This is a genomic window from Burkholderia sp. KL41, assembly GCF_057005415.2.
Window position 1 is genome coordinate 398,276 of record NZ_CM174447.1, and the last position, 115,343, is coordinate 513,618.

Consider the following 115,343-nt stretch of genomic DNA (forward strand, 5'->3'; position numbering starts at 1 on the left):
GGCGTGCGGTTCCCGGCCCGATCGCGGCAAGCCGCGCGGGCGGGTGCGCCGTCGCGCGATTCACCACGATGGTGCGCGCAGGATGCGGCCCTTTGAATCAGCCGCGGGGCCGCGAATGTGATTCGGCCCCGAAATCCAGATTCGTCTCTTTCTCTTATTTCCTGTGCTGTGCCTGCGCGGCCAGGCGCACGGCCGCGTTTGCCGCCCCGTAGCCGTCGTATCCGCCGCGCCGCTCGACGATCTCGAGCGAGAAGCGGTTGTCGACCAGTTCTGTATACGCGTGCAGGAATTCGCCGCCGTGCTCGTCGCGGTCGTACAGCAGGTGATGCGTGCTCAGCGTGTCGATCAACTCGTCCGGCAGCGCGTAGCGTGCGGCGAGATCGTCGTAGTAGTTCGGCGGAATGCGCAGGAACGGAATGCCGTCGGCCGCGAACGCGGCGATCGTCTTCACGATGTCGTCCGTGCGGAACGCCACGTGGTTCAGCCCCGTGCCGTGATAGCGGTCGAGCGATTCGGCGACCGCCGTGTGCCGGTCGACCGACGCGTTCAGCGCGATCCGCACCGAACCGTCGGCGCTGCGCACGGCGCGGCTGCGCATCAGCCCGTACGGGTCGGGCACGAGCCAGCTGCGCTCGGCCTCGAAGCCGAATGCCGTCTTGAAGAACAGGATCCACGTATCGAGCGCGTCGGCCGGCAGCGCCAGGCACACGTGATCGATACCCGTCAGCGGGCCCACCTCGCTCGGGCCGTCGATGTCGGTCAGCACGAAGTCCGATTCATACAGCGTCGGCGCGTTCGGCGCTTCGTCGACGAAATACTCGAGGCTGCCGTCCGGCGCCTGCACGCTCGGCAGCACGCGTTCGTTCGGCCCGACGCGGCCGGAGAACGGCGCATAGCCGAAACCGGCCGCGCGTTCGAATGCCACTTTCGCGTCGTCGACGCGGAATGCCGACGCACACAGCGACAGCCCGTGCTGCTGGAAGAACGCATCGGCGAACGAGTCGCGCTCCGCGTTCAGCACGATCGACGCGGCGCCGTGCTGGAACAGCGTCACGTCCTTCGACCGATGCCGGCCCGCGAGCCGGAAGCGCATCCGGCCGAGCCATTCGCCGACGGTTGCCGCGGCCTGTGCGTCGACCGCGAATTCGATGAACTGGAACCCGACGTGCGCGGGCGGCGCCGGCGGCGCGAACAGCGGCTGGCTGGCGGCCGGCGCGCGGCCGTCCCGCGCGAGCTGCTCGCGTGTCAGTTCTTCCAGGTAGAGCAGCGAGCGATGGCCGTCGGTGGCCGTGATCGCGGTCGGCGCCGCGCGGAAGCCGTCGTTGAAGATCTCGAGCGACAGCGGCCCCGTGTAGCCCGATTCGATCACGCGCGCGGTGAAGCGCGCGAGGTCGAAGTCGCCCTGGCCCGGAAACGAGCGGAAATGGCGGCTCCATTCGAGTACGTCCATCGCGAGCTTCGGCGCATCGGCGATCTGCACGAACGCGATCCGGTCGCCGGGGATGTCGGCGATCGCGTCCGGAGAATCGTCGAGCGACAGCGTATGGAAGCTGTCGAGCGCAAGGCCGAGGTGCGGGCTGTTCACGGCATTCACGAGTTTCCACGCATGGCCGTACCGCTTCACGACTCGGCCCCACGCGAGCGCTTCGTACGCGGCGACCACGCCGGCTTGCCGCGCGGCTTCCGCGAGTGCGCCGAGCTGGTCGACGAGCAGCCCGTCGTCGGCGATCGTGTCGGCCGACACGTTGCTGCACACCAGGATGCGGTCGGTGCCGAGCGCGTGCATCACGTCGAACTTGCGCTTGATGCGATCGAGGTTGCGGGCGAGCTGGGCTGCGCTCACGCCCTCGAAGTCACGAAACGGCTGGAACAGCACGATGTCGAGGCCGAGATCGGCGGCCATGCGCCGGACGTCGGCCGGCGATCCGTCGAAGTAGACGAGGTCGTTTTCGAAGATTTCGACGCCGTCGAAGCCGGCGGCCTTGATGGCGGCGAGCTTCCCGGCGAGCGTGCCGGACAGTGACACGGTGGCGATCGAGCGCTGCATGGGCGAATCCTGCGGATGAGCGGGGCACGGCGCCGGTCGAGTCGACCCTGAATGAACCAGTCGTTGAATTAACGACGAACGCCATATCCCGAATTTACTGGGTGAGTGATGCGTATTGTACAAACTAACTAGGTGGTACAAATTAGCGAAAACCCGAAAAGACATTGCGCTTTCGCAAGCGCACACTAGCGCCAAATCTTGACGTCAGGGGGCGAAGTCGGCTAGCGATGCGCCCCCGTTTTAGGAGCAGAAACACCATGAGCAAGCCCAAGGTGCTGGTGCTGAACGGCCCGAACCTGAATCTGCTGGGGACGCGCGAGCCCCATATCTACGGCGCGGAAACGCTCGCCGACGTCGAGCAGCGCTGCCGAACGGCCGCTGAAGCGCTCGGGCTGGAAATCGACTTCCGCCAGTCGAACGCCGAGCACCAGTTGATCGACTGGCTGCACGCCGCGCGTCACGATACGCGCGGCATCGTGATCAACCCGGCTGCCTATACGCATACGTCGGTGGCGCTGGCCGACGCGCTTTCCGCGATCGCGAAACCGGTGATCGAAGTTCATATCTCGAACGTGCATCGCCGCGAGGCGTTCCGCCACCATTCCTATGTGTCGGCGGTTGCCGAAGCCGTCATCTGCGGCTGCGGCACCGAAGGCTACGTGTTCGCGCTGCAGCGTCTGTCGACGCTGTTCGCGCAGGGAGCCGCGCGATGAGCCGCCCGTCGTTTCTGATCGGCCTGATCGGCCAGGGCATCGGCGGTTCGCTGTCGCCCGCGATGCACGAGGAAGAAGGTTTCCGCCAGGGGTTCGGCTATGTCTACCGGCGGATCGACCTCGACGTGCTCGGCGTGACCGTCGACGCACTGCCGCAACTGCTCGATGCCGCGCAGCGGATGGGCTACAACGGCCTGAACATCACGCACCCGTGCAAGCAGCGCGTGATCGAGCACCTCGACGCGCTGTCGGACGATGCGCGTGCGCTCGGCGCGGTGAACACCGTGTTGTTCAAGGGCGGCAAGCGGATCGGCCACAACACCGACTGGTCGGGCTTCGCGAAATCGTTCCGCCGCGGGTTGCCCGACGCGTCGCTCGAACGCGTCGTCCAGCTCGGCGCGGGCGGCGCGGGCGCGGCCGTGGCGCACGCCGCGCTGCAGATGGGCGCGGCCGAACTGACGATTTTCGATGTCGACGGCACGCGCGCCGCCGGCCTCGCGGCTGAACTGCAGCAACGCTTCCCCGCGGCACGCGTTGTACAGGGCGGCGATCTCGCGGACGCGATGCGCGCCGCGACGGGCCTGATTCACGCGACGCCGACAGGCATGGCCAAGCATCCGGGCCTGCCGCTGCCGGCCGAGCTGCTCCGCGCGGGCATGTGGGTGGCCGACATCGTGTATTTCCCGCTCGAAACCGAACTGGTCCGCGCCGCGCGCGCGGCCGGCTGCGCGACGCTGCCGGGAGGCGGGATGGCCGTGTACCAGGCCGTCGATGCGTTCGAGATCTTCACCGGACGAACGCCGGACGACGAACGAATGTTCGAACACTTTCAGTCGCTGGTCGCACGCTGACCCTTCTACCGACTAGCTGAAAAAAGAGATCAGGAGACAATCATGCAGCACACCACCCACTCGAACGCCGCGTCCGCGGCGGCCGGCACGGTCCGGCGCACCTCGGCGCGCTACAAGATTCTCGCGCTGCTCGCGATCGGCACGATGATCAACTATCTCGACCGCACCGTGCTGGGGGTGGCTGCACCGCAGCTCACCAAGGAGCTCGGCATCAATGCGGCCGTGATGGGCATCATGTTCTCCGCGTTTTCGTGGACGTACGTCGCGATGCAGGTGCCCGGCGGCCTGTTCCTCGACCGCTTCGGCAGCAAGATCACCTATTACTGGTCGATGACGCTGTGGTCGCTGTGCACGTTCCTGCAGGGCTTCGTGCCGGGCATCGCGACGCTGTTCGCATGCCGGCTCGGGCTCGGCGTGACGGAGGCGCCGTGCTTCCCGACCAACAGCCGGGTCGTCGCGACGTGGTTCCCGCAGAACGAGCGCGCGATGGCGACCGGTACGTATACGGTCGGCGAGTACATCGGCCTCGCGTTCTTCAGCCCGGTGCTGTTCGCGCTGATGGGCGCGTTCGGCTGGCGCTCGCTGTTCTGGGTCGTCGGCGCGATCGGCATCGCGTTCGGCCTGGTCTGGTGGAAGTTCTATCATGAGCCGCGCAACCATCCGGGCGCCAACTCGGAGGAGCTTGCGTATATCGAGGCGGGCGGCGGTCTCGTGCACGGTGCACGCAAGGACGGCGACAAGGGCGCCAAGGGCGCGCAGAAGAAGTTCAGCTGGGCGATGGCCGGCAAGCTGCTGAAGAAGCGCCAGCTCGCGGGCATCTGCCTCGGCCAGTTCGCCGGCAACTCGACGCTGGTGTTCTTCCTGACCTGGTTCCCGACCTACCTCGCCACCGAGCGCCACATGGGCTGGCTGAAGATCGGCTTCTTCGCGGTGATGCCGTTCATCGCCGCATCGGTCGGCGTGATGTTCGGCGGGATCTTCTCCGACTGGCTGCTGCGTCGCGGCAAGTCCGCGAACCTCGCGCGCAAGCTGCCGATCATCGCGGGCCTGCTGCTCGCGTCGACGATCATTCTCGCGAACTACGTGCAGAGCAACGAGGCCGTGATCGCGATCATGTCGGTCGCGTTCTTCGCGCAAGGGATGGCCGCACTCGGCTGGACCCTCGTGTCGGACATCGCGCCGGACGGCCTGCTCGGCGTGACGGGCGGCATCTTCAACTTCGCGGCGAACCTCGCCGGCATCATCACGCCGCTCGTGGTCGGCTTCATCGTCGCGTCGACCGGCTCGTTCGTCGGCGCGCTCGTGTTCATCGGCGTGATCGCGCTGATCGGTGCGCTGTCTTACATCTTCGTCGTCGGCGACATCAAGCGGATCGAGCTGTAAGCATCGCCTCCACGCGCATCCTGTGCGTTCGCCCGGCGGCCGGTAGGCCGCCGGGCTTTTTTGTTGGCGCGACGCGCTGCGTGCACCCTCATGCGTGCTGCACCGCGATACCGAGCGATTCGACCGCCTGCGCGATCGCCGCGACCGCGCGCCGGATATCGTTGGCGTCGATCGCACCGATGCAGCCGACGCGGAACGTCTCGAGCTGCGTGAGCTTGCCCGGGTACAGGATGAAGCCGGCATCGCGCACGGCGTCGTAGAAGCGGCGGAAATCGTAGGCCGGATGGTCGGGCGCGTGGAACGTGACGATCACCGGCGCCTGCACGTTCGCATCGAGGAACGGCGCGAAGCCGAGCGCGCGCATCGATTCGACCAGCGTCCGGCAGTTGTCCGCGTAGCGCGCACCGCGCGCCGGCTGCCCGCCTTCGGCGAGATACTGGTCGAGTGCGGCGCGCAGCGCGGCGATCACGTGCGTCGGCGGCGTGAAGCGCCACTGGCCCGTCTTGCGCAGGTACGCGTACTGATCGTGGAGATCGAGCGCGAGCGACGGCGAATTGCCTTCGCCGGCCTCGAGCGCATCGCGCCGCACGATCGCGAACCCCATCCCCGGCACGCCTTCGAGACATTTGCCGCTTGCCGAGATCAGCGCATCGATGCCGCTGCCCGCCAGCGCGATCGGCAGCGCGCCGAACGAGCTCATCGCGTCGACGATCAGCCGCTTGCCGTGGCGTCGGCACACGGCGGCGATGTCGTCGAGCGGGTTCAGGATGCCGGCGCTCGTCTCCAGATGTACCTGCGCGACGTGCGTGATGCGCGGCTCGCGCGCGAACGCGGCCTCGATCGCGGCCGGATCGACGGCCGCATCCTCGCCGAACGGCAAAGCGATCGCTTCGATACCGAGCCGGCCGAGGATCTTCAGGATGCGCGCGCAATACGCGCCGTTGTCGGGCACCAGCACGACGCCGTCGCGCGGCACCAGCGTACCGAGCGCGGCTTCGACCGAGAACGTGCCGCTGCCCTGCATCGGTACGCACACGTACTCGTCGCCGCCATGCGCAATGGCGACGAGGTCCGCGCAGACGCTGGCCGTCAGTTGATTGAAAGTGGCATCCCACGAGCCCCAGTCATGTTGCATTGCGTGGCGGGTTGTGGCGGACGTGGTGAGCGGGCCGGGCGTAAGAAGAATCGGATCGGACATGGTTTTTCCTTGCAAAGGTCGGAAAGAAACGCCGGGCGGCATTTCTGAATGACTTGCATGATATTGGCAAAATGTGTCATTTTTTGGAAATTGTGGCATTCGTCACGGGTTTGTCATCGAACGCTGTGATCCTTCGCTTGCCGCGAGAAACCTGACCTCGGCGCGGCGGCGAGGCAGGCCGTTGATCGGCCTGCCCGGAAATAACAGGAGAGCCGGATCGTGCCCCGGCCATTTGGTGTTCCGCCTACGGAGAAGTGAGATGACACTGCAGAATTCCTCGCGCGCCGCTGCCGGCGCGTTCCGCAAGCTTGCACTGGCCGCCACCGTCGCCGGTCTGATGGGCGCCGCGTTGCCCGTGCATGCGGCGAGCGCGGTCGTGCTGTACACGGCGGACGGTCTCGAGAACCTCTATCGCGATGTGCTGCCGGCGTTCGAGAAGAAGGAAGGCGTCAAGGTCAACATCGTGACGGCGGGCAGCGGCGAAGTCGTCAACCGCGCGAACATCGAGAAGAATTCCCCGAAGGCCGACGTGATCGTCACGCTGCCGCCTTTCATTCAGCAAGCCGGCCAGATGGGCCTGCTGCAGGCGTACCAGAGCGTGAACTACAAGAACGTGCCGGCGATCGCGAAGGCGGAAGACGGCACGTGGGCGACGTTCGTGAACAACTATTTCTCGTTCGCGATCAACCCGGACGTCGTGAAGAGCCAGCCGAAGACGTTCGCCGACCTGCTGTCGCCGAGCTATGCCGGCAAGGTCGCGTACTCGAACCCGGCCACGGCCGGCGACGGGATGGCCGTGCTGATCCTGACGACGTCGCTGATGGGCGAGGACAAGGCGTTCGACTACCTCGCGAAGCTGTCGCAGAGCGTGAAGTTCCACACGAAGGGCACGGGCTACCTGAACGTGCTGCTGTCGCGTAACGAGATCAGCGTCGCGAACGGCGACCTGCAGATGGACCTCGACGATGCCGAACACGGCGCGCTGTCCGTCAAGCCGATCTTCCTGGCCGCGAAGGACGGCGACCAGCCGACCACGTTCCAGCTCCCGTACGGCATCGGCCTGATCAAGAGCGGCCCGAACCAGGACGCCGGCAAGAAGCTGATCGATTACCTGATGTCGACGGAAGTGCAGTCGAAGGTGCCGGACATGTACGGCATCCCGGGCCGCACGGACGTGCCGCTGGCCGGCAAGAACGGCGAAGCGGTCAAGAAGGCGATCGCGGGCGTGAAGCTGATCCCGGTCGACTGGACCCAGGTGATGGCGAAGAAGCCGGTGTGGATCGAGCGCTGGAAGAAGGACGTGATCGGCAGCTCGGGCAAGCAGCTCGACGTCGTCAAGCCGAAGTGATCGGCGCACGCCGCCTGTATTCGTGAGCAAGAGGATGAACCCGGTGGAAACCACCCTGACCCATCCCGGCGCATTCGGCGCCGCCGAACCGCGAGCAACGCTGCGGTCCGGCGCGCCGGGCGGCGTGCAGATCGAACACCTGAGCGTGCGCTACGGCGCACGCACGGTGCTGGAAGATCTGTCGCTGTCGATCGGTGCCGGTGAATTTCTGACCGTGCTCGGCAAGAGCGGCTGCGGCAAGACCACGCTGCTGCGCTTCATCGCCGGGTTCGTGAAGGCCGACGGCCTGACCGGCACGCTGACCGTTGCCGGACGCGACCTGACCTACGCGCCGCCGCACAAGCGCAATCTCGGTCTGCTGTTCCAGAATTACGCGCTGTTCCCGCACCTGTCGGTGTTCGAGAACGTCGCCTTCGGGCTGCGCGCGCGCGGCATGGCGTCGTCGGAAGTGACGCGCCGTGTCGCCGATGCGCTGAAGCTCGTGCAACTCGGCGATGCGGGCCATCACCTGCCCGCGCAGTTGTCGGGCGGAATGCAGCAGCGCGTCGCGCTGGCGCGCGCGCTCGTGATCGAGCCGGACGTGCTGCTGCTCGACGAGCCGCTGTCGGCGCTCGACGCCAACCTGCGCGCGTCGGTGCGCAGCGAACTGAAGGCGCTGCACGAGCGCCTGCCGAACCTGACCGTCGTCTGCGTGACCCACGACCGCGACGACGCGCTCGTGCTGTCCGACCGCGCGCTGCTGATGCGCGATGGCCACATCGCGCAGCTCGGCACGCCGCAGCAGCTGTACGACGCGCCGCGGGACGGCTACGTCGCGCGTTATCTCGGCCCGGCGAACCTGCTGCCGCCGCACGTGATCTTTCCGCTCGGTGATCCGCGCCATGAAGTGCGTGGCAAGGTGGCGTGCGTGCGCCCCGAGCGCCTGACCGTGATGCCGCCCGCCGCGGGCGGGCTGCACGGCACGGTGTCGTCCGTCGAATGGCAGGGCGCGGACCTGTCGATCGCGGTCACGATCGATGCGGCGCCCGACGAGCCCGTGCGCGTCACGATGCAACGCGGCCGCGGCGCGGCTCCCGAGCGCGGTGCGCGCGTTTCCCTGCATTGCGAGGCAGACGATGTCGTCCTTATCGAGCCCTGAAGCCGGCCTGCCGCCGCACGTGCTCGCGTCGGCCGCCGCGCACGCCGCCGCCGCGCGGCGCCGCAAGCGCATGGGCGACCTGCACCTGGCCGCGCTCGCGATCGTCGTGCTGGGCCCGCTCGTCGTCTACCCGCTGGTGCGGCTCGTGCTGCTGAGCGTGTCGGGCGACCACGGGCTGAGTTTCGCCGCGTACCGGACGTTCTTCGGCAACCCCGACACCCGCAACGTGCTGCTGACCACGCTCGGCGTGCTGTTCGCGAGCGCCGGCACCGCGTCGGTGCTCGGTGTGCTGCTGGCCGCACTGCTGTTCTTCAAGCCGTTTCCGGGCGCCTCGCTCGTCACGCGCTTCCTGGAGTTGTACGTCGCGTTTCCGTCGTTCCTCGTCGCGTTCACGCTGATCTTCCTGTACGGCTCGCAGGGCTCGATCAGCATCGCGCTGCAGCACCTGTTTCATCTCGAAAATGCGCCGCTCGATTTCCTGTTCGGCATCGGCGGCGTAATCCTCGCGCAGACCGTGTTCTATACGCCGTTCGTCGTGCGGCCGACGCTCGCATCGTTCGCGACGCTCGATTTGCGGCTGATCGAAGCCGCGCGCAGCCTCGGCGCTTCAGGCTGGATGCTCGCGCGCCGCGTCGTGCTGCCGATCGCGTGGCCGGGCATCGCTGCCGGCACCGTGCTGTGCTTCCTGCTGACGCTGAACGAATTCGGGATTCTGCTCGTGCTCGGCAGCGCGCGGCTCGTCACGCTGCCGGTCGCGATCTACAGCAGCGCGACCGTCGACCTCGACCTGCCGACCGCGTCGGCCGGCGCGGTGGTGATGCTCGCGCTGTCGCTGGCGCTGTATGCGGTTTATCGCCGGGTGAACCGGCGTGCGACGGGAGGGAACGATGTCCGCTGAATTCCGTATCGGGCAGGGCGTGCCGCGCCACCAGATCGGCTGGGGCGACACGGTGCTCAAGCACGCATCGCGCGCGGCGCTCGCGCTGGCCGCGTTCGCGTGCTTCTGGTTGTTCGTGTTGCCGGTCATCGTCGTCGCGCTGTCGAGCGTGTCGACGCAGTGGTCGGGCACGATCTTGCCGGCCGGTTACAGCCTGCGCTGGTTCGAGCGGCTCGGGTCGCCGGAATACGACGCGCTGCTGACGAGCCTCGAAATCGGCTTCGGCGTGTCGGCGGTCGGCACGGTCCTCGGGCTGTGGCTCGCGCTGGCGCTCGAAGGGCGCGACCGGCGCGGCCTCGGCGCGGTGGTCGATGCCCTCGTGATGGTGCCGAACGGCGTGCCGAGCGTCGTGCTCGGGCTCGCGGTGCTGATCGCGTATCACCAGAAGCCGGTCGACCTGTCGAGCTCGGCGGCGATCGTCGTGCTCGTGCAGCTCGCGCTGATCTTGCCCTTCTGCTATCGCTGCGCGGCCGCGGCGCTGCGTCCGGAGCTGACCGTGCTGCGCGAAGCGGCGGCGAGCCTCGGCGCGCCGCCCGCGATGGTGCTGCGCCGCGTGCTGCTGCCGCAGCTGGTGCCGGCGCTGCGCGCGAGCCTCGCACTCGGCTTCGCGCTGTCGCTCGGAGAACTCGGTGCGACGCTGACGGTTTATCCGCCCGGCTTCGCGACCGTGCCGATCGTCGTGATCGGCCAGGTGGAGCGGGGGTATTACCTTCCGGCGTCGGCGCTGTCGCTGCTGATGCTGGGCGCGTCGCTCGCGGCGCTGCTGCTGATCGCCGCGCGCGTGCCGCGCGGCAAGCGGGTGGCATCATGAACGCCGCGTTCGCATTGCGCCAACCTGGCGACGCGTCGGCGGCCGGTATCCCGACGGAGCTTGCGGGTCGCTCGGTCGACGTCAACGGCCGGCACTACCGGCTGCCGGTCGAGCCGACCGTCGTCGTCTGCGTCGACGGCTGCGAGTACGACTATCTCGAACGGGCGGTGGACGCGGGTGTCGCGCCGTTCATCGGCCGGATGATCGCGGAAGGCACGACCTGGCGCGCCGATTGCGTCGTGCCGACCTTCACCAACCCGAACAACCTGTCGATCGTCTGCGGCGTGCCGCCGTCGGTCCACGGAATCTGCGGCAACTATTTCTGGGACCCGGCCGCCGATGGCGGGCGTGGCGCCGAAGTCATGATGAACGACCCGGCCTACCTGCGGGCCGGCACGCTGCTCGCGGCGGCGTCCGACGCCGGTGCGCGGGTGGCCGTCGTGACGGCGAAGGACAAGCTGCGCCGGCTGCTCGGCTGGCAGATGAACGGCATCTGCTTTTCGGCCGAGAAGGCCGCGCAGGCGAATCTCGCCGAAAACGGGATCGTCGACGTGCTCGACTGGGTGGGCCTGCCGTCGCCGGACGTCTACAGCGCGGCGCTGTCCGAATTCGTGTTCGCGGCCGGCGTGCGGCTTGCGCAGACGCGCCAGGTCGACCTGATGTACCTGTCGACCACCGATTACGTGCAGCACAAGTGCGCGCCGGGGAGTGCCGGTGCGAACGCGTTCTACGCGATGATGGACGGTTATCTCGCGCAGCTCGACGCGCTCGGCTGGGCGATCGGGCTGACGGCCGACCACGGGATGAACGCGAAGCACGATCCTGCGACGGGCCGGCCGAACGTCATCTATCTGCAGGATGCCTTCGACGGGTGGTACGGCGCGCAGGCTGCGCGCGTGATCCTGCCGATCACGGATCCGTACGTCGTGCACCACGGCGCGCTCGGCTCGTTTGCCACTGTCTATCTGGCGCCGGGCGTCGACCGGGCCGAGGCGATGTGGCGCGTCGGCGGCCTCGACGGCGTCGAGCTCGTGCTCGACAACGCGGAAGCCGCGGCACGTTTCGAGCTGCCGGCCGACCGGATCGGCGATCTCGTCGTGATCGGCCGCCGCGACATGACGCTCGGCACGCGCGAGCGCGAACACGATCTGTCGGGCCTCACGGTGCCGCTGCGTTCGCATGGCGGCGTGTCGGAGCAGGAAGTACCGCTGCTGTTCAATCGCCGTATCGAGCCGGTCGATCCTGCGCGTCGCCCGCGCAATTTCGACGTGTTCGATTTCGTGCTGAACCGGGTCGCGACATGATGGCTCACCCCCGACACGATCACCCGGCGTTTCGCGCGGAGGCGCTGCGCTGGTGCGGCACGCGCGCGACGCGCGAACGCACGCTCGACGTCATGGACCCTTACACGGGCACGCGCGTCGGTACGGTGCCGCTCGCGAGCGTCGACGACGTGCGCGTGGCATTCGACTACGCGATGGCGTACCGGCCGACGCTCACGCGTTACGAGCGTTCGGAGATCCTCGAACGCGCGGCTGCGCTGTTGCGCGAGCGTACCGAGGAAGCGTCCGACCTGATCACGCTCGAGTCGGGGTTGTCGAAACAGGACTCCCGCTACGAGATCGGCCGCGTGGCCGACGTGTTGAAATTCGCGGCGGTCGAGGCGCTGCGCGACGACGCGCAGAGTTTCTCGTGCGACCTGACGCCCCATGGCAAGGCGCGCCGCGTGTTTTCGCAGCGGCAACCGCTCGATGGCGTGATCGTCGCGATCACGCCGTTCAATCATCCGATGAACCAGGTGGCGCACAAGATCGCGCCGGCGATCGCGACCAACAACCGCGTGATCGTGAAGCCGTCGGAGAAGGTGCCGCTGTCGGCGCTCTATCTGGCCGATCTGCTGGTTGAAGCCGGTCTGCCGGAGCCGATGCTGCAGGTGCTGACCGGCGATCCGCGCGAGATCGCGGACGAGCTCGTCACGCACCCGCATGCGTCGCTGATCACCTTCACGGGCGGCGTGGCGATCGGCAAGGCGATTGCCGCGCGGGCCGGCTACCGCCGCATCGTGCTGGAGTTGGGCGGCAACGATCCGCTGATCGTCCTCGACGATGCCGATCTCGAACGCGCGGCGTCGCTGGCGGTGCTCGGGTCGTACCGGAATTCGGGTCAGCGTTGCACGGCCGTCAAGCGGATGCTGGTGCAGCGCTCGATCGCGCCCGCCTTCACCGAATTGCTCGTCGAGAAGACGCGCGCATGGAAGTACGGCGATCCGTTCGATCCCGCGAACGAAATGGGCACGGTGATCGACGAGGACGCGGCGCGGCTGTTCGAGGCGCGGGTCGGGGAGGCGGTCGAGCAGGGCGCGAGGCTGTTGACGGGCAACGTGCGGCGCGGCGCGCTGTATGCGCCGACCGTGCTCGACAACGTCGATCCGTCGATGACGATCGTGCGCGAGGAGACCTTCGGCCCGGTATCGCCGGTGATTGCGTTCGACACGATCGACGACGCGATCCGGATCAGCAACGGGACGGCGTTCGGGCTATCGTCGGGTGTCTGTACGGACAGCACGGCGGCGGTCGTGCGGTTCGTGAACGAGCTGAACGTCGGCACGGTGAATGTATGGGAAGTGCCCGGATACAGGATCGAGCTGTCGCCGTTCGGCGGGATCAAGGACTCGGGGCTCGGATACAAGGAAGGCGTTCAGGAGGCGATGAAGAGCTTCACGAACCTGAAGACGTTTTCGCTGCCTTGGGAGTGAATGAATGGCATTGACGGTGGAAGATATCCACGGGCTGTATCGCGAGCATGGTCATGTGGCCTATAGCGGTGAACCGGTCACGCAGCTCGAGCATGCATTGCAGAGCGGATTGCTGGCGGAAGAGGCGGGGGCTGATGAAGCGCTGGTTGCGGCGGCGTTCCTGCACGATCTCGGGCATCTGCTGAATCGCCAGGGCGAGACGCCGAGTGCGCGCGGGATCGACGACCTGCACCAGTATTACGTGCTGCCGTTCCTGCGGCCGCTGTTTTCCGACGCGGTGCTGGAGCCGATCCGGCTGCACGTCGACGCAAAGCGCTGCCTGTGCCGCACGGACGCCGGCTACTTCGAGAGCCTGTCGCCGGACTCGGTGCGCAGTCTCGCGCTGCAGGGCGGTATCTTCAGTGAAGAGGAGACGGCGGCGTTCCTGCAGCGCCCGTTCGCGGAGGAGGCGCTGCGTCTGCGCCGCTGGGACGATACGGCAAAGGAAGAGGGCAAGGTGACGCCTGATCTCGATCACTATATGGAGATCGTCGCGCGCCAGGCGCGCGCAGGCTGACCGGTTGAGTTGCTTCTATATAAGGCCCCGCACGCGACAGCGTGCGGGGCCTTATATTTTTTGAGAAACCCCTTGCGCAGTTCGAAGAGGGTGCTTAGAATCACGCCTCTTTCGCGCTAACGGAAACACGGCGTGGAAGAGGGAAGCAAAGCTGGTGGTGTGCTGCAGTCTTGGGCGCGCGGCTGGCTTGGAAGTTGAACCCCGCAGTCGCAACGATGTAGTGTAAAAAGTTGTTGACGAGCTGCGAAACACGGTTCATAATCTCGCTTCTCTGCTGCTGAAAACGCAGCGCTGCTGAGAAACACGAAGTTCCTCGCAGATTGCTCTTTAAAAATTAACAGCCGATAAGTGTGGGCGCTTGATGGAAGCGAGCTGATCCTCGGATCAGATAGCGAAAGTATCAAGAGTCTCACACTAAAGTAAGTCAGGTTTATGAAGCAATTCATATTCCTGTCAGCTTTGAGTGAGCGACCGGTTCTTAACCGAACCGAAAACAGTAACAGGTTTAAACTGAAGAGTTTGATCCTGGCTCAGATTGAACGCTGGCGGCATGCCTTACACATGCAAGTCGAACGGCAGCACGGGTGCTTGCACCTGGTGGCGAGTGGCGAACGGGTGAGTAATACATCGGAACATGTCCTGTAGTGGGGGATAGCCCGGCGAAAGCCGGATTAATACCGCATACGATCTACGGATGAAAGCGGGGGACCTTCGGGCCTCGCGCTATAGGGTTGGCCGATGGCTGATTAGCTAGTTGGTGGGGTAAAGGCCTACCAAGGCGACGATCAGTAGCTGGTCTGAGAGGACGACCAGCCACACTGGGACTGAGACACGGCCCAGACTCCTACGGGAGGCAGCAGTGGGGAATTTTGGACAATGGGCGAAAGCCTGATCCAGCAATGCCGCGTGTGTGAAGAAGGCCTTCGGGTTGTAAAGCACTTTTGTCCGGAAAGAAATCCTTGGCTCTAATACAGTCGGGGGATGACGGTACCGGAAGAATAAGCACCGGCTAACTACGTGCCAGCAGCCGCGGTAATACGTAGGGTGCAAGCGTTAATCGGAATTACTGGGCGTAAAGCGTGCGCAGGCGGTTTGCTAAGACCGATGTGAAATCCCCGGGCTCAACCTGGGAACTGCATTGGTGACTGGCAGGCTAGAGTATGGCAGAGGGGGGTAGAATTCCACGTGTAGCAGTGAAATGCGTAGAGATGTGGAGGAATACCGATGGCGAAGGCAGCCCCCTGGGCCAATACTGACGCTCATGCACGAAAGCGTGGGGAGCAAACAGGATTAGATACCCTGGTAGTCCACGCCCTAAACGATGTCAACTAGTTGTTGGGGATTCATTTCCTTAGTAACGTAGCTAACGCGTGAAGTTGACCGCCTGGGGAGTACGGTCGCAAGATTAAAACTCAAAGGAATTGACGGGGACCCGCACAAGCGGTGGATGATGTGGATTAATTCGATGCAACGCGAAAAACCTTACCTACCCTTGACATGGTCGGAATCCTGCTGAGAGGCGGGAGTGCTCGAAAGAGAACCGGCGCACAGGTGCTGCATGGCTGTCGTCAGCTCGTGTCGTGAGATGTTGGGTTAAGTCCCGCAACGAGCGCAACCCTTGTCCTTAGTTGCTACGCAAGAGCACTCTAAGGAGACTGCCGGTGACAAACCGGAGGAAGGTGGGGATGACGTCAAGTCCTCATGGCCCTTATGGGTAGGGCTTCACACGTCATACAATGGTCGGAACAGAGGGTCGCCAACCCGCGAGGGGGAGCTAATCCCAGAAAACCGATCGTAGTCCGGATTGCACTCTGCAACTCGAGTGCATGAAGCTGGAATCGCTAGTAATCGCGGATCAGCATGCCGCGGTGAATACGTTCCCGGGTCTTGTACACACCGCCCGTCACACCATGGGAGTGGGTTTTACCAGAAGTGGCTAGTCTAACCGCAAGGAGGACGGTCACCACGGTAGGATTCATGACTGGGGTGAAGTCGTAACAAGGTAGCCGTATCGGAAGGTGCGGCTGGATCACCTCCTTTCCAGAGCTTCTCGCAAAATTGAGCGCTCACGCTTATCGGCTGTAAATTAAAGACAGACTCAGGGGTCTGTAGCTCAGTCGGTTAGAGCACCGTCTTGATAAGGCGGGGGTCGTTGGTTCGAATCCAACCAGACCCACCACCGTCTTGTGGGCGGTACACACCTGAGGAATTCTGTACATGGGGGCATAGCTCAGCTGGGAGAGCACCTGCTTTGCAAGCAGGGGGTCGTCGGTTCGATCCCGTCTGCCTCCACCAATCACCAACGCTAAGTGCTTGGTTCATACGATGAACCGAGAATTTTGCATTGGCGATTGAGCCAGTCAGAGCGGTACGAAAGTATCGGCTGTCGTTCTTTAACAATCTGGAAGAAGTAAGTAATTTGGATAGCGGAAGCGTCTTGAGATGGACGTGGAAACTATCCGGGTTGTGATTGTATCGATGTATCTCAAGATGATTCGTAAACTACTCCCTTCGGGAGTGGGGCCAGAGTAAGCGCTAAAGCGCTAACTCTAGCCGACATCAATTGGAATACGGCACAACGCGAGAACTCAACCTGTAGCGACTGTCGACGAGACAGACTCGTTATAGGGTCAAGCGAACAAGTGCATGTGGTGGATGCCTTGGCGATCACAGGCGATGAAGGACGCGGTAGCCTGCGAAAAGCTACGGGGAGCTGGCAAACAAGCTTTGATCCGTAGATGTCCGAATGGGGAAACCCACTCCTTTTGGAGTATCCATGGCTGAATACATAGGCCATGCGAAGCGAACGCGGTGAACTGAAACATCTAAGTAACCGCAGGAAAAGAAATCAACCGAGATTCCCAAAGTAGTGGCGAGCGAAATGGGATGAGCCTTGCACTCTTTATTTGTATTGTTAGCCGAACGCTCTGGAAAGTGCGGCCATAGCAGGTGATAGCCCTGTAGGCGAAAACAGTATGAAAGAACTAGGTGTGCGACAAGTAGGGCGGGACACGTGAAATCCTGTCTGAAGATGGGGGGACCATCCTCCAAGGCTAAATACTCGTGATCGACCGATAGTGAACCAGTACCGTGAGGGAAAGGCGAAAAGAACCCCGGGAGGGGAGTGAAATAGATCCTGAAACCGCATGCATACAAACAGTCGGAGCCTCGTAAGGGGTGACGGCGTACCTTTTGTATAATGGGTCAGCGACTTACGTTCAGTAGCAAGCTTAACCGTATAGGGCAGGCGTAGCGAAAGCGAGTCCGAATAGGGCGTTCAGTTGCTGGGCGTAGACCCGAAACCAGGTGATCTATCCATGGCCAGGATGAAGGTGCGGTAACACGTACTGGAGGTCCGAACCCACTAACGTTGAAAAGTTAGGGGATGAGCTGTGGATAGGGGTGAAAGGCTAAACAAACCTGGAAATAGCTGGTTCTCTCCGAAAACTATTTAGGTAGTGCCTCGTGTCTCACCTTCGGGGGTAGAGCACTGTCATGGTTGGGGGGTCTATTGCAGATTACCCCGCCATAGCAAACTCCGAATACCGAAGAGTGCAATCACGGGAGACAGACATCGGGTGCTAACGTCCGGTGTCAAGAGGGAAACAACCCAGACCGCCAGCTAAGGTCCCCAAATATAGCTAAGTGGGAAACGAAGTGGGAAGGCTAAAACAGTCAGGAGGTTGGCTTAGAAGCAGCCACCCTTTAAAGAAAGCGTAATAGCTCACTGATCGAGTCGTCCTGCGCGGAAGATGTAACGGGGCTAAGCTATATACCGAAGCTGCGGATGCGTGCTTAGCACGCATGGTAGGAGAGCGTTCCGTAAGCCTGCGAAGGTGCCTTGTAAAGGGTGCTGGAGGTATCGGAAGTGCGAATGCTGACATGAGTAGCGATAAAGGGGTGAAAGGCCCCCTCGCCGTAAGCCCAAGGTTTCCTACGCAACGTTCATCGGCGTAGGGTGAGTCGGCCCCTAAGGCGAGGCAGAAATGCGTAGCTGATGGGAAGCAGGTCAATATTCCTGCACCATTGTTAGATGCGATGGGGGGACGGATCGCGGAAGGTTGTCCGGGTGTTGGAAGTCCCGGTCGCTGCATTGGAGAAGGCACTTAGGCAAATCCGGGTGCGCAATTCAAGGGTGTGGCGCGAGCTCCTTAGGGAGCGAAGCAATTGGAAGTGGTTCCAAGAAAAGCCTCTAAGCTTCAGTCTAACGATGACCGTACCGCAAACCGACACAGGTGGGCGAGATGAGTATTCTAAGGCGCTTGAGAGAACTCGGGAGAAGGAACTCGGCAAATTGGTACCGTAACTTCGGGATAAGGTACGCCCTTGTAGCTTGACTGGCCTGCGCCAGGAGGGTGAAGGGGTTGCAATAAACTGGTGGCTGCGACTGTTTAATAAAAACACAGCACTCTGCAAACACGAAAGTGGACGTATAGGGTGTGACGCCTGCCCGGTGCCGGAAGATTAAATGATGGGGTGCAAGCTCTTGATTGAAGTCCCGGTAAACGGCGGCCGTAACTATAACGGTCCTAAGGTAGCGAAATTCCTTGTCGGGTAAGTTCCGACCTGCACGAATGGCGTAACGATGGCCACACTGTCTCCTCCCGAGACTCAGCGAAGTTGAAGTGTTTGTGATGATGCAATCTACCCGCGGCTAGACGGAAAGACCCCATGAACCTTTACTGTAGCTTTGCATTGGACTTTGAACCGATCTGTGTAGGATAGGTGGGAGGCTATGAAACCGGAACGCTAGTTTCGGTGGAGCCGTCCTTGAAATACCACCCTGGTTTGTTTGAGGTTCTAACCTTGGCCCGTGATCCGGGTCGGGGACAGTGCATGGTAGGCAGTTTGACTGGGGCGGTCTCCTCCCAAAGCGTAACGGAGGAGTACGAAGGTACGCTAGGTACGGTCGGAAATCGTGCTGATAGTGCAATGGCATAAGCGTGCTTAACTGCGAGACCGACAAGTCGAGCAGGTGCGAAAGCAGGTCATAGTGATCCGGTGGTTCTGTATGGAAGGGCCATCGCTCAACGGATAAAAGGTACTCTGGGGATAACAGGCTGATACCGCCCAAGAGTTCATATCGACGGCGGTGTTTGGCACCTCGATGTCGGCTCATCTCATCCTGGGGCTGTAGCCGGTCCCAAGGGTATGGCTGTTCGCCATTTAAAGAGGTACGTGAGCTGGGTTTAAAACGTCGTGAGACAGTTTGGTCCCTATCTGCCGTGGGCGTTGGATATTTGAAGGGGGCTGCTCCTAGTACGAGAGGACCGGAGTGGACGAACCTCTGGTGTACCGGTTGTCACGCCAGTGGCATCGCCGGGTAGCTATGTTCGGAAGAGATAACCGCTGAAAGCATCTAAGCGGGAAACTCGCCTTAAGATGAGATATCCCTGGGGACTAGATCCCCTTGAAGGGTCGTTCGAGACCAGGACGTTGATAGGTCAGGTGTGTAAGCGCAGTAATGCGTTCAGCTAACTGATACTAATTGCCCGTAAGGCTTGATCCTATAACAAGTCTGCCTTGTAGATCGGCGCCGTGCGACAGCACCGGCCGCAGGATCCAGAGCGACAAGTTGGATTCTCGTGTGTGATACACACAACCTAAATTACTGCTTCTTCCAAGATTGGTTGCGCTGCGAAGCCAGCGCAACAACCCTCTTTGCCTGATGACCATAGCGAGTCGGTCCCACCCCTTCCCATCCCGAACAGGACCGTGAAACGACTCTACGCCGATGATAGTGCGGATTCCCGTGTGAAAGTAGGTAATCGTCAGGCTCCCTAAGCCAAGAACCCCCGCCCGAAAGGCGGGGGTTTTTGCATTTCAGCGACGGAAATGTACGACACTGGCCAAGCAATACTGCGACCGGAGCCGAGACGGCCGACGGTCGCAGATCAGGTATCTGCCATCCTCGAGCAATCCGCCGCCAAGCACCTTTGATATCCTCGGTACGTTCTCTACGTACCATGCCGATCCCCCATCAGTCAGCATCCGGTCGATGTTGATACATCCAGGGGCGATGTTTTGATGATCGACGATGCGCGACGTTCGTCGAAGATGGTCGATAAATGCCGCCTTCTGGCGAAAATTCCCTGCTTCATCCGCTGGTCTTTCGACGAACCCTGTCGACTTGATCGGTGTGCGCCCTTCCGCGAACCCACCACGAAATCGTCATAAAAATCTATGCGCATAAAGTCCGTTCGCACGGCATGCGCGGCAGAGCGGGGAGCAGGCCCTTCGGGGTAATATCGCCATTCGTCCCGATTCCCGGCGCTTTCAGGCATCCGCTGGCGGTCGGTGTCCTCCGTATTCCGTCTCTCGCACAGTTCATGACTGACAGCCCTGCCCAAGGTGGTCGGACGACCGACTTCTTGCCGTATCTCGTCGCCGCAACGTTCTTCATGGAGTACCTCGACACGACCGTGATCGCGACCGCGCTGCCGCAAATGGCGCGCTCGTTCGGTGTCGGTCCGAACGCGCTGAGCCTCGGGATGACGGCCTATATGCTCGCGCTGGCGGTGTTCATCCCGATCAGCGGCTGGATCGCGGACCGCTATGGATCGCGTACGGTATTCGCGAGTGCGATTGTCGTCTTTACCGGTGCGTCGGTGCTGTGCGGGCTGTCCGAAGGCGTCGTGACGTTCACGGCTGCACGGCTGCTGCAGGGTATCGGCGGGGCGATGATGGTGCCGGTCGGACGGATGATCGTCGTGCGCAGCACCGAGAAGGCGAAACTGATGCGAGCGATCGCGACGATCACGTGGCCGGGCATCGTCGCGCCTGTCGTCGGGCCGCCGATCGGCGGCTTCATCACGACCTATGCGTCATGGCGCTGGATCTTCCTGTTGAACGTCCCGTTCGGTATTGCCGCGCTCGTCTGTACCTGGCTGATCGTCCGGAACACGCGCGCCGACGAGCAACGGCCGCTCGACTGGGCTGGATTCGTGCTGGCCGGCGGTGCATTGACCTGTCTGTTGATCGGTACCGAAGCGGCCGGCCAGCAGGATGTCGACTTCACGCGCGCGGGCGTCCTGGTGGGGGCGAGCGTGCTGTTCGGCGCGGCCGCGTGGTGGCATGCGCGACGCTGCGCGCATCCGCTGCTCGACTTCACCACGCTGAAGGTGCCGACCTTCTCTGTGACGGTGATCTCCGGCTCGGTCACGCGGATGGCGATCAACGCCGTGCCGTACCTGCTGCCGCTGTTGTTCCAGATCGGCTTCGGGTTGTCGCCGTTCCAGTCCGGCCTGTTGCTGCTCGCGAGTGCGCTCGGCAATCTGGGGATGAAGGCGGGAACGTCGTGGATTCTCGACCGATATGGTTTCCGGCGCGTTGCACTCGTCGACGTGACAATTGTCGGCATCTTCACGATTGCGTGCGGCTGGCTGACCGCGTCGACGCCGCTGGCGATCACGCTGCTCGTCGTATTCGTCTACGGACTCACGCGGTCGATGCAGTTCACGACGCTCGCGACACTCGCCTATGCGGATATCCCGGCTCATCAGACGAGTGCAGCCAGCACGCTGTGGAGTGCCGCACAGCAGATGACGATCGGGATGGGGATCGCGTTCGGTGCATTGTCGCTGCGGCTCGCGGCGTTGGTGCGCGGCGATGCGGCCGGCATGCATTACGTGCTCGACGATTTCCGCTGGGCATTCGTCGCGGCCGGCGTGCTCGCGCTGCTGACGTTGCCGGGTTATGCGCGGCTGGCTTCCGATGCAGGCGATCGGCTGCGGGCGAGTGTGGCGCGAGGGTAGGTCGAACGGTGCATCCAATTTGCACCGCGACAGGTGAGCGCGACTGTTTTTCGTCGCTCACCCGAAACGTCGATTCGTTGTGGCTACGATGGCCTGACGGTCAGCGCAGTCGGCCATTTGTCACTGCTGCGGGCGTGGGGGCAATAGCGTAACGCGGTGCTCCCCGCGCGAACCGGAAATCATCCGCGTGACGAACGTCGGGACGGCACCACGCTCGTCCTCGCTGCCGTCACTGCGCGTCATGAAAGATGATGCCGACGGTGTGACGGTGGCCACTGCGAATCCGGCTCACGCCGTGGCGCAGGTTGACGCGATAGACGCCGCGCGTCCCCTGCACGGGTCTGCCATGCACGGCGAAGATCACCGCGTCGCCTTGCATCAGCGGCACCACTTCCGCCCGTGATTGCATGCGTGGCCGCTGTTCCGTCAACACGAATTCCCCGCCCGTGAAATCGCGGCCCGGCGCCGACAGCAGGATCGCGACCTGCAGCGGAAACACGTGCTCGCCATAAAGATCCTGATGGAGACAGTTGTAGTCGTCGGGACCGTATTGCAGGATCAGCGGCGTCGGTCGCGTCTGCCCCGCCGCCCGGCAGCGATCGAGGAATGTCGTGTGGTCGTTCGGATAGCGGACGTCGATTCCGAGTGCCTGGTTCCAGCGATTCGCGATGGGTGCGAGATGCGGGTAGATCGTCGTGCGAAGCTCGGCAATGACTGCGGGCAGCGGGTACGCGAAGTACTTGTATTCGCCGCGGCCGAATCCGTGCCGCGCCATCACGACGCGTGAACGATAAAGCGCATCCCGTGGATAGAGCGACGCGAGCGCATCGCATTCGTTCGTGGAAATCAGGCCCGGCACACGCGCGCATCCATAGCGATCGAGTTCGGCGCCGACAGTCGGCCAGTCGATGGCGTCGACGCGTTGTGCGATGTCCGGCGATTCGACGGCAGGTTGCAGATCGGCGATGTTCACGGGCGTCCCTTGGTTCGTCAGCGATGTGGCGCGAGTCGTGCGGAATGCCCGGAAGCATTGCGCGCACGGTTGGAGCCACGAAGAAAGTCGATGAACCCAGTCTAGCGACGTTCGTGTGCAGACGCGCTCCAGATCTTGCGCTTCAATTCGGAAGCAAGAGGGAAAGGCACGGGACGCGCACGGACACATCGAAGGCGGCGACGTATCAGTGTGGAGAGGCGGAGAGGCGGAGAAGCGAGCGGCGAATCTTCCACGACAGGCGGCCGGCTCACCGGCCACCCGTCGCAACGTGAATCAAGCCATCGACCGGAACAACCAGTAGAGCCCGCCGGCAAGCACGATCGACGCCGGCAGCGTCAGCACCCACGCGAGCACGAGGCTGCGCACCGTGCTCCACTGCAGCCCGGAGCCGTTCGCCGCCATCGTGCCCGCGACACCCGACGACAGCACGTGTGTCGTCGACACGGGCAATCCGTACACGTCGGCGGCGCCGATCGTCAGCATCGCGACGAGTTCGGCCGATGCGCCTTGTCCGTACGTCAGATGCTGCTTGCCGATTTTCTCGCCGACGGTCACGACGATCCGCTTCCAGCCGACCATCGTGCCGAGGCCCAGCGCGATCGCGACGGCAACCTTCACCCACGTCGGAATGAATTTGGTCGCGTGGTCGAGTTGCTTGTGATAGTTGTCGATCGCCAGCTTGTCGTCGGCCGCGAACGCGGGCTGACCCGACTTCTCGATCAGGCGGATTGCTTCGGATACCAGATACATCGTGTTGCGCACGTTGTCGACGTCGCGCTGCGGCACGTCTGCCATCGAGCCCGACGCGCCGACCGCGGTCGCGAGCGATGTCGACAGCTGCTGGACGGCCGGCAGCACTGCAGGCGTCAGTTCGCGATGCTGCACGTAGCGCTCGACGTCGGCACGCGGGTTCGCGGACGGCGCGACGCCGTTCGTGTACTTCCCGAATGTCGCGGCCGCCTGGTTCGCGACCGCCACGAAGGTCTGCGTCTCGGCCGGCGTGACGGCCTTGTTCAGCGCATAGGCGGTGGGCACCGTGCCGATCAGGATCAGCATGATGAGCCCCATCCCTTTCTGCCCGTCGTTCGAACCGTGCGCAAACGACACGCCCGTGCAGGTCAGGATCAGCAGGCAGCGAATCCAGAACGGCGGCGGCTGGTCTTTCGGCGGCTCCTTGTACAACTCCGGAACCCGCACGAGCGTCTTCAGTACGAGCAGCAACAGCGCTGCGCACAGAAAGCCGACGATCGGCGAGAACAGCAGCGACCTGCCGACACCGAGCGCCTGGCCCCAGTCGACGCCGCTCGTGCCGGACGGCCCGTGCATCAGCTGGTTCATCAGCCCGACGCCGATGATCGAACCGATCAGCGTATGCGAACTCGACGACGGCAACCCGAAATACCAGGTCGCGAGGTTCCACACGATCGCGGCGATCAGCAGCGCGAACACCATCGCGAAGCCCGCGCCGCTGCCGACCTGCAGGATCAGCTCGACCGGCAGCAACTGCAGGATGCCGAACGCAACGGCACCGCTCGAGACCATTACGCCGAGGAAGTTCCACATGCCGGACCAGATCACCGCGACGTTCGGCGTCAGCGAGTGCGTATAGATCACGGTGGCGACCGCGTTCGCGGTGTCGTGGAAGCCGTTGACGAATTCGAAGCCGAGTGCGATCAGCAGCGCGGCGCCGAGCAGCAGGTACGGGAACAGTTTCCCTTCGCGGACCGGAGCCAGATCGTCGATCAGGTGCGTGGCGATGTAGAGCGCGCCGAGCGCCAGCACCAGCAGGAAGACGGCATAGCCGACCTGTCTGGTGCGTTCGACGGAGCCCGGGTTGTTCGGTGCGGACGAAGCAGGTTGATTCATGACGGCATCTCGTGAGGGAACCGCGTCCGATCCTATCTGCGGCCAGCAGTCAGTTTGATGACAGTCGGAACCACGCACGGTGTGCCTTGCCGATGCGTAAGGCGATTGAAGGCGTGTATGCGCAACGTGACGCGCCAGCCCGCATCGTCGTCCACATAGTGAGCGCAATAGCGCTCTACGCGTTGCCGTCCGTGCTCAACGTCCATCCGTTCGGCGACGCAACAAGCGTCGTGCAGGACAGCGGCGCGACGTCGATGCGGGCCGCTGCCTTCGAATCCATCCGCCGCACATGGGCGACGGCCGCGCGGACGATTGGCGCATGCGTGATTGCGACGATGTCGCGATCTTGCCGCAGCGCGTTCAACCACGTGCCGACGCGGTGCATGGCTGCTTCGAACGATTCACCGCCGTGTGGCGACGCTGACGGGTCTGCGATCCACGCGTCCAGTTCGTCCGGCAAGTCGCGTGCGAGGTCGTGCAGGCGCTGGCCTCGCCAGTTGCCGTAATCGATGTCGCGCAGTGCGTCGTCGATGTCGACATGAAGTCCGAGCGCATCGGCGGTCTGCCGCGCGCAGCATGCGGGGCTGCACAGCGCGAGCGCGCCGGCGGTACCTGCCCACCGGCCGCGTAGCGCAGCGGCTTCGGCGAGCCCGCGCGTATCGAGCGGATCGTCGTCGGGAAACGTGCCGGTGCGCATCGCCCGGGTCGATGCGTGTGCGATCAGGCGCAGCGAGGTAGGCATGTTCATGTCGGTTTTCGGATGATCCGGGACGGGCGCACGTGTCCGCCTGGCAGCGCTTCTTCAATACGCGAACGTTCGCGCGTACAATTCGCCCGATACGAAGCGCGGAAGCCGGTGCAAGCCCGGCGCGGTCGCGCCACTGTAACCGGTGATCGATGATCCCGGAAGCCAGACCTGCCTTCGTATCCATCCAACATTTGTCGGGGCGCGATTCCCCTGAGGTGCATCCATGAGCGAAGCAGTGCTGAGGCCGGCGGTCGTGCCGGCGCCCATCCCCGTCCGTGAACTGTTGCCGTGGGCCGTGTTCGTCGGCCTGATCCTGTTGCTCGCGCTTTATTTCGTCGGCGCGGAACAAGGTGCGACGTCGCTCGTGCCGGGCATGTACGTCCACGAATTCGTCCACGACGGCCGCCACCTGCTCGGCTTCCCCTGCCACTGACGCGGAGTTCACGATGGTCGGAAAGCTGCTCATGCGCGGGATGCTCGCAGGCATCGCCGCAGGCCTCCTCACGTTCGGTTTCGCAAAGGTCGTCGGCGAACCGCAAGTCGATCAGGCAATCTCCTTTGAAGAAAAAGCCGACGCCGCCAAGGGCGACGCACCGGAGCCGGAGCTGGTCAGCCGCCACACGCAGGCCGGCCTCGGCTTGCTGACGGGCGTCGTGACCTATGGCGCGGCATTCGGCGGGCTGTTCTCGCTGGTCTTCGCGTATGCCTACGGGCGAGGCAGCCGCCTCCCGGCCCGTCCGCTGGCCGCGTGGCTCGCGCTGGCGGCGTTCATCGCGCTCGTGATCGTGCCGAACCTCAAGTACCCGGCCAATCCGCCGTCGGTCGGCGACCCCGACACGATCGGCTATCGCACGGGCCTGTTCTTCCTGATGATCGCGATTTCCGTCGCGACGATGGTGTTCTCGGTCAGCGTGCGCCGCCATCTGCTGGCGAAGCTCGGCCAGTGGAACGCGTCGATCGTCGCCGGGCTCGTGTTCGTCGCGATCATCGCGGCCGTGCAGATCGGGTTGCCGTCCGTCAGCGAGTTGCCGGCCGATTTCCCGGCGGCCTTGCTGTGGAAGTTCCGCGTGGCGGCGATCGGCATGCAGGTGATCATGTGGACGACGATCGGCCTGCTGTTCGGCGCATGGGTCGAGCGCGGCGAACGCATCGGCATGCGCGCCGCCTGACGCGCACGGCAACGGGGCACGCCTAGCGCAGCATGCGTGGCGCGCTCCCCGTCGATTCGCGCGCCAGCGCGACGAACGCGGCCAGATAGTCGATCGATGCGTCCGCTTCGCGGATGCCGAGGAAGATCTGCTTTGCGATTCCCTTCTTGCCGAGCTTGACCGGCACGACCGGCATCCGGTCGGCGTATTCGTCGGCAAGCCATCTCGGCAGCGCGGCCACGCCGCGCTCGCTCGCCACCATCTGCAGCATGATGTCGGTCGTCTCGATCGACTTGTGCCGCCTCGGCACAATGCCGGCCGGCGTCAGGAACTGGTTGTAGATGTCGAGCCGGTCGGTTTCGACCGGATAGGTGATCAGGATCTCGTCGGTCAGCTGTTCGGGCGTCACGTAATCGGCGTTCGCGAACCGGTGCGAATCGGCGACCACCAGCACCTGCTCGTAGTCGAACACGGGGTCGAAGCGCAGGCCCGGCTTGTTCAGCGGATCGGGCGTCACGAGCACGTCGATGTCATAGCCGAACAGGGCGCCGATGCCGCCGAACTGGAAGCGCTGCTTCACGTCCACGTCGACGTCGGGCCAGCGCGACAGGTACGGCGACACGACCTTCAGCAGCCACTGGTAGCACGGGTGGCACTCCATCCCGATGCGCAGCGTGCCGCGCTCGCCCTTCGCGTACTGCTTCATCCGCTCCTCGGCGAGCTCGAACTGCGGCAGCAGCCGGTTCGCCAGCTTCAGCAGATACTGCCCGCCCTGGGTGAGCCGCAGGCCGCGGCCTTCCCGATCCCAGATCGGCGTGCCGAGCTGCTGCTCAATTTTCCGGACGGTGTGGCTGAGTGCCGATTGCGTGAGGTGCAGCGCGTGGGCGGCCGCGGTCAGTGAGCCCTGGCGCTCGACTTCACGGATCACGACGAGATGGAATCGTTCCAGCATGGATATCGCTCGCGCAACGGATACATGAACAGATTTAATGGATGAATGAAATAATGCCATTTTATTTCATGGAATGAAATCCCTATGATGGCTGCCGGATCTTCACTTCTTCTGGACGGCAGCTCATGGTCACGACACACAACCTCGGTTTCCCGCGCATCGGTGCGAAGCGCGAACTCAAGTTCGGTCTCGAACGCTACTGGAAGGGCGAATCGTCGCGCGACGAGCTGAAGGCGCTCGGCGCCGAGCTGCGCCAGCGTCACTGGAACGACCAGCGCGACCTGGACCTGGCCCCGATCGGCGACTTCGCGTTCTACGATCAGGTGCTCGACATGAGCTTCACGCTCGGCAACCTGCCGAAGCGCGTGCAGGGTTTCCACGGCGATGTGCTCGACAATTATTTCCGCGTCGCGCGCGGCCGTTCGGCGCAGTCGGCGGCCGAGCATGCGGCGTGCTGCGGCGGGGTCTCGGCCGGTGAAATGACGAAGTGGTTCGATACGAACTACCACTACATCGTGCCGGAATTTCACGCGGACACGAACTTCTCGCTCGACCCGTCGCGCCTGCTCCAGCAACTGGCGGAAGCGCAGGCGCAGGGCGTGGCCGTGAAGCCGGTCATCCTCGGCCCCGTCACGTACCTGTGGCTCGGCAAGGCGAAGGACGATTCCGACCGCCTCGCGCTGCTGCCGAAGCTGCTGCCCGTGTACGGCGCGCTGCTCGACACGCTGACCGCGCAGGGCGTCGAATGGGTGCAGATCGACGAACCGATTCTCGTCACCGAACTCGACGCCGAGTGGCGTCAGGCATTGCGCACCGCCTATGCGGCGCTGGAAACGCGTCGCATCAAGCTGCTGCTCGCCACCTACTTCGGCCAGCTCCAGGACAACCTGGCGCTCGCGAGTTCGCTGCCGGTCGACGGCCTGCATGTCGATGCGATCAACGCACGCGACGAAGTCGACGCGCTGGTGCGTGAACTGCCGGCCGAGCGCGTGCTGTCGGTTGGCGCGATCAATGGCCGCAACATCTGGAAGACGGACCTGAACGCGACGCTCGACTGGCTCGAGCCGCTCGCGAAGCAACTGGGCGATCGCCTGTGGCTCGCCCCGTCGTGCTCGCTGCTGCACGTGCCGGTCGATCTCGCGAGCGAGGAGAAGCTCGACGCGGAAATCCGCTCGTGGCTCGCGTTCGCGCTGCAGAAGCTCGACGAGCTGAAGGTGCTCGCGACCGCGCTGAACGAAGGCCGCGACAAGGTGGCCGATGCACTGGCCGCGAACGCTGCCGCGATCCATTCGCGCCGCCACTCGCCGCGCGTGCACAACCCGGCGGTGAAGGCCGCGATCGCCCGCATCGACGCGCAGCTCGGCAACCGCGTGAGCCCCTATACGCAGCGTGCGTCGAAGCAGTCGGCACGCCTGAAGCTGCCGGCGTTCCCGACGACGACGATCGGCTCGTTCCCGCAGACCGGCGAAATCCGTCACGCGCGCAGCCAGTTCAAGGCCGGTGCGCTGGACGATGCGGGCTACCGGGCCGCGATGCAGGCTGAAATCGAACGCAGCGTGCGCGAGCAGGAAGCACTGGAACTCGACGTGCTGGTGCATGGCGAAGCCGAGCGCAACGACATGGTCGAGTACTTCGGCGAGCAGCTCGACGGCTACGCGTTCAGCCAGTTCGGCTGGGTGCAGTCATACGGTTCGCGCTGCGTGAAGCCGCCGATCCTGTTCGGCGACATCAGCCGCCCGAAGGCGATGACGGTCGAATGGATCACGTATGCGCAGTCGCTGACGAACAAGCCGATGAAGGGCATGCTGACCGGCCCCGTGACGATCCTGAACTGGTCGTTCGTGCGCGACGACCAGCCGCGCTCGGTGTCGTGCTACCAGCTCGCGCTGGCGATCCGCGAGGAAGTGCTCGATCTCGAGAAGGCCGGCGTGCGCGTGATCCAGATCGACGAGGCCGCGCTGCGCGAAGGGCTGCCGCTGCGCCGTGCGCAATGGGGCGCGTACCTGAAGTGGGCGGTCGAGTCGTTCCGCATCACCGCGAACGGCGTGCAGGACGACACGCAGATCCATACGCACATGTGCTATTCGGAGTTCAACGACATCATCGCGTCGATCGCCGACATGGATGCGGACGTGATCACGATCGAGACCTCGCGCTCGGACATGGAGCTGCTCGATGCGTTCGACGACTTCAAGTATCCGAACGAGATCGGGCCGGGCGTGTACGACATTCACTCGCCGAACATCCCGACGCAGGAACATATCGTCGGCCTGATGAGGAAGGCGGCGGAACGGATTCCGGCGGAGCGTCTGTGGGTCAATCCGGACTGCGGGCTGAAGACGCGCCAGTGGGCGGAAGTGATTCCGGCGCTGACGAACATGGTCGCTGCCGCGAAGACGCTGCGCAGCCAGGTGCAATAACGCAGCGAGCGCACTGCACGCCGCCGTTGCGATCGAAGATCGGACGGCAAAAAAAACGGCCCGCGGAAGCGGGCCGTTTGGCGTCATGCGTGCACTTGCGTTATGCCGTGCGTGCGCCGCGCGGCAGCGGCTCGTTGGTCTTGCCGGGCGCGCCGGCATCGTCGATGCTGACGCGGCGCGAGATCAGCCACACGCACAGCGACGACAGGAGCGCGGCGCTCGTGTACTGGAGCGCGAGCGGCCACCATTGCGGCGCGGTGTTCTGCGCGATGATGGTCGCGACGAGCGGCGTGAGGCCGCCGGCGAGCGCGCCGCACACCTGGTACGCGATCGAGATCGCCGTGTAGCGGATGCGTGCGACGAAGATGCCGCTGACGAAGCCCGCGACCACCGAGTAGTAGCCCGATTCCGCGAGCGTCGCGAGGCCGACGCCCACCGTGATCGACAGCGGCGTGCCCATGTGCACGAGCGGCAGCATCACGAACGGGACGATCGCGGCCCATGCGCCGGTGATCAGCAGCACGCGCGTGGTGCCGAAGCGCTGCGCGAGGAACGCGGCCGCGAGCTGCACGACGAACTGCAGCACCGCGACGATCGTCATGCAATGCAGCACCATCGACCGGTCGAGCGACAGGAACTGCGTCGCGTAGCTGATCATGAAGATGTTGCTGAAATACACGCCGGCGATGCCGTACACGTTCGCGCCGATCGCGAGCAGCAGCAACGGCCAGTACTTGAGCGCTTCGCGCAGCGGTTTTTGCGCGATGTTGCCGCTCTTCCTGACTTCCTCGAACTCGGGCGATTCGGACACGCTTGCGCGGATCACGAAGCCGACGATCAGTAGTACGGAACTTGCGAGGAACGGCACGCGCCAGCCCCAGCTCATCATGTCTTCCTTCGACAGCGTGCTGATCGCGCCGAACGCGAGCATCGACAGGATCAGGCCGCTCGCGCTGCCGAGCTGCGCGAACGACGCGAAGAACGTGCGTTTGCCTTCCGGCGCATGCTCGCCGGCGAGCAGCACCGCGCCGCCCCATTCGCCGCCGACCGCGATGCCTTGCAGCACCCGCATCAACACGAGCAGGACCGGAGCAATCACACCGGCTTGCGCGTGGGTCGGCAGCAGGCCGATCGCGACCGTCGACACGGCCATCAGCATCAGCGTCGCGAGCAGCGAGCGCTTGCGGCCGAAGCGGTCGCCGAGATAGCCGAACATCACGCCGCCGAGCGGGCGCGCGAAGAAGCCCACCGCGAACGATCCGAACGATGCGAGCAGGCTGACGAAGCGGTTTTCGCCGGGAAAGAACAGCGGCCCGAACACGATGGCGGCGGCGGTCGCGTAGCTATAGAAGTCGTACCACTCGATCGTGGTGCCGACGAACGACGCGAGCGCCGCACGCTTGGGTTGCTTGACGGAAGTCCCCATCTTGATAAGTGCTCCTCTGGAATCCTTTGATTTTGGAATAGGGGGTGGCGCGGGAATCAGTCGCGGTACTTGACGCCCGGCAGCACGCACAGCAGCTCGTAGGCGAGGTTCGCGCCGAGCAGCGCCGTGGTGCCGAACGGGTCATACGGCGGCGCGACTTCGACGAGATCGCAACCGACGATGTTCAGCCCCTTCGCGCCGCGGATGATCTCGAGCGCCTGCGGCACCGTGAGGCCCGCGATTTCCGGCGTGCCGGTGCCCGGCGCGTAGGCCGGGTCGATGCCGTCGATGTCGAAGCTGATGTAGACGGGCGTATCGCCGACGCGCGCGCGCACTTCTTCCATCAGCGGCGCGAGCGACTTGTTCCAGCATTCCTCGGCCTGGACGACGCGGAAGCCCTGCTCGCGGCACCAGTCGAAATCCTCGGCCGCGTAGCCGGTGCCGCGCAGGCCGATCTGCGTGACCTTGTCGCCGTGCAGCAGGCCTTCCTCGACCGCGCGGCGGAACGGCGTGCCGTGCGCGATCTTTTCGCCCATCATCGTGTCGTTCACGTCGGCGTGTGCATCGACGTGGATCAATGCAACCTTGCCGTGCTTGCGGTGGATCGCGCGCAGGATCGGCAGCGCGATCGTGTGGTCGCCGCCCAGCGTGATCGGCTTGCAGTCGTGCTCGAGGATCGCGTCGTACGCGGCTTCGATGCGCGCGATGGAATCGTGCAGGTTGTACGGATTGATCGCGACGTCGCCGATGTCGGCGATCTGCAGCGAATCGAACGGCGCGGCGCGCGTGGCCATGTTGTACGGGCGCAGCAGCACGGATTCGGTGCGGATCTGGCGCGGGCCGAAGCGTGCGCCGGTGCGGTTGGAGGTGCCGAGGTCGAACGGCACGCCGACGAAGCAGGCGTCGAGGCCTTCGGCGCTCGCCACGTGCGGCAGGCGCATCATCGTCGCGATGCCGCCGCAGCGCGGCATTTCATTGCCGCCGAGCGGCTGGAAATGGGTGTGGTCGTTCATGGGCTGTCTCTTCCGATGTGGGGTTGCCGTATCATGCGACGCGGCTTGTCGCACAGTTTTACGCGCTCCGCCGGGAAAGAAGAATGCGAAGATATCGACGTAAACATCGATTTTCATCGATGTATGGAAGGGGATGAACGTGCTGGGGAATCTGTCGACCCTCGATCTGCGGTTGATCCGCGTGTTTCTCGCGGTCACGGACGCGGGCGGCGTGTCGGCCGCGCAGGCCGTGCTGAACGTCGGGCAGTCGACGATCAGCGCGCAGCTTTCGTCGCTGGAGACGCGGCTCGGCTACCGGCTCTGCGAGCGCGGCCGCAGCGGGTTCCGGCTCACGCCGAAGGGCGAGCGGTTTCACGCGATGAGCCGCAAGCTGCTCGCGGCGCTCGACGAATTCGGGATGGCCGCGCGGCACATGGACCGCCAGCTGGTCGGCACGCTGCACATCGGCCTGATCGGCCACACGCCGGTGAGCCAGAACGCGCGGATCGCCGAGGCGATCGCCGCGTTCCGCACGCGCGACGAGGCCGTGCGCTTCTCGATCTCCGTGCGCGCGCCGGGCGATCTCGAGGAGAAGCTGCTGAGCGACGAGATCCAGATCGCGGTCGGCTACTTCTGGCACCGGGTGCCGTCGCTGCACTACACGCCGCTGTTCATCGAGCGCCAGGTCGCGTACTGCGGGCGCGGCCATCCGCTGTTCGACGGCGCCGGCGCGCTGACGCCGGCCGACGTCGCGGGCTTCGAATGGGCGTGGCGCTCGTATCCGCTGCCCGAAGCGCAGATGTCGACGACGCCCGACCGCGTGACCGCGACGGCCGACAACATGGAGGCCGTCGCGCTGCTGATCCTGTCCGGCCACCACCTCGGCTACTTGCCGCAGCATTTCGCGGCGCCCTACGTCGCGCAGGGGCTGCTCGCGCCGCTCAATCCGGAGCAACTGCGCTACGACGTCACGTTCCACATGGTCGTCGCGCGCAACGGGCGCGGCAATCCGCTCGTGGAAGCGTTTCTCGAGGATCTGGAACGCGCGCACCAGCCGACCGACATCGCGTAGGCAGCCGGCATCGACAATGTGAACGAGTGTTGCGGCGGCGCGGCCCGACGCGGCCCACATCGATGGGCGTCGAAGTGACGAAACGGGTGTCGGGCCCGGCTTGCGTGAAGCGTGCCCGCGCCGGCATCACGGCACCGGCAGCCCCGCGTCGTGCTTGACCTCGCGCAGCGACAGCGCCGATTCGATCGACGTCACGCCCGGCAGCATCCGCAGCGATTCGCGCAGGAACGTGCCGTAATCGTCGAGATCGCGCGCCACGACCTGCAGCAGATAATCGGCGGTGCCCGCCACGTTGTGGCACGCCAGGATCCGCTCGATGCCGAGCACTTCCCGCTCGAAGCGGTCGGCGGTCTTGCGGTCGTGCGTCGCGAACCGCACGAGCACGAACGCAACGACGCCGAAGCCGAGCGCCTGGCGCGACAGCTGCGCGCGGTATCGCTCGATGTAACCGTCGTTTTCGAGGCGCTTCAGGCGGCGCGCGCAAGGGGTCTCGGAGAGGCCCACGGTGTCGGCGAGGCGGGCGATCGGCAGGCGGCCGTCGCGCTGCACCGCGGCCAGGATGGCGCGGTCGGTCTTGTCGAGTTCGGTCATGATGGCGGATTCCTGATGCGGATTCAGAGATTGTGGCGGATTCCCCTACGGATCGCCAATCCTGAACCAAAGATGGCCAATAATCCCTCGCGCTCCAGCGGCAACATATCGCCGTAAGAGGAGAGGGGCAGACCATGATTTCCACGCATTTGCTGTTGATTTATCTCGCCGCGCTGGCGGCCATCTACGCGGTGCCGGGGCCGGACATGGCGCTCGTGCTGCAGACCAGCATCGGCCGCGGCGTGCGGCCGGGAATGGCGGCGGCCGCCGGCCTGTCGCTCGCGCGCACCGCGCACGTGACGTTGTCCGCCTGCGGTGTCGCGGCGCTGATCCGCGGCGCGCCGTGGCTGTACGAAGTGATCCGCTACGGCGGCGCGCTGTATCTCGCGTATGTCGCGATCCAGGTGTTCCGTTCGCCCGTGTTCGCGCTCGGCGACGGCGACGCGGCGGCCACGGCGGGCGAGTTGCGGCAGTCGTTCGTGAAGGGCCTGCTCACCAACCTGCTGAACCCGAAGGCGCTGTTGTTCTGCTCGGTGCTGCTGCCGCAGTTCGTGCGCCCCGAGGCCGGGCCGGTCGTGTTGCAGATGTTCGAACTGGGCGCGCTGCTGGTGGCGGCCGGTGTGTGCTTCGACCTCGCGTGCGTGTTCGGCGCGTCGCGGATCGCCGCGTGGATGCGTGCGCATCCGCTTGCGCAGACGGTGCAGCGCTGGACGTTTTCCGCGGCGCTGATCGGCTTTGCGCTGCGCCTGTCGATGGACTGAGTGCCGCGGCGGCGCTGCGCCGGCGCAGGTCGCGCGGCGCGTCGCCGCATCCGATGAGGGCCGCGCGCAATGCCGGCCCGCGCATGCGCCCCGCCGCAGAAGGGCGTGCGCGCAAATCGTCTGACTGATCTAAACTCCCTGTTACTTCGCGCTGTCGCGAACCCGAACGACCGAACGGAACCGTCTCCCGCCGGCCCTGTCCGATTTCCTGGCTGTTCCGTGCAACGCGGTACCAAGGAGGGTCTGAACATGGCAAGGCATCTTCACGCCGACCGTGAACCCCGAATCGTCGCCGAGTCCAAGTGCCTCGGCCCGTGCGATCCGGCAGAACGCATCCACGTCACGATCATGTTGCGGCGGCAGGAAGAAGGGCAACTCGATACGCTGCTTCACCAGCTCGCCACCGGCGACGCGCAAGCGAAACCGGTGTCGCGCGAAACCTTCGCGCAACGTTTTTCCGCCAATCCCGACGACATTCGCAAGGCCGAGGACTTCGCGCATCGCCACCAGCTGACGGTCGATCGCGTCGATCCGGTCGAAAGCGTCGTCGTGGTGTCCGGCACGATCCAGCAGTTCGAAGCCGCGTTCGGCGTCAAGCTCGAGCGCTTCGAGCATCGGTCGATCGGCCAGTATCGCGGCCGCTCCGGCCCGATCGCGCTGCCCGACGATCTCGGCGACGCCGTCACGGCCGTGCTCGGCCTCGACAGCCGTCCGCAGGCGCGGCCGCACTTCCGGCTGAGGCCGCCGTTCACGCCCGCGCGCGGCGGCGCGGCGGGCGTCACGTTCACCCCGGTCCAGCTCGCATCGCTGTACGGCTTCCCGGCCGGCGACGGCGCCGGGCAGTGCATCGCGATCATCGAGCTCGGCGGCGGCTACCGCGCGGCGGACATCCAGCAGTATTTCCGCGGGCTCGGCATCACGAAGCCGCCGACGCTCGTCGACGTCAACGTCGGCACCGGCCGCAACACGCCGACCGGCGATCCGAGCGGCCCGGACGGTGAAGTCGCGCTCGACATCGAGATCGCCGGCGCGATCGCGCCGGCCGCGAAGATCGCCGTCTATTTCGCGGCGAACAGCGACGCGGGCTTCATCCAGGCCGTCAACGCGGCCGTCAGCGACACGACCAACAAGCCGTCGGTGATCTCGATCAGCTGGGGCGGCCCGGAGGCCATCTGGCAGGCGCAGTCCGCTCAGGCGTTCAACCGCGTGCTGCAGGCGGCGGCCGCGCAGGGCATCACGGTATGCGCGGCCTCCGGCGACAGCGGCTCCGGCGACGGGTTGCAGGACGGCGCCGATCATGTCGACTTCCCCGCATCGAGCCCGTATGTGCTCGGCTGCGGCGGCACGCAGCTCGACGCGCTGCCCGGGCAGGGCATCCGCAGCGAGGTCGCGTGGAACGACGAGGCAGCCGGCGGCGGCGCGGGCGGGGGCGGCGTCAGCACGCTGTTCGACCTGCCGGTGTGGCAGCAGGGGCTTGCCGCGACGCTGGCCGACGGCAGCCGCGTGCCGCTCGCGAAGCGCGGCGTGCCGGACGTCGCCGGCGATGCGTCGCCGCAGACCGGCTACGAAGTGTCGATCGCCGGCACGGCCACGGTGATGGGCGGCACGAGCGCGGTCGCGCCGCTGTGGGCCGCGCTGATCGCGCGCATCAACGCGGCGGCTAGTGCGGCGGGCGGTGCGTCCGCCGGCTGGGTCAATCCGGTGCTCTACAGGAATCCCGGTGCGCTGCGCGACATCACGCACGGCTCGAACGGGACCTACGCGGCCGCGCAGGGCTGGGATGCCTGCACGGGCCTCGGCAGCCCGAACGGCGCGCAGCTCGCCGCGATCCTGACGCGCAAGCCGTCGAGCTGACGGCCGCGGTACACGTCTTTCCGCATGGCGCGGGCTTCCTGCCCGCGCCTTTTTCTCACCTCCAGGAGCAGCACGATGGGCATCGATTCCGCATCTTCCGGCGGCGTGTATCCGCTGCATCACGGCGACCACAATTCGCATGGCGTGCCGCCGACCGTCAACCCGGTCGCGTTGAGCCACGGCCGTGACCAGCCGTTCTTCGATCCGGTTGCTTACGGCAACGGCCCCGACGATTCGGTGACCGACACCACCGAGGCCGCCGCGATCACGCATCACACGATCCTGATCGACGGGAAGCGCATCGCCTACACGGCGACGGCCGGCCATCTCGTGACGGTCGACCCGAGCAGTTCGCTGCCGGCCGCGAAGCTCTTCTACGTCGCGTTCACGGCCGACGGCGCGAAGGAAGAAACGCGGCCCGTGACGTTCTTCTACAACGGCGGGCCCGGCTCGTCGTCGGTGTTCGTGCTGTTGGGCTCGTTCGCACCGAAGCGCATCAAGACGTCGATGCCGGGGTTCACGCCGCCCGTGCCGTACCAGATGGAAGACAACCCGGACAGCATGATCGACCACAGCGACCTGGTGTTCATCAACCCGGTCGGCACCGGCTATTCGGCGGCCGTCGCGCCGAACAAGAACCGCAACTTCTGGGGCGTCGACCAGGATGCGGATTCGCTGAAGCAGTTCATCAAGCGCTACCTGACGAAGAACAACCGCTGGAATTCGCCGAAATACCTGTTCGGCGAATCGTACGGCACCGCGCGCAGCTGCGTGCTCGCGTACAAGCTGCATGAGGACGGCGTCGACCTGAACGGCGTCACGCTGCAATCGTCGATCCTCGACTACCGGCAGGCCGGCAACCCGGTCGGTGCGCTGCCGACCGCGGCGGCCGATGCGTGGTATCACAAGAAGCTCGGCATCACGCCGGCGCCGACCGATCTCGGCGCGTTCGTCGAGGAAGTCGCGCAGTTCGCGCGCACCGACTACCTGAACGCGTTGCGCACGGTCCCGCATGCGGCCCCGGCCGCCGTGCAGAAGCTGTCGCAATACACGGGCATCGATACGGCGACGCTGCAATCGTGGAGCCTCGACATCGCCGGCTACGACGCGCGCGGCAATTCGCTGTTCCTGACGACGCTGCTGCATGCGCAGGGGCTCGCGCTCGGCTCGTACGACGGCCGCGTGACCGGGATCTCGTCGGGCATCGCCGGCAAGATCGACCCGAACTCGGGCGGCAACGATCCGACGATGACGGCCGTGACGGGCGTCTATACGGCGATGTGGAACAGCTACCTGAACGAGCAGCTGAAGTTCACGTCGAATTCCGCGTTCACCGACCTGAACGACCAGGCGTTCCGGAACTGGGATTTCAGCCACATCGATCCGACCGGCGCGCAGCAGGGTATCGATGCGCAGGGGAACGTGATCCTCTATACGGCCGGCGATCTCGCCGCGGTGATGGCGCTGAACGTCGACCTGAAGGTGCTGTCGGCGAACGGTTTCTACGATTTCGTCACGCCGTTCTACCAGACCGTGATCGACCTGCAGCAGATGCCGCTCGAGGACCAGAAGGTGCGGCAGAACCTGTCCGCGCGTTTTTATCCGTCGGGGCACATGGTGTATCTCGACGGCGGCTCGCGTACCGCGCTCAAGCGCGATCTCGCGGCGATGTACGACGCGACGGTGAGCGATACGGGGGCGCGGATGCGGATTCGCGCGCTGCAGGCGTCGAAGACGGGCGGGCACGCATAGGGGGGGCCGCCGCCGGGTTGCCGCGCGTAGCCGTCATGGCCGCGCGCGGCGGTTGGGCTCCGGCGCTGCCGGCCAGTCGCCAGGCCGTCGCGCAGGATTGCGACGCGGCAGTCGTTGTGCCGCGGTCGCGCCTTACGCTGCCGGCCAGTCGAACGGCGTGTAGGGCAGAGCGCGCTTGTGGCGCGAACCGTCGAAGAAGCGCAGCACCGTTTCGTACACGCGGTCTTCGACCGGCTTGCCTTCGAGGAAGTCGTCGATCTCGTCGTAGGTCACACCGTATGCGTGCTCGTCGGGCCGCAGCGGGCGCAGTTCCTCGAGGTCGGCCGTCGGCACCTTCATCACGATCAGCTCCTCGCCGCCGAGCGCACGCGCGACCGCGCGGACGCGCCGCTTGCTCAGGCCCGCGAGCGGCAGGATGTCCGCGCCGCCGTCGCCGAATTTCGTGAAGAAACCCATCAGCGATTCGGCCGCATGGTCGGTACCGATCACGATGCCGCGCCGTGCGCCGGCCACCGCATACTGCGCGATCATGCGCTCGCGCGCCTTGATGTTGCCGTGCACGAAATCCTGCTGCGCCGGCGTTTCGAATGCGTGGCCGGAGGCGACCAGCGAGCGGAGCATCGCATCGGCGGCCGGCTTCACGTCGACCGTCAGCACCTCGTCCGCGCGCACGAACGCGAGCGCGCGCTGTGCATCGGCTTCGTCGTTCTGCACGCCGTTCGGCAAGCGCATCGCGATGAAGCGCGCATCGTAGCCGTCGGCGCGCAGGCGCTCGACCGCCAGTTGCGCGAGCCGGCCGGCCGTCGACGAATCGACGCCGCCGCTGATGCCGAGCACGTACGACCGCAGGCCGGTCGAACGAAGATATTGCGCAAGGAAATCGATGCGGCGGTCGATCTCGGCCTCGGCGTCGAAGTGCGGGGCAACGTTCAGTTCGGCAATGATCGCGCGCTGGCGGCTGGCGTAATCGGCGGATGTCATGAAGGAAGTTCCGGAACGAAATTCAAGGCGCCCATCATAAGCGCAATCGCGGCGCGGTGCCGCGCCGGGCGTGCGTTCCGGCGGTTTCGCGTTGCATCGGCGAGACGGGCTGCATCGCCGTGGTGCACGGTGCGCCGGGCGGGTGCAGGATGCCGCGTGACGGGCATCCCTGCGCCCGACTTCGACACCGACACCGACGCGGGCACCGGCCCGGCGGCGCGCGTCAGCGCCGCGCGAGCACGACGCCCACCAGCGCGAGCGCGAAGCCGGCGAGCTGGATCGCCGCGAGCGTTTCGCCGAACAGCCAGTAGCCCTGCAGCGCGGCCAGCGGCGGCGCGAGGAACAGCAGCGACGTCGCGCGCGCGGCGTTGCCGCGGCGCAGCATCCACATCAGCATCGTGACCGCGCCGCCCGACAGGAACACGACGCCCCACACCAGCGACACCCACAACGCCGGCGCGCCGATCCAGCGGGTTTCGTGAAGCAGCGCGACGAAGACGGCCGCGACGATCGCCGCGCCGAAATTCTGCACGGCAACCGCCGTGCGCAGGTCGCTTTGCGCGAGCTTGCCCTTCTGGTACAGCGAGCCGGCGGTGATCGACCCGACCGCGAGCACCGAGACGGCGACGACGAGCCACGCAGGCGCGGCGCCTGGCGCCGGCGCGACACCGCCCGTCACCTTCGGCGCCAGCACGAGCGCGACGCCGGCGAGCCCGAGCGCCATTCCGAGCCAGCCGCGCGCGGGCAGGCGCTCGTTGAACAGCGGTACGGCGAGCACGGCGGTGGCGAGCGGCTGCAGCGCGCCGAGCAGCGCCATGACACCTGCGTTCAGCCCTTGCGCGACGGCCCAGTAGCTCGCGCCGAGATAGACGCCCTGCAGCAGCGCACCCGCGATCAGGTGGCGCGGCCATTCGCGCCGGGCCGGCCACGGCGCGCGCGCGACGAGCGCCACCGCGCCGAACAGCGCGGCCGTGCCCGCGAAACGCGCGAGCAGGAACAGGTTGGGATCGGCGTAGGGCTTGATAGCCCGCGCAACGATGAAGCCGGTGGACCAGAGTGCGACGAAAGCGGCGGCGACGAGCGAGGTCAGCATGCATGGCGGGCCGCGATGCGGCCGGACAGAATCGTGAAGTCGGCCAGTATCGGGGGAAGCGATGCCGGCGTCTTGTCGAATCCTGCACTCATGCGGCATGCCGAATGTGCGCCACGTGCGGCCGTCGGTGCGGGCCGGGCGGTGCCGCGGGAACGGGACGAGCGCCGCCCGGCATGCGCAGCGGGCGGGCGTGAAGCAGCGGAAGTCAGTCGATCGAGAACGTGTCGAGCGGCTGGTTGGCGCGGGCGTCGGTCGCGAAGCGCGTGGCGAGCTGTTCGTAGAGCCGGCGGGCCTCGTCGAGCGTCAGGTCGATCCAGTACGGATCGCCGGCCGCGTCGTTGAGTCGTTCGGGTGGAAACTGGATTTCGATCACACTGCCTTTGCGATACATGGCGCGAGCCCCTTTGCTTGGTCTGTCGTTCGGCGAAGCGCAAAGTGTAGCAACCGGCGCCGCGCCGATTCGCGCGCGTCGGGCAATACAGAATTTCGCTTTCGGGAAACGCGGCCTGCCCGGCGTCCCGCCGCCGTCAAATGCCGGTCAAACGGCCGTAATACAATGGGCGGCTTACCCATTACCAGTCGCCTCGGGCGCACACGCGATGCTGGCGGAACAACGTCATCAATTCATCCTGTCGGAGCTCGGACGGTCGGGCGCATTGTCGGTCGCGGAACTCGTCCGCTCGCTCGACGTGTCGCGCGAGACCGTGCGGCGCGACCTGAACGCACTGGCCGCACGCGGCCTGCTCGTGATGACGCACGGCGGCGCGCTGGCCGCGGATCGCCGTGAGCCGAGCCTGTCGGAGCGCGAAGCCGCGAATGCCGAAGCGAAGCGCACGATCGGGCGGCGCGCAGCCGAGTTCGTGCCCGACGATGCGTCGGTGCTGATCGATTCGGGCAGCACGCCGCATGCGGTTGCGCTCGCGCTCGCCGACCGGCACCGGCTGTCGATCTACACGAACGACTGGCGCACCGCGTTCGTGCTCGCGCGACGCAACGGCAACCGCGTGACGCTGCTCGGCGGCGAGCTGTCCGACGACGAGGATGCCACCTTCGGGCTCGACACGATCCAGCAGCTCGCGCAGTACCACGTCGATTTCGCGTTCATCGGCGCCGGCGGCATCACGCCCGACGGCGAATGCACCGACTACTCGCGGCTCGCGGCCGAGGTGCGCAGCCGGATGATCGCGGCGGCCGGCACGGCGATGATCGTCGCCGACCATTCGAAATTCGGCCGCGTGACGCCGGTGCGGATCAACGGCACGGCCGCCGCCCGCTATCTCGTGACCGAGCGCGCGCCCGACAAGGCCGTGCGCCGCGCGCTGACCGCGCGCGGGATCGAGCTGCTCGTGTGCGACTGACGCGCGCCGGACATACAAGGTTCATCGAACCGTCATTCCGCGGGAAGAACCGCCGTCAAGACTGACTCATTCACCTCGACCGGCCGCCAGGCCAGGGAGCAACGAATGACCGTCAGCGTGCGCAGCTATCTTTCCCCCACCTTGGTCCTGCTGGCCTTCGACTGGCCCGATGCGGCGTCGCGTGCCGATTTCCTCGGTTTCGCGATCCGGCGCACGCCGGGCTTCTGGTCGGCCGACGGCAAGACGCGCGTGCCGGACAGCTGGCTGCCGAACCGCCTGACGTTCGACGGCCCGGCCGCGCACACGCAGGGCGACGCGCCGACCGACCAGGCGCCGATCCAGAAATTCATGTGGTGGGATGCGCGCATCGATCCGCAGGATCGCGGCGCGTCGTTTCGCTACGACGTGTATCCGGTCGTCGGCACGCCGGCGAATCTGCAGGTACTCGACGCGCAAGCCGGCGTGTGCGACGTCGTGCTGCCCGCCCATGTCGAGGACGGCATCGGCACGTGGTTCAACCGCGCGGTGGTCAGTTCGCAGGCGTTCGCGAAGCAGGTGGCGGCGCTGGGCCTCGCGCCGAATGCGGCGCCGAGCGACGCGCAGGCGCTGAAGCTGCGCACCTGGCTCGCGAACGACATGGAGCAGGTGTTCGCGGAGATGCTCGATCCGGCATCGCGCGCGGCGTCGGCCGTCTATCACCTGACCGACACGCTGTGGGCGCTGCCCGCGTTCGAAGCGTTCGGGCGCACCCACGGCGAAGCGTCGCTCGCGATCGTCTACGACGCGCACACGACGGCGCGCAAGGGCAAGCCGCCGCTACCGTCGCCGAACCAGCCGGCCGTCGATGCGCTGCAGGGGCTCGCGACGCTCGCGCCGCGCGACAGGACGCACATCATGCACGACAAGTTCATCGTGACCGATGCGGCGTCGAACCCGGCGCCCGCGCGCGTGCTGACCGGTTCCGCGAACTTCACGACCGAGGGGCTCACGGAGCAGGCGAACGTGCTGCACGCGTTCGATTCGCCCGAGCTTGCCGCGCTCTACAACGCGCGTGCGCATGCGCTGGCCGGGAATCCGCCGATCGCGGCGACCGCGCGGCTGTCGCCGGGCTGGTCGGAACCGATGACGATCGGCAGCGCGCAGGTGCGGCTCGCGTTTTCGCCGGAGCCGGCGGGGCAGCGCACCGAGATCGACACGATCGTCGCCGCGATCGCGGCCGCGAAGCATTCGGTGTCGTTCTGCCTGTTCATGCCGACCGACGCGGCGCTGCGCGACGCGTGCTTCGCGGCCGGCGACCGCGGGTTGATGATGTTCGGGCTGGTGAACCGGATCAACGCCGGCAGCGCGACGAAGGCCGATGCCGCGCAGCAGGCCGGCCAGACGCTCGATGCGGCGACGCTCGCGAACCTCGAGCTGTATCACCGCAGCCGCGACAACCGCGACGTGATCGATGCCGCGTATTTCTCGCCGGCCACCGTGCCGCAGGGTTTCGAGCCCGAGCTGCGCCTCTTTCCGGGCGAGCCGGCGCCGGCCTTTCCGCCGGTCGTGATCCATCACAAGTTCATCTTGATCGACGCGGAAGGCGCGAATCCGGTCGTCTATACGGGCTCGGCGAACATGAGCCGCAATTCCGAGCAGTACAACGACGAGAACCTGCTCGAGATCCGCGACAAGCGGATCGCGGCGATCTATCTCGCGGAATTCCTGCGGCTTTACGAGCACTATCGTGCACGGGCGCTGGCGATCGATGCGAAGCAGCAGCACGGCACGGGCACCGGCACGGGCACGCATGCGCGGCTCGCGCTTGCGCCCGATTCGAGCTGGGCGAAGAAGTATTACGTGGCGGGAAGCCCGGAAGAGAAGGCGCGGATCGCACTGGCGTCGGCCGTGCCGACGGACTGACCTGAGAGAAGGCGACGGGCGCGGATGTCGCGCGTCCGGTATGAGGCCGGTCGGGAAACCGGCCGCCGCCGTCGCTTATGCGGCGACGTAGCGCAGCACGGCGTCGGCGATCGTGTCGCGATGCCGGGCGCGCAGGCGCGGCGCCGACGGGTCGCGTCCGAACGCGGCGCCGAACGTGTAGCGGTTCGACACGCGGTGGAAGCAGAACGAGCTGATCAGCAGGTGCAGGTCGAATGCGTCGATGTCCTTGCGGAACGCGCCGCTCGCCGCGCCGCGCTCGACCAGTTCCTCGAGCGTCTTGATGATGCTGACGTTGCGGTTCTTGAACGACTTGAGCTGTTCGAGATACTTCGCGCCGTGGATGTTCTCGATCGACACGAGGCGGACGAAGTCGCGATGCTTGTCGTGATAGTCGAACGTGAATTCGACGAGGCGGCGCATGCCTTCGCGCGGCTCCATGTCGCCGACGTGCAGCTCCTGCTCGAGTGCGCGGATGTCGCCGTACACCTTCTCCAGCACGGCCTCGTACAGGCCTTCCTTGCTTTCGAAGTAGTAGTAGAGCATCCGCTTCGTCGTGTTGGTACGCTCGGCGATTGCGTCGACGCGCGCGCCGGCGAGCCCCATCGCGGAGAATTCCTGCGTGGCGACATCGAGGATGTTGCGCTTGGTTTGCTCGGGATCGTATTTGCGCCGCGCATCGGACGGAAGCGCGCGGGTATCGGACGTGGCGGCCTTGCTTCCTGCTTTCATGTGACTTTATTGTGGCTTCGGCGGCGTGGAAAATGCATTCTAGCATGCGGGAAATCCCCGCCCGGCCGACCTTCCGCTCTAATCGGCAGGGCGGTTCCGGCCGCCGCGGCCGCTCAGCGGCGGCAGGACGCGAGCGCGTCGCGGGCCTGGTACGCCGTGTACGTGAGCTGCGCAGCCGCGAGGCCCGCCAGCCCGAACGTGCGCGTGAGCCCGAACGCGTTGAAGCCTTCCGGCACCGGCCGGCCTTCGGCCAGTGCGGCCGCGAGCGCTTCGCCGGCGACCGTGGTCGGCGCCATCCCGTGGCCGCCGAACGCGATCGCGTGCCACACGCCGTCCGCGTCGCGGCCGATCTGCGGCATCTTGTGCCGCGCGTAGCTCATCAGCCCGCCCCACGCGTAGTCGACCTTCACGTCTTCCAGTTGCGGATACACGCGCAGCAGGTCGCGCCGCAGCAGGCGGGCGATCGCGTCGGGGCCGCGGTCGAGCACGGAGATCCGGCCGCCCCACAGGATGCGCGTGTCCTTCAGCGGGCGGTAATAGTCGAACGCGAAACGCGTGTCGTAGATCGCGTACGGTGCGTCGATCGCGTCGGGCAGGCGGTTGCCGAGCGGCTCGGTCGCGATCACGTAGGTCGCGATCGGCAGCACCGCGCGCTCGATGCGCGGCGACACGCCGCGTGCATAGCCGCCGCCGGCGAACACGACGTCCTTCGCGCGCACCGTGCCCTGTGCGGTGCGCACGACGTACCCGGCGCCTTCGCGCGCGATGCCGAGCGCGGCCGAGCGTTCGTACACGCGCGCGCCGCCGCGCGATGCGGCCGCCGCGACGCCGAGCACGTACTTGAGCGGATGGAAGTGGAACGCGTTCGGCTCGAACAGGCCGCCGTAATAGCGCTGCGTTTTCAGCCGCTTGCGCAGCGCGTCCGTCGAAACGGGTTCCCAGTCGACGCCGAGTTCGTCCTTCATCAGCGTGCGCACGCTGTCGAGCCTCGAAGGATCGTCGAACCAGTTCGCGAGCATCACGCCCTGGTCGACGATGTCGCAGTCGATGCCGTAGCGCGCGATCCGCGCGCGGATCAGGTCGACTGCCTCGACGGTGAGCCGGTACAGCCGGCGCCCCTCGTCGCGGCCGAGCGTGCGCAGCAGGTCGGCGTTGTCGAGGCTGTAGCCGCCGAAGACGAAGCCGCCGTTGCGGCCCGATGCGCCGAAGCCGACCCGCTCGCTGTCGAGCACGACGACGTCATGCACGCCGCGCTCGACGAGGCCGAGCGCCGTGCACAGGCCGGCGAGGCCGCCGCCGACGATGCAGACCTGCGTATCGATCGTGCCGGTCAGTTGCGGGTAGGGCTGGCGGGTAACGGTGGCTTCGTAGAAGTTCTGCATGCGATTTCGTTGACTCGTGACGGCGGAAAAACAGGCGGCGCGCGTCGATCTTGCCTGAACGCGCGCGCCGCGTCGAATGGGGGCGCGGGGCACCGGCTGTCGCGACTGGGCGGCGGCCGGTGCGAAGTGGGCTGGTGCGGGCCGGTGCGGGCCGACTCGCGCGGTCAGGTGCCCGGCGTCGGGTTGGCCGGACGGGCGATGTAGCCCGCGTAGCCGGTTTCGGCCTGCGGCGCGGTTTCGGGTGTTGCGTTGCGTTCGATCCACGGCGCGATTTCCATGTCTTCGTAGCGCACGAGGCGGCATTTGCGCACGAGTGCATAGCCGAGCCAGATCGCGAGGAAGAACGGCAGGCCGATGTAGGTCGCGGCGACGCCCACCCAGTCGATCTTGTCGGAGAGGAACGCCTGGTAATCCTGGCCGAGCGCGACGACCGTGCACAACGCGAATGCGAACAGCGGGCCGAACGGGAACCACTTCGACCGGTACGGCAGCTGGTCGAGCCGGTAGCCCTGCTTCAGGAACCCCTTGCGGAACCGGTAGTGGCTGACCGCAATGCCGAGCCACGTGATGAAGCCGGCCATGCCCGACGTGTTCAGCAGCCACAGGTACACGGTCTTGTCGCCGTACAGCGACGTGAGGAAACACAGCGCGCCGACGGCCGTCGTCGCATACAGCGCGTTGCGCGGCACGCCGCCGCGCGACAGCTTCGCGAAGATCTTCGGCGCACGGCCTTCGACCGCGAGGTTGTAGAGCATCCGCGTCGACGCGTACATGCCCGAGTTGCCGGCCGACAGCACGGCCGTGAGGATCACCGCGTTCATCACGCCGGCCGCGAATGCGAGGCCCGCGTGGCGGAACACGAGCGTGAACGGGCTCACGCCGATGTCGGTCACGTCGCTCTTCAGCAGGCTCGGGTCGGTATAGGGGATCAGCACGCCGATCACGAAGATCGCGAGCACGTAGAACAGCAGGATGCGCCAGAAGATCTGCTTCACCGCGCGCGGGATCGTCGTGCGCGGGTTTTCCGATTCGCCGGCCGCGACGCCGATCATTTCGGTGCCCTGGAACGAGAAGCCCGCGATCATCGCGACGCCGAGCATCGTCGCCCAGCCGCCGGCGAACGGCGCGTCGCCGATCGTGAAGTTGCCCCAGCCCGCGCTCGGGCCGCCCTGCATGATCCCGAAGATCATCAGCAGGCCGACGCCGACGAACGCGAGCACCGTCAGCACCTTGATCAGCGCGAACCAGTATTCGGCTTCCCCGAAGCCGCGCACCGACAGCGCGTTGAGCGCGAAGATCAACGTCAGGAACAGCGCGCTCCACCAGACGCCCGGCACGTGCGGGAACCAGTAATGCATCACGAGCTGCGCGGCGACGAGTTCCACCGCCAGCGTCACGGCCCAGCTGTACCAGTAGTTCCAGCCGAGCGCGAAGCCGAAACCTTCGTCGACGAACTTCGCGCCGTAGGTCGCGAACGAGCCCGACACCGGCATGAACGCGGCCATTTCGCCGAGGCTCGTCATCAGGAAATAGACCATCAGGCCGATCACCATGTACGCGAGCATCGCGCCGCCGGGGCCGGCCTGCGAGATCGACGCGCCGGACGCGACGAACAGGCCCGTGCCGATCGAGCCGCCGATCGCGATCATCCGCAGATGGCGTGCCTGCAGTGCACGGTGGAGGGACGGCTTCGCGGGCGGCGAGCCGGACGGACGGGGTGAATCGGGGCGGGCATCTGAATGCATGGCGGGCGCTGGGCGCTGTCTCCGGGATTATTTTTCGGTGACGAAGCGCGACGCGTTGCCGGCGGCGGGCCGGGCAGCGGTGATGCGGTGCGAAAGCGCGCCGGTGAGCCGGGGCGCGGTGCGTGTCGCCTTCGTCAGGCGTCCGGCTGCCGTTGTGGCGGCCGGCGGCGCGCCGGGTGCGTTGCACCTCGACGTCGCAACGATTGTGTGTGCCCGATGCACGGCCGGCAAACGATATTTCCGCACAGGGTGATGCAGGATTGTCATCAACTTGCGTCGTGTTGCGATGTGTCCTCCTGCCCGTCTACGGGCTTTGGGAACGTCCCATATCGGCGCGCAAGCGCATCGGATCGGCGTGCCGAGTTGTTGCGTTTTCGGAATGAAGTCGTGAGTTAATATCAATAGCGGCCCGACTTGTGGCCACCGACAATGTGTTTCATGGATCGTGCCTTGCGAGGCGGGAGCGCGCCGTCCGGCCGGGCTTCCGGCGGTGGCGCGGCGCGATGCGCCGCACGGCGCACCGGGCCTGCCGCGCGGCGCATCCGCTTGCACAGGGCGCGCGAACGCGCTCCAATCGAATCACGCGGGCGGCGCTGCCGCCGCACCGATCAATCTGTCCCTGAAGAGGAAGTGATGCAATTCAACGACATTCTTGCCGCGCTCGATATCGATCTCGCCCAGTGGAAAGGCAATGCGCTGACCGCGCGTTCGCCGCTCGACGGCGCGACGCTCGCGACGCTGGCCGTCGACACGCCCGCCGACGCTGAGCGCAAGATCGACGCCGCGCACGACGCATTCCTCAAGTGGCGCACGGTGCCGGCGCCGGTGCGCGGCGAGTTCGTGCGCGTGTTCGGCAACGTGCTCCGTGAGCACAAGGCCGAACTGGGCCGCCTCGTCACGCTCGAAGCCGGCAAGATCACGTCGGAAGGCCTGGGCGAAGTACAGGAAATGATCGACATCTGCGATTTCGCGGTCGGCCTGTCGCGCCAGCTCTACGGCCTGACGATCGCATCCGAGCGCCCGGGCCACCGGATGATGGAAACGTGGCACCCGATCGGCGTGTGCGGCGTGATCTCGGCGTTCAACTTCCCGGTCGCGGTGTGGGCCTGGAACGCGGCGCTCGCGTTCGTGTGCGGTGATTCGGTCGTGTGGAAGCCGTCCGAGAAGACGCCGCTCACCGCGATCGCGTGCCACGTGCTGCTCGAGAAGGCGCTCCGCGAGTTCGAGAAGACGCATCCGGGCGTCGCGCCGAAGGGCCTGAGCCAGCTGGTGCTCGGCATGCGCGATGTCGGCGAGGTGCTGACGGCGTCGAAGAAGGTGCCGGTCGTCAGCGCGACGGGCAGCGTGCGGATGGGCCAGGAAGTCGCGAAGGTGCTGAGCCAGCGTCTCGCGCGCGGCATCCTCGAACTCGGCGGCAACAACGGGATGATCGTCGCGCCGAGCGCGGACCTGGATCTCGTGGTGCGCGCGGTCACGTTCGCGGCGGTCGGCACGGCCGGCCAGCGCTGCACGACGCTGCGCCGCCTGATCGTGCATCGCAGCCTGGTCGAGCAACTGCTGCCGCGCATCGAGAAGGCCTACACGTCGGTGAAGGTCGGCAACCCGCTTGAAGAAGGCACGCTGGTCGGCCCGCTGGTCGATCGCGCATCGTTCGATGCGATGCAGAAGGCGCTGGGCGATGCACGCGAACAGGGCGGCGAGGTGAAGGGCGGCGAGCGCGTCGACGTCGGTCACGCGGATGCGTACTACGTGCGTCCGGCCATCGTGCGGATGCCGAAGCAATCGGCCGTGGTCGAGCGCGAGACGTTCGCACCGATCCTGTACGTGATGGTCTACGACAACTTCGACGATGCGATCGAACTGCACAACGCGGTGCCGCAAGGCCTGTCGTCGGCGATCTTCACGAACGACATGCGCGAGGCCGAGCAGTTCATGTCGGCAGCGGGCAGCGACTGCGGGATCGTCAACGTGAACATCGGCACGAGCGGCGCGGAGATCGGCGGCGCGTTCGGCGGCGAGAAGGAAACGGGCGGCGGCCGCGAGTCGGGTTCGGATGCGTGGAAGGCGTATATGCGCCGCGCGACGAATACGATCAACTACAGCCGGCAGCTGCCGCTGGCGCAGGGTGTGAAGTTCGACGTGTGAGGCGGGGCGCCCGATATCGGGCGCCGTGCGTGAACGAGAAGGGCCGGTTACCGCGTTGCGGTACCGGCCCTTCGTTTCTTCAGGTGCGGACGGTGGCGCGCGCGATGCGTCTCCATGCGTCGCTATGCGTTGCCTGCCTCTCCGACTGCCGGCATGTTCTGCACGACCAGCATCTGCGGGCTCGACAGCGTGATCCCCGCCGCGCGCAACTGCTTGAGGATCTCGAACAGCAGATCGCTCTTCGTCGAACTCGCGATCCGCGGGCTCGACACGTAGCCCGTCACGCTCAGCGTGATCCCGTCCGGCGTGAGCTGGCTGAACGTGACCGACGGCGCCGGCTTCTCGAGGATCGCCTGGTGCTCGCGGTACGCGTCGAGCAGCAGGTCGCGCACCTGCTCGGGATCGGTGTTCAGCGGGAACGTCAGCACCAGCGTCGCGACGCCCTGCGTGCTGTTGCCCATCGTCACGTTGCGCACGTTCTGCGAGATCAGCTGCGAGTTCGGCACGATCACGGTCGAGCGGTCGCTGAGCTGGATCTCGGTCGCGCGGACGTTGATGCGGCGGATGTCGCCTTCGACGCCCGCGATGCTGACCATGTCGCCGACCTTCACCGGGCGCTCGGTCAGCAGGATCAGCCCGGACACGAAGTTCTTCACGATCTCCTGCAGGCCGAAGCCGATACCCACCGACAACGCGCTGACGATCCACGCGAGGTTGTTCCACCGCACGCCGAGCAGCCCGAGCGTCATCAGCACCAGCAGTACGTAGCCGACGTTGGTGAACAGCGTGATCAGCGACACGCGCATCCCGGTATCCATGCCGAGCGCGGGCATGAACTCGCTGTCGAGCCAGCGTCGCAGCGAGCGCAACAGGTAGAAGCCGATCGCGAACCCGATTACCGCGTTCAGGATCCGGTCGGGCATGATGTTCAGGCTCTGCAGCCGCTGGCTGCCGATCATCGCGACCGCGCTGTCGAGCAGGTCGCCCGGGGTCGTGCCGAAGCCGCCCGTCACCAGCGCGATGGCCGCGATCAGCATCAGCAGGCTCGTTCCGAAGCCGGACAGCACCGTGCGCGCCTGGTCGAGGTGGCGGTCCTCGAGCGCGAACAGGTGCTTGATCTGCTGCCCCGTCGACAGGCTCGACGAGAACAGGCTTTCGCTCGCGTCGCGCGTCAACTGGATCAGGATGTAGGTCGTGCACAGCACGATCTCGAACCACACGAGTTCGTACGTGATGAAGCGTGCAACCGTGATGTAACCGATCAGGAGTGCGATCAACGACGCGACGATCGCGAGCGTGACGCCGGCATGGATCAGCCCGGCGAGCGTCGAGCGCTGTTCGGGCGCCTCACCTGCTGCCGCGAGCGCGGCGCGCGCGCGGTTGGCGCGCAACAGCGACGCGCCGACCGTCAGCGTGACGACGAGCGACACGATGCCGCGACCGAACAGCGTGACCGACAGGCTGGTGTCGACGATCCGGTTGATCGATTCGAGCGTGCCGGACACGAGCAGCAGCGCGGCCAGGATGCCGGGGAACGGCTTCATCGCGAGCGCGACGGGATCGGCGAGCGCGGGGAGGCGCCACGACGGATGCTTCGTGCAGAGCAGTGCGCGGCCGAGCCCGGCGATCAGTGCGCAGGTCGCGGCGAGCTTCGCGAACTGGTCCCACAGATCGGTCAGCCCCGGCGTGAGGTCGTAACGGCGCGCGACGGCGAGGTAAAGGATCTGAACGGCAACGGCGGTGGCCAGCAGGGTCGACAGCGCGATGGACAACGCCAGCGCGCTGCGGCGCAGGCGGGTGGCCGGCAGGCGGTTCACGCATAACCAGGCGAGCCCGCGCTCGAGGAGCCGGCGGCCGCCGAGCCAGGCCGCGATCGCGGCAATCAGCAGCAGCGCGGTGATCGCCTTTTGTCCGGGTACCCACGACGAGCGCAGCATGTCGCGGATTTCTTCGTCGAAGTCCCTGAGCCGCTGGGTATCGTCCGGCGAAAGATGGAACAGCGGCAGCCAGAACTGCGCGCTGAAAATGCCGCCCGAACGGAACGCGAGCTGGTTCTTCAGCAGGCCGCGATGCAGCTTCGCGAACTGTTCGGCGAGGTTCGTGAGGTTGGTCTTCTGGTCGGCGGCCTGCTTCAGCGCCGCATCGAGCTGCGTCTTGCGCGCGTCAAGCGTGGCCCGTTGTTTCGCGACGGCTGCCGTTTCGGGCGCGGCGCCCTCGGCGGGCGGCGGCCCGAGCACGTCGAGCTGTGCCTGAATCTGCGCGCGTTGGGGCGTGAGATCGCTTTGCAGTTTCACGACGTCGGTACTCAGCTCCTGCGCCGAGTCGTCGAGCGCGTCCAGCTCCTTGCTGCTCGACGCGGTCGAAGTCTGCTGCTTGATGCGGTCGAGCTCGACCTGCATCTGCTTGAGCTGCGCGATGGCGTCGGGCAGCGAGATGGCGGGCACGGGCGCGCCGACGCCGCTTGCGCCCGGGGCGGAAGCGGCCTCCGGAAACGCCGACGCGGTTGCGATCGCCGCGAACTGCAGCAATGCGATCAGCGCGATCCGGCAAGCGTACGTGGATAGTCGTTGTATGGACATGGAATGCTTACGATTTGCCGACAAGGCCGGGCGCCGAAAGGTGCCCGGAAGCCGGTGGTTGGCCCGGTAGCATGTTACCGGGGTGTGGAACGCGTGGTTGTACTGATTGCGTACCCCGTTTGTGGAGATTCCGGCGGCGTGCGGCCGAGCGAAACGGCGCATCAGGCCCGGACGGTGGGGCCTGCGCCGCCGCGATGCGTCGCCGGGTCGCCGTTCCTGCGCGTTTTCCGTACCCGACAGACGGTTACGAAAGTTACACGTTGGTCCGCCCAAAAATGAGGCACCCGAATCGGTTCGACGTACGGCGTGCAGCCGGCCCGTCGTCGCGCGCCGGATATCGGGGCCGGGGTGCGCTCGCGTCGGACGGACGTGCCGGTACAATGCAGCGATTCGCCCGACGGCGGCTCGAAGGTCGCCGGACAACAACACGACACGAACAGGAGACGCGCCCAAGATGGCCTCAACGGACAGCCTTTCGCAGGCACCCGCCCAATCCCCTCCCGTCGACCCCGGCTCCATCTCGGCCCGCCTCGACCGCCTGCCGCCCACGCGTACCGTCTGGAAGCTCGTCGTCCTGCTGAGCCTCGGCTTCTTCTTCGAGCTCTACGACCTGCTCTACAGCGGCTACGTCGCGCCCGGCCTCGTGAAAAGCGGCATCCTCTCCGCGACGACGCATGGCCTGTTCGGCACCACGGGCGTCGCGAGCTTCATCGCCGCGCTGTTCTCGGGCCTCTTCATCGGCACGATCGCATGCGGCTTCCTCGCCGACCGCTTCGGCCGCCGCGCGATCTTCACGTGGTCGCTGCTGTGGTACACGGCCGCCAACGTCGTGATGGCGTTCCAGGACACCGCGGCCGGGCTTAACTTCTGGCGCTTCGTCGTCGGTCTCGGCCTCGGCGTCGAGATGGTGACGATCGGCACGTACATCTCCGAGCTCGTACCGAAGCAGATCCGCGGCCGCGCATTCGCGTGCGAGCAGGCGGTCGGGTTCGTCGCGGTGCCGGTGGTCGCGTTTCTCGCCTACCTGCTCGTGCCGCACGCACCGTTCGGCCTCGACGGCTGGCGCTGGGTCGTGCTGATCGGCGCGCACGGCGCGCTGTTCGTGTGGTGGATTCGCCGCGAACTGCCGGAAAGCCCGCGCTGGCTCGCGCAGCAGGGCCGGGTCGACGAAGCCGACCGCATCATGCGCGCGCTCGAGGCGAAGGTCGAAGCCGAATACGGACGGCCGCTGCCGCCGCCGGCGCCCGCCGAGCCCGTGCCGCCGCGCGGCAGCTTCCGCGACATGTGGGTGCAGCCGTATCGCAACCGCACGATCATGATGACGATCTTCAACGTGTTCCAGACGGTCGGCTTCTACGGCTTCGCGAACTGGGTGCCGACGCTGCTGATCAAGCAGGGCATCACGATCACGTCGAGCCTGATGTATTCGAGCGTGATCGCGCTCGCCGCACCGGTCGGCCCGCTGATCGGCCTCGTGATCGCCGACCGCTTCGAGCGCAAGTCGGTAATCGTCGCGATGGCGGCGGCGATCGTCGTGTGCGGGCTGCTGTTCAGCCAGACGACGGTCGGCGCATTCCTGATCGTGCTCGGCATCGGCCTCACGCTCGCCAGCAACATCATGTCGTACAGCTTCCACGCGTATCAGGCCGAGCTGTTCCCGACGTCGATCCGCGCACGGGCCGTCGGCTTCGTCTATTCGTGGAGCCGCTTCTCGGCGATCTTCTCGTCGTTCGTGATCGCGGCCGTGCTGAAGGGCTTCGGCACCTTCGGCGTGTTCGCGTTCATCGCGGGCGCGATGGTGATCGTGATGGCCGCGATCGGGCTCATGGGGCCGCGCACGAAGGGTATCGCGCTCGAAGCCATCTCGAAGTGACCGGTGATCGTGCACGCGTGTCGCACGGTTCGTGCTGCATGCGTGCAGTGCGATCGCATCGCACTGCGCGGCCGGTGTGTACGGCTCGTCGGGAATGATCCGGTTTCCGAATCGATTCGGCGAAGCCATCGCACCGCGGCGAAAAAGCAGCGCCCTTTGTCGGACTCGAATGTTCAACCAGCGAGATTGCCATGCATCGAAAGATGCGTGCGGAAACGAGTTGAAACAAAGCGTGACGAAGCGCAAATTCGCCATGAAACCACGATTTGCGTCGCTGAAGATTCATGCGCGGACGCGTAGAATGAAGGGCCTGACGACTCATTAGCCGCCATCGGACCGTACGCGTTGCATCGGCGAACGGCTCCGCCGCGAAGAGGCGTCGGCGCCGGGCGCACACGATGCGCCGGACGTGTCGATGGCTCGCGCGGAAGATGCGCCGCCCGCAACAGCAGCATGCGGCGGCCGGATCGGCCGATGGCTTCGAACGTATGATGCTTTTCAGCCTGACGCGGCGAATGTCGAAGTCGCGTTGCCGTACCCGCACAGTCGCCGCGTATGTGTCGCTCGCTGTTGCCCTGATCGTTCCCGTGCTCGCCGGGCAGCCTGCGTTTGCCGCGTCCGCCCCTTCGTCGTCCGTTGCTCCGTCATCCTCATCAGTTGCGTCGCCCGCGTCGGTGGTGTCTCATGCGCATCGAAGCTCGCCTGCGCATGCGCCGTTGGGGGCGTCGGCCGGACAGCCCGCGTCTGCAGCGTCGCACGAGCGTCATGCGGAGCCTGCCAGCGCGGCATCGGGTGCATCGACTGCTTCCGGCACTTCCGCTGCCGACGTCGCCTCAGCCGCTTCCGCCGCTTCCGCCGCTTCCGCCGCTTCCGCCGCATCCGCCGCATCCGCCGCCGCGCCCGCTTCCGCCACCGCCGCGGGCGAGGCCGAAGCACCCGCGCCGACACCGCCACGCCGACATCCGCCGCTATCGGCCGAAGAAGCAAAAAATGCGACGGCGCGCGCGGTCGACATGCGCAAGCGCTTCACGCAGGAAGTCACGCGGCGCCTGAACGTGCCGGCAAGCGAGCAGCGCGCCTACGGCCAGCGGCTCCAGGAGGCGCTCACCGATGCGGATCTCGGCGACCTCGCCGGCGAATACGTCGCGATGGTCGACCGCGCGCCGAACGTGCAGGCGCTCTTCATCTACTTCCGTGCAACGCCGGCCAACGCGTGGCTGATGATCGGCGCATCGCCGGTCGGCACCGGGCTGCCGGGCAAGTACGACCATTTCCTGACGCCGCTCGGCGTGTTCCATCACTCGCCCGACAACATGGATTTCCGCGCGGAAGGCACGACGAACGAGAACGGCATTCGCGGCTACGGCCGCCGCGACATGCGCATCTACGACTTCGGCTGGGTGGACGGCGAGCGCGGCTGGGGCAAGGGCGGCGTGTCGCCGATGCGCTTCCAGATGCATGCGACCGATCCCGACCGGCTCGAAGCGCTGCTCGGCATCCGGCACTCGAAGGGCTGCGTGCGGATTCCCGCGTCGCTGAACACGTTCTTCGATCGGCACGGCCTGCTCGACGACGATTACCAGGCGCGTGTCGAGGCCGGCAAGTCGTTGTGGGTGCTGCGTCGCGACCGCGACATCACGCCGATCGCGGGCCGTTATCTGGTCGTGGTCGACAGCGCGCGCAAGACCCGCCCGGCCTGGGCGCCGATGCCGGGGCGCAACGCGTGGTCGAAGGTGCCGAAGGGCGGCGACACGGCGGATTGACCGCCGGTTCGCAGGGCTGACGGCCGCGGGCGATGCCGGGGTGAGAATAAATCCGTTTTATTGATACATAAGAAAAGCAAACTTTTATTATCCGATCCGGGTTCGTATAGTCGAGGCCAGTTTCGCGGAACCCTGCCGCGCCTGGACCACCACCGATCACACGACCCGCATGAAAACTCTCTACAAGCTCGCCCCGCTCGCGATGCTCGGCGCCTTCGCGACGCATGCCTGTGCGCAAAGCAGCATCACGCTGTACGGTCTCATCTCGGCCGGTGTCGGGTTCGCGACCAACCAGGGCGGCAAGAACGCCTGGCAGGCGTTGTCCGGCACGAACCAGAACCCGCGCTGGGGGCTGAAGGGCAAGGAGGATCTCGGGCAGGGGCTGTCCGCGATCTTCCAGCTGGAGAACGGCTTCAACGTGATGACGGGCACGGCCGCGCAGAACGGCCGCGAGTTCGGGCGGATGGCCTACGTCGGCCTTGCCGACCGCACCTACGGCTCGCTGACGTTCGGCCGCCAGTACGATGCGATCCACGACTACATCGGGCCGGTGATCATCGCGAGCAACGGCGTGAACATCGGCGACAACGACAACGGCTACAACGACATCCGCGTGCAGAACTCGGTGAAGTACGTGAGCCCGGTGTACCACGGCCTGAAATTCACCGCGCTGTACGGCTTCAGCAACGCGACGGGTTTCGCGAACAACAGCGCCTACAGCTTCGGGCTCGGCTACGAGCAGGGCCCGCTGCGCTGGAGCGCGGTCTACGCGCAGTACAACCACCCTTACAGCGCGACGAACCAGGACGGCGCGATCGCGAACGACTACGCGTCGCCGCTGCTGATCTTCAGCAAGAGCGCGATGACGCCCGCGGCTTACGCCAGCCGGCAGCGGATCGCGGGCACCGGCGGTTTCTACACGATCGGCCGCGCGCAGTTCGCCGCGATGTTTACCGACGTGCGCTACGATTACCTCGACAATTCGCACCTGCACCTGCAGAACCTCGGCGTGAACGTCGTCTACACGATGACACCGCAGCTCTTTCTCGGCGCCGCGTATGCGTTCACGAACGGCAAGTACGACGTGATCGACAAGCGGCCGAAATGGCACCAGGTGAACCTGCAGGGCGATTATTACCTGTCGAAACGCACCGACGTCGCGCTGACGGTGATCGCGCAGCAGGCGGCCGGCGACGCGGACCATGCGCAGATCTTCGCGTATGCGCGCTCGACCGGCACGCGCCAGATGATGGCGACGCTCGGCGTCCGGCACGTTTTCTGAGCGCCCGACCATGACCCATCCGATCGCATCCCGCCGCACCTTCCTGAAACTGTCCGCCGCGCTGGCCGGCACCGCGCTGCTGCCCGAGACGGGCGCGTTCGCCGCCGGCGGCGATGCCGCGCGCCGCACGGTGATCATCGATACCGACCCGGGGCAGGACGACGCCATCGCGATCCTGTTCGCGCTGGGCGCGCAGGACCGCCTCGACGTGCGCGCGCTGACCGCCGTCGCGGGCAACGTGCCGCTCGACCTGACCGAACGCAATGCGCGGATCATCCGCGACTGGGCCGGCCGCACGAAGACGCTGCCGGTCTACGCGGGCTGTCCGCGGCCGCTCGTGCGCGAGCTCGTGACGGCCGCGAACGTGCACGGCAAGACGGGGCTCGAAGGCGTCGAGCTGCCCGCGCCGCGCGCGCCGCTTGCCGCCGGCCACGCGGTGTCGTATCTCGTCGATACGCTGAGCCGCGCGGCGCCGAACAGCGTGACGCTGTGCGCGCTCGGCCCGCTGACGAACGTCGCGACCGCGCTGGTCGAGGCGCCGCAGATTCGCGGTGCACTGCGCGAGATCGTGCTGATGGGCGGCGCGTTCTTCGAGCGCGGCAACATCACGCCGGCCGCCGAGTTCAACATCTATGTCGATCCGCAGGCGGCCGAAGTCGTGTTCGGCAGCGGCGTGCCGATCGTCGTGCTGCCGCGCGATGTCGCGGTGAAGGCGCCGATCACGCCGGCGCGCGTCGCGCCGTTCCGTGCGCTCGGCAACCGCTGCGGCGCGATCGTCGCGGACATCATGGATGCCGAACTCGCATACAACAAGAAGCGGCGCGGCGCTGAGGACGCACCGATGTACGACCCGACCGCGGTCGGCTACCTCGTCGATCCGACGCTGTTCGGCGGGCGCAAGGTGAACGTGATGGTCGAGACGACCGGGCAGTGGACGCTCGGCGAGACCGTCGTCGACTGGAACGGGCGCAGCGGCCGCGCGGCGAACGCGACGTGGATCAACGAGGTCGACGCGGACCGCTTCTATGCGACGCTCGTCGAGCGTATCGCGAAGCTGCCCTGAGCGCGGGCGCTCATGCGGCGAACGGCGAACCGCAATCGGTCGACGCAATCAGATGTGCTTCGCAATCCACTCGCGGCATGTACGCACGTGCGGGCCGCGATCGTCGCCGGCGAGCGAGATCAGCGAGATCGCGCGCGTGACGCGCGGCTTGTCGACGCGCAGCGCAACGAGTTCGGGATCGTGCAGATGCATCGTATAGAGGCTCGGCAGCACGGCGGTCGCGAGGCCGTTGCGCGCGAGCGCGTAGAGCGGCTCGGTGTATTCCATCCGGTACGTGACGTTCAGGCGCAGCTTCTCGGCGCCGCCGGTGCGATGCAGCGATTCGCTGACGCTGCCGCGCACGAACACCGCGAGCTCGCGATCGACGAGCTTCGCCCACGTGACGCTTTTCGCGCGGGCGAGCGGATCGTCGTGCCGCACGACGATCACGATCTCGTCCTCGAACAGCTGCCGGTAGCGCAGCGTGCCGTCGTCGCTGTCGGGTTCGCGTACGCCGATGCCGAGATCCGCGACGCTGTCGCGCACGGCTTCGACGAGTGCGCTGTTGGGCAGGTCGGTGAGCGTGAAGCGCAGCGTCGGGTGGGCATCGCGCAGTGCGTTGAGCGCGGGCAGCAGGCGGCCGGCGACCGACGGGATGAACGCGATGCGCACGGTCTGGATGCGTTCGCCGATGAGCCGCGTCATGTCGTCGAAGGTGCCGCGTGCCTGGTTGAGCAGGCGTTCGGCGAGCGGCAGCACGGCTTCGCCAGCGGTGGTGAGCGTGAGCCGGTGCGCGGAACGCGCGAACAGGCGCCCGCCGAGCAGGAACTCGATCTGGCGGATCGACGCGGTGAGCGCGGGCTGCGTGAGCGACAGCGCCTGCGCGGCCTGCGTGAAGCTGCGTGCGTGGGCGAGCACGACGAAGTGCTGGACCTGCCGCAGCGTGAGCGCGGGCAGCAGCGACGAGCGGTCGGACGACATCGGGCAATAACGGTCGGGATGCGGTACGCGGCAGTATAAGACCGCGCTGCGTGTATCGACACAGGACAATATTCGGAATCACAGGAGAACCACCATGTCAGCGACTGACACGATGCCGGCGCGCGCGCCGGCCAACTGGCTCGAACGCCGCTTCGCGCTCGCCGCGCGCGGCACGAGCGTGCGCACCGAGACGATCGCGGGCGTCACGTCGTTTCTCGCGGCCGCGTACCTGCTCGTCGTGATCCCGTCGCTGCTCGCGACGGGCGGCATGGAGCGCGGCGCGGCGACGACCGCGACGATCGTCGTGTTCGTGCTGTTCACGACGCTGATGGGGCTCTACGCGAACCTGCCGTTCCTGGTCGGCCCCGGCATCGGCGGCTCGGTGATCATCGGCGTGACGCTCGCGACGACGGAGCATGTGGGCTGGCAGACGGGCCTCGGCATCGCGTGCGTGTCCGGCATCCTGTTCTTCCTGCTGACGATTCTCGGTGCACGCGGCGTCGTGATGAAGCTGATACCGGTGCAGATCAAGCTCGGGCTCGGCGCGTCGATCGGGCTGTTCGTGACGATGCTCGGGTTGCGCAATGCGGGGATGGTCGTCGCGAACGCGAAGACCAACGCGTTCGCGCTCGGCGATTTCTCGCGGCCGGGTGCGCTCGTCGCGCTGATCGGCCTGGCGGTCGCGATCGTGCTGCAGGCACGCAAGGTGCCCGGCGCGATCCTGATCGCGATCCTCGTCGCGGCAGCGGCGGGCGTGCCGCTCGGCGTCACGCATCTGCCCGCGTCGTTCGTGTCGCTGCCGCACAGCATCGCGCCGATCGCGTTCAAGCTCGACATCGGCAGCGCGTTGAGCCTCGCGGCCGCGCCGTACCTGTTCGCGTTCTTCGCGGCGGAATTCTTCTCGACGCTCGGCACCGCGCTCGCGGTCGGCGCGAAGGCGAACCTGCTCGACGAACAGGGCAACCTGCCGAACATCAACCGGCCGTTCCTCGTCGATTCGCTCGCGGCGACGATCGGGCCCGTGTTCGGCATTCCCGCGCTGACCGCGCTGATCGAATCGGCGGCAGGCGTCGAGGCCGGCGGCCGCAGCGGGCTGTCGTCGCTGGCCGCGGCCGTGCTGTTCGCCGCGATGCTGCTGTTCGTGCCGGTTGCGCTCGCGATCCCGAAAGAGGCGACCGCGCCGGCGTTGATCCTGATCGGGCTGTCGATGTTCGCAACGATCCGCCATACGCATTTCGACGACTTCACCGATGCGCTGCCCGTGATGTCGATGGTGCTGCTCACGCTGATGTCGAACAGTTTCGGCACCGGCATCGCAGGTGGGCTGCTGTGCTACGTGCTCGTCAAGCTGCTGGCCGGCCGCCGGCGCGACGTGTCGTGGGGGCTCGTCGTGCTCGCGCTGCCGCTCGGCTATTACTTCTGGACCGTCGTGAAGCCGCACTGAGAGACGGCTTTCGCGACGTATCGGCACTACCCAAAACGAGACTGCAATGAAGGCAACACCAGGTAACGTCCCGGCCGCGCGCACGGGCATCGAGATCACGCCGGCCCATCGGGCCTTCTTCCACGCGCTGCCGAAGGTCGAGCTGCATTGCCACCTGCTCGGCGCGGTGCGGCACGACACGTTCGTCGCGCTCGCGGAACGCAGCGGCGCGCCGATCGAGCGCGCGGAGATCGACGCGTTTTATGCGCGCGGCGAGAAGCCGGTCGGCGTGCTGCACGTGCTGCGCGCGCTCGACAAGTATCTGCTCACGCGGCCCGACGACCTGCGGCGCATCGCTTACGAGTATCTGGAGGATGCGGCCGCGCACAACGTGCGGCATGCGGAATATTTCTGGAACCCGACGGGCACGGTGCGGGTGTCGGGGATCGCGTATGCGGATGCGCAGGCCGCGATCGTGACGGCGATCCGCGACGCCGCGCGCGATTTCGGAATCGGCGCGCGCCTGATCCCGAGCATCGACCGCGAGCAGGATCCGGACGAGGCCGTGGCGATCGTCGAATGGATGAAGGCGCAGCGCGCGGACGAAGTGGCGGGGCTCGGGATCGACTATCGCGAGAACGACCGGCCGCCGGAGCTGTTCTGGAAGGCTTACCGCAATGCGCGCGCGGCCGGTTTCCGCACGACCGCGCATGCGGGCGAGTTCGGGATGCCGTGGCGCAACGTCGAGACGGCCGTCGACCTGCTGCAGGTCGATCGCGTCGATCACGGCTATACGATCGTCGATAACCCCGAGCTGTGCGCGCGCTACGCGGAACGCGGGATCGTCTTCACCGTCGTGCCGACGAATTCGTACTACCTGCGCACGCTGCCGCCGGAGCAATGGGCGGAACGGCATCCGATGCGCAAGATGCCGGGCCTCGGGCTGAAGATCCATCCGAACACCGACGATCCGACGCTGCACAAGGTCAACCCGTCGGAGGCGTGGGAGCTGATGTTCAGCCATTTCGGCTTTACGGTCGCCGATCTCAAGCAATTCATGCTGAACGGGATCGACGGCGCGTGGGTCGACGATGCGACGAAGGCCGCGTGGCGTGCGGCGTGGGCGCCGGAGTTCGATACGCTGGCCGCGACGCTCGCGGCCGGTTGAGCGCGTTGCCTGCCACATCGGCCGGCCGGCGCGTCAGCCGGCCGGCACTTCGTTCAGGTGGAAACGCAGGTCGCCCGCGTCGAGCAACGCCGCGTAGCGGTACAGCAGGTTCGCGATCTCGACAGCGCTTGCGGTCATGCGGCCTCCGGCATCGATGGACGATGACGGCGATGGTGCGCGGTGCGGGGGTGGGCCGCTTCGTCCAGGTGGACTAAGGCGGCGCATCGTTCAGGCGCGATGCCGCGCACGCATCCCACCATGGCTTCGCATCGCCTGGCGCGACCTGCCAGCCTTGCGGGCTGGCGTACGTCGGTCGCGTTCGCTATATTGGCGCACGGCGGCACCCGGTCGTGCCGCTGCCGCCGTGCGCGCCCGCGCCGGCGTCCGACAATAATTCGAATCCTGAGAGGCCCGCCGTGCGCATTCCTGTTTTCTGTCTGATGTTGTTCGTCTCGATGTCCGCGCGAGCCGGCAGTGCCTGCGACGGGCTGCTCGGCGATTACGCGCCGGCCGCCGGCAAGCCGGCGACGCTGCGCGTCGAGAGAGTGGGCGGCAAGATCGTGCTGCGCGGGCGCGACGCCGGCCAGTGGAGTGCCGAAACGGCACCGACGCAGGAAGCCGAGCTGGAAACCGACGGCCCTGACAAGGCGCCGCCGGGCGCCTGTGTGCTCGAGGTGCCGGGCGGCGAACTGATCAAGATGCCGATCGGCTCGCCGTATCAGGTCACGTCGATCACGGGCAACAGCTTCACCACGAAGCATTCGACCACGGGCGTCCTGCTGCGCAGGGTGCAGGGCTTCCAGGTCGACGGTATCGAGCTGTATCGGGTCGCGCGCCGCGGCGACTCGCCGCCGGCCGCGGCGCGCTGACGGCGTGCGAGCCGACGTACCGCGATACACGACGACACGACGACACAACGACACGACGACACGACGACGAGGGCGACCCTTCCGATGGGCAATCGATCATGGCTTTATCTTCAGGCCGGTGACGGCGACGACGCGCGAACGATCGAGTTCGCGGAATCCAACAATCACTTTCCGCTGCTGTGGCGCGTGCTGCTCGCCGACGGCGGCGCGGGCGACGCGATAACGGATCAGCGCGTGTTCGGCGACGCCGGCACGCCGAACCTCGTGAGCGATGCACGCGCGGCGCATGCGCGACTCAGCCGGCTCGCGTCGTTCGTCGTCGCGTATCCGCTGCGCGGCGACGATCCGGCGCTCGCGCGCCAGTTCGATGCGCTCGTGCGTCACCTCGGCGAGTCGATCGATGCGTTCGGCGATGCGCACGGCGCACCGCGGCTGTCCGCGAATCTCGACGAACTGTCATGGCTCGACGGCGGCGATCCGGACGAATTCATCCGCGAGGAACGCGACAACTGCACGCGCCTGTGGTGGCGGGTCGCGAACTGCATGGATTTCCGCGACGTGCGCGGCGTGCGCGACGTGCTCGAGATCGATACGCCCGCCGACTGGCGCGACTGGGCGTGGGGCTTCGGGTTCGGCGGCGTGTCGCATTACTATTTCCAGCGACAGGAGCCGCCGCGCGGCGTGGCGTTTGCCGAGATGTTCGACGCCGGCGAAGTGCACGGCAACTGGCTCGGCTACGGCACGTTCAGCTTTCGCGCGCGCAACGGCCTGTGGGGCGTGCGGCGGGAAGTCGACGACGCGTGGCACGTGATCGTGCCGCCCGAGTGGACGAACCTGTGGACGAGCGGCGCGCGCGATCGCCGGTTGCTATGGGCCGCGCGCGACGGGAAGGTCGGCCTGCTGTTCGCCGATGGCGACGTCGACGGCGATGGCGACGAGATGCGGATCGTGCGCGAACCGGCGTTCGACGCGGTGTGGGATTTCAGCGGCGACGTCGCGTGCGTGCGCGTCGGCGAGCGGTTCGGGCTCGTGGGCACGGACGGCGCGTGGGTGCTCGAACCGTCGCTCGACGATTTCGGCGAATTCACCGGCGGGGTTGCGTCCGCGAGCCTGGACGGCCGCTGGGGCTTCGTCGACACGCACGGCGCGTGGGTGATTCCGCCACGCTTCGACGATGCACATGAATTCGTGAACGGCGCCGTCGCGGCGGTATCCGAAGGCGAGCAGTGGGGGCTGATCGGGCGCGACGGGCAATGGCGCGCGACGCCCGAGTGGGCCGCGCTCGAATGGTCGTCCGAATGCGGTGCCTTCCTTGCGCGACGCAACGGCCATGTGGGCCTGGTCGATGCGAAAGGCCGGGTCGTCGTCGAGCCGTTTTACGCGGAAATCGCCACGCTGACCGACGACGAACGGACGGACATGCTGTCCGAGCTTGGCGCGATCCGCCATGTCGTGCGGCGCGACGACGGGCGTTGCGCGATCGTCGACGGGCAGGGCCACGTGCTGACGCCGTTCGATTTCGTCAACATGGGGGCGCTGCCGTGGTTGCCCGATGACGAAGCCGTGCCGGGCGAACTGTTCACGCGGTACGCGATCGGCGTGCTGCCGGGCGAGCCGGTGAAGGTTGCGATCTGCGATCTCGAGAAGGGCGCGACGGTCGTGCAGGGGCGCTACGACGACGTGGCCGGCCTGTTCTGGGGTGCGGATCACGGCTGGCTGACCTGCGTGCAGGACGAGGGCGGTGACGACGTGCGGGCGACGGTGTTTCGCGCGGACGGCACCGTGCTGCATCCGGCGCGTTACACGCGGATCGGCGACGATGCGCTGTTCGACGACGATCCCGATGCCGCTGCCGGGCACACGACGTTGATGCCGTGGTACGTCCGTCGTGCCGAGGTCGCGCAGAACTGGAGCATGGGCGAACCGGTCGCCGCGTTGCGCGACGACGGCGTGCCGGTATGGCTGTACGCGGACGGGCACGCGACGACGACGCGGCGCTAGCCGGGGCCGCTGGCGTGCATGCCGGCGTGGCATGCAGGCACGACGTTCAGCGGAAGAACCTCAGCCAGTCGAACAGGCCGGGGTGCGGACGCCGCTTCGGCGCCGGCGCCGGTGCGCTGCGCGGCCGGAAGTCGGGCGAGAACTGCGCACGCGGATCGATCGCGCGCGTACGCAGTGCCGCATCGTAGAACGCCCCGACGATCGGCAACGCGCTGTGCGCGCCCGCGCCCCAGTAGTCGCTGCGCAGCGTCACGTTGCCGTCGTCGAAGCCGACCCACGCGCCGGCCACCAGTTGCGGATGCATCAGGATGAACCAGCCGTCCGTGTTGTCCTGCGTCGTGCCGGTCTTGCCCGCGACGTCGACGCGGATCCCGTAGCGCGAACGGATGTCCTCGCCGGTTCCGTAATCGACGACGCCGCGCATCACGTCGACCAGCGTCTGCGCGGCGGCCACCGGCAACGCGCGTTCGGGCGGTGCGCTGTTGAATGCGGCGAGCACCTTGCCGTCGCGATCCTCGATGCGCGTGATCATCTGCGGCGCGACGTATACGCCCCGATTCGCGATCGTCCCGTAGGCGGACACCATTTCCTTCAGCGTGACGGGGCTCGTGCCGAGCGCGAGCGACGGCACCGCGTCGAGCGGGCTTTCGCGCACGCCCATCGCGCGCGCGAGCTGCGCGACCCTGGCCGCGCCTTCGCGCTGCATCACCTGCGCGGTGATGCGGTTGCGCGACAGCGCGAGCGCGTCGCGCAGCGTCATCGGTGCGTCCGTCGGCGGCTCGGCATCGGTCGGACGCCATACCGCATGCGTGCCGATCGGGATCGCGACGGGGCGATCGACGAACGTGTCGCCCGGCCGCATGCCGTCCGCGAACGCGGCGCCATAGACGAACGGCTTGAACGTCGAACCCGGCTGGCGCCGTGCCTGCACCACGTGATCGAACGGCTCGCTGCCGAAGTCGGGGCTGCCGACCCATGCGCGAATCGCGCCGTTGCGCGGGTCGATCGCGACGAAGCCGGCCTGCACCTGCGTCTTGCGTTCGCATAACGCATGCATGAACGCGCGATTCGCGCCGAGCTGCTTCAGCGCGGCGACATCGGCGAGCCCTGCGGCGCGCGCGTCGCGATAGTCGGGCGTCTGCCGGATGAAGCCGCGGAACAGGTCGTTGCGCAGCCCGCAGCCGGACGGGCCGCGCCATGCGCTGTCCGCGACTGCCTGCAGGCGATCGGTTTGCTGCGTCAGCGCTTGCGTCGCCATGTCCTGCAGTTGCGCATCGAGCGTCGTGCGCACGACGAGGCCGTCCGAGTAGAGGTCGTAGTTGTTGCGGTCGGCCCAGGCGATCAGCCACTTGCGCAGCTGCACCGCGAAGTGCGGAGCCGGGCCCGGCTGAGCGGTCTGCGGCTCGAAGTCGACGCGCAGCGGCCGGCGCTGCAATTGCGCGAGCTGCCGCGGCGACAGCATGCCCATCGCCGCCATCCGCGCGAGCACGATGTTGCGGCGCTGGACCGCGCGTTCCGGATTCAGCACCGGGTTGTAGTAGCTGTTGCCCTTCAGCATCCCGACGAGCGTCGCGCTTTCGACGATATCGAGCTGGTCGGCCGATTTGCCGAAGTAGGTACGCGCGGCCATCTCGACGCCGTACGCGTTGTACAGGAACGGCACGGTGTTCAGGTAGGTCTCGAGAATCTCGTCCTTGCTGTACACCGTCTCGATCTTGAACGCGGTGATCAGCTCCTTCACCTTGCGCGTGAGCGTCGGTGCGCGGCCGACTTCGTCCGGGTACAGGTTGCGCGCGAGTTGCTGCGTGATCGTCGAGCCGCCCTGGCGGCTGCCCGAGAACGTATGCAGCCCGGCCGCGAGCGTGCGGCGCCAGTCGATGCCGTGATGCGCGTAGAAGCGGTGGTCCTCGGTCGCGATCAGCGCGTCGACCATGTGCGGCGAGATCTGCTTGAGCGGCACCCATTCGCGGTTGACGGGCCGGAATTCGGCGATGACCTGGCCGTCGGCCGACAGCACGCGCGCGGGGCGGTCGATGCGGGCCTTGCGGATGTCGCCGATGCTCGGCGTGAACGGCACGAACGCGAGCAGCACCAGCAGGCCGGCCATCGGTATCGCGGCGAGCGTCAGCGCGACGCCGCGGCGCGTCGGATGGCGCAGGCGATGCCATGCGCCGGCGCACAGCGCGCGGATGCGCGCGCGGCTGGCGGCGGCCAGCGGTGCGACGCGGGCGCGGCAACGGAGCCACGCGTCTCGAAGAAGCGGCACGAAGCGGTTCAAGGCGGCAGGAGCGCGGATGGAGGAGGCGCGATCCTAGCAAACGACCCACGTGCGACGCCCGCTGAAACGGCCATTTGCTTGCAGGATTTACAGACGATTACGTTTGTTGCCCATCGACAACCTTTTGCGGCACCCGCCGCCGCGATTCCGCTGACGATACGACGTCCGCGAGCCGTTGCGCGGCCGCTTCCATCTGCGCGCGGCCGAACCCGCCGAAGCCCAGCACGAGCCCTGGGCGGGCCGTGCCCGGCGCGAACATCGGCGACACCGCGCGCACCGCGACGCCGGCTTGCGCGGCGCGCTCGACCACGTCGAGATCGTCGATGCCGTTTGCGAGCCACAGCATGACGTGCATCCCCTGGTCGCCCGGCTGCACCCACGCGCGTTCGCGCGGCAGCCGCGCACCGAGCGTGTCGATCAGCAGCGCGCGTTGCTCCGCATACACGCCGCGCACGCGGCGGATGTGGCGGTCGAGATGGCCTTCCGCGATGAACGCGGCCAGCACGTGCTGGTCGGCGGTCGGCACATGGCGATCCATCAGTGCGCGCGCGCCGCAGAACGCGGGCACGAGATCGTGGGGGGCGATCACGTAGCCGAGCCGCAGCGACGGAAACAGGATCTTGCTGAACGTGCCGAGGTAGATCACGCGATCGGGGTCGAGACCCTGCAGCGACGGGAACGGATAGCCTTCGTAGCGCAGCTCGCTGTCGTAGTCGTCCTCGACCACCCACGCGTGTCGTGCACGCGCCCACGCGAGCAGCGCATTGCGCCGCGCCATGCTGAGCGGCATGCCGAGCGGATACTGGTGCGACGGCGTGACGAACGCGGCGCGCGCATCGGGTGCGAGGCGGATGCCGGCGTCGACGTCGAGGCCGTCGGCGTCGACCGGCACGCGCACCATCGCGTCGTGTCGCCCGGTGCTCTCGAGCAGCGCGGTGATGCCGCGATAGGCCGGGTTCTCGACCCAGGCGCGGTCGCCCGCGCCGAGCAGCAGCTGGCTCGCGAGGTGCAGCCCCTGCTGCGTGCCGCTCGTGATCACGACCTGGGCGGCCTCGCAGCGCACCGAGCGCGAACGGCGCACGTAGTCGGCGATCGCTTCGCGCAGCGGCAGCGCGCCTTGCGGATCGGCATAGCCGGACGGCGCGCCGGCGCCGCGCGCGCGCAGGCGGTTGCCGAGCCGGCGCCAGATGTCGTCGGGTGCGGTGAGGCCGATCGGTACCGAGATCGCGAACGGCATCGCCGGCAGCGGGCGGAATTCGCGGGCGATCCGCGCGAAGGCGGCGGCCGGCTCGGGCAGCCCGGCGTGGGCCGCGCGCCGTCGTGGCGCGGGCGGCGCGGGTTCGGGGCCGGGCGGCGGTTCCGCGAGCGCGTTCGCGACCCGCGTGCCCGCGCCGCCGCGCGATTCGAGAAAGCCTTCGGCGATGAGCTGCGCATACGCATCGACGACGGTGCCGCGGGCAACCTGCAGCGACGTGGCGAGCAGCCGCGTGGACGGGAGCGCATCGCCCGGCCGGACGTCGCCGCGACGCACGGCTTCGCGCAGCGCCTGCGCGAGCTGGCGGCTCAGGTCGCCGGCCGCACGGTCGAGCGCGCCGAGCGACGGGATTTCGACGATCCGGGTCGTTCTTGCCATGATTCTGGTCTGCTGAAATTGTTCCAAACCGGCTCTACAGCATAAACCAGTTTGAAGTCACAATCGGCGGGTGACGGGCTCGCGCCCGCGCCCTTTCCAACCCCGCATGACCGTGGAGCCGACATGTACGTCCCCGACGAATTCAACGAGCCCGACCCCGACGCGATGCGCGAGCTGATCGTGCAGCATCCGTTCGGCAGCCTGATCACGCACGGCAGGAACGGGCTCGACGCGAACCACATTCCGTTCGAACTGCTGCCCGACGACGACGGCGGGCTCGGCGAGCTGCATGCGCACGTCTCGCGCGCGAATCCGGTCTGGCAGGACGTTGCGAACGGCGACGAGGTGCTCGCGATCTTCCGTGCGGGCGACGCCTACATCTCGCCGACCTGGTATCCGAGCAAGCACGTGGCGCACCGGCAGGTGCCGACCTGGAACTACGTGGTCGTGCACGCGCACGGCCGCATCACGGTGCGCGACGACGAGAAGTTCGTGCGCGGCGTGGTCGCGCGGCTGACGCGCACGCACGAGGCGTCGCAGCCGGTGCCGTGGAAGATGGGCGACGCGCCGAAGGACTACATCGACAGGATGCTGGAGTCGATCGTCGGGCTGCAGATCGAGATCACGCGGCTCGTCGGCAATCGCAAGCTCGGGCAGAACAAGGACGAAGCCGATATCCGCGGCGCGGGCGAAGCGCTGGTCGCGGAGGGCAACCTCGCGATCGGGGAGGCGATGCTCGCGGCGGCCGACGCGAAACGCGAGTGACGCGAGTGACGCGAGTGACGCGAGTGACGCGCAAGCGGCGTGCACGCCGTGACCCCGGCGGTGTGCGCGGGCGAGTGCCACGCCCGCGCACCGGCGCCCGTCATTGCGTGCGCGTCGCGCCCTTCGTGCCTTCTCCCGCCTGCGCGAGCGCGTCGCGAATCGCGGCCTCGGTCTGGTCGTACGCGCCTTCGCCATAGCGCGTATAGACGACCTTTCCGCTCGCGTCGATCAGGTAGAGCGCGGGCCAGTACTGGTTGCCGTACGCGCGCCACGTGTCGTAGCGGTTGTCCTGCGCGACCGGATACCGGATGCCGAAGCGCCTGATCGCATCGGCGACGTTGCCCGCGTCGCGCTCGAACGGATACTCGGGCGTATGCACGCCGACCACCACGAGCCCCTGGTCGCGATACTTGCGGTCCCACTCCTTCACGTACGGAATCGTATGAATGCAGTTGATGCACGAGTACGTCCAGAAATCGACGAGCACGACCTTGCCGCGCAACTGGCCGAGCGTCAGCGGCGCGCTGTTGTGCCAGCGGTCTATGCCCGTGAAATCGGGGGCCGCCGTCCCGGCCTGCGAGGCCGGCATGCTCGCCTCGTCTCGGGTGCCGGCGAACGCGGCGAGCCCGGCCGTGGCGGCGAGGGCGATGACGAGGGCGGCGGTCTTGAGTCGGGGCAGCATGGCGTTCTCCTGAGCGGGAGGCCGTCGCTCGGAGGCGGCGGCCGGACGGGTTTCGACAGGCCCCATTAGGCGGCGCCGACGTATCCGCGATGTGTCCGGCAAGTCGCGCGTGTGCAATGTTGTGTGTCGTCGCGGCGGCGCGATACATTGGGATACAAACGCGTGCCCGCCGTGCGGTATAAAAGCGGACATCGCCTGCCTCGACTCATCGACCCATCGATACCTCGATACCGAAACGACCCATGGACAAGATCGACCACGTGCTGATCGTCGACGACGATCGCGCGATCCGCGAACTGATCGCGGATTATCTGGAGAAGAACGGCATGCGCGTATCGCTGGCCGCGAACGGCCGCGAGATGCGCAACGTGCTGGACGACGGCGCGCCCGACCTGATCGTGCTCGACCTGATGATGCCGGGCGAGGACGGCCTCACGCTGTGCCGCGACCTGCGCGCGGGCAAGTTCCGGACGGTGCCCGTGCTGATGCTGACCGCGCGCGGCGAGGAAACCGACCGCATCATCGGCCTCGAGATGGGTGCCGACGACTACCTCGCCAAGCCGTTCGCGGTGCGCGAACTGCTCGCGCGGATCCGCTCGGTGCTGCGGCGCGCACGCATGCTGCCGCCCGGCATGCAGGTGACGGAAACGGCCGCGATGCTCGCGTTCGGCGAATGGCGTCTCGACACGACCGGACGCCACCTGCTCGATACCGACGGCACGCTGGTCGCGCTGAGCGGCGCCGAATACCGGCTGCTGCGCGTGTTCCTCGACAACCCGCAGCGCGTGCTGACGCGCGACCAGTTGCTCAATCTCACGCAGGGGCGGCAGTCCGACCCGTTCGACCGGTCGATCGACCTGCTCGTGAGCCGGCTGCGCCAGCGCCTGCGCGACGGCGCGCGCGAGCCGCGCTACATCAAGACGCTGCGCAACGAGGGCTACGTGTTCTCGTCGGCCGTGACCGCCGTCGACGGTACGCCATGAGCACGCGCACGTTGACGATGTGGCATTGGCCGCGCTCGCTGTTCGCGCGGCTCGCGCTGATCCTGTGCGTGGGCCTCGCGCTCGCGCAGACGCTGTCGTTCTGGCTCACGGTGACCGAGCGCGACCAGGCGACCACCAACCTGATGATGGGCTACATCGAGCGCGAGGTCGCCAGCTCGGTCGCGCTGCTCGACCACCTGCCGCCGGCCGAGCGGGTCGCCTGGCTGCCGCGCCTCGCGCGGCGCAGCTATGCGTTCATCCTCGGGCCCGGCGAGACCGGCACGCCGCCGGAAGCGCGGCTGTCGGCGCGCGTCGAGCGGTCGATTTCCGACGGCATCGGCGGCGACTATCCGCTGACCGCGAACGCGATCCCCGGCGACCGCGAACATCTGCAGGTGCATCTGCGCCTGACCGACGGGTCGCCGCTCACGATCGACATCCATCCGATGTCGACGGTGCCGCTGTCGGGCTGGCTGCCGGTCGTGCTCTTGCTGCAGCTCGCGGTGCTGGCCGCGTGCTGCTGGCTCGCGGTGCGGCTCGCAACGCGGCCGCTCAAGCAGCTCGCGCAGGCCGCCGATGCGCTCGGCCCCGACCTGAAGGGCGAGCGGCTGAACGAGGACGGGCCGTCGGAAGTCGCACGCGCCGCCCGGGCGTTCAACGCGATGCAGGACCGCATCGCGCAGTACATGGCCGAGCGCATGCAGATCCTCGCGTCGATCTCGCACGACCTGCAGACGCCGATCACGCGAATGCGCTTGCGCGTCGACGTGATGGACGACGACACGCAGGGCGCGAAGCTGCGCCAGGACCTGCTCGAGATGGAGCATCTGGTGAAGGAGGGCGTGGCGTATGCGCGGACGCTGCACGGCACCGAGGAGGCCGCGCGCCGCATCGATCTCGATGCGCTGCTCGACAGCATCGTGTGTGATTACACGGATGCGGGGCAGGACGTGGCGCTGCACAGCCGCGCGCCGCTCGCGCTCGTCACGCGGCCGAAGGCGCTGCGCCGCATCGTCGGCAACCTCGTCGACAACGCGCTGAAGTTCGCGGGCGCGGCCGAGATCGACGTGCACGCCGCGCCGGACGGCGGCGCGGTGATCGCCGTGCTCGACCGCGGGCCCGGCATTCCGGACGATCAGCTCGACGCGGTGTTCGAGCCGTTCCGGCGCGTGGAGACGTCGCGCAACCGGGAGACGGGCGGCACGGGGCTCGGCCTCGCGATCGCGCGGCAACTCGCGCTTGCGATGGGCGGCACGCTCACGCTGAACAACCGGGCGGACGGCGGCGGGCTGGAGGCGCGACTCACGCTGCGCAATGCGGGGTGACGAGGGGGGCGGCGCGTGGCCGTGTGGTTTCAGGTTCGTGCCGAAGCCGTAGCGGAAACTGACGCCGAAGCCGAAGCCGACGCCGAAACCGAAGCCGAAGCCGAAGCCGAAGCCGAAGCCGAAGCCGAAGCCGAAGCCGAAGCCGGAACCGGAACCGACGCCGAAGCCGAAGCACGCGACGTCACACGCGCTGCAGATGCGCGTCGACGAGCGGCGCGAGCGCCGCCGCATGCACGGCCGCGAGATCGTGCCGGCCGCCCGGCACGACATGCAGCTGCGCGTCGGGCAGCCGCTCGAGCAGGCGCCGGCCGGCCGCGACGGGGCTGAGCGGATCGTCGTCGCCCCACAGCAGCAGCGTCGGCTGCGCGATGCGGCCGATTTCCCGCGACAGGTCGGCACGGAACGTCAGGAACCAGTCGGGCAGCTGCGGGTTGGCTTGCGCGAACCCGGCCCGCCAGTCCTGCGCGCCGAGCCCTTCCATGTCGAGCCCGCCGGACGTGACCGTCAGTACGAGGTGCGTGACCAGGCCGGGCTTGTCGAGCGCCGCGCGCATCGCGATCACGCCGCCCATCGATTGCGCGATCACGGCGGTCGGCCGGTCGATCGTTTTCAGGACATGACGCACGAGGCTGTCGAAATCGTCGACGGCCGGATCGCGCGGCGTGTCGCCGAAACCCGGATAGCCGACGATCCGGCGTTCGGCCGGATGCGTCAGGCTGCCTGCGAGCGGTTGCCAGAAGGCGGTGCTGCCCGATGCGCCGGGCAGGAAGAGCAGTTGCGACGGAACGGGCATGGTGGCGCGGTTTTCCGGTGAATGAAGTAACAGCGGGTGGCGGGGAGCGCGTGTCAGCACCGGCCGGTGCGCAGCGCGACGGTCCAGTCGTCGCGCCCGCGCGATGCCGCGGTGGCGGCCGCCGTGTGCCAGTCGTATTCGACCGCATGAAATTCGACGTTCCAGCCGGCCGCCGTGCGCGACACCATCGCGTAGCGCGCATGCGGCGAACCCGTTTCGATGCGGTGCGGGTGCGGCAGGTCGTCCGCGTAGGCCTGCAGCCCGACGCTGCCCGGGTTGACGATCAGCCGGCCGTCGTCGAGCCTGGCCGTACGCGGGATGTGCGTGTGGCCGCACAGGATCAGCGATGCCGGTTCGTCGCCCGCGCGTTGCGCGATTTCCGCGGGCGTCGCCGCGCGGCAGCCGTCGGGCGTGACGGTTTCGAGGAAATAGGCGAGGTCGCTGCCGGGCGTGCCGTGCACCATCAACACGTCGCCGTCGAGCGTCGCGCGCTCGGGCAGCGCGGCGATCCATTCGAGATGATCGGCGCGCAGCGTGTCGTGCGCCCAGCGATCCGACAGCCGCATCGACTCGCGATCGCCGCCGAGCAGTTGCCGTTCGTGATTGCCCCTGATGGTCGGCAGGTCGAGCGCGATCAGGCGGTCGGCCGTTTCGGGCGGATGGAGCGCCCCCGACAGGATGTCGCCGAGATTGACGATCACGTCGGCGCCGCGGCGGCGGACGTCGTCGAGCACCGCGTCGAGCGCGGCGAGGTTGCCGTGGATGTCGGACAGCGCGGCGATTTTCATGGTGGATCGTCGGGGAAGGGAACGGCGATTGTCGCCAATTCGGTTCGGGTCGTCCAATGGCGCGCACGTGCGATTCCGCAGGCCGTGAGCGGCTGGGCGTGAAGCCGCGGGTGGCGCGTCAGTCGGTCGCGAGGCGCGCGTACATCGCGAAATCGCCCGGTGTGCCGCGCACCATCCTGTACGCGCGCAACAGCCCTTCGTAGCGGTAGCCGCACTTCTGCAGCACGCGCGCGGAGCCCGCGTTGCTGGTCAGCACCACGCCCTGCACGCGCATGAAGCCGCCGTCCGCGAAGGCCCACGCGGTGACGGCCGCGCACAGCGCGCTCGCGACCCCGCGCCCCCAGTGCGACGGCGCGAGATCGTATGCGATCTCGGCCGAGCGGTTCACGGTGGAGACGGTATGCAGGCCGATCGTCCCGGCGAGCGCGCCCGATGCGTCGTCGATCACGGCGAGACGCCGGATCGAATCGGGGTCGGTCGATTCGATGGTGTCGAACAGCGGCAGCAGATCGCCGGGCGAGCGCAGGTTCCAGCTCGTGTGGCGGAAGACGTCGGGCATCGACAGGTACGCGTACCAGGCATCGAGGTCGGCGCGTTCGAGCTGGCGGAGCGACAGGCCCGGAAATCCGGAACGGGGCGGTGCGGCGATTTTCATCGGCGTCCGCCCCTACGCCGCATGACGCCGGTACAACGCCAGCGACCCGGCGAGCGCGAGCAGCATCGCGCCGCACGTGCGTTCGAGCCACAGCGCGCCCGCGCGCTTCAGCAGCCGCACCGCGCGTGCGCCGAGCAGCGCGTAGCCGAACATCACCGCGCCGTCGAGCAGCGCGAAGGTGACCGCGAGCGCGACGTATTGCGGCGCGAGCGGCGCGGACGGATCGAGGAACTGCGGCAGGAACGCGGAGAAGAACAGGTAGCCCTTCGGGTTCGTCACCGCCGTGAGGAAACTCTTCGCGAAGATCGACGCGTTGCGCCCGGATACCGCTTCACCGTGCGCGGCGGCGACGTCGAGCGAACCCTTCGACATCAGCAGCCGGATGCCGACGTACGCGAGGTAAGCGGCGCCGAGCCACTTCACGACCGAGAACCAGAACGCCGACGCCATCAGCAGCGCGCCGAGGCCGAGCGCGACCGCGACGATCAGCACGAAATCGGACAGCATCGCGCCCGCGAAGCCGTAGGCCGCGCGTCGCACGCCGTAGCGCGAGCCGTTGGTCAGCGCGAGCAGCACGGTCGGGCCGGGTGTCGCGATGCCGACGAAGGCGACGGCGGCAAAGACCAGCAGGGTCGTTTCATGCATGACGGAACTCCCGAGGGAAGGGGCGCGCTCGATTATCGGCTGCGCCCGCCCGGGCTGTACAGGGACGTCGCGCCGCGCACACGGCCGCCCGGTCGACTATCTCGATTTTGGCAATAAACTTTTTTCATTATTCCGCTTCAGGTTGAAACCGGTTCCATTTACCATGGCGGCCGCAGCGGGCATGCCCGCCGCGTCGTCGCGCGCGGACGATGCCGGCCTCGCACCGCCGGCGGATCTTGCCGCCCGCGCGCTACTCGCAACTGACAGCCAGAACAACGGGTTCACCGCCCGGAGACACGACAATCATGAACAAGCAACTGATCGCAGCCCCGCTGCTGCTCTCGCTCGCGGGCGTCGCCGCCGCGCAAAGCTCCGTCACGCTGTACGGCATCGTCGACGCGGGCGTGACCTATCGCAGCAACGAACGGGTCGGCTCCGCGGGCGCGTACACCGGCCATTCGAACGTCGGGCTCACGACCGGCAACCTGTCCGGCAGCCGCTGGGGCATCAAGGGGTCCGAGGATCTGGGCGGCGGGATGCGCGCGCTGTTCGTCCTCGAGAACGGTTTCGACATCACGAACGGCACGTCGGGCCAGGGTGGCCGCCAGTTCGGCCGCCAGGCGTTCGTCGGCCTGGGCAGCGACCGCTACGGCACGGTCACGCTCGGCCGCCAGTACACGTCGCTCGACGATTTCGTGAGCCCGGTCGGCCCGTCGTCGTTCATCGGCGGCTTCGGCGCACACCCGGGCGATATCGACGACCTCGACCAGACGGCGCGCGTCGACAGCTCGATCAAGTACACGAGCGCCAACTACTCGGGCTTCACGTTCGGCGCGCTGTACGGTTTCGGCAGCCAGCCGGGCAGCATGAAGCAGCGCAACACGTGGAGCGTCGGCGCGGCCTACGCGGCGGGCCCGCTGCGTGTCGGCGTCGGTTACGAGCGTTCGGACAACAGCAAGACGGGCGCGACCGACCCGACGGCCGGCAAGTGGCAGAGCACCGACGACGGGCTGTTCAACTCGTCGATCAACGAAGGCTATGCGAGCGCGCAGTCGCAGCAGATCATCGCGACCGGCGCGACCTACGATTTCGGCCCGGCCGTCGTCGGGGTGAACTACAGCAACGTGCAGTACCGCAGCGGCGACCAGTCGCGGTTCACGGGCCACGCGACGTTCAACGTCGCGGGCGTGTTCACGCGCTGGAACGTGCGCCCGCAGACGCAACTGTTCGCGGGCTACAGCTACACGCGCGGCAGCGATGTCGATGGCGTGGACGACCGCGCGCAGTATCACAACGTCACGCTCGGCGCCACCTATGACCTGTCGAAGCGCACCAGCGTGTACCTGCTCGGCGCGTACCAGCACGCATCGGGCATGACGCTCGACGCGCTCGGCCGGCCGGTGGCCGCGACCGCGTCGGTGTCCGACAAGGCGAACGGCCACTCGTCCGATTCGCGGTCGCAGGCCATCGTCAGCCTCGGCCTGCGCCAGAAGTTCTGACGCGCAGCGATCGTTGCGTCCGCAACGTTGCCCGCAGCCGGTGCGGGCGACGTTGCAGGCATGCCCCTATACTGTCGCCTCCGTTCTTCGAGGAGACGACATGACCCGAACGTATTCCGCGAGTTGCCTGTGCGGAACCGTCACCGTGACGTTGCGCGGCGAGCCGGCGGCGCGCGCGAACTGCCATTGCGCGACCTGCCGCGATTTCTACGGCACGCCGGTGCTGTCCGCGACCGCATGGCCGCCGGAGCAGGTGGCCGTCGAGGGCGGCCATGCGACGTTCCCGCATCCGGCGAAGTCGATGTCGCGCACGTATTGCGCGTCCTGCGGCGAGATCGTGTGCGGCACCAACCGGCTCGGCATGCGCGTCGTACCGAACAGCCTGGCCGCGCGTGCGCACGGCGGGCAACTGCCCGGCGACCTGCAGCCGACGATGCACCTGTTCTACCGGCACCGCGTGATCGACGTCGTGGACGCGCTGCCGAAATTCCTCGACGGCTGGGACGGCCCGACGCTCGACGACGCGAACTGAACGATCGCGGCTGCGTGCCGGCATGGCCGGCGCGCGGTTCTTTCCGCCGTATCCCGCTTTCTCCTTCCTCCCGCTGCATGCCGCCGCGCTGAATCGCACCGACGCGATCGAGCCGGACAATATTTTTTCCCTTTCATTTCAATTTCGATTTGTAATCATCGAACCCATTTCCGGGGAATGAAAAAGGCAATGCGGAAATTTCAGAAAAAATGACGTATTTGAATTGAGCAATCCGGAAGAAAATGCCGGGGAAAAGCGCCGAAGCCGTGCGGCCGGCAAGCCGTTGCGGCGCGGTGGGCGGGTTTGACCATCGTTGACGGAAAAGCGCCGGACGGCAAAAAGAATGGCGTGAATAATTCGTGATGAAGGCGAATGCGCTTTAGCCGGAATCACCAATATTTCATGTGCCGCGATTTACAGTGTCGACAATTGAACGTTCGGGAGCATTATTCATGTCAATGAAACAAATTCGGGCGGCATTGCTGGGAATGTGCATGGCGATGCTGGCGCCGGCGAGTCACGCGCAGGTGTCGTACTCGACCGACTGGCTCGCGAACACGTACGGCACGCTGGCCCAGCACGTGGGCAACGCCGCGCGCTCGATGTGGGTCGCCCCCGAGGGCGTGATCTACACGGCGTCGCGCTGGGACGAGAACGCGGGCGGTGTCGCGCTCTACCAGAACGGTCAGCCGATGGGCACGATCGGCATCCACGACGAATTCCAGGGCGGCGCGATCACCGGCAACGCGACGTCGATCTTCGTCGCGCTCGGCTACAACCGCAACTTCGGCAGCGGCTCGGTGGGCCGCTACAACCGCGGCACGAACCAGCGCGACCTGCGCATCCCGGTCAGCACGTGGACGGGCCTGCCGAATCCGGATGTGATCACCGGCCTCGCGACCGCCGGCAACCTGCTGTATGCGAGCGATTTCTACGGCAACCGCGTGCGCGTCTATACGACCGACGGCGTCTGGCAGCGCGACATCGGCGTGACCGGGCCCGGTGCGCTGGCGCTCGATGCGGCGGGCAACCTGTGGGTGGCGCGCATGAGCGCGGGCGTGGTCGTGCAGTACAGCGCGACCGGCACGCTGATGAACACGATCCAGATGGCGGCCGGCGCACGGCCGTCGGCACTGTATTTCGACGCGTCGACGGGGCAGTTGCTGGTGGGCGACCAGGGCCCGGACATGAACATCAAGCTCTACAGCCTCGCCGGGCTGCCGCAGCAGGTCGGCACGTTCGGCGTGCAGGGCGGTTATCTCGACACGACATCGGGCATCAAGGGGCAGGTCGGCGACAAGCGCTTCACGCGCGTGGTCGGCATCGGCAAGGATGCCGGCGGCAACCTGTACGTGCTCAACAATGCGTGGGGCGGGGGCTGGGATCTCGGGCGCAACGGCAGCACCGACCTGCATTCATACGGCCCGACGGGCGCGCTGCAATGGAAGCTGCAGGCGCTGAACTTCGAGGCGATCGCCGCGCCCGACCCGGCGACCGACGGCGCGTTCTTCTATAGCGGCAACAACGTGTACACGGGCTCGGCGGGCGGCACGTTCGTCGCGAACACGGTCGATCCGTTCAGCTATCCGAAGGACCCGCGCCTCGACATGAACGACTACCAGCGCGGCCAGCACTTCGGCCAGCTCGTGACGGTCGGCGGCAACCGGATTCTCGTCGCGTCGGGCCAGAACCCCGGCAACTTCAACTTCTACTACTTCACGCCGGCGACCGGCTATATCGCGAATCCGGCCGGCTCGCTGCCGGGCAAGCCGTTCAACACGACGCTGCAGGTCACGGCCGGTTTCGACATCGACGGCAACGGCGACGTGTGGGCCGGGTTGAACGGCTCCAACGTGATTACCCGCTACCCGATGACGGGCTTCGACGCGACCGGCAAGCCGTCGTGGGGCAAGCCGACGACGACGGCCGTGCCGAGTACAGTGGCGCCCGTCACGCGCATCATCTACCAGGCGGACAGCGACACGATGATCCTCGCGCAGGGCCTCGCCGGCAACTGGGACTGGACCGCGATGAACGGGCATATCGAGGTCTATCACGGCTGGAAGAACGGCAACACGAGCGCGCCGAACCCGGTGATCAACCTGACGAGCGCGAACCCGAAATCGATCGCGGCGGCCGGCCACTACCTGTTCGTCGGCTACGTGCACACCGTGCCGAACGTCGACGTGTTCGATCTCAACACGGGCGCCCTCGTCACGACGCTGACCAACTCGAACACGTCGGCGATGGATGTCGGCAACGACGTCGACTCGATGTACGGGATCCGCGCGTACCTGCGCTCGACCGGCGAATACGTGATCACGAAGGACAACTACAACGGCACCAGCATGATCGTGTATCGCTGGCGTCCGTGAACGCGCGGCCCGAGCCGGCCGCGCGGTCTGCACGGCCTGCCCGGTGCCCGCGTCACGGCGCGCCGAGCACGCGGCCGTTCACGCTGAGCCCGTACATCGAATCGGGCGAATCGTGGAATTTCGCGCGCGTGTTGTGCACCGAGCCCGTGAAGCGCGGGTCCTGCGGACGTTCGTGGCTGTCCATGAAGGTCGCGACGTCCCACGCTTCCTGATCGGTCAGCGTGCCGCCGAGTCCGAGCGGCATGTTGGCCTTGATGAAGCCGGCCGCATTGCGGATGTCGCCCATCCCCGCGCCCCAGTTGAACGAACGCGCGCCCCACAGCGCCGGGAAGACCGCCTTGCCGCCGCTCGACTGCCCCTGGCCGTCCGCACCGTGGCACAGCGCGCAGTGCTGCGTGTAGACGGCGGCGCCGCGCGCATAGTCGGCCTTCTGCGCGGGCGGCGGCAGTTTCAGGAAACCCTGCCCCGGCAGCTTCGTGCCGACCGGCGCGCCCTTCGCGAGCCAGTACGAATAGGTTTCGAGCGCGACGAGAATCGGGTCGCCGGCCGGCGGCGCCTTGCCGTTCATGCTGTAGCGGAAGCATCCCTGCAGGCGCTCGGCGAACGTGTTCACGTGGCCGTTCTTGCTGCGGTACGCCGGATACAGCAGGTACGCGGCCCACATCGGGCTCGAATCGGGCCGCCGGCCCGCGTCGAGGTGGCAGCTCGCGCAGGTCAGCTTGTTGCCGACGTACTTGCCCGCGAACTCGGGCGTGTGCAAAAAGATCTGCTCGCCGAGCTTCACGGTCTTGCCGAACTCGTCGGCGGGGATCGCGGCTTCGGCGGGCGGCGCGAACGGCCTGGCGGCCGCCGCAACGGCGGAAGGCGCGGATGCGGAAGCGTTGGCCGGCGGTGCATCCTGCGGGGCGGCCGCGAACGCGAGCGCGGGCATCCAGGCCGCGCCGAGCAGTGCCGCGCGGGTGCGGCGGATCAGCGTCGTGCGGTCGATCATCGCTTGTCTCCCTGCGCGGCGCCGCCGCGCGCGTAGTAGGCGGCCACCGCGTCGATGTCGGCGTCGGACAGCTTGCCGGCGATCGCCGGCATCAGCGCCATCGGCCCGGGCGGGCGCGTGCCGTGCTTCCAGCCGTTCAACTGGCCGGCGATATAGGCGGCGGGCTGGCCCGCGAGCGGCGGAAACGCGCTGCCCACGCCGAGGCCGCCGGGGCCGTGACACTGGGCGCATGCGGGCAGGCCTTGCGACCAGCGTCCGCGCGTCGCGAGCCACGCGCCGGTGTTCGCCGGATCGATCGACGTGTCGTCGGCGGTGACGATGCCGGCCGGCGCGGGCAGGCTCGCGAAGTACGCGGATACCGCATCGCGCTCGTGCGGCGTCAGCAGTTTCGAGAGCGGCTGCATGACGGGATTCTGGCGGCTGCCGTCCGCGAACGCGGCAAGCTGCGCGGACAGATACGCGGCGCTCGTGCCCGCGAGGCGCGGAAAGCCGGCCGCCGCGTTGCCTTCGCCCTGGCTGCCGTGGCAGCCGATGCAGGCGGCGACGCCCGTCGTCGAACCCTGTGTCGCGAGCGTCTTGCCGAGCGTCGCGTCGTCCGCGCGCGCATGGCCGGCCAGCAGCGTCGCCGCGGCGAGCAGCAGCGGCGCGAACCGGCGTCGCGGTGTGTGCACCGTATCGTTCACGTGTCCCCTCCTTGTTGTAAGCCGCGAGCGCGCCGCCGGGCAGCCGGCGCGGCCGCGCGGTCAGCCCGCGTCGGGCCGCTTCTCCTGCTGCGCCGGCGCGAGGTGCTGCGGCGGTGTCGCCGCATCGTATCGGCCGAAGCCGTAGCGCTGGAAGATTCCGAACGCTTCCGGCGACCGGATGAACGCGAGCCATGCGCGCGCGGCTTCCGGATGCGGCGCATCCTTCACCATCGCGCCCGCATAGATCGCAGTCGTATTCTGCTCGGCCGGAATGTCGATGTGCATCAGCGGATGCCCGACCTGTTCCTGGAACGCCGCCTCGGATTGCCACAGCACGCCCGCGTCCGCGCGCCCCTGCATCAGGAACAGCGCGGTTTCCCGATGGTGGATGTGCGTGAGCTCGGTCGTGCCGGCGCGCACCTTGTCGTCGTAGACGGTACGCGCGAGCGCGTCGCCGCCGGCCTTCACGAGCGACGCGCGGATCTGTCGCGCGACGCCTTCGAATGCCGGATTGGGCATCGCAAGCTGCACGTCGGGCCGCGCGAGGTCGTTCAGCGACGCGATGCGCTTCGGATTGCCGGCGCGCACCATGATCGTCAGCTGGTTCGTCACGTAGGGCACGGCCGGGCCGGCGAGCGTGCCGTCCGCGATCAAGCCGTCGATCTTGCCGAGCCCCGCGAAATACGCGTCGGGCTTGACCGTCCACGTCATGTTGCCGACGGTGATCGTGCCGCCCGCATGGATCTGCTTCACGAGCAGGCCGGGCGGGATCGTCTCCCAGTAGATGCGGCCGCGGTACTCGGGATGGTCTTCCTCGAACTTCGCGACGAGCGGCGCCATCGCGAAGAAATAGTTGCCGCCGACGAACAGCACGAGCTTCGGCGCGGTGAGGTCGCCGTGGAAATCGGCGAGCACGTCGACCTGCGGCACCGTGAATTCGAGGCCGCGATGCGTCGCGTCGTTGTTGCGGCCGTCCTGCCAGGGCGGGAAGACGTTCGCGGCGGGGCCGGCCGGCGCAGCGAGCGACAGCGCCGATGCGCAGCAGAGCCAGGCGGCCAGCACGGCGCGCAGCGTGCGCCGACGGCGGGGCAACGGTGACGGCGGTTGCATGGGGATCGATGTCATCGCGGTGCTCATTTTGCGTACGTGAAGCCGGCCTGCTGCAGTTCGGGCAGCGTGCCGACCGCACCCGGCGTGACGATTGCCGACGGGATCACGTGGTTGGTCAGGTCGGCCGCGAGCGCGTCGAGCGGCAGCTTGTCGGGATTCGCGTTCGCGCCGTCGAGCCGCTCCGCGAGTTCCCAGATCGCGTTGTGGCACGACAGGAACACGACGCCGCGCTGCTGCAGCGCGGCGATGCTGTTGTCGTGCGACGAGAACGCGCCGTCGGGCGACTCGTGGTCTTGCGCGCCCTTCGATTGCGCGGGTTTCGCGTCGAGCAGCGTGTTGGCCGGAAAGGCGGCGCCGGCGAATTTCGCGAGGCCGTATTTGTCCCACGCGGCCTGGTCGAACAGTGCGAGATGCGCGCTGCCGTGCGTGGCCGATACGACGAGGAAATCCGGATGGCGATACGACCAGATCTGCGCGTTCAGCGAATTGCGCATCAGGTTCAACCACGGGCCGCCGAGCTCGGTGTTGTCCCATACCTGCTTCGGGCCGCCGCGGTAGCCGGTCAGTTCGGCGAGCGCCGCGTGATCCCACTGGTCGGGGCGTTCGAGGATCATCGGCACCGTCTTGAAGTCGCGCCGCCGCGGCGCGGCCGCGAGGCGGCGCGTGAGGTCGGCGAGGTGCGTGGCGCCGCCGGGCAGCAGCGCGCCGGTTTCGGGCGCGGCGGCGCGAGCGGGGCGCGCGGCGGCGAGCAGCGCGGTGCCGGCCGCAAGGCCGAGTGTCTTGAGCGCGCCTCGGCGCGCGTGCCGGTCGGACATGGGGTATCTCCCGGAATCGTTTTTGTGGGGCGTGCCGCGTTGCGGTACGGCGCTGCGGCGTCGCGAATGCGTAGCCAGTCTAGCGGCGCGCGTCCGGTACGGAAAATCGCGGTATCGGATGGGAGATATTCGGGAGGCTGATGATTGGGCGGGCGGGGTTGGGGCGATCGGTGAAACGACCATCGGTTCGGTCATTGCACTCGGCTTCGTTCGCCGAGCCCGTCGTTGAAGGGCTTCCTGCGGACGGTTCCGGTTCCGGTTTTGATCGGCGAATCGATCGTCCATTTGATACGGATGGCTGATTATCTGAAACGGGCTGCACAGGATCGACTTGTATAATCGCCTCCTGTGAATGCACACATGCCTTACCGAGAGAGAGAACGTTACTCATGAATTGGGACGATGCCCGCGTTTTTCTGGCCGTTCATCGCACCGGGACGCTGCGCGAGGCCGCGGCCGTTCTCGACGTCGATCAGGCCACCGTGGGGCGACGGTTGACCGCACTCGAGAAGGCGCTCGGTGCGAAGCTGTTTCTCAAGACATCGTCAGGTTATGTCGTGACGCAGGTCGGCGAGCATTCGCTGCAGGCCGCGGAAGCAATGGAACAGGCGGCGTGTGAATTCGAGCGCCGCGTCCAGGGCTCGGACGATCGCCTCGAAGGCGAGGTCCGGGTGACGACGACCGATTCCCTCGCGATGGATTTCGTCGTTCCCGCGATACGGGAGCTGCGCCGGAAATGTCCGGCGATACACGTGATCCTGACGACGTCCGTGCAGGTGCTCAACCTGACGCGACGCGATGCGGATCTCGCGATTCGCACCGTGATGCCGGAAAATCCCGACCTCGTGCGCCGGAAGCTCGCCGAATGGGAGGTCGGGCTGTTCGCGAGCCGCGAGTATCTGGATGCGCATGGCGAGCCCGCGATCGGAGCCGCGTTCGAAGGGCACGACCTGGTCGTCTATCAGCCCGGCACGACGTCGAACCAGGGGAGCGCGCTGTGCGGCGAGTCGATGGAACGCGGGCGCATCGTGGCGCAGGTGAGTTCGAGCCTGATGCTGGCGGCGTCGATCCGGTCGGGTATCGGCATCGGCGAACTCCCCGCGTATATGGCGCAAGACGACGATTCGCTCGTGCGAATCTGGCCCGACCGGACGCGGGCCGTGCCGTATCAGGTCTGGCTCGTATCGCATACCGACCTGAACCGGACGGCGCGCGTTCGGGCGGTCACCGCAGAGATCGCGGCTACGTTCGATCGTTATCGATAGCGGCCGTGGCCCCGCCCGCGCAGGGCCACGGGCTCAACGGGGTAGCGTGTCGCGCATCGAGAGCGTGCGCCGCGCGGCACACCAGCGCGGCACGATCGCGATGGCCGCGACGATCGCGAAGAACGGGATGGCCGCCGCCAGCACGTGGCTTCCGGTGCCGAGCAGGCCGCCGGACACGGTGGCGGCGAGCGACGCACTGCCGATCTGGAAGAAGCCGACCAGCCCCGACGCCGTCGCCGCGCGCCCGTGTTCGCTCGCGATGGCGCCCGAGACCGCGAGCGACAGCGACGATCCGTTCGACAGGCTGACGAGCACCATCGGCGCCACGATCGCGACGACCCCTTTGACGTGCCACGATTCGCACAGGGCGAACGCCATGCCGCCGGCAACGAAGCAGCCCACGCCGGCCACGACGATCGAGTCGTAGGACATCCGGTCGAGCATGCGGCGCGCAATCAGGTTGGCGGAAACGATGCCGGCGGTCAGCGGCAGATAGAGCCAGCCGCTTTGCCGTTCCGAAAGACCGAGGCCGGAGAAGATGAACGGCGACTGCGTCAGGTAGACGAACCACGCGCAATAGATCGCGCAGACGACGAGCGTGTAGCGGATGAAGGCCCGGTCCGCGAGTACGCCGGTGAAGCCGGCCAGCGGTGCGGCGCGATGTTGCCCCGGTGCGACGTGCGGCCGGGTTTCCTTCAGGAGCAACTGAACGAGCGCGAGTGCGACGACGCCGAATGCGGCGACGAAAATGAAATCGCTTCGCCACCCGAACGCCGCAGCCAGATATCCGCCGATTGCGGGGGCGATTGCCGGAGACAGCGACACGAGCGGATACACGATGCTGTAGATCTTCGCGGATGCGTTCTTGTCGCAGGTGTCGGCGATGATCGCGCGACCGATGACGAGGCCGGATGCCGCGCCGAGCGCTTCGAGCACGCGCCATCCGAGAAAGCTCGCGAAGCCGCCGGCGCTTGCGCAGCCGATCGAGCCGAGGATGTACAGGACGATGCCGGCGGTCAGCACGGGTTTGCGTCCCCATCGATCGGAGAGGGGGCCGTAGGCCAGCTGCGCGCAGGCGAGCGCGATCAGGTAAGCCGATACCGTTTGCGGCATCTGCCATGCGCCGATCGAAAACTCGTGGGCCATCGACGGCATCGCGGGCAGGTAGACGTCGGACGCGATCAGGCCGAAGGCGCTGAGCATGGAGACGACGAGGATGAGTGAGAGGTTGGACATGTTCGCAGGTGGTTGGAGCGGAGCGCGTGAGCGAATGGAGAGGTAGACGCGCATCGGGCCGCCGTGGAAAAACGCCGGGGCGATCATACGGCGCGCGATGCGGTTCGGGAGCGGGCGGAATTGCATCGCATGGATGCATTTTTGCGGGCGGTGAAGCGAGTGCCGGGGAGGCGTGCAGATGGTGGCGTCGGGTGCCGCGCGGGACGGCAGTCAAGCGGAATCCGGCGCTGGTGTGGGCGGCAAGCAACGGGGTGATTCGCTGTCGTTCCTGCTTCGCCGGCGGATCGGACGATGTTCCGTCGCCGCGTCGTTGGTGGTTGTCCGGCACAACGCGCGCGGATTCGCGGTGACCGCTTGCGAAGCGGCAAGGATGCTTCACTGGGGCAAGGGGCGAGCCGCTACGCGTCGCGAGCGGCTGCGAATACGGCCGTGGTGCATGGGCCGCCGCGTTTGGGCCGGCCCATGCACGCATCGGGCGATCGGAACGTCAGGCCATCAGAACGACACCGTCGTCGTCAGCGTGACGAGCCGCGGCTCGCCGACCGCGACGATCAGGTTGTTGTTGCTCGACGGGTAGTAGGTCTTGTCGAGCAGGTTCTTCACGTTGAGCTGGAAGCGTGTCGGGAACTTGCCGATCGTCGTTTCGTAGGCTGCGAAGGCATCGACGGTCACATAGCCGGGCAGCGTGAAGCTGTTCGCCGTGTCGCCGGAGCGTGCGCCGACGAGACGGGCGCCGCCGCCGAAGCGCCAGCGGCCGGGCAGATTCGCGATGGCCGTGTCGTACACGGCGAACAGGCTCCCGGTGTGGCGCGCGACGTTCGTGAGCGGGGTGTTGCTGTCGCGATCGGTCGCGTTCGTATACGCGTAGCTGCCGATCACGCTCAGGTGGCGCGTGATCTGCCCGGCGACGTCGAGCTCGATCCCGCGCGAGCGCGCGGTGCCGATCGTCGACGTGATGTCGCCGACCGTGACCGCGACGTTGCGCTTGTCGATCTGGTAGACCGCGAGCGTGCCGGTGATCGCGGGTTTCAGGCTGAACTTCAGCCCGGCCTCGAGCACGCGGCCGTATTCCGGCGCGAGCGGCGCGGCGACGTTCGATGCGACGTTCGGCTTGAACGACCGGCTCACGTTCGCGTAGGCGGTCAGCGCCGGCGTGAGCGCGTATGCGAGCCCGAACTGCGGCAGCCAGACGCTGCCGCGCGAGCGGTCGGCGAACACGAACGGCCGGCCCATCCCCGATTCCTGCTGCCAGTTTTCCCAGCGCAGCCCGCCTACCGCGGTGAGGCGGTCGGTGATCTTCACCGAGTCCTGCACGATCGTCGAATACGCATGCACGACCGAGCGCGAATCGCTTTGCTTCGCGTTGGGCGTGCCGCCCGCCGCGAGCAGGCCGTACACGGGATCGTAGAGATTGAAGCCCGTCGTCGCCTTGCCGCGGATCGTGTCGCCGCGGAAGCTGCGCTGCCGTTCGTATTCGCCGCCGATGTAGATCGCGTGGTTCATCCCGGCGAGCGTCACGTTGCCGAGCAGGCCGAGCGTCGCGATCTGGTCGGAGTCGTTGCGGCCGAGGTTCGCGTCGGACGAGCGCGTCATTGCGCCCGTCTTGCTGTTGAACGAGTTGCCGCGGGTGATGGTTTGGTCGTAGCGGTCGCGGCCCCAGCCGTAGGTCGCGCGCACGCGCCATGCGTCGGAGAAGCGGTGCTCGATGCGCGTCCGCAGCGTTTCCTGGATGCCGCTGCTTTGCGACCATGCTTCCTCGTAGCGGCGATAGCGCAACGCATCGTCGAGCTGGCCGTTCACGAGCACGGTGCCGCGATCGAACGGCATCGTGTAGTCGACGTACTGATAGCTGACGTCGATCGACGTATTTGCGTCGTGCCACGACAGCGCGGGCGCGATCAGCGCGTTGCGTTCGCGGCCGAAGCTGCGCCAGTAGCGGCTCGTGTCGTATTCGCCGGTCAGCCGGAACGCGAGCGTGCCGCCCGCGACCTGGCCCGGCTTGCCGAGCGGGCCCGTGAGATCGAACTGCGCGTTGCTGCCGCCGTGGTTCGTGCGCGATGCGGAGATCGAGCCGCCGAACGTGTCTTCCGGCTTGCGCGTGACGAGGTTGATCACGCCGCCCGGATCCTGCATCCCGTACAGCAGCGAAGCCGGGCCCTTCAGCACCTCGACGCGATCGATCGTCGCGAGATAGCTGTGCAGCACCGGCGTGCGCACGCCGTCGACCAGCACGGAGCCGTCGTTGTTCGATGCGAAGCCGCGCTTGATGAACGCGTCGCGCGTGCCGCCGAGCGTGTTGGTTTGCGTCACGCCGCTGATGTTGCCGAGCACGTCGTCGAGCGAACGCGCCTGCTGGTCCTGCATCACGCTGCTGCTGACCACCGCGACCGATTGCGGAATCTCCTTCAACGGACGGTCGCTGCCGCCGGCGACGCTGCTGGTGCGCGGCTGGTAGCCGATGGTCGGGTCGATGGTCGACGATGCGTTGACGTTGATGGCGGGGAGTTCTTTCCCGGCCGGCGCCGCGGGTGCCGATGCGGGTGCCGATGCGGTTGCACCGGCTTCGGCGTTGGCCGCATGCGCGCCGCTTGCGACGCAAAGGGTAATCAGGGCAGGCAGGCTCGAGCGCCACGGACGCGGGGTCCGGACGCGGCGGGGCGTTCGACGGGATGGCATGAATCGATACAGGAGGGAGTGCTAAGGATCGTGTTGCGGGCCGCGGCGTTTCGTTACGGCCAAGGCGTGCATGATATATGTAATGAGAATCATTTGCAATTGGTGATGTGCCAAGAACGGGAGATTCCCGAGCGAGCTATCCTGAGCCACGTCGCGTTCGCTACTGGAGATTTGTAACGCTCGCCGGACCAACGTTCCACGCCGCAGGTGTTTTATTTGTTGGGTGGAGCCATGATGTTCGGCACGTAGATGAATTCCCATTGTTGGTAGCTCCGCGCAGTCGAGAATCCTGTCTGATCGTTGTTGAAGCCGGTTATTTTGATGGGATTTTGGGGGGATGCACTGCGAACGCCGATCACGCCTCCTGCCGGTGCTTGAATGGTCTCGAACGCTTGTCGGGTGATCGGGTCGCGATAGAGTTGTCGCAGATAACGGCGTATCACCGGATAGCGCGGATCGCGCAACAGGTCGTCGAGCTTGTCAGGGTACGGTCGTGTGCCTGCAGGTGTGCTCTCCGAGTACTGTCGGATTGCGTCCCGATACAGGTTGCCGACGTAGAGCAGTTCCGCTTCGCGCGCCCGACGATTCGATTTGGCGACATTGTCCAGCAGCTTGCCGAGTCCGAGCGTGATGAACAGCACCATCAACAGCGCCCAAAAGTAGGCGACGCCGCGCTGACGGCCAGGACGTGTGCGACGACTCACCATGTGCTGTAATCGGTCCCGTCGAGTGCTTTGCCCATCGCACCGCTCTTTACGTCCACGATGGTTTTTTCGTCATTGTCGGTTCCCGTCACCGGCACCCAGGTATCCGCCCGGTTGGTTACGGGGTCGAGCGGAAATGCCCGCAGATAGTGCTGCTCGGTGAGTACGGTCAACTTGTCCGGATACTGGCCGGTATCGCCGTAGTACTCGTCCAGTGCCCGACGCATCACCGACAGATTTTCCCTGAGCGCAGCTTCTTTCGCGCGGTCGGTCTGGTGGATGTATCGGGGCGCGACGATCGACAGAAGCGTCGCAATGATCGCGAGTACGACCAACAATTCGATCAGAGTAAAACCGCGGGCGGGCTTGTTCGGCATCGTCGATTACCACTCCCGGTACGGAATCCCGTTGGTGCCTTTACGATGGCTTGGCGAAAACACGTCGTACACGTCGGCTCCTTCCCGTGGGTTGTCCACTTCGCTGGCATAGCTGCGCTTGCCCCAACTGTCTGCGGCGGAGATCGACGACGACGGATTCATCGGGTCACGCGGAATACGTCGTAAAAAACGGATTGTGCGGCCCTTCGGATCGCGTTGATCGGCGGTTCCCGAAACCAGCTGGTCCAACGAGATCGGATAACCGGTCGAATCGACTGAGCGTGCGATCCTCCCTTCGTCGCCGGCCAACTTGTAGGCATCGATCGCAGAGCGAATTTCCCGCAAGGCGGCCTTCAGCTCGCGCTCCTTTTCGCGTTGTTGCTGCATCTTGAGGAACGGCGTGGCGACGGACGCGATGATGGCCACCAGTGCGACCGTCACGATCATCTCGATCAGCGTGAAACCTGATTCACCGGATCGCTTCATTTCAGTCGGACACCGTCAATTGCTTGGGCAGGGCGACCGTGCCGGTCAGCAGCGCGTCGTTCCTTCGGACCTTCGGATTTTGCAGCGACAGGTTGACCGGATCCGTCGATGCCTGCCTGGCCTGGAACGTCAGCATGCCGAGCGAGCCGTCGGCGCTTGCGTTGCCGAGCGTAATGTGAACGACACTGCCGTCCTGGCGCGCGTCGAGCGCGATACCGTCGCGGGGCTCGACCTTCAGCAACCGGATTCCCGGTTGGTCTAGTACCAGGTCTATCTGTGCCTCTTCGAAGCTTGGCCCGTTCGCCAGCAAATTGACCGTAAAGCTATGGTTCGGCGGGGTTTGCGATGGCGTCGCGAGATCGAAGAGGACGCTATCCGGGGGGCTGCCCGACGGTGGCGCACCGAGCGCGGGTGACGAGGCGATGGCGATGCTGGCTCCCGATGCCGAAGCGGAGGAGTCGGCGACATCGCCGGCTGGATCGATCGTGGCGGGGGCGGGCAGATCGTCCGAATCGCTGTACCGGGCTGACGGCGTTAGCCGTAGCGGCCGGGTCGACACCTGCTCGGCCGTGCCGCTCGGGAATGCTTGAGCGTATGCGTTCGGCATCGCGAGCGAGCGGGCGATATGCGGCGTGATCAGCAGTACGATTTCCGAGCGCGTGGCGGTGTCGCTGTTGTTCGAGAACAGTCGCCCAAGCATGGGAATTTTTCCCAGACCAGGAACATGCGTGCCGGATTCCTGAGTGTCGTTCTTGATCAGGCCCGCCAACGCCTGCGTTTCGCCTTCGTGCAGCCGCAGCACCGTATTCGCGTTGCGTGTGCCGATCTGATAAGCGAGGAGGCCGGTGGCCGAAGAACGAACTTCCTTGACGATATTGCTGACTTCCAGCGCCACCTTCATCGTCACATCGTTATCGACATGGATCTCCGGTTCGACCTCGAGCTTCAGGCCGACATCCAGATAGTTGACCGATTCGGTGATCGCATTGGACGTTTGATTTACCGTCGACGTGATGACCGGCACCTTGTCGCCGATCAACACGCTGGCCTTTTCGTGATTGACGACGCGAATGCGCGGATTGGCCAGCGTACGCGTGCTGCCGCTCGTTTGACGCAGGTTCAGCACTGCGAGCGGATCCGGAAAACTCAACGGGAAGCTATCCTTGTTCAGGTGCTTCAGATCGCCGATCGTCATGCTGCCGGCCATGCCTGTCGGTCCGACCATCCTGGCGCTGACGCTGTCCGGAAACTGGATCCCCAGATTGAGCAGATCGCTCGAATTGACCTCCAGCACCTCGACGTCGAGAATCACTTCCGGGCTCGCGATGTCGTAGAGATTCAGCAGCCGGACGATCGTGTCCTGCACCGTTTCGGTGTCGCGTACCACCAGCATCTTCAGCCGATCGTCCACGTACATCGATTTTGGCGCGACGATCGTGCGCAGCATGTCCTGAACCTTCTGCGGATTTGCGCTATTCAGGTAATAGGAACGCACGACCAGATCGTCGTAGCGCTTTTTCTTTTCTTCGGTCGACGGATAGATCAGCATCGTTGTGTCGTTCAACACCTTCCTTTCGAGCTGCGAAGTCTGCAATATCAAGTTCAGCGCATCGATTACCGATGTATCGCGTGCGTAGACGGTCGTGCGCAGATCGGGGCTGACGTCCTTGTCCAGCACGAAGCTGACGCCGGATGTCTGGGTCAGGATCGACAGTACCGAGCGGATGTCGACATCCTTCAGTTCCAGCGTGACCGGCTTTTGCAGCGATTGATTCAGCGCCGGCAGGACCATCGTCGCACGCGTGGATTGCGCGTCGACCTGTTGCAGCGTCGAGCTGGCTACTTTGTGACCGGGGTGTTCCGACAGGATCGCGTTCAGCAACTGCCGGGCAGTCGTGGTGTCGCCCTTGCCGAGCGCCGCGCGCGCTTCATCCAGTTCGGCTCGCGCACGCTGTTCGCGAGCGATCAGACCCACGCCGCGCAACGCCTCGCTATGCTGCGGATCGTAACGCAGCACTTGCTGATACGCGGCCAGTGCTTCGTCGGCCTGGCTGTTTGCGCGCGCGATCGCAGCCTTTTGCATCAGCAACCGCACCTGATTGTCGCGCTCGGTAATGAATTTCATTCGATACCGCTCCGGATTCTCCTTCGATGCCTGCTGAATCTGCTCCAGCCCCTGTCCGACCTGACCTTTTTCGATCAGCTTGTTACCTTGGCGCCAGTCGGTATAGCCCACGCAGCCGCTGAAACCAGCGACGAGTACAGTCAACGCCAAGGCCCGCGGCAACCGTCGAATCGAGCCGGAAACAGCGTTTGCTCGACACTTGAAACACATCTGGTTCATTCTTCTGCCTGTCAATGGACGGGTTGGATCTGTACGTCGGCCGGATTACTGGCCAGAAAGCCCTGGCCGACCTGGGCGGGCATTCCGCCGGGCTGACCGCCGCTGGCGCGGCCACCCATCGCGATCGAGCGGGTTTCGCCGGAATGCACGTGCCGCAGCGTGACGTTGGTCGACGAGATCGACTGGATTTTCCAACTGCCGTCCAACATGCCGCCTTGACTCAGCACGATCGGTTCGCCGCCGCTCGATGCGAAGAAGACCTGCGTATTGCCGTCTCGAATCATGCGGCCCAGATACACGATGTCCGGTGCGGTGGGTCGGGACGGGGGAGAGGACGGCAACGGCGGCGGATTATCCGTACTGGCGAGCGAGCCGGCTGGCGGTAATGGCGGCAGATTCGATGCAGTCTTCGGCTCGGGTGCGTCGGCCGTCGTCATCGGATCCGGCAACCGTGGACGCCGCCAGGGCGCATCGGGCTGTTCGGCTCGTGAGGGAACGGTTGTCCGGGAGTCAGGGGGCAGTTTGTCGGCCCGTTCCATCAGCACCGGTAGTTCAACGGGATCCGGTTTCAGCAACGAAACGACCGAGCCGACAATCGTCGCGGCCAGCACGAGCTGTACGGGAACGGATACGGTCCGCTTCATGCAGCCGGTCTCACCCTGTAATACAGGTGGATGTCCAGTTTCTGTTCGACCTTCGTCGATCCGTCGGTGCCTTTCGCGTAGGCCAGACGGGCGATCGAAAGATTCGGCAATGCATTGAGCATCGCCTGCAGGAACCGGCGGTGGGCTTCGTCAGACCCGTTGATATCCATATGCATCGCGAGCTTCTCGATCGGTAGCTCGGCAAGCGACTCATACCGGTAGTCCGCCCGCGTGATGACGATGCCATGCTTGTCCGCGAGCGTATGCAAATCGCGTAGCTGATCCGGGTAGGTGTCGAACTCCGGCAAGGTAGCTGCGAATTCCTTCGCCAGATTGCGCGGCCCGGCCTTCAGTGCAGCAGGTCTGACTGGCGCAGGTTCCGGTATCGACGTCAGTTGTATCGCCATCCGCCGCGTTTCCTTGAACAATGGATAATCGATCGCACCGATCAGCAGCGCCCACAGAGCCAGTAGCGCGGCGACGGCGATGTGCGGCGATTTGAGTCGATTCAACAGCCAGGTCCCGCGCCAGGATACGACTTGCAGGATGCGTTGACGGTTCATGGTCGTCTCCAATCAGCGCTTAATGTAAAAGACAGCGTCGACGATAGCGTGCCCGACAGCCCCGGCAGGTTCGGCAGGGGGGGAACGGAGTCCTGAGCAAGCGTCGGGCTGGCATCAGCATTTCTCGTCTGGCTGACTAGCTGGATGGATGACCAGGCCGGATTTTCGTGCAGCGCGGTGATCAGATCGAGCACATCTTGTGTTCGATTGGCGATGCCACCGATTCGCACGTGCCGAATATCGACGTCGGGCTCCAGCGTCAGCAGATTGACGCCGGGTTGCGTTGCCGCTCCCAAGCTGTCCAGCATGTCGGTCCACGGATAACGCATCTCGACGAAGACGCGATCGAGTACGACAGGGGAGGGGGGCGCCGCAGGACGCGTCGGTACGGCGGCCTGGTGCGACAGATGCCTGGCATGCTCGACGATCTCGTTGCGTTGCGTAAGCAGCACGTCGCGCCACCACAATGCATGAAGACATGCTGCGAGTGCGACGCCGCCGACGGCGACCCACGGCCGGTTCCAGCGGGACCGAGGTGCATAGTTCCAGTTCAGACGACCCATTCAGACGACTCCGCAAAGCGCGTAGGCAAGCTGCGCGTCGTCATTCGGTGCGTGACCGTCGAGCGTCAACGCGCCGCCGGTAGCAGCGGCCTTGCTACGCGCTGGAAAGATCCAGGTTGCGTCGACGGGCATTGTGGATGGCGGGGTGTCGGAAAACGGCTGAATCGAGAAGGTCGTCACGTGGCCGTGGTCGTAACCCACGCGTAGCAGACGCGGCCCCTCGACGAGCGCGAGTACCCCGGTACTCTTCTTCATCCGTGCAAAAAAGTGGTCCCACACCACGCTCATGGCGGGGACGATCAGCCGGGCCCGGCTTGCCCGCCGCTTGGAAAAAGTCGTCAGTTCGCGAATCACGTCGTTCGCGATCAGTGATACCAGGCGTGGCCGGCCAAACGCGAGCGGCCCAAATCGTAGCTGATAGGTATCGATGGGGATGTCGCCGCCAAAGCTTTGTACAAAGAGCGCGGTCGTCAGAGATCGGCAGAATGCGTCTCGCGCCAAGCGCGGATCCCAGGGCAGCAGCAAATAGCGAACATGACCGATGCCGACGATCCACTCGATTTCGCCGCGCATCGGCTGCACGTCCAACCACGCACCGAGCGTCGTCAATTGGCCGGCCAAACCATGTGCGTCGCTACTCGGGCGCAGGATTGTTTTATGCCGTACCACCGGCTTGAAGCGCCCGGTGAGGCGGCACACGGCCAGCGCATCGTGCCCGAGATATACGCGCAGCCGCTCCGGCCGCGTCGCCCTGACCACCCATTCGTTGACTTCGAGAGCGAGCTCTGCAGTCCGCCGGACGGCTTGCCGAATGGCGGGCTCAATCGGAAAACGTGACACGATTGATTTCTTCCAGGGTAGTCTGTCCGCGCTTGACGGCTTCGATCGCCTGTTCGCGCATCAGGCGCATCCCGCGCTGGCGTGCCATCTCTTTCAGTCGACTGGTCGGCATTTGCTGCAGAATCGCCTCGCGTAGCGGGTCGTCCAACACCAGCACTTCCGCCAATGCGCACCGGCCGCGATAGCCGTTGCCTCGACAGTTCGCGCAGCCCGTGCCCTTCATCAACGTTCCATCTGCCAATTGTCCGCGCGTGACGCGCGAATCCCGCAGTAATGCTTCATCCGGCATGACCGGTACCGCGCAATGCGTGCAATTCAACCGGACCAGACGCTGTGCGACTACTCCGTTCAACGCCGTCACGAAGCTGTACGGATCGATCTGCATGTGCCTGAAGCGGCTCAGCACGTCGAACACGTTGTTCGCATGGACGGTCGTATAGACCAGGTGTCCGGTCAACGCCGCTTGAATCGCGATTTCCGCCGTTTCGCGGTCGCGAATCTCGCCGACCAGAATCCGGTCGGGGTCGTGCCGCAGAATCGAGCGCAGCCCGCGTGCAAACGTCAGGCCTTTTTTTTCGTTGACGGGAATTTGCAGAATGTCGTCGAGTTGATACTCGACCGGATCCTCGATCGTGATGATCTTGTCGTCGCCGCGCTTGATCTCGGATAGCGTTGCATACAGCGTGGTGGTTTTGCCGGAGCCGGTGGGGCCCGTGACGAGCAGCATGCCGTAGGGTTGATTCGCGAGCCGGCGCATCACCTGACGTGTCGGCTCGTCTATGCCTAGCATGTCCAGGTTCAACTGCGCCATGTCTGTAGTCAGCGATTGCCGATCGAGAATCCGCAACACCGCGTCTTCTCCGAACAGGCCTGGCATGATCGACACCCGGAAATCCACTTCGCGCGGTTCGATCGACACGGAGAAGCGCCCGTCTTGTGGGATGCGCTTTTCTCCGATGTCGAGTTCGGCCATCACTTTCAGGCGCGAAATAACCTGTTCGGAGATTGTTGGGTCCGGCAGGATGCGCGCGGTCGAGATGACGCCGTCGATTCGGTACTTGATCGCGAGCCCGCGCGGCGAGTTTTCGAAATGGATGTCCGATACACGGTTACGGTGCGCGTCGTACAGCGTCGAATTGACGAGCCGTACGACCTGACTTTCGTCGCCGGCGATCGAGGCCAGCGATATTTCCTCCGAATCACTCGCGCCGTGGTCCGTCTTGTCGAGCCGGATCAACTGGGACAGCGCATCCTGATCGCTGCCGAACCGGGCCAGTAATGCCTTCAGTTCGAGCGGGTGCGCGAAGGCCAGATCGAAATGGCCGGGAATGCGGTAGCTTGCCTGCGTAATCAGCGTGGTATGCCAGGGATCGTCGCAGACCAGGGTGCGGCAGTCGCCGCCGTCGTGCAAAACCACGCAATTTTGCTGCAGGCATTCCGCATAGCTGAAACCGGAAAAATCCGGTGTCATTGCTTCCATCTGCGCGAGCCGAAGCAGGGCCATCCCGCTTTCGGTGGCGACGAACCGCAGCATTGTATCGGCAGAGAAGCTAGCGGTCTTCTCGAGTATGCATAGAACGGGCTCGCCGTCGGTGCGGGCCAGCGTTCGGGCTTGCGCGAGCAGCGATGCTGTGTCGGTCAATGCGTCGCTCATTGCAGACTCCCCGCGAGATCGAATACCGGCAGATACAGCAGCACGACGATCGAGCCGATTCCCAGGCCCATGATTAGCATCAGGACCGGTTCCGCGAGACGTGCGAACCGCTCGACCCATTGGGTGATTTCGCGCTCGTGGAACCTCGCTGCCTGTTCCAGCATTCCGGCGATCTGGCCGTTGCGCTCGCCAGCACGCAGCAGGCGCAGTGCAATCGTGGTCGTCAGCCCTTCATGCCGCAGGCTTTCGCTCAATTTCCTGCCTTGTGCAATGTGGGTCATGGAGCGGGTGAGGCCGTCCTGAAGCGTGAACGGCAGCAATTCCCGAGTCATGTCGAGCGAGGGCAGCAGCGGGACGCCGCCGTGCAGCAGCATCCCGAGCGAGCGGTAGAAGCGTGCAAGTTGCATCAGTTTCAGCATTTCGCCGATCCAGCCAATCCGGCCGAGCAATGCCAGACACCGTCGTTGCCACGCAGGACGCGTGAACACTGCGGCGGCACCAATGAGCAGGGCGAGCAAGCAGCCAAGCGAAGCGAGCGTGTGCTCGCTGACGAGCAATCCCGCATCGAGCAACCACCGTGACAGCAGCGGTAAATCTGCCGACGGCATCCCTTCGTAGACGTGTGCGAAGCGGGGCGCGAGAAACCAGACCAGAAAGAATGCGACTGCGGTTCCCGTGAGCATCAGTAGCGCGGGATAGAGCGACGCGGAGATGAGCTTTTGCCGGACGATGCTGACCTGCGCGTGATACTGCAGGTAGCGCTCCAGCGCATCGGTCAATCCACCCGTCTGTTCGCTGGCGGAGACCATCGCGATGAACAGCGCCGAAAAGCAATCGGGGTGTGCTGCAAGCGCCGCCGAAAACGATTTGCCCTGCCGCATCAGGCGGACCAGTTCCGGCAGCACATGGTGGCCTTGTTCTTCTGCAGCGCCGGGTCGGCTTTGTCGCTCGCGTTCGTCCAGGGTCTCGAGCGCTTCGGTGAGCGCCAATCCGGCACGCAGCAATACCAGTAGTTCGTAGACGAACAGCGGCAGGTCGAAACGCCGACGCGTGAAGAGGCCGGCGAGCGGCAGGCTGGAGCGTGTCGCACCCGAACGCCCGCCACCGGTTGAGCCGATTTCGACAACCTGCACGCCCGCTTGTCTTGCGCGGCGCATCGCTTCCCGTTGTGCGTCTTCACGATTCGATGCGATCAAATCGAACTGTTGCAGTTCGCCGCGCGCATTCAGGCCAAGCAAGAAGAATTTCGACACGATACTGACCAACCGACGATGACGGCCTGCTGGAAAACACCAGGGGCTCAGTTGTGGAGGGTGTTGGCGGCTGACGCGCTTTTGCTCGGGCCGTACGACACGACGTCGTAATCCGGGTTGTGCGTGCCGGGCGACACGTACTGGTACGGCATGCCCCATGGGTCCAGCGGCACAGCTTTTTTCAGATAAGGGCCGTTCCAGCCGGGGGTGCCGTCGGCGGGCGGAGAAACCAGCAGCGCTAATCCTTCCCGGGTCGTCGGATAACGGCCGATGTCCAGCCGCAACTGGTCGACGGCTTTGCTCAAGACATGAATCTGCGCGTTCGCGGTGGTCACTTTCGACTTGTCGACGTTCGCAAAAAGTCGCGGCCCGACGATGCCCGCGAGGAGCCCGATGATAACCAGGACGACCAGCAATTCGAGGAGCGTAAAGCCCCGCTGGTTGATCGTGCTCACCTTTTGGTTCGTGAATTTACGCATGGTCTCTGCAGGAATTTTTGCCGAACTATATCGGCTTGATTTCCATATGTAAAGGCATGCTAACCGTTGTGAATTATGTGGCTTCAGGGTGGTGGGTGGTGAACAGGAATTGAATTTCAGGGTGGCGATGCTTCGTTGTGACACTTTTTGACGAAGGATTTCATGCGATTGGCGCGTATTCGAGTGCGGTGAAATCGAATGGGGGCTTGCATGGAGAAGATTTGGTGCGTCGTGTTTCGAATTTGTCCGATTTATCGAATTTGATGTGTGTGCAGTGAATATGTAGATTCGCTTCGGAAAGCGTTTGTCTTGTCGTTCGCGTTATGCAATGAATATTCGGATTTGTACGATATATAAATCCTTCGTTGATGAAGTGAAGATCAAAAAGGAGGGGCGTCGCCATGTATGAACTTGAAGATATGTCCGGGACGAGGGGCGCGAGGATACCCGAAGGCTGGCGAGATCGCTCGGCGCCGGGAACGATGCGATCCGCACCGGGGTGGGTGGTAGGCGTCGTTTTGCTGGCATTGTCGGCAACTGCGTATCCGGCCAGTCAAGCCGACTACACGTACGACGCTTTGGGCCGATTGACGAAGGTGGTCTATAGCGATGGCGCCAAGGCCACCACCATCATCTACAACTATGATGCTGCCGGCAATCGTACAAGTGTCGTTTCTTCAACGCCGTCGGCATAACAAGAATTTCGGGGGATGTCGCAAGGGGAGTTTGGTATGTACGAAACTAATGATTAGGAATTCGTACAAAATCGAAGTTTCCTTGATTCGTTTCGGCATTTGTCCATGGTGAGAAATGGACGTTCTTTTTGCATAATTTTTACGCAAACCTGATCGCCGCCATAAAATACTTACATCCAAGGAGCCGTTCGATGTCCGAGGTTGAATCCGTGCGCATGCGCGAGGCCATTCGCCGCGTTTTCCGAAAATTGAAAATCACTCGTCCCGTCGCGTTTGCATCGCTTGCAGGATTGCTGACGTTGTGTCTTGGTACGGCCGAGGCCGGCAATGTGCAGTTCTCCAGTACAACACCGGCCGTTGTTGACGTAAATCCTGCGTCGAACGCGCAGCCGTCTTCGCAGCGACCCGAGATTCGTCGCGGGCGCGAGCCGTCGGAAGGGTTGTCGCGTTCGCTTCGAGTGCCGACGGGGCAGGAATTCGCGCCTCAGCCGAATGCCATCCGTGCGCGGATGGCGCCGGTTGCCGCAACCGAAGCGATCGAGCACGACAAGCGGGTCGCACGCGAGATGCCGGCAGGCATCAACGCCAATGGGACGATCGAGACGATGGCGAAGCTCGACCGCAAGCGTGGCAGGAAAGCCGCCCGTGACGATGTTCCGTTGCAGAATTTTGCGCAGCCGTCGCGAATGACGCGCGGGGTTGGTGTTACGGCCGACAACGGCATCGTCACGAACAGCCCGCCGCCTGGCCCGGCATCGCTCGAGGAACTGGCCCGCGCATTGCGCTATCACCCGGACCTGATCTATCAGTTCGTCCGCAACAACATCGAAATCGATCCAGTGCGCGGCATCCACAAGGGTGCGCTCGGCGCGGTGCTCGACAATCACGGTAGCGCAGCCGACCAGTCGCAACTGATGGTGTCGCTGCTGCGTCTGTCTGGCTATGACGCGAGAATCGTGCGCGGCGTGATCAAGCTCAGCGCGCAGCAGTTTGCGGATTGGTACGGGGTGCAGACCCATAACGTTTGCGCGGTCCTGAACCTGATGGGGCAGACCCAGATTCCGATCTACGATGTCAACGCGACGCAGGCAGGGAGCTGCCCCGGGTTGAACGCATCGCTGACCGGAATCTCGATCGAGCATTTCTGGGTCAAGACCAATATCGACGGGACGTGGTACACGTTCGATCCGAGCTACAAGCCGCACGTCGTCAAGACGGGCATCGACCTGAACGCGGCGGCGGGCTACAGTACGACGACACTCCTGCAGAACGCCAGGGCCGGCGCGACAGTGACGCCCGACTTGGTGCGTGGCTTGAAGCGGACCGGCATCCATGACTATCTCGGACGCGCGGCAAACAATCTTGCGGATTGGATCGGCAAAAACAAGCCGACCGCGACCCTGAGCGATATCGTCGGCGGCAAGTCCATCGTTCCGTTCTATTCGGGTGCGTTGCGACAGACCCAAAATGCGTTGCTCGATACACGCTGGGCGTCGCAGGAGTGGGGCGACATTCCGGTCGGATACAAGCCGACCGTGCGCGTGCAGTACCAGGGCATCGATCAGACCTTCACCGCCGATGCCATTTACGGCAAGCGCCTGACGATCACGTACAACGCGTCGAATCAACCGGTGCTCCGGCTCGACGGCCAGACGATGGGGGCGCCGGGTACGGCAGTCGCGCCGGGTGCGGATAGCGTGGTTACCTTTATGGTGTGGCACAACGCCTATCCGAACGATCAAGCGGACCACGCGTTCGAGCAGCACATCAAGGGCGGCGGCAAGTACCTGATCGTGAACGGCTGGGGGCCGACAGGCCGCGGGCTGTCGCAGCATTACCTGAAGAATCTGGAAGGGCTCCGCGCTGCCGGACATGCGGACGACAGCGAGGCCGTCCTCGGCGCGAGCCTTGGCGTGATGGGCGCGCAATGGGTATCGCAGACGACTCGCAGCGCATCGATCACGGATCGCCTCGCGAACGCCTTTACGGTGCAGCACCATCAGGTCGGCATCGCGGGCTATACCGACGGCCCGTACGTCGATCTGCCGAGCAACATGAGTTCGCCCGTTCAAATGGACGGCAACACGGTGCTCGAACGGGCGGTGTTCGACAGCCTCGGGATGCACTCGTCGATTCTCGAATCGACGGCGGTCAATCAGACCTCGGGTGTGTCGGCCGTGTCGACGGTGAAACTGCTTGACCTGGCGATGATGCGGGGGCAGACGATCTACAGCGCCAAGAGCGGCAACTATGCGGGCGTGGTTCGGCCAGCATTGAAGAATTGCCAGGCACATCTCGGTAATTTCCAGTACTACGTGAGCCGGGGCTTTCAACTGCTGCTTCCGGGCAACTGTCAACTGGTCGAGAATCGCTGGAATGGCGTGGGCTACTTCGTGCGGGGCATGGGGAACACTCGCCTTCTCGGAGCGATCATCAATGGCGGGTACTCAGGCGGGTTCTTCACGTCTCCCGTTCCTGCGCCGACGTATAACATCAGCACGTTGAATAGCTCGAAGTCGCCGATCAACCTGACCGGCTATTTCGGGCCGCAAGCCGTTGCAGGTGATCCGGTCGACATGGTGCACGGGAATTTCCTGTTCGAGCATCAGGATCTCAAGACCGGTTACGGCGATTCGTCCGACAGTCTGAATTTCCAGCGCTTCTACAGCAGCGGCATGAAGAATCAGGCCGGCGTGCTCGGCAAAGGCTGGACGCACAACTACGATATCAATATCCGTACCGCGTCCGACGGCTTCCTCGGCATGGGAGACCGTCTGGCGCTCGATGCGGTGGGGGCAATCGTCGAGCATAAGGTATCGCTGGATTTGCTGAACGATCCGGATGTCCCGGCGGACCGATTCCTGACTGCGGTGATCGCGCAGCGCTGGTTTGGCGACCAGCTCGTCGACAATACGAAAATTGTCCGGATGGGCTTGAACAGCGATGTATTCGTCAAGCTGCCGAGATTCGATTGCTGCACATCGGGCGGATATAGTTCGCCTCCCGGCAAGGCGGTGCGATTCGAAGACCTTACTGTCAGCGGGACAGCGCGCTACGTACTCATGCGAAAAGGCACGGACGAGGGCGCGAGCTTCACGTTCGATATGAAGACGGGCAAGGCTTTACGCTACGTCGAGCAGAGTGGCAAGGCGATCGACTTTACGTGGGCTGGCGACTTGCTGGCCCGGGTCGAGAACAGTGCGGGACGTAGCCTCACGCTGGCTTATTCGAACGGCCTTTTGCAGAGCGTTTCCAGTCCGCAGAAAACCGTTCGTTATGCGTATGACGGCAATGCCAACCTGATCGGCGTGACTGACCCGGAGGGGTTTGCGACGCGCTTCGAGTATGACAAGCCTGGCCGGATGACGAAGTTCTATGAGCCGAGTTTCCCGGGTACGCCTGTCGTGACGAATGTCTACGACACGTTGGATCGTGTGCGGACGCAAACGAGCGCGGCGGGCAACGTGTTCAACTATTACTTCGCCGGTTCTCGAACGGAAGAGGTGGGACCGGGAGGCTCGGCGCGCACGAACTACATCGACGGAGAGGGCAATCTGCTGCAGTCCGGCGATCCGACGGGCAACTGGACGGTGAAAGCCTATGACGGCCAGAATCGGCTTGTACGGGAAACGCGTCCTGAAGGCAATCGCATCGAGTACGTTTACTACGATCTGACATGTGGTAACGCTTCGCATCTGTGCTCTCACCAGCCTGCGGCCATTACGCAATATCCGCGTCCCGGATCCGGTGATCCGGTTCTGACGCAAAAGTTTGTTTACTCTGGTGACCGGTTGGCGTCCGTAACGGACTCGCGCGGCAACGTGACGGCGTATTCCTATCACCACTCCGGGCTGCTGGACCGGATCACGAAACCTGCGGTAGCCGGTGTGTCGCCTGTCACGACCTTCACGTATGAGTTTGTGACGCCGCCGGGTAAAGATCCGTTCTTTCGGCAGACGCGTATGACCGAGTCGATCCGCGCCGGAAGCACCACGTCGACGGCGATCAGTTATGCGGCAGATCATACGCCCTCTGTCGTGACGCAGGACGACACTGGTCAGCGTATCAAGACCGCAATGACTTTCGACAACGAAGGGCGCCTAGTGTCGAGCCAGCGCGATGGCGCACCGAAAATCACTTACACGTACGACAAGCGCGACAACGTAACGCGAACGAACGCGAGCTTGCTTGGCGCGGACGAAGTGATTGCCTATGACGCGAACAATCGCGAAAATCGGCGCGGCGTTGCCATCGTGGGCGGCGCGATGGTCACCTGCAAGCGCTACAACGCAATGGGCGACGTGGTGCGAGTGTGGGGGCCGGCAAAGACGGCGAATGTGACGACGTGCCCGGTCGAGGCGTCGCCAACGCCGATAACCGACACGGCGTACGACGATCATCATCGCCCGAGCCGTGTGATGCGCTATCAGAGCGCGGCCGACGGCGGCAACCGCGTGACGGACACGGAGTACTACGCGGACGACCGTGTGAAGAGCGTGCGCAAGGCGGTGAGTACGGGGCTGGCGCAGACGTACGTGAGCTATACGTACAACCCGAACGGGACGGTGGCGACGACGACCGACGCGAAGGGCAATACGACGGTGAGCCTGTACGACGGCCACGACCGGCTTTATCGGACGCACTACCCGCTGGAAGGTCGTCCGGACATGGGCAACGCGAACGACTTCGAGCAGTACACGTGGGATGCGAACGGCAATCTGGTCGCGCAGCGCAAGCGGGATGGGCAGACGGTCGCGCAGACGTTCGATGAGTTGAATCGCGTGAGCGCGCGGACGTTCCCGGGAGGCGTGGGTAACGTTCGGTACAGCTATGATTTGCGCGGCCTGAAGACGGCATCGCGGTTCAGCGATGGCAGTCACACGATCACGAACAGCTACGATGGATTGGGGCAGCTGACGCAGACCAGCGTGGCAGGCCGGACGCTGAGCTACCGCTACGATGCGGCGGGCAATGTCACCGATGTCGCCTGGCCGGATGGTTTCCACGTGGGGATCGCGTATGACGGCTACGGCCGGCCGTCGCAGTTGCTGGAGAACGGCACGACGAGTCTGGCGAAGTATAGCTACGACGCGTTGAACCGTCGTACGCGAGTGGATCTGGGCAACGGCACGCGAACGGAGTACGCATACGACAACCAGGGCTGGTTGTCGACTCAGAATCACCGCCTCACGAGCAGCGCGGAGGACTGGCTGTCGAACTTCACGCGTAACCAGTTGGGGGAGATCAAGCGGTCGAGCGTGACGAACAACCGGTATGGGTGGGTGCCTGCGGCGATGTCGAATATGTACACGACGAACGCACTGAACCAGTACACGGGGGTGGCGGGGAAGGCGGTGCGGTATGACCGTAACGGCAACCTGACGGGAGACGGGGCGTGGACGTACACGTACGACCTGGACAACCGGATGAAGACGGCGGTTCGGGCGGGGACGAGCGCGGCGCTGATGTACGACCCGGAAGGCCGGCTGGTCAAGACGAGCATCAATGGTGTCGATACGGTGTTGTTGTACGACGGTCAGAATCTTGCTGCCGAATATGACGGTGCCGGCAAGCTGGTGCGGCGTTATGTGTTCGGTCCGGGGATCGACGAACCGCTGGTGCAGTATGAAGGGGCGGGTACGGCGGCGAAGAACTGGCTGTATGCGAACCAGCAGGGCAGTGTGGTGGCGCTGGCGAACGGCAGCGGTGCGACGACGAGCAGTCAGGCGTATGGACCGTTTGGGGAGACGAATGGGGCGCCGGCGTCGCGGTTCGGGTATACGGGGCAGCAGTATCTGGCGCCGCTGGGTTTGTATTACTACAAGGCGCGGATGTATTCGCCGGCGCTTGGGCGGTTCCTGCAGACGGATCCGATCGGGTATAAGGATGACCTGAACTGGTATGCGTATGTGGGCAACAATCCAGTCAATCTGACGGATCCGAGCGGGCTTGCGGCGGCGTCGGCCAAGGCGTTTAATAACTCGACGCTGGGGAGTGCGACGGCGTTTGAGTTCCGCAGTGCGGGGTTCTCGAGCGGTCCAAGCTATCAGACGGCAGCGGCTCCGTTTGTAGCTCTGTTTGTCTTTGGATCAATTGCGAATTCCATCGCGAACGACGATGTGCCGCTGGGTGTGGGTGGAGCGTTCAAGGCAGTTGCCAAAGGGGGGGCGGTTGCGGCAAAGAGTGTGACAGAGACTATCAGGGTTGGAGAGCTGGTCGCTACACATGGTAAGACGATGAGCAACAAACAACTCGACAAACTCGTCAAAAATATCCGCACCGAAGGGGTGAAAGAGCCACTCACCGTTACTGAATATCAGGGGAAATTGCATATTCTTGATGGCCACCATCGAGCACTCGCGGCGCCACGAGCAGGTGTAGCCGAGGTGCCGATCAACAGAGTTGAACTGCCATGGGGCCCGTATAAGACGCCCGCTGACTTGACTTTTACGCCTAGGGGGTACTGATGTCTGCAAGAAAATCGATTGCCGAATGCCTAATAGGATGCAGGAATTTTCTGTTGGGAGGGCGCACAAATGAGCACGTTCTACCATGTCTTCACGGAATCTTGGCGGATATCAATTTAATAACGGTATTGAGCACCAGGAGGATCGTCGAGCGGTGTGTAGCGGAGGCGATCGATCAAGTTAAGGGCGGCAATTTCGTTAGCGCAGGATGGATCTTGAATTTGGTTCACAACCTGCCACTGGATGAGATGAGCGAGCGACGTTGGGATATTGACTATTTCCTGTCGATGGAACTGCCCACCTTTTTGGATCATTTCGAGGAGATCAGGTCTGCAAGGAAGATAGCGCTCTACGTCTGCAAACAGCTCGCGTGCCAGTATTTATCCGACGGATAACGTTCGGTACAGGTACGACTGACCCGATCGCTGGGGAGTGCGGTTGCGTTTGAGTTCAGCCGTGCGGGATTCTCGAATGGTCCAAGCCATCAAACGGCGGCAGCTCCGTTCGTAGCTTTGTTTGTCTTTGGATCAATTGCGAATTCCATCGCGAACGACGATGTGCCGCTGGGTGTGGGTGGAGCGTTCAAGGCAGTTGCCAAAGGGGCGGCGGTTGCGGCAAAGGGAACATCATGGGGACTGTCAATTTCCGAGACCAAGGCTGCTTTGTCGTCAGCGCAAGAAGCCTACAAAGGCAGCACAGCTGTTGGTCATGCACTCTCCAAACATGCGGGTCGGAGTCCCGAGACGTGGGGCACTATGACCGGTTCCATGAAGACGTGGAACGAACAGGGTATGGCCCAACTACGAGATATCTTCCGTGGCCCGGGGCAGTTTACGAAGCAAACCTACGACAACCGCCTTACGTTTCTGGAGAAGCTGGACCGGCCAGAGTTTCATAGACACTCACGAGCCGTTTAACGCGTAGCGCCGCTCGAACTCAATCGGTGAAAGATCGCCGGCGGAACCATGCCGACGAACCGGGTTATAAAATATTTCGATGTAATCGAACAAGTCCGAGGTCGCGGTCGCCCGACTCGGATAGATGCGCCGCTTGATTCGCTCCTTCTTTAGGGCACTGAAGAAGCTCTTGGCCACGGCATTGTCGTGACAATTACCGCGCCGACTCATGCTTGGCACCATATGGTGTGCCTTCAGAAATGACTGCCAGTCATCGCTCGTGAATTGACTGCCCTGGTCGGAATGCACCATGACACCGGGTCCCGGTTTGCGTTTCCAAACCGCAGCCAACAGCGCCTGTAAAACCAGATCGCTGGTCATCGTCGAGCGCGTAGCCCAACCGACGATCTGGCGCGAGTACAGATCCATAACAGCCGCCAGATACAGCCAGCCCTCGTAGGTCCGGATGTACGTGATGTCCGTTACCCAGACCCGGTTCGGTGCAGTTGGCGCGAACTCACGATTCAGCACGTTGGCGATTACGCCGACCGGACCACCCCGATAGCGGAGCTTGCTGCCATAGCCCACTTCTGCCCGCAGACCTTCGCCTCTCATGAGGCGATGGACGCGGTGACGGCTGCACGTTTCGCCCGATTCACGCAAATCCATCGTGACCTTGCGGTAGCCATAGACGCCGCCGCTGGCCAGCCACGCATGCTTGATCAGATCGAACAATCGCGTGAATGGATGCTGCATGCTTGCCCAGCGAGCGGCCGATGTCGCTTAACGACTCACCGTCTTTCCATCTTTGCCACAACAACGCTTTTTGTTCGGCGGATAGCCCACACCGCTTCTTCTTGCTCACCTACCTTACCTCCTGGGGCGACATTAGACCAGAAGGTGTTGCGATGACCGGTTGAATCCACCGCGGCTTTTTTAGAATGTCGCGCTCCTCGGTCACGCGTTTGAGCTCGGCCTTCAGTCGCCGAACCTCGGCGCTCTGATCCAGCTCCGCTTGCCGCACGACGTCGGGCCTGCCGAACTTCAGTTTCCAGGCGTAAAGGCCGTAGGTCGTGATGCCCAGCCGCTGCGCCACATCCGCCACCGAATGACCCCGTTCGGTTACCTGTTTGACTGCCTCGATCTTGAACTCATCCGTGTACCGCTTGCCGCTCATCCTGACCTCCTCGGTTGCCGTAAATTATGGCTTGAAGATGTCTACGAAAGGCTGGCCGGTCCAAACAGCTACGACGCGCTAACCTCAGCGTTCGGGGAGACGAGCGGGACGCTGGCATCTCGGTTCGGGTACACGGCGCAGCAGTATCTGGCACATGAAATTATTGACAGGCCCGCCACGGAAGCAGCACAAGCTGCGGCGCGACGCTCGTCGTTACCGGCGGAGGCCCTACCGTTTAACGGATGTCCACAGTATCCGGGGCGCTATTACAAACCGATATTGCACGTCATTCACCCGCCTGCTAACGTAGCAAAAATCAGACGCAGTGAAATTCAACGAGAGAACCGGGGGGCGCACCATGTCATCTTCCTGTCACGTCGCGTTCCGCGCGACGTCACGCACCGCGCACGACCACGCGGGCGATGAAGTGATCGCAGCCGTCATCCGCCAATCGAACGATTAAAGCAACGGAAGCGAATTCATCCGGCGTTGCGCCGGGCTTCAATCACTTCAACCACCACGCTAGACGGGAGACCACCCATGAAGAAGATTTCCGCGCCGTTCGCGGCGGCCGCGCTTGCGGCCTGCGCGCTGCTGGCAGGCATTCACCAGGCTGCTTGCGCGGCTTCCGATGCCGACCCCGCGATCGACGCGCACTACGGCGCCGTGATCGAGGCCTACACGCAGGACGTGGCCGCCGCGAAGACGAAGTACGACGGCAAGCGCCTCACGTTCGTCGGCGCCGTGATCCGGATGGGCAGCGATCCGGGCGGCACTTACTTCGGCGCGCTGACGGCCGACGGCGAGCAGTTCGATACGCATTTCGACGTGGCCGACCAGGATGCGCTGAAGCCGAAATTCCCCGGCGGCGAAATCAAGCCGTTCGTCACGTCGACGGCTTTCCGCTTCAGCTGCGTGAACGAAGGCTATATCGATGCGCCCGTGTTGCCGGGCCTGAAGCTGGCCCACTGCCGTCTCGCCAACTGACCGCCGCACGGGCGTCCGGCGTTCAGAACTTCTGCTGGATGCCGGCCATCACGCCGAGCTGGTTCATCCCGGTGCCGACCGTCCCGCCTGCCGCGACCGCGTTCGCGGCCAGCGTGCTGTTGAACATGTAGCCCACCGACGTATAGACGGTCGTCCGCTTCGACAGGAAATAGTTCGCGCGGCCGACGAGCAGTGTCGTGTTCGTGCCGCCTTCGCTGTTTTCCCGGCGTTGCAGGTAGCGGACGCCCTGAAGGTCGAGCGCGAGGTAGGGCGTCGCGTAGTACGTGCCGCCGGCGAACACGATATCGGCCTGCAGGTGCTCGGCTGCCGCGAGGTTGCGGCGAATCCACCCGGCGCCCAGTTTCGCGGGGCCGATCTTCACGTAGCCGGCGACGATGTCGCGCGTGTCGGTGTATGCCGGATTGTTCAGCGGCGCGAGCGCACCGCCGCCGCCGCGCATCACGTCGTGCGACGCGGCGAGCCCGAAATTGCTCGCGTCATACGCGAGCATCGCCGTGTATTGGCGGCAAGCGACGAAGTCGCCGGGCACCTGTCCGGCACAGCCCGTCGCCGACGGCCCTGCCGGCCCTGCCGCGTCGCGGCCGAAGCTGTAGGTGGCGCCGAGCGTCACACCGTGGAACGTGCCCTTGTAGCCGATCGCATTGTCGCTGCGCGCGTTCGGCAGATAGGAATCGAAATCCGCCATCGAGTGAATCGACGGACCGATCACATCCGCATTGGTCAGCACGATCATCGACATGTTCATCTGGCGGCCGAGGGTCAGCGCGCCGAACGGACTGTTCACGCCTACGTTCGCCTGTCGCCCGAACAGGCGCCCGCCGTAGTTCAGTGCGCCCGTGCCGGGCTGGAAGCCGTTCTCGAGCACGAAGAAAGCCTGATAGCCGCTGCCGAGATCCTCCGTGCCCCTCAGCCCCCAGCGTGACGGCACTTCGCCGGTCAGTGTCGGCATACCCGTGAACGATCCGCCGTGTGCGGCGTTGTTGTAGTAGGACACGCCGGTATCGATGATCCCGTACAGCGTCACGCTGCTTTGCGCGCAGGCCGGTCCGGCCAGCGCCAGCGTCAGTGCCATCGCCGTCGCGAGTGCGGCGCCCAGTTTCGTTTTCATGGCTGTCTCCAAACGGTATGTAGATATGCTTATCGATATTTTTGTGACCCGAGCCGATCCGGGATGCCGACGGGTATCGGCAAGGCTGCGTGCGTCGTGCGTTACGACATCGCCGGGTCGCGTTGCCTGTGCGGTGCCGCGGCGCGCGTACCCACCACGGCGACGGCGATCGCCGCGCCGATCATCGGCACGAGGAACGCGAGATACAGATGGGGCACGGACCAGCCGTCGTCCAGCAGCGCACCGACCGTCATCGGCGACAGGATCGCGCCGAGGCGGCCGATGCCGACCGCGAGGCCGATGCCGGTCGTGCGGATTTCGGCGGGATAAGGCGTCGGCGACAGCGCATACATGCCGGCCACGCACGCATTGATCACGGCGCCGAGGAATACCGCGACCGTCATCCCGATCCCGAGCGAGCCGGTGTTCGCGCCGAACACGACCATCAATACGCCGCCGAGCAGCAGCGTCGCGCCGAGCAGGTTGCGGAGGCCGAACCGCGTCGACAGCAGGCTGAAGAGCGATGCGCCCGCAATGCCGCCGAGATTGAGCAGCACGCCACCGGTGACCCCCTGCGATGCCGACAACCCGGCCTGAACCAGCAGCTTCGGTGTCCAGCTCACGACGAAGTAGAAGCTGCCCATCACGAGAAAGAATGCGATCCACAGTGCGATCGTGCGGCGCGTCAGCGGCGCGCGCAGCACGGCCGTCCAGCTCGACGCGGCGTTCGCCGAGTCGATGGAGGCAGTCGCCGCCGGCAGCATGTCGATCGGCGCGCGCTTCATTCTCGCGAGGATGCGGTTGATTTTCTGCAGCGCGTTGTCCGGGCGCCTTGCCAGCAGGAAGTCGAGCGATTCCGGCAGCAATGCGAGCACCATCGGGATCGACAGCAAGGTCAGGATGCCGCCGAACGCGAACACGCTGCGCCATCCCCACGTCGACAGCAGGTAGCCGGCGATGATGCCGCCGCCGGTCGCGCCGATCGCGTAGCCGGTCGACTGCATGCCGATCGCGGCGCTGCGCCATTTGTTCGATGCGTATTCGCCGCTGATGACGGTCAGGCTCGCCAGCATGCCGCCGATGCCGAGCCCCGTGTACGCACGCGTGACGGCGAGTTGAATCGTGCTGTGCGTGGCCGCGCAGGCGAGCATCCCGGTCGAGATCACCGCGAGGCAGAGCAGGATGATGCGGCGGCGGCCGACGCGGTCAGCGAGCGGCGCAATCAGCACCGAGCCGATGCCCATGCCGGCCAGCCCGGCGCTCAGCAGCAGGCCGATTTCCTTGCCGCTCAGTTTCCACTCGGCCGCCAGGTGCGGCGCGGCGAACGCGATGGCCAGCACGTCGAAACCGTCGAGCATGTTCAGCACGACGCAGGCGGTGACCGCCATCGTCTGGAACGTGCTCATCGGGGATTCGTCGATCGTATTGCGGATGTTTGCGCTCACGTCAAAGATCCTTGTAAATAGTATGACTAATTAAATGGAATGAAATCGAAGCCGGTGATGGCGAATCGGGCGAAAGCGATTGAACGGGCCGACGGGGCACCCCGCGGAGCGCCCGTCGCGACCGGCGGGTGTGGTCGGCGGGGCGGCGCGATGCTCAAGCGGGTTCGAGCAGCAGCCGCTCGATCACGCGCCGCGCGCGATTGGGGCCCGCGTCGACGTGAATGTCGATCTGGCGGCCGCCCGGAAACCGCAGCTGGTTCCGGTATTGCGCTTCGATCACGGTCTTGTCCTCGTCGAACGTCGCCGCGGATTGCTCGATGACCGTTTGCGCGACGCGCTCGATGTCGTGTTGCGGATTGGTCGCGACGGTCCAGAAGTAGTGCGTCGTCGCTTCCGTCTCGGGCGTGATGCCGTGGAAGCCGCGCATGTGAAAGCCGCCGCGTGCCGGATCGTGCAGGTCGCCGGTGCCGGCGTCCATCGCGCCGGTCCAGATCCGGATGTGCGATACGTGGAATTCGATTTCCTGCCAGCGATCGACGCGGCCCGCGAACGGCCACGCAGCGGTATAGGTTGGCGGCGGGTCGGAATCCGGCATCCGGCGAACCAGCGTCACGGTATCGCCGTCGCTGCTGACGCGGGTTTCCGCACCCATGTGCAGTGCCGCGTTGCCGCCGATCGTTTTCAGATGGACATAACCGAGGTGGCTCAGGTCCATCAGGTTGTCGTGAATCAGTTGATACGGTGCGTCGTAGTGGTAGTGCCCGCCGCCGAACTGGTATTGCGGATCGGCATGGAACGCATAGCGTGGCGGCGCGCTTGTCGGTTGAGCGTGCGCGTCGGCGCCGATCCAGATCCACACGATGGCGTCCTGTTCCCGTACCGGATACGACGACACGCACGCCTTCGCCGGAATCCGGTCCTGGCCGGGAATCTCCACGCACGTGCCGTCGCGGTCGAACAGCAGGCCGTGATAGCCGCAGCGCAGGCCGCGCGATTCGAGCGAGCCGCACGACAACGGCAGCGACTTGTGGCAGCAGCGATCCTCCAGCGCGCCGACTTCCCCGGACGGCAACCGGAACAGGACGACCGGGCGGCCGAGGAGCGCGCGGGCGACGGGTTTGTCCGTCAGTTCGGATGACAGCGCGGCGACCCACCATCGGTCGGCCGGGAACTGAGTAGTACTGACCGGTGCCCGGGCATGTTGCTCCATTGATCGTCTCCAGTATTGTGGTTGGCCGCCGCGAGTCGGGCGGTCCGTCTACAGATTTTCAGATCTACAGATCGAGGACCAGCAGGTCGCTTCGCGATCGCGAGCAGCACGGCATGAACTGGTCGCCGGCTGCCTTTTCGTCGTCGGTCAGATACGCGTCGCGATGATCGGGCTCGCCTTCGAGCACACGCGTCGCGCAGGTGCCGCATACGCCTTGTTCGCACGACGTCAGCACGTCGACGCCGTTCGCCGCCAGCGCCGCGATGACCGTGCATTCGGCCGGCACGTCGATCACCATGCCGCTGCTCGCGATCCGGACCTGGAACGCACGGTCCGCGCCGGACGACGCAACCGCGCCGCCGAAGAACTCGTAGTGCAGCCGCGCTTCGGCCCAGTTGCGCTCGCGCGCGGCGTTCAGCACTGCGTCCATGAAGCCGCACGGGCCGCATACGTACAGGTGCGTGCCTGCGGGCGCGGCGGCGAGCACGGCGGCGAGGTCGAAGCGTTGGCCGGGGGCGCCGTCGTCGACGTGGAGGCGGGCGCGATCGTGGAACCCGGCCGCGTTGATCCGCTCGACGAAGGCCATGCGATCGGTCGAGCGCGCGCAGTAGTGCATGTCGAACGGCATGCCGGACGAGAACAGTCGTTCCGCCATGCTGAGGATCGGCGTGACGCCGATCCCGCCCGCGAGCAGCAGGTGGTGCGGAGCGTCGGGGGCGAGCGGAAACTGGTTGCGCGGCATGCCGATCCGAACGGTATCGCCTTGCCGGACTTCGTCGTGGATCGCGCGCGACCCGCCGCGGCCGTCGGCGTCGCGCAGCACGGCGATCTGATAGCGATCGGCGTGTTCCGGGTGATTGCACAGCGAGTACTGGCGCACGAGCCCGCCCGGCAAATGCACGTCGATGTGGGCGCCGGCTTCAAAGCCCGGCAACGGCGAACCGTCGTCGCTGACGAATTCGAAACCGCAGATGTCGCGCGCTTCCTGCCACTTGCGGGCCACCCGGACCGTCAATGTCGCGGCGCTCATGACGCCTCCTTGATCTGCGCGACCGGAATCACGGGCCGCTGCGGGCTCGCCGCGTTTTCTTCGGCGAGCAGCCGTTCGATCACCTTGCGCGACAGCACGCCGCCGGCGTCGATGTTGAGTTTGAGCAGCTTGCGGTCCGGCCACTGCTCGAGGTTGAGCTGCTGGCGTTCGAGCATCTCGAGATCCTCGGCGAAGATCTTGCCCTGGCCTTCGCGGATCTCGGCGGTCAGCGCGTGATCGTCGGGCCGGAAGTTGCGCGCCATGCCCCAGAAATACCAGATCGAGGTGTCCGTCTCGGGCGTGATGAAGTCGACCACGATCGACGACGCCTTCAACTCGGCCGGCGCGTCGTAGCCGCCGTGGCCCGCATGGGCGACGCCCACTTCGATCATCACGTGGCTCGGCGGCGTGAAGCGGCAGATCTGCCAGCGGTCGACCGGCACGTCGTCGGCGAGCCCGTTGCCGCGCAGCGCCATCCGCCAGAACGGCGGCGGCATCACGTTCTCCATGAAGCGGCTCGTGACGACTTCGTCGCCGCGGCTGATCGTCTTCGGCGGCGCTTCGTCGATTTCCTTCTGGCCGATGCTCGACGCATGCACGTAGGTTTCGTGCGTGAGGTCCATCAGGTTGTCGATCATCAGCCGGTAATCGCAACGGATGTGATAGAGGCCGCCGCCGTGCGCCCAGGCCGGGTCTTCGGCCCAGGCCAGCGCGGGCAGTTTGGCGGGATCGGCTTCCGACGCATTGCCCGGCCAGACCCAGACGAATCCGTACCGCTCGATCACCGGGAAGCTGCGAATCGGCGGGAAGCCGCCGACGCGCTGGCCCGGCATGCCGGACGCCTTGCCGTCGCAGCCCATTTCCAGCCCGTGATAACCGCACACGAGCACACCGTCGCGCACGAATCCCAGCGACAGCGGGGCGCCGCGATGCGGGCAGAAGTCCTCGAGCGCGGCGACCCGGCCGTCCGCCGCGCGGTAAAACACCATCGACTCGTTGCAGATCTTGCGGCCCAGCGGCTTGCCGTCGATTTCATCGGGCGTGCACGCCACATACCAAGCGTTCTTGAGAAACACGTTCGTCGTCTCCTTCGGGGCGGTGCCGCTGACATGCGGCAGTTCGTCATTCCGTGTACTGAATGAGATTCAGTGTACGCATTGAGATTGGCCGGGGCAAGGCGGGCGGTATACTGGTTTTCCCGGGAAATGGCGCGAGGCAGCGCCATGCCGTCGGCGCGCGCAACCGGCGCGCGCCGCCTATGTCATCGACTCATTCATGGAAAAAACGAATCCCGCCGACGCGCCGGCTTTCCCGCTCGACCTGTACGACGAGCCGGGGCACCTGATCCGGCGTGCGCACCAGATTGCCGTCGCGATGTTCTACGAGAAGCTGGGCCGCGACGTGACGCCGGTGCAGTACGCCGTCCTGCGGATGCTCTACGAGTGTCCGGGGCTCGATCAGGTGACGCTGGCGCAGCGGGTGGCGCTCGACACGTCGACCACGGCCGACCTCGCGGTCCGGCTCGAAGCGAAAGGATTGATCGTTCGCGAAGTGCTGCCGCGGCGTCAGCGGCGCCTGCTGCTGACACCGACGGGCGTCGAACTGCTCACGCACCTGATTCCGTCAGTGCAGGAGCTGCGTGCCGGCCTGTTCGACGGGATGGGCGAGGAAGATTCGCAGGAACTCGTGCGCCTGTTGCGCAAGTTCGTCCATTTGAACAACGAGCAGAGCCGTGCGCCGCTGCGTGTCGGCGAGGATTCGTAGCGGTCGGTCACGCGCGGCGCACGATGCGACGTGCGCCGGGCCGCACCCCTGCGTCACGGGCGTGACGCTTCCCCTTCCAGCCGCCGCACGGCTTCCGCCACTTCATTCCTGAACCGCACGAGCGCCGCCTGCTCCGGCGCCGGCGGCTGCACGGCGGCCCACAGCATGTCGACGAGCTGCGTGGCCGTCGTTTCCGTGTCGAGCTTGCGGTGCCCGAGGATCGCATCCCACAGCACGTGCTCGATCGGCCCGAACACCATCGAGCGCAGCAGGCTCAGCGGCAGGTCGGTACGCACTTGCCCGGCCGCCTGGCCGCGCGCGAGCACGTCCATCAGCGGAGCGGTGTAGCGGCGCTGCAGCGCGGTGAGCTCGTCGCTCAGCGCATGCTGCTTCGCGCGGCCTTCCGACAGCACCAGCGCGCACAGCCCCGTGCCGTTCACCAGCATCAGCCGCAGGTGGGTGCGCACGATGAACGCGAACTGCTGCCGCACCGACGCATCCTG

General features: G+C 65.7%; 90 protein-coding genes, 2 tRNA genes, 3 rRNA genes, 2 pseudogenes and 1 riboswitch (1 of these 98 cut by a window edge). Of the genes and pseudogenes, 47 read left to right on the forward strand and 50 right to left on the reverse strand.

Features of this window, described 5'->3' with window-relative positions; translation table 11 throughout:
* Positions 1-154: 154 nt before the first annotated feature.
* Entirely contained in the window at positions 155-2,047 is a 1,893-nt protein-coding gene (locus PQB87_RS19470; protein WP_301863490.1) for a bifunctional sugar phosphate isomerase/epimerase/4-hydroxyphenylpyruvate dioxygenase family protein, read from the reverse strand.
* A 257-nt stretch (positions 2,048-2,304) separates the two neighbouring features.
* Between PQB87_RS19470 and aroQ the strand changes: the two genes are divergently transcribed.
* Genes aroQ through PQB87_RS19485 form a run of 3 tightly spaced genes read left to right on the forward strand, consistent with a single transcriptional unit; the run spans position 2,305 to position 4,994 of the window.
* Positions 2,305-2,760 (forward strand): type II 3-dehydroquinate dehydratase, encoded by a 456-nt coding sequence (gene aroQ, locus PQB87_RS19475; protein WP_489243519.1) that lies wholly within the window; start codon positions 2,305-2,307, stop codon positions 2,758-2,760.
* Entirely contained in the window at positions 2,757-3,611 is an 855-nt protein-coding gene (locus tag PQB87_RS19480) for a shikimate dehydrogenase (RefSeq protein ID WP_153490530.1), read from the forward strand. Before aroQ ends, PQB87_RS19480 begins: the two co-directional genes overlap by 4 nt.
* 42 nt (positions 3,612-3,653) lie before the next feature.
* A complete protein-coding gene (locus tag PQB87_RS19485) occupies positions 3,654-4,994 on the forward strand; it encodes an MFS transporter (protein ID WP_048020813.1) in 1,341 nt (446 codons plus the stop codon).
* Between the two features lie 88 nt (positions 4,995-5,082).
* Here PQB87_RS19485 and PQB87_RS19490 read toward each other — a convergent pair whose 3' ends face one another.
* Positions 5,083-6,192, reverse strand: coding sequence for a 2-aminoethylphosphonate--pyruvate transaminase (locus PQB87_RS19490; RefSeq protein WP_153490532.1), 1,110 nt, complete (start codon positions 6,190-6,192; stop codon positions 5,083-5,085).
* Between the two features lie 259 nt (positions 6,193-6,451).
* Here PQB87_RS19490 and phnS point away from each other — a divergent pair, with 259 nt between their 5' ends.
* From phnS to PQB87_RS19555, 13 genes are all read left to right on the forward strand, one after another.
* Entirely contained in the window at positions 6,452-7,540 is a 1,089-nt protein-coding gene (gene phnS, locus PQB87_RS19495; RefSeq protein ID WP_111943202.1) for a 2-aminoethylphosphonate ABC transporter substrate-binding protein, read from the forward strand.
* A gap of 34 nt (positions 7,541-7,574) precedes the next feature.
* A complete protein-coding gene (gene phnT, locus PQB87_RS19500; protein ID WP_042974920.1) occupies positions 7,575-8,678 on the forward strand; it encodes a 2-aminoethylphosphonate ABC transport system ATP-binding subunit PhnT in 1,104 nt (367 codons plus the stop codon).
* Positions 8,656-9,576, forward strand: coding sequence for a 2-aminoethylphosphonate ABC transporter permease subunit (locus PQB87_RS19505; RefSeq protein WP_021159317.1), 921 nt, complete (start codon positions 8,656-8,658; stop codon positions 9,574-9,576). The genes phnT and PQB87_RS19505 overlap by 23 nt, the downstream gene beginning before the upstream one ends.
* Positions 9,566-10,426: a 2-aminoethylphosphonate ABC transport system, membrane component PhnV gene (gene phnV, locus PQB87_RS19510; RefSeq protein WP_021159318.1), complete on the forward strand. Its 861-nt coding sequence runs from the start codon at positions 9,566-9,568 to the stop codon at positions 10,424-10,426. Before PQB87_RS19505 ends, phnV begins: the two co-directional genes overlap by 11 nt.
* Positions 10,423-11,730, forward strand: coding sequence for a phosphonoacetate hydrolase (phnA, locus tag PQB87_RS19515; protein ID WP_233344284.1), 1,308 nt, complete (start codon positions 10,423-10,425; stop codon positions 11,728-11,730). The genes phnV and phnA overlap by 4 nt, the downstream gene beginning before the upstream one ends.
* Positions 11,727-13,181, forward strand: coding sequence for a phosphonoacetaldehyde dehydrogenase (phnY, locus tag PQB87_RS19520; protein WP_233344283.1), 1,455 nt, complete (start codon positions 11,727-11,729; stop codon positions 13,179-13,181). The genes phnA and phnY overlap by 4 nt, the downstream gene beginning before the upstream one ends.
* Positions 13,182-13,185: 4 nt before the next feature.
* Complete coding sequence (locus PQB87_RS19525; RefSeq protein ID WP_222156252.1) at positions 13,186-13,737, forward strand: phosphonate degradation HD-domain oxygenase; 552 nt, start codon at positions 13,186-13,188, stop codon at positions 13,735-13,737.
* 507 nt (positions 13,738-14,244) lie between these two features.
* Positions 14,245-15,777: ribosomal RNA gene (locus tag PQB87_RS19530) — 16S ribosomal RNA — on the forward strand.
* Positions 15,778-15,839: 62 nt separating this feature from the next.
* Positions 15,840-15,916 (forward strand) — tRNA-Ile (locus tag PQB87_RS19535).
* 40 nt (positions 15,917-15,956) lie between these two features.
* Positions 15,957-16,032, forward strand: a tRNA-Ala gene (locus PQB87_RS19540).
* Between the two features lie 333 nt (positions 16,033-16,365).
* Positions 16,366-19,246: ribosomal RNA gene (locus PQB87_RS19545) — 23S ribosomal RNA — on the forward strand.
* Positions 19,247-19,401: 155 nt separating this feature from the next.
* Positions 19,402-19,514 (forward strand): 5S ribosomal RNA (gene rrf / locus PQB87_RS19550).
* The 16S, 23S and 5S rRNA genes sit together here with 2 tRNA genes alongside, the layout of an rRNA operon.
* Before the next feature lie 552 nt (positions 19,515-20,066).
* Positions 20,067-21,491, forward strand: a complete 1,425-nt coding sequence (locus PQB87_RS19555) for an MFS transporter (RefSeq protein ID WP_174416255.1) — start codon at positions 20,067-20,069, stop codon at positions 21,489-21,491.
* Positions 21,492-21,720: 229 nt separating this feature from the next.
* Here PQB87_RS19555 and PQB87_RS19560 read toward each other — a convergent pair whose 3' ends face one another.
* The 3 genes from PQB87_RS19560 to PQB87_RS19570 form a co-directional block, all read right to left on the reverse strand.
* The gene (locus PQB87_RS19560; RefSeq protein WP_059487883.1) at positions 21,721-22,464 is read right to left on the reverse strand and encodes a 2OG-Fe(II) oxygenase; all 744 of its coding nucleotides are present in this window, start codon (positions 22,462-22,464) and stop codon (positions 21,721-21,723) included.
* A gap of 294 nt (positions 22,465-22,758) precedes the next feature.
* Positions 22,759-24,351, reverse strand: coding sequence for an inorganic phosphate transporter (locus PQB87_RS19565; RefSeq protein WP_489243520.1), 1,593 nt, complete (start codon positions 24,349-24,351; stop codon positions 22,759-22,761).
* A 175-nt stretch (positions 24,352-24,526) separates the two neighbouring features.
* Positions 24,527-25,099 carry a histidine phosphatase family protein gene (locus PQB87_RS19570; RefSeq protein WP_489243521.1) on the reverse strand — a complete coding sequence of 191 codons (573 nt, stop codon included), beginning with the start codon at positions 25,097-25,099 and terminating at the stop codon, positions 24,527-24,529.
* 48 nt (positions 25,100-25,147) lie between these two features.
* Positions 25,148-25,289: riboswitch (cobalamin riboswitch) on the forward strand.
* Between the two features lie 33 nt (positions 25,290-25,322).
* On the opposite strand from PQB87_RS19570, the gene PQB87_RS19575 reads away from it, so the two are divergent.
* Together PQB87_RS19575 and PQB87_RS19580 are read left to right on the forward strand one after the other, a co-directional pair.
* On the forward strand, positions 25,323-25,532 hold the full coding sequence (locus tag PQB87_RS19575) for a CbtB domain-containing protein (protein ID WP_059685285.1): 210 nt from the start codon (positions 25,323-25,325) through the stop codon (positions 25,530-25,532).
* A 13-nt stretch (positions 25,533-25,545) separates the two neighbouring features.
* Complete coding sequence (locus tag PQB87_RS19580; protein ID WP_027790524.1) at positions 25,546-26,268, forward strand: CbtA family protein; 723 nt, start codon at positions 25,546-25,548, stop codon at positions 26,266-26,268.
* 22 nt (positions 26,269-26,290) lie between these two features.
* Here PQB87_RS19580 and PQB87_RS19585 read toward each other — a convergent pair whose 3' ends face one another.
* The gene (locus tag PQB87_RS19585) at positions 26,291-27,199 is read right to left on the reverse strand and encodes a LysR family transcriptional regulator (protein WP_027790525.1); all 909 of its coding nucleotides are present in this window, start codon (positions 27,197-27,199) and stop codon (positions 26,291-26,293) included.
* Positions 27,200-27,324: 125 nt separating this feature from the next.
* Between PQB87_RS19585 and metE the strand changes: the two genes are divergently transcribed.
* Positions 27,325-29,619, forward strand: a complete 2,295-nt coding sequence (gene metE / locus PQB87_RS19590) for a 5-methyltetrahydropteroyltriglutamate--homocysteine S-methyltransferase (protein WP_489243522.1) — start codon at positions 27,325-27,327, stop codon at positions 29,617-29,619.
* Positions 29,620-29,719: 100 nt separating this feature from the next.
* Here metE and PQB87_RS19595 read toward each other — a convergent pair whose 3' ends face one another.
* On the reverse strand, positions 29,720-31,045 hold the full coding sequence (locus PQB87_RS19595; RefSeq protein WP_059648919.1) for an MFS transporter: 1,326 nt from the start codon (positions 31,043-31,045) through the stop codon (positions 29,720-29,722).
* Between the two features lie 56 nt (positions 31,046-31,101).
* Positions 31,102-32,058: an agmatinase gene (speB, locus tag PQB87_RS19600; protein ID WP_021161147.1), complete on the reverse strand. Its 957-nt coding sequence runs from the start codon at positions 32,056-32,058 to the stop codon at positions 31,102-31,104.
* Positions 32,059-32,197: 139 nt separating this feature from the next.
* Between speB and PQB87_RS19605 the strand changes: the two genes are divergently transcribed.
* Complete coding sequence (locus PQB87_RS19605) at positions 32,198-33,109, forward strand: LysR family transcriptional regulator (RefSeq protein WP_027790528.1); 912 nt, start codon at positions 32,198-32,200, stop codon at positions 33,107-33,109.
* Positions 33,110-33,235: 126 nt separating this feature from the next.
* Here PQB87_RS19605 and PQB87_RS19610 read toward each other — a convergent pair whose 3' ends face one another.
* A complete protein-coding gene (locus PQB87_RS19610) occupies positions 33,236-33,700 on the reverse strand; it encodes an Lrp/AsnC family transcriptional regulator (RefSeq protein ID WP_011353982.1) in 465 nt (154 codons plus the stop codon).
* Positions 33,701-33,834: 134 nt separating this feature from the next.
* Between PQB87_RS19610 and PQB87_RS19615 the strand changes: the two genes are divergently transcribed.
* From PQB87_RS19615 to PQB87_RS19625, 3 genes are all read left to right on the forward strand, one after another.
* Complete coding sequence (locus PQB87_RS19615; RefSeq protein ID WP_060068364.1) at positions 33,835-34,461, forward strand: LysE family translocator; 627 nt, start codon at positions 33,835-33,837, stop codon at positions 34,459-34,461.
* Between the two features lie 249 nt (positions 34,462-34,710).
* Complete coding sequence (locus tag PQB87_RS19620; protein WP_111943480.1) at positions 34,711-36,315, forward strand: S53 family peptidase; 1,605 nt, start codon at positions 34,711-34,713, stop codon at positions 36,313-36,315.
* A gap of 75 nt (positions 36,316-36,390) precedes the next feature.
* Entirely contained in the window at positions 36,391-38,067 is a 1,677-nt protein-coding gene (locus PQB87_RS19625) for a S10 family peptidase (protein WP_489243523.1), read from the forward strand.
* Positions 38,068-38,199: 132 nt separating this feature from the next.
* Here the strand turns inward: PQB87_RS19625 and nadE are convergent, their stop codons facing one another.
* From nadE to PQB87_RS19640, 3 genes are all read right to left on the reverse strand, one after another.
* Entirely contained in the window at positions 38,200-39,048 is an 849-nt protein-coding gene (nadE, locus tag PQB87_RS19630) for an NAD(+) synthase (RefSeq protein WP_060343866.1), read from the reverse strand.
* Between the two features lie 223 nt (positions 39,049-39,271).
* Positions 39,272-40,141, reverse strand: coding sequence for a DMT family transporter (locus PQB87_RS19635; RefSeq protein ID WP_027790534.1), 870 nt, complete (start codon positions 40,139-40,141; stop codon positions 39,272-39,274).
* 205 nt (positions 40,142-40,346) lie between these two features.
* On the reverse strand, positions 40,347-40,532 hold the full coding sequence (locus PQB87_RS19640; RefSeq protein ID WP_021161156.1) for a hypothetical protein: 186 nt from the start codon (positions 40,530-40,532) through the stop codon (positions 40,347-40,349).
* 208 nt (positions 40,533-40,740) lie between these two features.
* On the opposite strand from PQB87_RS19640, the gene PQB87_RS19645 reads away from it, so the two are divergent.
* On the forward strand, positions 40,741-41,499 hold the full coding sequence (locus tag PQB87_RS19645) for a DeoR/GlpR family DNA-binding transcription regulator (RefSeq protein ID WP_021161157.1): 759 nt from the start codon (positions 40,741-40,743) through the stop codon (positions 41,497-41,499).
* A gap of 105 nt (positions 41,500-41,604) precedes the next feature.
* Complete coding sequence (locus tag PQB87_RS19650; protein WP_489243524.1) at positions 41,605-43,401, forward strand: phospholipase D-like domain-containing protein; 1,797 nt, start codon at positions 41,605-41,607, stop codon at positions 43,399-43,401.
* 75 nt (positions 43,402-43,476) lie between these two features.
* Here PQB87_RS19650 and PQB87_RS19655 read toward each other — a convergent pair whose 3' ends face one another.
* From PQB87_RS19655 to PQB87_RS19670, 4 genes are all read right to left on the reverse strand, one after another.
* On the reverse strand, positions 43,477-44,151 hold the full coding sequence (locus tag PQB87_RS19655; RefSeq protein WP_011353990.1) for a TetR/AcrR family transcriptional regulator: 675 nt from the start codon (positions 44,149-44,151) through the stop codon (positions 43,477-43,479).
* Positions 44,152-44,264: 113 nt separating this feature from the next.
* Positions 44,265-45,533, reverse strand: a complete 1,269-nt coding sequence (locus PQB87_RS19660; RefSeq protein WP_060068368.1) for an NAD(P)/FAD-dependent oxidoreductase — start codon at positions 45,531-45,533, stop codon at positions 44,265-44,267.
* Positions 45,534-45,697: 164 nt separating this feature from the next.
* A complete protein-coding gene (locus PQB87_RS19665; RefSeq protein WP_431208072.1) occupies positions 45,698-47,278 on the reverse strand; it encodes an amino acid permease in 1,581 nt (526 codons plus the stop codon).
* 27 nt (positions 47,279-47,305) lie between these two features.
* Positions 47,306-47,545, reverse strand: coding sequence for a hypothetical protein (locus PQB87_RS19670; protein ID WP_124628408.1), 240 nt, complete (start codon positions 47,543-47,545; stop codon positions 47,306-47,308).
* 366 nt (positions 47,546-47,911) lie between these two features.
* On the opposite strand from PQB87_RS19670, the gene amaB reads away from it, so the two are divergent.
* Positions 47,912-49,423, forward strand: a complete 1,512-nt coding sequence (gene amaB / locus PQB87_RS19675) for an L-piperidine-6-carboxylate dehydrogenase (protein ID WP_027790541.1) — start codon at positions 47,912-47,914, stop codon at positions 49,421-49,423.
* 122 nt (positions 49,424-49,545) lie between these two features.
* On the opposite strand, the gene PQB87_RS19680 is transcribed toward amaB, so the two are convergent.
* The gene (locus PQB87_RS19680) at positions 49,546-52,002 is read right to left on the reverse strand and encodes a DUF3772 domain-containing protein (RefSeq protein WP_489243527.1); all 2,457 of its coding nucleotides are present in this window, start codon (positions 52,000-52,002) and stop codon (positions 49,546-49,548) included.
* Positions 52,003-52,456: 454 nt separating this feature from the next.
* Between PQB87_RS19680 and PQB87_RS19685 the strand changes: the two genes are divergently transcribed.
* The 4 genes from PQB87_RS19685 to PQB87_RS19700 all read left to right on the forward strand — a co-directional run bounded on the left by PQB87_RS19685 (position 52,457) and on the right by PQB87_RS19700 (position 57,983).
* A complete protein-coding gene (locus tag PQB87_RS19685) occupies positions 52,457-53,875 on the forward strand; it encodes an MFS transporter (protein WP_048025425.1) in 1,419 nt (472 codons plus the stop codon).
* Positions 53,876-54,273: 398 nt separating this feature from the next.
* Entirely contained in the window at positions 54,274-55,638 is a 1,365-nt protein-coding gene (locus PQB87_RS19690; protein ID WP_489243528.1) for a hypothetical protein, read from the forward strand.
* Positions 55,639-55,807: 169 nt separating this feature from the next.
* Positions 55,808-56,920 carry a porin gene (locus tag PQB87_RS19695; protein WP_489243529.1) on the forward strand — a complete coding sequence of 371 codons (1,113 nt, stop codon included), beginning with the start codon at positions 55,808-55,810 and terminating at the stop codon, positions 56,918-56,920.
* A gap of 10 nt (positions 56,921-56,930) precedes the next feature.
* The gene (locus PQB87_RS19700) at positions 56,931-57,983 is read left to right on the forward strand and encodes a nucleoside hydrolase (protein ID WP_059685314.1); all 1,053 of its coding nucleotides are present in this window, start codon (positions 56,931-56,933) and stop codon (positions 57,981-57,983) included.
* Between the two features lie 48 nt (positions 57,984-58,031).
* Here PQB87_RS19700 and PQB87_RS19705 read toward each other — a convergent pair whose 3' ends face one another.
* Complete coding sequence (locus PQB87_RS19705) at positions 58,032-58,943, reverse strand: LysR family transcriptional regulator (protein WP_027790547.1); 912 nt, start codon at positions 58,941-58,943, stop codon at positions 58,032-58,034.
* A gap of 94 nt (positions 58,944-59,037) precedes the next feature.
* Between PQB87_RS19705 and PQB87_RS19710 the strand changes: the two genes are divergently transcribed.
* From PQB87_RS19710 to PQB87_RS19725, 4 genes are all read left to right on the forward strand, one after another.
* Positions 59,038-60,387, forward strand: a complete 1,350-nt coding sequence (locus PQB87_RS19710; protein ID WP_021161168.1) for an NCS2 family permease — start codon at positions 59,038-59,040, stop codon at positions 60,385-60,387.
* Between the two features lie 46 nt (positions 60,388-60,433).
* The gene (gene add, locus PQB87_RS19715) at positions 60,434-61,534 is read left to right on the forward strand and encodes an adenosine deaminase (protein ID WP_489243531.1); all 1,101 of its coding nucleotides are present in this window, start codon (positions 60,434-60,436) and stop codon (positions 61,532-61,534) included.
* Between the two features lie 416 nt (positions 61,535-61,950).
* Positions 61,951-62,403 carry a hypothetical protein gene (locus tag PQB87_RS19720; RefSeq protein ID WP_258404032.1) on the forward strand — a complete coding sequence of 151 codons (453 nt, stop codon included), beginning with the start codon at positions 61,951-61,953 and terminating at the stop codon, positions 62,401-62,403.
* Between the two features lie 84 nt (positions 62,404-62,487).
* Positions 62,488-64,404: a WG repeat-containing protein gene (locus tag PQB87_RS19725; protein WP_489243532.1), complete on the forward strand. Its 1,917-nt coding sequence runs from the start codon at positions 62,488-62,490 to the stop codon at positions 64,402-64,404.
* Between the two features lie 46 nt (positions 64,405-64,450).
* On the opposite strand, the gene PQB87_RS19730 is transcribed toward PQB87_RS19725, so the two are convergent.
* Together PQB87_RS19730 and pdxR are read right to left on the reverse strand one after the other, a co-directional pair.
* Complete coding sequence (locus PQB87_RS19730; protein WP_059709122.1) at positions 64,451-66,682, reverse strand: penicillin-binding protein 1A; 2,232 nt, start codon at positions 66,680-66,682, stop codon at positions 64,451-64,453.
* A gap of 97 nt (positions 66,683-66,779) precedes the next feature.
* Entirely contained in the window at positions 66,780-68,315 is a 1,536-nt protein-coding gene (gene pdxR / locus PQB87_RS19735) for a MocR-like pyridoxine biosynthesis transcription factor PdxR (protein ID WP_489243533.1), read from the reverse strand.
* 123 nt (positions 68,316-68,438) lie between these two features.
* Between pdxR and PQB87_RS19740 the strand changes: the two genes are divergently transcribed.
* A complete protein-coding gene (locus PQB87_RS19740; RefSeq protein ID WP_059859747.1) occupies positions 68,439-69,080 on the forward strand; it encodes an FMN-binding negative transcriptional regulator in 642 nt (213 codons plus the stop codon).
* Between the two features lie 100 nt (positions 69,081-69,180).
* Here PQB87_RS19740 and PQB87_RS19745 read toward each other — a convergent pair whose 3' ends face one another.
* Complete coding sequence (locus PQB87_RS19745) at positions 69,181-69,762, reverse strand: thioredoxin family protein (protein ID WP_060057948.1); 582 nt, start codon at positions 69,760-69,762, stop codon at positions 69,181-69,183.
* A gap of 242 nt (positions 69,763-70,004) precedes the next feature.
* Here PQB87_RS19745 and PQB87_RS19750 point away from each other — a divergent pair, with 242 nt between their 5' ends.
* Together PQB87_RS19750 and PQB87_RS19755 are read left to right on the forward strand one after the other, a co-directional pair.
* Entirely contained in the window at positions 70,005-70,745 is a 741-nt protein-coding gene (locus tag PQB87_RS19750; protein WP_021161177.1) for a response regulator, read from the forward strand.
* Positions 70,742-72,070: an ATP-binding protein gene (locus PQB87_RS19755; protein WP_489243534.1), complete on the forward strand. Its 1,329-nt coding sequence runs from the start codon at positions 70,742-70,744 to the stop codon at positions 72,068-72,070. The genes PQB87_RS19750 and PQB87_RS19755 overlap by 4 nt, the downstream gene beginning before the upstream one ends.
* Before the next feature lie 181 nt (positions 72,071-72,251).
* Here the strand turns inward: PQB87_RS19755 and PQB87_RS19760 are convergent, their stop codons facing one another.
* From PQB87_RS19760 to PQB87_RS19775, 4 genes are all read right to left on the reverse strand, one after another.
* Positions 72,252-72,863: an alpha/beta fold hydrolase gene (locus tag PQB87_RS19760; RefSeq protein WP_489243535.1), complete on the reverse strand. Its 612-nt coding sequence runs from the start codon at positions 72,861-72,863 to the stop codon at positions 72,252-72,254.
* Positions 72,864-72,916: 53 nt separating this feature from the next.
* Positions 72,917-73,651: a metallophosphoesterase family protein gene (locus tag PQB87_RS19765; protein WP_489243537.1), complete on the reverse strand. Its 735-nt coding sequence runs from the start codon at positions 73,649-73,651 to the stop codon at positions 72,917-72,919.
* Positions 73,652-73,769: 118 nt separating this feature from the next.
* On the reverse strand, positions 73,770-74,306 hold the full coding sequence (locus PQB87_RS19770; protein ID WP_153490568.1) for a GNAT family N-acetyltransferase: 537 nt from the start codon (positions 74,304-74,306) through the stop codon (positions 73,770-73,772).
* Between the two features lie 12 nt (positions 74,307-74,318).
* Positions 74,319-74,951, reverse strand: a complete 633-nt coding sequence (locus PQB87_RS19775; RefSeq protein ID WP_021161182.1) for a LysE family translocator — start codon at positions 74,949-74,951, stop codon at positions 74,319-74,321.
* Positions 74,952-75,256: 305 nt separating this feature from the next.
* Between PQB87_RS19775 and PQB87_RS19780 the strand changes: the two genes are divergently transcribed.
* Positions 75,257-76,450: a porin gene (locus tag PQB87_RS19780; protein WP_021161184.1), complete on the forward strand. Its 1,194-nt coding sequence runs from the start codon at positions 75,257-75,259 to the stop codon at positions 76,448-76,450.
* Positions 76,451-76,550: 100 nt separating this feature from the next.
* Positions 76,551-76,982, forward strand: coding sequence for a GFA family protein (locus tag PQB87_RS19785; protein WP_021161185.1), 432 nt, complete (start codon positions 76,551-76,553; stop codon positions 76,980-76,982).
* 138 nt (positions 76,983-77,120) lie between these two features.
* Here PQB87_RS19785 and PQB87_RS19790 read toward each other — a convergent pair whose 3' ends face one another.
* Complete coding sequence (locus PQB87_RS19790) at positions 77,121-77,375, reverse strand: hypothetical protein (RefSeq protein WP_489243539.1); 255 nt, start codon at positions 77,373-77,375, stop codon at positions 77,121-77,123.
* A gap of 59 nt (positions 77,376-77,434) precedes the next feature.
* On the opposite strand from PQB87_RS19790, the gene PQB87_RS19795 reads away from it, so the two are divergent.
* Entirely contained in the window at positions 77,435-79,357 is a 1,923-nt protein-coding gene (locus tag PQB87_RS19795) for an SMP-30/gluconolactonase/LRE family protein (protein ID WP_059812513.1), read from the forward strand.
* Positions 79,358-79,409: 52 nt separating this feature from the next.
* Here PQB87_RS19795 and PQB87_RS19800 read toward each other — a convergent pair whose 3' ends face one another.
* From PQB87_RS19800 to tetH, 4 genes are read right to left on the reverse strand one after another with little or no spacing between them, the layout of a single operon-like run.
* The gene (locus tag PQB87_RS19800) at positions 79,410-80,348 is read right to left on the reverse strand and encodes a c-type cytochrome (RefSeq protein ID WP_489243541.1); all 939 of its coding nucleotides are present in this window, start codon (positions 80,346-80,348) and stop codon (positions 79,410-79,412) included.
* Positions 80,345-81,031: a c-type cytochrome gene (locus PQB87_RS19805; RefSeq protein WP_059685348.1), complete on the reverse strand. Its 687-nt coding sequence runs from the start codon at positions 81,029-81,031 to the stop codon at positions 80,345-80,347. The genes PQB87_RS19800 and PQB87_RS19805 overlap by 4 nt, the downstream gene beginning before the upstream one ends.
* Positions 81,032-81,091: 60 nt before the next feature.
* Positions 81,092-82,156, reverse strand: a complete 1,065-nt coding sequence (locus PQB87_RS19810) for a molybdate ABC transporter substrate-binding protein (RefSeq protein ID WP_226146849.1) — start codon at positions 82,154-82,156, stop codon at positions 81,092-81,094.
* An 8-nt stretch (positions 82,157-82,164) separates the two neighbouring features.
* A complete protein-coding gene (gene tetH, locus PQB87_RS19815) occupies positions 82,165-82,956 on the reverse strand; it encodes a thiosulfate dehydrogenase (protein ID WP_111943524.1) in 792 nt (263 codons plus the stop codon).
* A 389-nt stretch (positions 82,957-83,345) separates the two neighbouring features.
* Between tetH and PQB87_RS19820 the strand changes: the two genes are divergently transcribed.
* Positions 83,346-84,221, forward strand: coding sequence for a LysR family transcriptional regulator (locus tag PQB87_RS19820; protein ID WP_489243543.1), 876 nt, complete (start codon positions 83,346-83,348; stop codon positions 84,219-84,221).
* Between the two features lie 33 nt (positions 84,222-84,254).
* Here the strand turns inward: PQB87_RS19820 and PQB87_RS19825 are convergent, their stop codons facing one another.
* The 13 genes from PQB87_RS19825 to gspG all read right to left on the reverse strand — a co-directional run bounded on the left by PQB87_RS19825 (position 84,255) and on the right by gspG (position 98,040).
* A complete protein-coding gene (locus PQB87_RS19825; protein WP_489243544.1) occupies positions 84,255-85,457 on the reverse strand; it encodes a multidrug effflux MFS transporter in 1,203 nt (400 codons plus the stop codon).
* A 495-nt stretch (positions 85,458-85,952) separates the two neighbouring features.
* Positions 85,953-88,133: a TonB-dependent siderophore receptor gene (locus PQB87_RS19830; RefSeq protein ID WP_489243546.1), complete on the reverse strand. Its 2,181-nt coding sequence runs from the start codon at positions 88,131-88,133 to the stop codon at positions 85,953-85,955.
* A gap of 212 nt (positions 88,134-88,345) precedes the next feature.
* On the reverse strand, positions 88,346-88,840 hold the full coding sequence (locus tag PQB87_RS19835; protein WP_146756380.1) for a hypothetical protein: 495 nt from the start codon (positions 88,838-88,840) through the stop codon (positions 88,346-88,348).
* Positions 88,834-89,214 (reverse strand): type II secretion system protein, encoded by a 381-nt coding sequence (locus PQB87_RS19840; RefSeq protein WP_111942717.1) that lies wholly within the window; start codon positions 89,212-89,214, stop codon positions 88,834-88,836. Before PQB87_RS19840 ends, PQB87_RS19835 begins: the two co-directional genes overlap by 7 nt.
* 6 nt (positions 89,215-89,220) lie before the next feature.
* Positions 89,221-89,700: a type II secretion system protein gene (locus PQB87_RS19845; RefSeq protein ID WP_111942719.1), complete on the reverse strand. Its 480-nt coding sequence runs from the start codon at positions 89,698-89,700 to the stop codon at positions 89,221-89,223.
* Between the two features lies 1 nt (position 89,701).
* Positions 89,702-92,044 (reverse strand): secretin GspD/PilQ domain-containing protein, encoded by a 2,343-nt coding sequence (locus tag PQB87_RS19850; protein WP_111942721.1) that lies wholly within the window; start codon positions 92,042-92,044, stop codon positions 89,702-89,704.
* An 11-nt stretch (positions 92,045-92,055) separates the two neighbouring features.
* Positions 92,056-92,688, reverse strand: a complete 633-nt coding sequence (locus PQB87_RS19855) for a hypothetical protein (RefSeq protein WP_146756381.1) — start codon at positions 92,686-92,688, stop codon at positions 92,056-92,058.
* On the reverse strand, positions 92,685-93,251 hold the full coding sequence (locus tag PQB87_RS19860; protein WP_146756382.1) for a hypothetical protein: 567 nt from the start codon (positions 93,249-93,251) through the stop codon (positions 92,685-92,687). Before PQB87_RS19860 ends, PQB87_RS19855 begins: the two co-directional genes overlap by 4 nt.
* Positions 93,248-93,814, reverse strand: coding sequence for a PilN family protein (locus PQB87_RS19865; protein ID WP_111942727.1), 567 nt, complete (start codon positions 93,812-93,814; stop codon positions 93,248-93,250). Before PQB87_RS19865 ends, PQB87_RS19860 begins: the two co-directional genes overlap by 4 nt.
* Positions 93,815-94,654: a hypothetical protein gene (locus PQB87_RS19870; RefSeq protein WP_146756383.1), complete on the reverse strand. Its 840-nt coding sequence runs from the start codon at positions 94,652-94,654 to the stop codon at positions 93,815-93,817.
* Positions 94,635-96,308 (reverse strand): GspE/PulE family protein, encoded by a 1,674-nt coding sequence (locus tag PQB87_RS19875; protein ID WP_111942731.1) that lies wholly within the window; start codon positions 96,306-96,308, stop codon positions 94,635-94,637. The genes PQB87_RS19870 and PQB87_RS19875 overlap by 20 nt, the downstream gene beginning before the upstream one ends.
* The gene (locus PQB87_RS19880; RefSeq protein ID WP_181523100.1) at positions 96,305-97,561 is read right to left on the reverse strand and encodes a type II secretion system F family protein; all 1,257 of its coding nucleotides are present in this window, start codon (positions 97,559-97,561) and stop codon (positions 96,305-96,307) included. The genes PQB87_RS19875 and PQB87_RS19880 overlap by 4 nt, the downstream gene beginning before the upstream one ends.
* A gap of 47 nt (positions 97,562-97,608) precedes the next feature.
* Positions 97,609-98,040 carry a type II secretion system major pseudopilin GspG gene (gspG, locus tag PQB87_RS19885; RefSeq protein ID WP_111942735.1) on the reverse strand — a complete coding sequence of 144 codons (432 nt, stop codon included), beginning with the start codon at positions 98,038-98,040 and terminating at the stop codon, positions 97,609-97,611.
* A gap of 401 nt (positions 98,041-98,441) precedes the next feature.
* Between gspG and PQB87_RS19890 the strand changes: the two genes are divergently transcribed.
* From PQB87_RS19890 to PQB87_RS19905, 4 genes and pseudogenes are all read left to right on the forward strand, one after another.
* Positions 98,442-98,735: an RHS repeat domain-containing protein gene (locus PQB87_RS19890; RefSeq protein ID WP_146756384.1), complete on the forward strand. Its 294-nt coding sequence runs from the start codon at positions 98,442-98,444 to the stop codon at positions 98,733-98,735.
* A gap of 686 nt (positions 98,736-99,421) precedes the next feature.
* Positions 99,422-101,425: pseudogene (locus tag PQB87_RS19895) on the forward strand (transglutaminase domain-containing protein); the annotation flags it as partial.
* A 672-nt stretch (positions 101,426-102,097) separates the two neighbouring features.
* On the forward strand, positions 102,098-105,202 hold the full coding sequence (locus tag PQB87_RS19900; RefSeq protein WP_489244254.1) for an RHS repeat-associated core domain-containing protein: 3,105 nt from the start codon (positions 102,098-102,100) through the stop codon (positions 105,200-105,202).
* Between the two features lie 569 nt (positions 105,203-105,771).
* The gene (locus PQB87_RS19905) at positions 105,772-106,119 is read left to right on the forward strand and encodes a tRNase toxin domain-containing protein (RefSeq protein ID WP_489244255.1); all 348 of its coding nucleotides are present in this window, start codon (positions 105,772-105,774) and stop codon (positions 106,117-106,119) included.
* Here the strand turns inward: PQB87_RS19905 and PQB87_RS19910 are convergent.
* Positions 106,105-107,275: pseudogene (locus PQB87_RS19910) on the reverse strand (IS3 family transposase). The gene PQB87_RS19905 and the pseudogene PQB87_RS19910 overlap by 15 nt on opposite strands.
* A 540-nt stretch (positions 107,276-107,815) precedes the next feature.
* Between PQB87_RS19910 and PQB87_RS19915 the strand changes: the two are divergent.
* Positions 107,816-108,262: a hypothetical protein gene (locus tag PQB87_RS19915; protein ID WP_060049236.1), complete on the forward strand. Its 447-nt coding sequence runs from the start codon at positions 107,816-107,818 to the stop codon at positions 108,260-108,262.
* Between the two features lie 22 nt (positions 108,263-108,284).
* On the opposite strand, the gene PQB87_RS19920 is transcribed toward PQB87_RS19915, so the two are convergent.
* The 5 genes from PQB87_RS19920 to PQB87_RS19940 form a co-directional block, all read right to left on the reverse strand.
* A complete protein-coding gene (locus tag PQB87_RS19920) occupies positions 108,285-109,391 on the reverse strand; it encodes a porin (RefSeq protein WP_174413789.1) in 1,107 nt (368 codons plus the stop codon).
* A gap of 101 nt (positions 109,392-109,492) precedes the next feature.
* Positions 109,493-110,836 carry an MFS transporter gene (locus PQB87_RS19925; RefSeq protein ID WP_489243547.1) on the reverse strand — a complete coding sequence of 448 codons (1,344 nt, stop codon included), beginning with the start codon at positions 110,834-110,836 and terminating at the stop codon, positions 109,493-109,495.
* Positions 110,837-110,990: 154 nt separating this feature from the next.
* A complete protein-coding gene (locus PQB87_RS19930; RefSeq protein WP_489243548.1) occupies positions 110,991-112,046 on the reverse strand; it encodes a Rieske 2Fe-2S domain-containing protein in 1,056 nt (351 codons plus the stop codon).
* Between the two features lie 64 nt (positions 112,047-112,110).
* Positions 112,111-113,076, reverse strand: coding sequence for a PDR/VanB family oxidoreductase (locus PQB87_RS19935; RefSeq protein ID WP_489243550.1), 966 nt, complete (start codon positions 113,074-113,076; stop codon positions 112,111-112,113).
* Positions 113,073-114,152: an aromatic ring-hydroxylating dioxygenase subunit alpha gene (locus PQB87_RS19940; protein WP_059685365.1), complete on the reverse strand. Its 1,080-nt coding sequence runs from the start codon at positions 114,150-114,152 to the stop codon at positions 113,073-113,075. The genes PQB87_RS19935 and PQB87_RS19940 overlap by 4 nt, the downstream gene beginning before the upstream one ends.
* Before the next feature lie 199 nt (positions 114,153-114,351).
* Between PQB87_RS19940 and PQB87_RS19945 the strand changes: the two genes are divergently transcribed.
* Entirely contained in the window at positions 114,352-114,840 is a 489-nt protein-coding gene (locus tag PQB87_RS19945; RefSeq protein WP_059525008.1) for a MarR family winged helix-turn-helix transcriptional regulator, read from the forward strand.
* Between the two features lie 53 nt (positions 114,841-114,893).
* Here PQB87_RS19945 and PQB87_RS19950 read toward each other — a convergent pair whose 3' ends face one another.
* On the reverse strand, positions 114,894-115,343 hold the 3' portion of the coding sequence (locus tag PQB87_RS19950) for a TetR/AcrR family transcriptional regulator (protein ID WP_048025455.1). 297 nt of this gene lie beyond the right edge of the window; only the last 450 of its 747 coding nucleotides appear in the window; its start codon lies beyond the right edge, outside the window — the gene reads right to left on this strand; the stop codon is at positions 114,894-114,896.

Coding starts and splice junctions, on each gene's coding strand:
- PQB87_RS19820 (WP_489243543.1), top strand. CDS start 83,346: ATGAATTGGGACGATGCCCGCGTTTTTCTGGCCGTTCATCGCACCGGG.
- metE (WP_489243522.1), top strand. CDS start 27,325: ATGGTCACGACACACAACCTCGGTTTCCCGCGCATCGGTGCGAAGCGC.
- PQB87_RS19645 (WP_021161157.1), top strand. CDS start 40,741: ATGCTGGCGGAACAACGTCATCAATTCATCCTGTCGGAGCTCGGACGG.
- PQB87_RS19725 (WP_489243532.1), top strand. CDS start 62,488: ATGGGCAATCGATCATGGCTTTATCTTCAGGCCGGTGACGGCGACGAC.
- tetH (WP_111943524.1), bottom strand. CDS start 82,956: ATGTCCGACCGGCACGCGCGCCGAGGCGCGCTCAAGACACTCGGCCTT.
- PQB87_RS19760 (WP_489243535.1), bottom strand. CDS start 72,863: ATGCCCGTTCCGTCGCAACTGCTCTTCCTGCCCGGCGCATCGGGCAGC.
- PQB87_RS19655 (WP_011353990.1), bottom strand. CDS start 44,151: ATGAAAGCAGGAAGCAAGGCCGCCACGTCCGATACCCGCGCGCTTCCG.
- amaB (WP_027790541.1), top strand. CDS start 47,912: ATGCAATTCAACGACATTCTTGCCGCGCTCGATATCGATCTCGCCCAG.
- PQB87_RS19660 (WP_060068368.1), bottom strand. CDS start 45,533: ATGCAGAACTTCTACGAAGCCACCGTTACCCGCCAGCCCTACCCGCAA.
- PQB87_RS19935 (WP_489243550.1), bottom strand. CDS start 113,076: ATGAGCGCCGCGACATTGACGGTCCGGGTGGCCCGCAAGTGGCAGGAA.
- PQB87_RS19695 (WP_489243529.1), top strand. CDS start 55,808: ATGAAAACTCTCTACAAGCTCGCCCCGCTCGCGATGCTCGGCGCCTTC.
- PQB87_RS19890 (WP_146756384.1), top strand. CDS start 98,442: ATGTATGAACTTGAAGATATGTCCGGGACGAGGGGCGCGAGGATACCC.
- PQB87_RS19785 (WP_021161185.1), top strand. CDS start 76,551: ATGACCCGAACGTATTCCGCGAGTTGCCTGTGCGGAACCGTCACCGTG.
- PQB87_RS19900 (WP_489244254.1), top strand. CDS start 102,098: ATGACGAAGTTCTATGAGCCGAGTTTCCCGGGTACGCCTGTCGTGACG.
- phnY (WP_233344283.1), top strand. CDS start 11,727: ATGATGGCTCACCCCCGACACGATCACCCGGCGTTTCGCGCGGAGGCG.
- PQB87_RS19610 (WP_011353982.1), bottom strand. CDS start 33,700: ATGACCGAACTCGACAAGACCGACCGCGCCATCCTGGCCGCGGTGCAG.
- phnV (WP_021159318.1), top strand. CDS start 9,566: ATGTCCGCTGAATTCCGTATCGGGCAGGGCGTGCCGCGCCACCAGATC.
- PQB87_RS19625 (WP_489243523.1), top strand. CDS start 36,391: ATGGGCATCGATTCCGCATCTTCCGGCGGCGTGTATCCGCTGCATCAC.
- PQB87_RS19840 (WP_111942717.1), bottom strand. CDS start 89,214: ATGCCGAACAAGCCCGCCCGCGGTTTTACTCTGATCGAATTGTTGGTC.
- PQB87_RS19740 (WP_059859747.1), top strand. CDS start 68,439: ATGTACGTCCCCGACGAATTCAACGAGCCCGACCCCGACGCGATGCGC.
- PQB87_RS19615 (WP_060068364.1), top strand. CDS start 33,835: ATGATTTCCACGCATTTGCTGTTGATTTATCTCGCCGCGCTGGCGGCC.
- PQB87_RS19830 (WP_489243546.1), bottom strand. CDS start 88,133: ATGCCATCCCGTCGAACGCCCCGCCGCGTCCGGACCCCGCGTCCGTGG.
- PQB87_RS19875 (WP_111942731.1), bottom strand. CDS start 96,308: ATGAGCGACGCATTGACCGACACAGCATCGCTGCTCGCGCAAGCCCGA.
- phnS (WP_111943202.1), top strand. CDS start 6,452: ATGACACTGCAGAATTCCTCGCGCGCCGCTGCCGGCGCGTTCCGCAAG.
- PQB87_RS19835 (WP_146756380.1), bottom strand. CDS start 88,840: ATGGTGAGTCGTCGCACACGTCCTGGCCGTCAGCGCGGCGTCGCCTAC.
- PQB87_RS19915 (WP_060049236.1), top strand. CDS start 107,816: ATGAAGAAGATTTCCGCGCCGTTCGCGGCGGCCGCGCTTGCGGCCTGC.
- PQB87_RS19505 (WP_021159317.1), top strand. CDS start 8,656: ATGTCGTCCTTATCGAGCCCTGAAGCCGGCCTGCCGCCGCACGTGCTC.
- PQB87_RS19680 (WP_489243527.1), bottom strand. CDS start 52,002: ATGTCCATACAACGACTATCCACGTACGCTTGCCGGATCGCGCTGATC.
- PQB87_RS19770 (WP_153490568.1), bottom strand. CDS start 74,306: ATGAAAATCGCCGCACCGCCCCGTTCCGGATTTCCGGGCCTGTCGCTC.
- speB (WP_021161147.1), bottom strand. CDS start 32,058: ATGAACGACCACACCCATTTCCAGCCGCTCGGCGGCAATGAAATGCCG.
- gspG (WP_111942735.1), bottom strand. CDS start 98,040: ATGCGTAAATTCACGAACCAAAAGGTGAGCACGATCAACCAGCGGGGC.
- PQB87_RS19800 (WP_489243541.1), bottom strand. CDS start 80,348: ATGATCGACCGCACGACGCTGATCCGCCGCACCCGCGCGGCACTGCTC.
- PQB87_RS19525 (WP_222156252.1), top strand. CDS start 13,186: ATGGCATTGACGGTGGAAGATATCCACGGGCTGTATCGCGAGCATGGT.
- PQB87_RS19635 (WP_027790534.1), bottom strand. CDS start 40,141: ATGCTGACCTCGCTCGTCGCCGCCGCTTTCGTCGCACTCTGGTCCACC.
- PQB87_RS19780 (WP_021161184.1), top strand. CDS start 75,257: ATGAACAAGCAACTGATCGCAGCCCCGCTGCTGCTCTCGCTCGCGGGC.
- PQB87_RS19860 (WP_146756382.1), bottom strand. CDS start 93,251: ATGAACCGTCAACGCATCCTGCAAGTCGTATCCTGGCGCGGGACCTGG.
- PQB87_RS19705 (WP_027790547.1), bottom strand. CDS start 58,943: ATGTCGTCCGACCGCTCGTCGCTGCTGCCCGCGCTCACGCTGCGGCAG.
- PQB87_RS19685 (WP_048025425.1), top strand. CDS start 52,457: ATGGCCTCAACGGACAGCCTTTCGCAGGCACCCGCCCAATCCCCTCCC.
- PQB87_RS19575 (WP_059685285.1), top strand. CDS start 25,323: ATGAGCGAAGCAGTGCTGAGGCCGGCGGTCGTGCCGGCGCCCATCCCC.
- phnT (WP_042974920.1), top strand. CDS start 7,575: ATGAACCCGGTGGAAACCACCCTGACCCATCCCGGCGCATTCGGCGCC.
- PQB87_RS19775 (WP_021161182.1), bottom strand. CDS start 74,951: ATGCATGAAACGACCCTGCTGGTCTTTGCCGCCGTCGCCTTCGTCGGC.
- PQB87_RS19855 (WP_146756381.1), bottom strand. CDS start 92,688: ATGAAGCGGACCGTATCCGTTCCCGTACAGCTCGTGCTGGCCGCGACG.
- PQB87_RS19470 (WP_301863490.1), bottom strand. CDS start 2,047: ATGCAGCGCTCGATCGCCACCGTGTCACTGTCCGGCACGCTCGCCGGG.
- PQB87_RS19945 (WP_059525008.1), top strand. CDS start 114,352: ATGGAAAAAACGAATCCCGCCGACGCGCCGGCTTTCCCGCTCGACCTG.
- PQB87_RS19795 (WP_059812513.1), top strand. CDS start 77,435: ATGTCAATGAAACAAATTCGGGCGGCATTGCTGGGAATGTGCATGGCG.
- pdxR (WP_489243533.1), bottom strand. CDS start 68,315: ATGGCAAGAACGACCCGGATCGTCGAAATCCCGTCGCTCGGCGCGCTC.
- PQB87_RS19810 (WP_226146849.1), bottom strand. CDS start 82,156: ATGACATCGATCCCCATGCAACCGCCGTCACCGTTGCCCCGCCGTCGG.
- phnA (WP_233344284.1), top strand. CDS start 10,423: ATGAACGCCGCGTTCGCATTGCGCCAACCTGGCGACGCGTCGGCGGCC.
- PQB87_RS19490 (WP_153490532.1), bottom strand. CDS start 6,192: ATGTCCGATCCGATTCTTCTTACGCCCGGCCCGCTCACCACGTCCGCC.
- PQB87_RS19765 (WP_489243537.1), bottom strand. CDS start 73,651: ATGAAAATCGCCGCGCTGTCCGACATCCACGGCAACCTCGCCGCGCTC.
- PQB87_RS19620 (WP_111943480.1), top strand. CDS start 34,711: ATGGCAAGGCATCTTCACGCCGACCGTGAACCCCGAATCGTCGCCGAG.
- PQB87_RS19850 (WP_111942721.1), bottom strand. CDS start 92,044: ATGAACCAGATGTGTTTCAAGTGTCGAGCAAACGCTGTTTCCGGCTCG.
- PQB87_RS19565 (WP_489243520.1), bottom strand. CDS start 24,351: ATGAATCAACCTGCTTCGTCCGCACCGAACAACCCGGGCTCCGTCGAA.
- PQB87_RS19480 (WP_153490530.1), top strand. CDS start 2,757: ATGAGCCGCCCGTCGTTTCTGATCGGCCTGATCGGCCAGGGCATCGGC.
- PQB87_RS19580 (WP_027790524.1), top strand. CDS start 25,546: ATGGTCGGAAAGCTGCTCATGCGCGGGATGCTCGCAGGCATCGCCGCA.
- PQB87_RS19585 (WP_027790525.1), bottom strand. CDS start 27,199: ATGCTGGAACGATTCCATCTCGTCGTGATCCGTGAAGTCGAGCGCCAG.
- nadE (WP_060343866.1), bottom strand. CDS start 39,048: ATGACATCCGCCGATTACGCCAGCCGCCAGCGCGCGATCATTGCCGAA.
- PQB87_RS19745 (WP_060057948.1), bottom strand. CDS start 69,762: ATGCTGCCCCGACTCAAGACCGCCGCCCTCGTCATCGCCCTCGCCGCC.
- PQB87_RS19755 (WP_489243534.1), top strand. CDS start 70,742: ATGAGCACGCGCACGTTGACGATGTGGCATTGGCCGCGCTCGCTGTTC.
- PQB87_RS19670 (WP_124628408.1), bottom strand. CDS start 47,545: ATGACAATCCTGCATCACCCTGTGCGGAAATATCGTTTGCCGGCCGTG.
- PQB87_RS19920 (WP_174413789.1), bottom strand. CDS start 109,391: ATGAAAACGAAACTGGGCGCCGCACTCGCGACGGCGATGGCACTGACG.
- PQB87_RS19865 (WP_111942727.1), bottom strand. CDS start 93,814: ATGGGTCGTCTGAACTGGAACTATGCACCTCGGTCCCGCTGGAACCGG.
- add (WP_489243531.1), top strand. CDS start 60,434: ATGAAGGCAACACCAGGTAACGTCCCGGCCGCGCGCACGGGCATCGAG.
- PQB87_RS19485 (WP_048020813.1), top strand. CDS start 3,654: ATGCAGCACACCACCCACTCGAACGCCGCGTCCGCGGCGGCCGGCACG.
- PQB87_RS19570 (WP_489243521.1), bottom strand. CDS start 25,099: ATGAACATGCCTACCTCGCTGCGCCTGATCGCACACGCATCGACCCGG.
- PQB87_RS19930 (WP_489243548.1), bottom strand. CDS start 112,046: ATGGAGCAACATGCCCGGGCACCGGTCAGTACTACTCAGTTCCCGGCC.
- PQB87_RS19640 (WP_021161156.1), bottom strand. CDS start 40,532: ATGTATCGCAAAGGCAGTGTGATCGAAATCCAGTTTCCACCCGAACGA.
- PQB87_RS19595 (WP_059648919.1), bottom strand. CDS start 31,045: ATGGGGACTTCCGTCAAGCAACCCAAGCGTGCGGCGCTCGCGTCGTTC.
- aroQ (WP_489243519.1), top strand. CDS start 2,305: ATGAGCAAGCCCAAGGTGCTGGTGCTGAACGGCCCGAACCTGAATCTG.
- PQB87_RS19845 (WP_111942719.1), bottom strand. CDS start 89,700: ATGAAGCGATCCGGTGAATCAGGTTTCACGCTGATCGAGATGATCGTG.
- PQB87_RS19750 (WP_021161177.1), top strand. CDS start 70,005: ATGGACAAGATCGACCACGTGCTGATCGTCGACGACGATCGCGCGATC.
- PQB87_RS19650 (WP_489243524.1), top strand. CDS start 41,605: ATGACCGTCAGCGTGCGCAGCTATCTTTCCCCCACCTTGGTCCTGCTG.
- PQB87_RS19555 (WP_174416255.1), top strand. CDS start 20,067: ATGACTGACAGCCCTGCCCAAGGTGGTCGGACGACCGACTTCTTGCCG.
- PQB87_RS19700 (WP_059685314.1), top strand. CDS start 56,931: ATGACCCATCCGATCGCATCCCGCCGCACCTTCCTGAAACTGTCCGCC.
- PQB87_RS19690 (WP_489243528.1), top strand. CDS start 54,274: ATGCGCCGGACGTGTCGATGGCTCGCGCGGAAGATGCGCCGCCCGCAA.
- PQB87_RS19825 (WP_489243544.1), bottom strand. CDS start 85,457: ATGTCCAACCTCTCACTCATCCTCGTCGTCTCCATGCTCAGCGCCTTC.
- PQB87_RS19665 (WP_431208072.1), bottom strand. CDS start 47,278: ATGCATTCAGATGCCCGCCCCGATTCACCCCGTCCGTCCGGCTCGCCG.
- PQB87_RS19710 (WP_021161168.1), top strand. CDS start 59,038: ATGTCAGCGACTGACACGATGCCGGCGCGCGCGCCGGCCAACTGGCTC.